Source organism: Rhodococcus sp. IC4_135 (genome assembly GCF_011602025.1).
GTDB classification, from domain to species: Bacteria; Actinomycetota; Actinomycetes; order Mycobacteriales; family Mycobacteriaceae; genus Rhodococcus_F; species Rhodococcus_F baikonurensis.
Genome location: NZ_JAAOLG010000001.1, coordinates 856,246 through 969,461 on the forward strand (window position 1 = coordinate 856,246; position 113,216 = coordinate 969,461).

Annotated in this window: 113 protein-coding genes (2 of these 113 only partly in view); 65 read left to right on the forward strand and 48 right to left on the reverse strand. The window is 62.8% G+C overall.

Annotation, left to right across the window (positions count from 1 at the left end; translation table 11 throughout):
- The 3 genes in view from G8767_RS04190 to G8767_RS04200 are tightly spaced (each overlapping or abutting the next) and all read right to left on the reverse strand, a layout consistent with a single transcriptional unit that may run on beyond the window.
- Positions 1-833, reverse strand: the 5' portion of a protein-coding gene (locus G8767_RS04190; RefSeq protein WP_166809411.1) for a dihydrodipicolinate reductase. It extends 223 nt beyond the left edge of the window; only the first 833 of its 1,056 coding nucleotides appear in the window; it begins with the start codon at positions 831-833; the stop codon falls past the left edge of the window.
- Positions 830-1,600 carry an SDR family oxidoreductase gene (locus G8767_RS04195; RefSeq protein WP_166809412.1) on the reverse strand — a complete coding sequence of 257 codons (771 nt, stop codon included), beginning with the start codon at positions 1,598-1,600 and terminating at the stop codon, positions 830-832. The genes G8767_RS04190 and G8767_RS04195 overlap by 4 nt, the downstream gene beginning before the upstream one ends.
- Entirely contained in the window at positions 1,597-2,184 is a 588-nt protein-coding gene (locus tag G8767_RS04200; protein ID WP_166809413.1) for a nuclear transport factor 2 family protein, read from the reverse strand. Before G8767_RS04200 ends, G8767_RS04195 begins: the two co-directional genes overlap by 4 nt.
- Before the next feature lie 114 nt (positions 2,185-2,298).
- On the opposite strand from G8767_RS04200, the gene G8767_RS04205 reads away from it, so the two are divergent.
- The 9 genes from G8767_RS04205 to G8767_RS04245 all read left to right on the forward strand — a co-directional run bounded on the left by G8767_RS04205 (position 2,299) and on the right by G8767_RS04245 (position 11,122).
- On the forward strand, positions 2,299-3,102 hold the full coding sequence (locus G8767_RS04205; protein WP_095971128.1) for an ABC transporter ATP-binding protein: 804 nt from the start codon (positions 2,299-2,301) through the stop codon (positions 3,100-3,102).
- Positions 3,099-3,812, forward strand: a complete 714-nt coding sequence (locus tag G8767_RS04210) for an ABC transporter ATP-binding protein (RefSeq protein WP_124567492.1) — start codon at positions 3,099-3,101, stop codon at positions 3,810-3,812. Before G8767_RS04205 ends, G8767_RS04210 begins: the two co-directional genes overlap by 4 nt.
- A gap of 3 nt (positions 3,813-3,815) precedes the next feature.
- On the forward strand, positions 3,816-4,712 hold the full coding sequence (locus G8767_RS04215; protein ID WP_166809414.1) for a branched-chain amino acid ABC transporter permease: 897 nt from the start codon (positions 3,816-3,818) through the stop codon (positions 4,710-4,712).
- The gene (locus tag G8767_RS04220; protein ID WP_124567490.1) at positions 4,709-5,797 is read left to right on the forward strand and encodes a branched-chain amino acid ABC transporter permease; all 1,089 of its coding nucleotides are present in this window, start codon (positions 4,709-4,711) and stop codon (positions 5,795-5,797) included. The genes G8767_RS04215 and G8767_RS04220 overlap by 4 nt, the downstream gene beginning before the upstream one ends.
- A gap of 58 nt (positions 5,798-5,855) precedes the next feature.
- Entirely contained in the window at positions 5,856-7,139 is a 1,284-nt protein-coding gene (locus G8767_RS04225) for an ABC transporter substrate-binding protein (protein ID WP_166809415.1), read from the forward strand.
- 12 nt (positions 7,140-7,151) lie between these two features.
- Entirely contained in the window at positions 7,152-8,873 is a 1,722-nt protein-coding gene (locus G8767_RS04230) for a class I adenylate-forming enzyme family protein (RefSeq protein WP_166809416.1), read from the forward strand.
- The gene (locus G8767_RS04235; protein ID WP_095971123.1) at positions 8,870-9,271 is read left to right on the forward strand and encodes a nuclear transport factor 2 family protein; all 402 of its coding nucleotides are present in this window, start codon (positions 8,870-8,872) and stop codon (positions 9,269-9,271) included. The genes G8767_RS04230 and G8767_RS04235 overlap by 4 nt, the downstream gene beginning before the upstream one ends.
- 4 nt (positions 9,272-9,275) lie before the next feature.
- A complete protein-coding gene (locus tag G8767_RS04240) occupies positions 9,276-10,256 on the forward strand; it encodes an LLM class F420-dependent oxidoreductase (protein WP_240951828.1) in 981 nt (326 codons plus the stop codon).
- 65 nt (positions 10,257-10,321) lie between these two features.
- On the forward strand, positions 10,322-11,122 hold the full coding sequence (locus G8767_RS04245; protein ID WP_166809417.1) for a crotonase/enoyl-CoA hydratase family protein: 801 nt from the start codon (positions 10,322-10,324) through the stop codon (positions 11,120-11,122).
- Between the two features lie 46 nt (positions 11,123-11,168).
- On the opposite strand, the gene G8767_RS04250 is transcribed toward G8767_RS04245, so the two are convergent.
- Together G8767_RS04250 and G8767_RS04255 are read right to left on the reverse strand one after the other, a co-directional pair.
- Complete coding sequence (locus G8767_RS04250; protein WP_166809418.1) at positions 11,169-12,470, reverse strand: MFS transporter; 1,302 nt, start codon at positions 12,468-12,470, stop codon at positions 11,169-11,171.
- 266 nt (positions 12,471-12,736) lie between these two features.
- Positions 12,737-13,924 (reverse strand): ROK family transcriptional regulator, encoded by a 1,188-nt coding sequence (locus G8767_RS04255; RefSeq protein WP_095971121.1) that lies wholly within the window; start codon positions 13,922-13,924, stop codon positions 12,737-12,739.
- A 194-nt stretch (positions 13,925-14,118) separates the two neighbouring features.
- Between G8767_RS04255 and G8767_RS04260 the strand changes: the two genes are divergently transcribed.
- Genes G8767_RS04260 through G8767_RS04275 form a run of 4 tightly spaced genes read left to right on the forward strand, consistent with a single transcriptional unit; the run spans position 14,119 to position 17,685 of the window.
- Positions 14,119-14,373 carry a DUF3263 domain-containing protein gene (locus tag G8767_RS04260; protein WP_206028823.1) on the forward strand — a complete coding sequence of 85 codons (255 nt, stop codon included), beginning with the start codon at positions 14,119-14,121 and terminating at the stop codon, positions 14,371-14,373.
- 53 nt (positions 14,374-14,426) lie between these two features.
- Entirely contained in the window at positions 14,427-14,744 is a 318-nt protein-coding gene (locus G8767_RS04265; RefSeq protein ID WP_166809419.1) for a WhiB family transcriptional regulator, read from the forward strand.
- A gap of 24 nt (positions 14,745-14,768) precedes the next feature.
- Positions 14,769-16,166 carry a xylulokinase gene (gene xylB / locus G8767_RS04270; RefSeq protein ID WP_166809420.1) on the forward strand — a complete coding sequence of 466 codons (1,398 nt, stop codon included), beginning with the start codon at positions 14,769-14,771 and terminating at the stop codon, positions 16,164-16,166.
- Between the two features lie 40 nt (positions 16,167-16,206).
- Positions 16,207-17,685 (forward strand): FGGY-family carbohydrate kinase, encoded by a 1,479-nt coding sequence (locus G8767_RS04275; protein WP_166809421.1) that lies wholly within the window; start codon positions 16,207-16,209, stop codon positions 17,683-17,685.
- 22 nt (positions 17,686-17,707) lie between these two features.
- On the opposite strand, the gene G8767_RS04280 is transcribed toward G8767_RS04275, so the two are convergent.
- Positions 17,708-18,478: a glucose 1-dehydrogenase gene (locus G8767_RS04280; RefSeq protein WP_166809422.1), complete on the reverse strand. Its 771-nt coding sequence runs from the start codon at positions 18,476-18,478 to the stop codon at positions 17,708-17,710.
- A 17-nt stretch (positions 18,479-18,495) separates the two neighbouring features.
- Positions 18,496-19,494 (reverse strand): sugar-binding domain-containing protein, encoded by a 999-nt coding sequence (locus G8767_RS04285; RefSeq protein ID WP_166809496.1) that lies wholly within the window; start codon positions 19,492-19,494, stop codon positions 18,496-18,498.
- Positions 19,495-19,693: 199 nt separating this feature from the next.
- On the opposite strand from G8767_RS04285, the gene eltD reads away from it, so the two are divergent.
- The 8 genes from eltD to G8767_RS04325 all read left to right on the forward strand — a co-directional run bounded on the left by eltD (position 19,694) and on the right by G8767_RS04325 (position 28,702).
- Positions 19,694-20,767 carry an erythritol/L-threitol dehyrogenase gene (gene eltD / locus G8767_RS04290; protein WP_206028824.1) on the forward strand — a complete coding sequence of 358 codons (1,074 nt, stop codon included), beginning with the start codon at positions 19,694-19,696 and terminating at the stop codon, positions 20,765-20,767.
- Between the two features lie 129 nt (positions 20,768-20,896).
- On the forward strand, positions 20,897-22,276 hold the full coding sequence (locus G8767_RS04295) for an extracellular solute-binding protein (protein ID WP_166809497.1): 1,380 nt from the start codon (positions 20,897-20,899) through the stop codon (positions 22,274-22,276).
- Positions 22,277-22,313: 37 nt separating this feature from the next.
- A complete protein-coding gene (locus tag G8767_RS04300) occupies positions 22,314-23,279 on the forward strand; it encodes a sugar ABC transporter permease (RefSeq protein WP_166809424.1) in 966 nt (321 codons plus the stop codon).
- 4 nt (positions 23,280-23,283) lie between these two features.
- Positions 23,284-24,150 carry a carbohydrate ABC transporter permease gene (locus G8767_RS04305; RefSeq protein WP_021345201.1) on the forward strand — a complete coding sequence of 289 codons (867 nt, stop codon included), beginning with the start codon at positions 23,284-23,286 and terminating at the stop codon, positions 24,148-24,150.
- Positions 24,150-25,325, forward strand: a complete 1,176-nt coding sequence (locus G8767_RS04310; protein WP_166809425.1) for an ABC transporter ATP-binding protein — start codon at positions 24,150-24,152, stop codon at positions 25,323-25,325. Before G8767_RS04305 ends, G8767_RS04310 begins: the two co-directional genes overlap by 1 nt.
- Positions 25,322-26,470 (forward strand): ABC transporter ATP-binding protein, encoded by a 1,149-nt coding sequence (locus G8767_RS04315; RefSeq protein ID WP_166809426.1) that lies wholly within the window; start codon positions 25,322-25,324, stop codon positions 26,468-26,470. The genes G8767_RS04310 and G8767_RS04315 overlap by 4 nt, the downstream gene beginning before the upstream one ends.
- Before the next feature lie 11 nt (positions 26,471-26,481).
- The gene (locus G8767_RS04320) at positions 26,482-28,230 is read left to right on the forward strand and encodes a dihydroxyacetone kinase family protein (RefSeq protein ID WP_166809427.1); all 1,749 of its coding nucleotides are present in this window, start codon (positions 26,482-26,484) and stop codon (positions 28,228-28,230) included.
- Complete coding sequence (locus G8767_RS04325; protein ID WP_166809428.1) at positions 28,223-28,702, forward strand: ribose-5-phosphate isomerase; 480 nt, start codon at positions 28,223-28,225, stop codon at positions 28,700-28,702. Before G8767_RS04320 ends, G8767_RS04325 begins: the two co-directional genes overlap by 8 nt.
- A 3-nt stretch (positions 28,703-28,705) precedes the next feature.
- Here the strand turns inward: G8767_RS04325 and G8767_RS04330 are convergent, their stop codons facing one another.
- On the reverse strand, positions 28,706-29,422 hold the full coding sequence (locus tag G8767_RS04330; RefSeq protein WP_166809429.1) for an HAD-IA family hydrolase: 717 nt from the start codon (positions 29,420-29,422) through the stop codon (positions 28,706-28,708).
- Positions 29,423-29,564: 142 nt separating this feature from the next.
- Here G8767_RS04330 and cycA point away from each other — a divergent pair, with 142 nt between their 5' ends.
- The 7 genes from cycA to G8767_RS04365 all read left to right on the forward strand — a co-directional run bounded on the left by cycA (position 29,565) and on the right by G8767_RS04365 (position 37,766).
- Positions 29,565-31,028, forward strand: a complete 1,464-nt coding sequence (gene cycA, locus G8767_RS04335) for a D-serine/D-alanine/glycine transporter (protein ID WP_095971117.1) — start codon at positions 29,565-29,567, stop codon at positions 31,026-31,028.
- 122 nt (positions 31,029-31,150) lie between these two features.
- Entirely contained in the window at positions 31,151-31,921 is a 771-nt protein-coding gene (locus tag G8767_RS04340) for a M23 family metallopeptidase (protein WP_095971116.1), read from the forward strand.
- Between the two features lie 125 nt (positions 31,922-32,046).
- Positions 32,047-33,552: a glutamate-cysteine ligase family protein gene (locus G8767_RS04345; RefSeq protein WP_166809430.1), complete on the forward strand. Its 1,506-nt coding sequence runs from the start codon at positions 32,047-32,049 to the stop codon at positions 33,550-33,552.
- 141 nt (positions 33,553-33,693) lie between these two features.
- A complete protein-coding gene (locus G8767_RS04350; RefSeq protein WP_007727672.1) occupies positions 33,694-34,587 on the forward strand; it encodes a universal stress protein in 894 nt (297 codons plus the stop codon).
- A 176-nt stretch (positions 34,588-34,763) separates the two neighbouring features.
- Complete coding sequence (locus G8767_RS04355) at positions 34,764-35,804, forward strand: LLM class F420-dependent oxidoreductase (protein ID WP_166809498.1); 1,041 nt, start codon at positions 34,764-34,766, stop codon at positions 35,802-35,804.
- A gap of 353 nt (positions 35,805-36,157) precedes the next feature.
- Positions 36,158-37,051 carry a universal stress protein gene (locus tag G8767_RS04360; protein ID WP_095971114.1) on the forward strand — a complete coding sequence of 298 codons (894 nt, stop codon included), beginning with the start codon at positions 36,158-36,160 and terminating at the stop codon, positions 37,049-37,051.
- A gap of 76 nt (positions 37,052-37,127) precedes the next feature.
- Positions 37,128-37,766 (forward strand): response regulator transcription factor, encoded by a 639-nt coding sequence (locus tag G8767_RS04365; protein WP_019744786.1) that lies wholly within the window; start codon positions 37,128-37,130, stop codon positions 37,764-37,766.
- A 2-nt stretch (positions 37,767-37,768) separates the two neighbouring features.
- Here G8767_RS04365 and G8767_RS04370 read toward each other — a convergent pair whose 3' ends face one another.
- From G8767_RS04370 to G8767_RS04390, 5 genes are all read right to left on the reverse strand, one after another.
- Positions 37,769-39,460, reverse strand: a complete 1,692-nt coding sequence (locus tag G8767_RS04370; protein ID WP_124567483.1) for a GAF domain-containing protein — start codon at positions 39,458-39,460, stop codon at positions 37,769-37,771.
- Positions 39,461-39,487: 27 nt separating this feature from the next.
- Complete coding sequence (locus G8767_RS04375; protein ID WP_095971112.1) at positions 39,488-40,183, reverse strand: hypothetical protein; 696 nt, start codon at positions 40,181-40,183, stop codon at positions 39,488-39,490.
- 19 nt (positions 40,184-40,202) lie between these two features.
- Positions 40,203-40,535, reverse strand: coding sequence for a cupin domain-containing protein (locus G8767_RS04380; RefSeq protein ID WP_003946336.1), 333 nt, complete (start codon positions 40,533-40,535; stop codon positions 40,203-40,205).
- An 84-nt stretch (positions 40,536-40,619) separates the two neighbouring features.
- Entirely contained in the window at positions 40,620-41,111 is a 492-nt protein-coding gene (locus G8767_RS04385) for a dihydrofolate reductase (protein WP_166809431.1), read from the reverse strand.
- A gap of 2 nt (positions 41,112-41,113) precedes the next feature.
- A complete protein-coding gene (locus tag G8767_RS04390) occupies positions 41,114-41,914 on the reverse strand; it encodes a thymidylate synthase (protein WP_095971110.1) in 801 nt (266 codons plus the stop codon).
- A gap of 86 nt (positions 41,915-42,000) precedes the next feature.
- On the opposite strand from G8767_RS04390, the gene cobF reads away from it, so the two are divergent.
- From cobF to G8767_RS04410, 4 genes are all read left to right on the forward strand, one after another.
- Positions 42,001-42,741, forward strand: coding sequence for a precorrin-6A synthase (deacetylating) (cobF, locus tag G8767_RS04395; RefSeq protein WP_124567481.1), 741 nt, complete (start codon positions 42,001-42,003; stop codon positions 42,739-42,741).
- A 75-nt stretch (positions 42,742-42,816) separates the two neighbouring features.
- Positions 42,817-43,983, forward strand: coding sequence for a GGDEF domain-containing protein (locus G8767_RS04400; protein ID WP_240951829.1), 1,167 nt, complete (start codon positions 42,817-42,819; stop codon positions 43,981-43,983).
- Positions 43,984-44,026: 43 nt separating this feature from the next.
- A complete protein-coding gene (locus tag G8767_RS04405) occupies positions 44,027-45,202 on the forward strand; it encodes a GGDEF domain-containing protein (protein WP_166809433.1) in 1,176 nt (391 codons plus the stop codon).
- 40 nt (positions 45,203-45,242) lie between these two features.
- Complete coding sequence (locus G8767_RS04410) at positions 45,243-46,109, forward strand: Fpg/Nei family DNA glycosylase (RefSeq protein WP_166809434.1); 867 nt, start codon at positions 45,243-45,245, stop codon at positions 46,107-46,109.
- On the opposite strand, the gene G8767_RS04415 is transcribed toward G8767_RS04410, so the two are convergent.
- The gene (locus G8767_RS04415) at positions 46,102-46,977 is read right to left on the reverse strand and encodes a LysR family transcriptional regulator (protein WP_166809435.1); all 876 of its coding nucleotides are present in this window, start codon (positions 46,975-46,977) and stop codon (positions 46,102-46,104) included. The two genes, G8767_RS04410 and G8767_RS04415, sit on opposite strands and share 8 nt — an antisense overlap.
- 72 nt (positions 46,978-47,049) lie before the next feature.
- Between G8767_RS04415 and G8767_RS04420 the strand changes: the two genes are divergently transcribed.
- Positions 47,050-48,282 carry an MFS transporter gene (locus G8767_RS04420; RefSeq protein ID WP_166809499.1) on the forward strand — a complete coding sequence of 411 codons (1,233 nt, stop codon included), beginning with the start codon at positions 47,050-47,052 and terminating at the stop codon, positions 48,280-48,282.
- 28 nt (positions 48,283-48,310) lie between these two features.
- On the opposite strand, the gene G8767_RS04425 is transcribed toward G8767_RS04420, so the two are convergent.
- The 6 genes from G8767_RS04425 to G8767_RS04450 all read right to left on the reverse strand — a co-directional run bounded on the left by G8767_RS04425 (position 48,311) and on the right by G8767_RS04450 (position 54,291).
- The gene (locus G8767_RS04425) at positions 48,311-49,090 is read right to left on the reverse strand and encodes a DUF427 domain-containing protein (protein WP_166809436.1); all 780 of its coding nucleotides are present in this window, start codon (positions 49,088-49,090) and stop codon (positions 48,311-48,313) included.
- A 57-nt stretch (positions 49,091-49,147) separates the two neighbouring features.
- Entirely contained in the window at positions 49,148-49,600 is a 453-nt protein-coding gene (locus G8767_RS04430; protein WP_234036838.1) for a nitroreductase/quinone reductase family protein, read from the reverse strand.
- Between the two features lie 223 nt (positions 49,601-49,823).
- A complete protein-coding gene (locus G8767_RS04435) occupies positions 49,824-51,644 on the reverse strand; it encodes a DEAD/DEAH box helicase family protein (RefSeq protein WP_166809438.1) in 1,821 nt (606 codons plus the stop codon).
- The gene (locus G8767_RS04440) at positions 51,644-52,510 is read right to left on the reverse strand and encodes an SDR family oxidoreductase (protein WP_124567474.1); all 867 of its coding nucleotides are present in this window, start codon (positions 52,508-52,510) and stop codon (positions 51,644-51,646) included. The genes G8767_RS04435 and G8767_RS04440 overlap by 1 nt, the downstream gene beginning before the upstream one ends.
- 59 nt (positions 52,511-52,569) lie before the next feature.
- The gene (locus tag G8767_RS04445) at positions 52,570-53,472 is read right to left on the reverse strand and encodes a dihydrodipicolinate synthase family protein (RefSeq protein ID WP_166809439.1); all 903 of its coding nucleotides are present in this window, start codon (positions 53,470-53,472) and stop codon (positions 52,570-52,572) included.
- 33 nt (positions 53,473-53,505) lie between these two features.
- Positions 53,506-54,291, reverse strand: a complete 786-nt coding sequence (locus G8767_RS04450; RefSeq protein ID WP_166809440.1) for an aldolase — start codon at positions 54,289-54,291, stop codon at positions 53,506-53,508.
- A gap of 167 nt (positions 54,292-54,458) precedes the next feature.
- On the opposite strand from G8767_RS04450, the gene G8767_RS04455 reads away from it, so the two are divergent.
- Together G8767_RS04455 and G8767_RS04460 are read left to right on the forward strand one after the other, a co-directional pair.
- The gene (locus G8767_RS04455; protein WP_095971097.1) at positions 54,459-55,049 is read left to right on the forward strand and encodes an XRE family transcriptional regulator; all 591 of its coding nucleotides are present in this window, start codon (positions 54,459-54,461) and stop codon (positions 55,047-55,049) included.
- Entirely contained in the window at positions 55,046-55,471 is a 426-nt protein-coding gene (locus tag G8767_RS04460; RefSeq protein ID WP_095971096.1) for a hypothetical protein, read from the forward strand. The genes G8767_RS04455 and G8767_RS04460 overlap by 4 nt, the downstream gene beginning before the upstream one ends.
- A 7-nt stretch (positions 55,472-55,478) precedes the next feature.
- On the opposite strand, the gene G8767_RS04465 is transcribed toward G8767_RS04460, so the two are convergent.
- The 3 genes from G8767_RS04465 to G8767_RS04475 are packed head-to-tail and all read right to left on the reverse strand — an operon-like array spanning position 55,479 to position 59,916.
- Positions 55,479-56,951, reverse strand: coding sequence for a carboxylesterase/lipase family protein (locus G8767_RS04465; RefSeq protein WP_166809441.1), 1,473 nt, complete (start codon positions 56,949-56,951; stop codon positions 55,479-55,481).
- Positions 56,948-58,477, reverse strand: a complete 1,530-nt coding sequence (locus tag G8767_RS04470) for a carboxylesterase/lipase family protein (protein WP_166809442.1) — start codon at positions 58,475-58,477, stop codon at positions 56,948-56,950. The genes G8767_RS04465 and G8767_RS04470 overlap by 4 nt, the downstream gene beginning before the upstream one ends.
- A gap of 29 nt (positions 58,478-58,506) precedes the next feature.
- A complete protein-coding gene (locus tag G8767_RS04475; protein WP_166809500.1) occupies positions 58,507-59,916 on the reverse strand; it encodes an NAD(P)/FAD-dependent oxidoreductase in 1,410 nt (469 codons plus the stop codon).
- 82 nt (positions 59,917-59,998) lie between these two features.
- On the opposite strand from G8767_RS04475, the gene G8767_RS04480 reads away from it, so the two are divergent.
- Both G8767_RS04480 and G8767_RS04485 read left to right on the forward strand, forming a co-directional pair.
- Positions 59,999-60,751, forward strand: coding sequence for an SDR family oxidoreductase (locus tag G8767_RS04480; RefSeq protein ID WP_095971093.1), 753 nt, complete (start codon positions 59,999-60,001; stop codon positions 60,749-60,751).
- Entirely contained in the window at positions 60,751-62,073 is a 1,323-nt protein-coding gene (locus tag G8767_RS04485) for an NAD(P)/FAD-dependent oxidoreductase (RefSeq protein WP_166809443.1), read from the forward strand. The genes G8767_RS04480 and G8767_RS04485 overlap by 1 nt, the downstream gene beginning before the upstream one ends.
- A 3-nt stretch (positions 62,074-62,076) precedes the next feature.
- Here G8767_RS04485 and G8767_RS04490 read toward each other — a convergent pair whose 3' ends face one another.
- Entirely contained in the window at positions 62,077-62,580 is a 504-nt protein-coding gene (locus G8767_RS04490) for a hypothetical protein (RefSeq protein ID WP_095971091.1), read from the reverse strand.
- A 123-nt stretch (positions 62,581-62,703) separates the two neighbouring features.
- Between G8767_RS04490 and G8767_RS04495 the strand changes: the two genes are divergently transcribed.
- From G8767_RS04495 to G8767_RS04505, 3 genes are read left to right on the forward strand one after another with little or no spacing between them, the layout of a single operon-like run.
- Complete coding sequence (locus G8767_RS04495) at positions 62,704-63,174, forward strand: MarR family transcriptional regulator (RefSeq protein ID WP_124567468.1); 471 nt, start codon at positions 62,704-62,706, stop codon at positions 63,172-63,174.
- A gap of 1 nt (position 63,175) precedes the next feature.
- The gene (locus G8767_RS04500; RefSeq protein WP_166809444.1) at positions 63,176-64,027 is read left to right on the forward strand and encodes an ATP-binding cassette domain-containing protein; all 852 of its coding nucleotides are present in this window, start codon (positions 63,176-63,178) and stop codon (positions 64,025-64,027) included.
- Positions 63,987-64,805: an ABC transporter permease gene (locus tag G8767_RS04505; protein ID WP_095971088.1), complete on the forward strand. Its 819-nt coding sequence runs from the start codon at positions 63,987-63,989 to the stop codon at positions 64,803-64,805. The genes G8767_RS04500 and G8767_RS04505 overlap by 41 nt, the downstream gene beginning before the upstream one ends.
- A gap of 13 nt (positions 64,806-64,818) precedes the next feature.
- Here the strand turns inward: G8767_RS04505 and G8767_RS04510 are convergent, their stop codons facing one another.
- Positions 64,819-65,262, reverse strand: a complete 444-nt coding sequence (locus tag G8767_RS04510) for a helix-turn-helix transcriptional regulator (protein ID WP_003946341.1) — start codon at positions 65,260-65,262, stop codon at positions 64,819-64,821.
- Positions 65,263-66,162: 900 nt separating this feature from the next.
- Here G8767_RS04510 and G8767_RS04515 point away from each other — a divergent pair.
- Positions 66,163-66,975, forward strand: a complete 813-nt coding sequence (locus tag G8767_RS04515; RefSeq protein WP_095971087.1) for an FAD:protein FMN transferase — start codon at positions 66,163-66,165, stop codon at positions 66,973-66,975.
- A 21-nt stretch (positions 66,976-66,996) separates the two neighbouring features.
- On the opposite strand, the gene pgi is transcribed toward G8767_RS04515, so the two are convergent.
- On the reverse strand, positions 66,997-68,652 hold the full coding sequence (gene pgi, locus G8767_RS04520; RefSeq protein WP_166809445.1) for a glucose-6-phosphate isomerase: 1,656 nt from the start codon (positions 68,650-68,652) through the stop codon (positions 66,997-66,999).
- 92 nt (positions 68,653-68,744) lie between these two features.
- On the opposite strand from pgi, the gene G8767_RS04525 reads away from it, so the two are divergent.
- A complete protein-coding gene (locus G8767_RS04525) occupies positions 68,745-70,199 on the forward strand; it encodes an NAD-dependent succinate-semialdehyde dehydrogenase (RefSeq protein WP_200316283.1) in 1,455 nt (484 codons plus the stop codon).
- 74 nt (positions 70,200-70,273) lie between these two features.
- On the opposite strand, the gene G8767_RS04530 is transcribed toward G8767_RS04525, so the two are convergent.
- Positions 70,274-70,609, reverse strand: a complete 336-nt coding sequence (locus tag G8767_RS04530; protein ID WP_206028826.1) for a chorismate mutase — start codon at positions 70,607-70,609, stop codon at positions 70,274-70,276.
- A gap of 316 nt (positions 70,610-70,925) precedes the next feature.
- Between G8767_RS04530 and pcrA the strand changes: the two genes are divergently transcribed.
- Positions 70,926-73,418, forward strand: coding sequence for a DNA helicase PcrA (gene pcrA, locus G8767_RS04535; protein WP_166809446.1), 2,493 nt, complete (start codon positions 70,926-70,928; stop codon positions 73,416-73,418).
- Positions 73,419-73,497: 79 nt separating this feature from the next.
- On the opposite strand, the gene G8767_RS04540 is transcribed toward pcrA, so the two are convergent.
- Positions 73,498-74,520 (reverse strand): M23 family metallopeptidase, encoded by a 1,023-nt coding sequence (locus G8767_RS04540; RefSeq protein ID WP_166809447.1) that lies wholly within the window; start codon positions 74,518-74,520, stop codon positions 73,498-73,500.
- A 231-nt stretch (positions 74,521-74,751) separates the two neighbouring features.
- Between G8767_RS04540 and G8767_RS04545 the strand changes: the two genes are divergently transcribed.
- The 3 genes from G8767_RS04545 (at position 74,752) to sucD (ending at position 78,860) form a co-directional block, all read left to right on the forward strand.
- Entirely contained in the window at positions 74,752-76,593 is a 1,842-nt protein-coding gene (locus tag G8767_RS04545) for a hypothetical protein (protein WP_346842957.1), read from the forward strand.
- Between the two features lie 179 nt (positions 76,594-76,772).
- Entirely contained in the window at positions 76,773-77,942 is a 1,170-nt protein-coding gene (gene sucC, locus G8767_RS04550) for an ADP-forming succinate--CoA ligase subunit beta (RefSeq protein WP_166809448.1), read from the forward strand.
- Positions 77,943-77,957: 15 nt separating this feature from the next.
- Entirely contained in the window at positions 77,958-78,860 is a 903-nt protein-coding gene (gene sucD, locus G8767_RS04555; RefSeq protein ID WP_003946432.1) for a succinate--CoA ligase subunit alpha, read from the forward strand.
- Between the two features lie 42 nt (positions 78,861-78,902).
- Here the strand turns inward: sucD and G8767_RS04560 are convergent, their stop codons facing one another.
- Complete coding sequence (locus G8767_RS04560; protein WP_095971082.1) at positions 78,903-79,538, reverse strand: YigZ family protein; 636 nt, start codon at positions 79,536-79,538, stop codon at positions 78,903-78,905.
- Positions 79,539-79,624: 86 nt separating this feature from the next.
- Between G8767_RS04560 and G8767_RS04565 the strand changes: the two genes are divergently transcribed.
- The 4 genes from G8767_RS04565 to purH all read left to right on the forward strand — a co-directional run bounded on the left by G8767_RS04565 (position 79,625) and on the right by purH (position 84,610).
- Positions 79,625-80,668 carry a DUF5336 domain-containing protein gene (locus G8767_RS04565; RefSeq protein WP_095971081.1) on the forward strand — a complete coding sequence of 348 codons (1,044 nt, stop codon included), beginning with the start codon at positions 79,625-79,627 and terminating at the stop codon, positions 80,666-80,668.
- Between the two features lie 119 nt (positions 80,669-80,787).
- Positions 80,788-82,332 (forward strand): DUF6350 family protein, encoded by a 1,545-nt coding sequence (locus G8767_RS04570; RefSeq protein WP_166809449.1) that lies wholly within the window; start codon positions 80,788-80,790, stop codon positions 82,330-82,332.
- Positions 82,333-82,422: 90 nt separating this feature from the next.
- A complete protein-coding gene (gene purN / locus G8767_RS04575; RefSeq protein WP_166809450.1) occupies positions 82,423-83,058 on the forward strand; it encodes a phosphoribosylglycinamide formyltransferase in 636 nt (211 codons plus the stop codon).
- Positions 83,051-84,610, forward strand: coding sequence for a bifunctional phosphoribosylaminoimidazolecarboxamide formyltransferase/IMP cyclohydrolase (gene purH, locus G8767_RS04580; RefSeq protein WP_003946407.1), 1,560 nt, complete (start codon positions 83,051-83,053; stop codon positions 84,608-84,610). Before purN ends, purH begins: the two co-directional genes overlap by 8 nt.
- A 76-nt stretch (positions 84,611-84,686) precedes the next feature.
- Here the strand turns inward: purH and G8767_RS04585 are convergent, their stop codons facing one another.
- The 3 genes from G8767_RS04585 to G8767_RS04595 all read right to left on the reverse strand — a co-directional run bounded on the left by G8767_RS04585 (position 84,687) and on the right by G8767_RS04595 (position 86,928).
- Positions 84,687-84,908, reverse strand: a complete 222-nt coding sequence (locus tag G8767_RS04585) for a hypothetical protein (protein ID WP_003946391.1) — start codon at positions 84,906-84,908, stop codon at positions 84,687-84,689.
- 451 nt (positions 84,909-85,359) lie between these two features.
- Positions 85,360-86,328, reverse strand: coding sequence for an alpha/beta fold hydrolase (locus G8767_RS04590; protein ID WP_095971078.1), 969 nt, complete (start codon positions 86,326-86,328; stop codon positions 85,360-85,362).
- Between the two features lie 27 nt (positions 86,329-86,355).
- Positions 86,356-86,928: a DUF4126 domain-containing protein gene (locus tag G8767_RS04595; protein ID WP_007727593.1), complete on the reverse strand. Its 573-nt coding sequence runs from the start codon at positions 86,926-86,928 to the stop codon at positions 86,356-86,358.
- An 85-nt stretch (positions 86,929-87,013) separates the two neighbouring features.
- On the opposite strand from G8767_RS04595, the gene G8767_RS04600 reads away from it, so the two are divergent.
- The 3 genes from G8767_RS04600 to G8767_RS04610 are packed head-to-tail and all read left to right on the forward strand — an operon-like array spanning position 87,014 to position 90,808.
- Positions 87,014-87,430, forward strand: coding sequence for a VOC family protein (locus G8767_RS04600; protein WP_166809451.1), 417 nt, complete (start codon positions 87,014-87,016; stop codon positions 87,428-87,430).
- A 54-nt stretch (positions 87,431-87,484) separates the two neighbouring features.
- Entirely contained in the window at positions 87,485-88,861 is a 1,377-nt protein-coding gene (locus G8767_RS04605) for an ATP-binding protein (protein ID WP_124567456.1), read from the forward strand.
- 9 nt (positions 88,862-88,870) lie between these two features.
- Positions 88,871-90,808, forward strand: a complete 1,938-nt coding sequence (locus G8767_RS04610) for a VWA domain-containing protein (RefSeq protein WP_166809452.1) — start codon at positions 88,871-88,873, stop codon at positions 90,806-90,808.
- Between the two features lie 26 nt (positions 90,809-90,834).
- Here G8767_RS04610 and G8767_RS04615 read toward each other — a convergent pair whose 3' ends face one another.
- Entirely contained in the window at positions 90,835-91,860 is a 1,026-nt protein-coding gene (locus G8767_RS04615; RefSeq protein WP_166809453.1) for an agmatine deiminase family protein, read from the reverse strand.
- Positions 91,860-92,804 (reverse strand): nitrilase-related carbon-nitrogen hydrolase, encoded by a 945-nt coding sequence (locus tag G8767_RS04620; RefSeq protein ID WP_166809454.1) that lies wholly within the window; start codon positions 92,802-92,804, stop codon positions 91,860-91,862. Before G8767_RS04620 ends, G8767_RS04615 begins: the two co-directional genes overlap by 1 nt.
- Before the next feature lie 149 nt (positions 92,805-92,953).
- Between G8767_RS04620 and G8767_RS04625 the strand changes: the two genes are divergently transcribed.
- Complete coding sequence (locus tag G8767_RS04625) at positions 92,954-93,571, forward strand: TetR/AcrR family transcriptional regulator C-terminal domain-containing protein (protein ID WP_124567452.1); 618 nt, start codon at positions 92,954-92,956, stop codon at positions 93,569-93,571.
- Here G8767_RS04625 and G8767_RS04630 read toward each other — a convergent pair.
- The 3 genes from G8767_RS04630 to G8767_RS04640 all read right to left on the reverse strand — a co-directional run bounded on the left by G8767_RS04630 (position 93,568) and on the right by G8767_RS04640 (position 97,511).
- Positions 93,568-95,094, reverse strand: coding sequence for an APC family permease (locus G8767_RS04630; RefSeq protein ID WP_095971071.1), 1,527 nt, complete (start codon positions 95,092-95,094; stop codon positions 93,568-93,570). The two genes, G8767_RS04625 and G8767_RS04630, sit on opposite strands and share 4 nt — an antisense overlap.
- Entirely contained in the window at positions 95,091-95,990 is a 900-nt protein-coding gene (locus tag G8767_RS04635) for a universal stress protein (protein ID WP_124567451.1), read from the reverse strand. Before G8767_RS04635 ends, G8767_RS04630 begins: the two co-directional genes overlap by 4 nt.
- 90 nt (positions 95,991-96,080) lie before the next feature.
- Positions 96,081-97,511 (reverse strand): gamma-aminobutyraldehyde dehydrogenase, encoded by a 1,431-nt coding sequence (locus G8767_RS04640; RefSeq protein WP_124567450.1) that lies wholly within the window; start codon positions 97,509-97,511, stop codon positions 96,081-96,083.
- Positions 97,512-97,680: 169 nt separating this feature from the next.
- On the opposite strand from G8767_RS04640, the gene G8767_RS04645 reads away from it, so the two are divergent.
- Positions 97,681-99,198, forward strand: a complete 1,518-nt coding sequence (locus G8767_RS04645; RefSeq protein WP_095971068.1) for a PucR family transcriptional regulator — start codon at positions 97,681-97,683, stop codon at positions 99,196-99,198.
- 36 nt (positions 99,199-99,234) lie between these two features.
- Here G8767_RS04645 and G8767_RS04650 read toward each other — a convergent pair whose 3' ends face one another.
- The 7 genes from G8767_RS04650 to rpmB form a co-directional block, all read right to left on the reverse strand.
- Positions 99,235-100,596: an NAD(P)/FAD-dependent oxidoreductase gene (locus tag G8767_RS04650; protein ID WP_095971067.1), complete on the reverse strand. Its 1,362-nt coding sequence runs from the start codon at positions 100,594-100,596 to the stop codon at positions 99,235-99,237.
- Between the two features lie 155 nt (positions 100,597-100,751).
- Entirely contained in the window at positions 100,752-101,216 is a 465-nt protein-coding gene (locus G8767_RS04655; RefSeq protein WP_124567448.1) for a hypothetical protein, read from the reverse strand.
- Positions 101,217-101,235: 19 nt separating this feature from the next.
- Positions 101,236-102,174, reverse strand: a complete 939-nt coding sequence (locus tag G8767_RS04660; RefSeq protein WP_095971065.1) for an AEC family transporter — start codon at positions 102,172-102,174, stop codon at positions 101,236-101,238.
- A 112-nt stretch (positions 102,175-102,286) separates the two neighbouring features.
- Positions 102,287-102,544: a 30S ribosomal protein S18 gene (gene rpsR, locus G8767_RS04665; RefSeq protein ID WP_003946414.1), complete on the reverse strand. Its 258-nt coding sequence runs from the start codon at positions 102,542-102,544 to the stop codon at positions 102,287-102,289.
- A gap of 9 nt (positions 102,545-102,553) precedes the next feature.
- Entirely contained in the window at positions 102,554-102,859 is a 306-nt protein-coding gene (gene rpsN, locus G8767_RS04670) for a 30S ribosomal protein S14 (RefSeq protein WP_095971064.1), read from the reverse strand.
- A gap of 2 nt (positions 102,860-102,861) precedes the next feature.
- Positions 102,862-103,026: a 50S ribosomal protein L33 gene (gene rpmG / locus G8767_RS04675; RefSeq protein WP_003946358.1), complete on the reverse strand. Its 165-nt coding sequence runs from the start codon at positions 103,024-103,026 to the stop codon at positions 102,862-102,864.
- 4 nt (positions 103,027-103,030) lie between these two features.
- On the reverse strand, positions 103,031-103,267 hold the full coding sequence (gene rpmB / locus G8767_RS04680) for a 50S ribosomal protein L28 (protein ID WP_166809455.1): 237 nt from the start codon (positions 103,265-103,267) through the stop codon (positions 103,031-103,033).
- Positions 103,268-103,371: 104 nt separating this feature from the next.
- Between rpmB and G8767_RS04685 the strand changes: the two genes are divergently transcribed.
- The 9 genes from G8767_RS04685 (at position 103,372) to G8767_RS04725 (ending at position 110,378) form a co-directional block, all read left to right on the forward strand.
- Entirely contained in the window at positions 103,372-104,625 is a 1,254-nt protein-coding gene (locus G8767_RS04685; RefSeq protein ID WP_235169998.1) for a GTP-binding protein, read from the forward strand.
- Positions 104,622-104,876: a type B 50S ribosomal protein L31 gene (locus G8767_RS04690; RefSeq protein WP_095971062.1), complete on the forward strand. Its 255-nt coding sequence runs from the start codon at positions 104,622-104,624 to the stop codon at positions 104,874-104,876. The genes G8767_RS04685 and G8767_RS04690 overlap by 4 nt, the downstream gene beginning before the upstream one ends.
- Positions 104,876-105,049, forward strand: coding sequence for a 50S ribosomal protein L32 (gene rpmF, locus G8767_RS04695; RefSeq protein ID WP_007727540.1), 174 nt, complete (start codon positions 104,876-104,878; stop codon positions 105,047-105,049). The genes G8767_RS04690 and rpmF overlap by 1 nt, the downstream gene beginning before the upstream one ends.
- A gap of 18 nt (positions 105,050-105,067) precedes the next feature.
- The gene (locus tag G8767_RS04700; protein ID WP_003946409.1) at positions 105,068-105,679 is read left to right on the forward strand and encodes a trimeric intracellular cation channel family protein; all 612 of its coding nucleotides are present in this window, start codon (positions 105,068-105,070) and stop codon (positions 105,677-105,679) included.
- Positions 105,680-105,749: 70 nt separating this feature from the next.
- Positions 105,750-106,436, forward strand: a complete 687-nt coding sequence (locus G8767_RS04705) for a response regulator transcription factor (RefSeq protein WP_003946387.1) — start codon at positions 105,750-105,752, stop codon at positions 106,434-106,436.
- Between the two features lie 65 nt (positions 106,437-106,501).
- A complete protein-coding gene (locus tag G8767_RS04710; RefSeq protein ID WP_020908630.1) occupies positions 106,502-107,881 on the forward strand; it encodes a HAMP domain-containing sensor histidine kinase in 1,380 nt (459 codons plus the stop codon).
- Positions 107,882-108,108: 227 nt separating this feature from the next.
- Positions 108,109-109,617: a trypsin-like peptidase domain-containing protein gene (locus tag G8767_RS04715; RefSeq protein WP_206028827.1), complete on the forward strand. Its 1,509-nt coding sequence runs from the start codon at positions 108,109-108,111 to the stop codon at positions 109,615-109,617.
- An 80-nt stretch (positions 109,618-109,697) separates the two neighbouring features.
- Positions 109,698-110,195: a MogA/MoaB family molybdenum cofactor biosynthesis protein gene (locus tag G8767_RS04720; RefSeq protein ID WP_185564609.1), complete on the forward strand. Its 498-nt coding sequence runs from the start codon at positions 109,698-109,700 to the stop codon at positions 110,193-110,195.
- 6 nt (positions 110,196-110,201) lie between these two features.
- Positions 110,202-110,378 carry a hypothetical protein gene (locus G8767_RS04725; protein WP_166809457.1) on the forward strand — a complete coding sequence of 59 codons (177 nt, stop codon included), beginning with the start codon at positions 110,202-110,204 and terminating at the stop codon, positions 110,376-110,378.
- A gap of 72 nt (positions 110,379-110,450) precedes the next feature.
- Here G8767_RS04725 and mscL read toward each other — a convergent pair whose 3' ends face one another.
- The 4 genes from mscL to G8767_RS04745 form a co-directional block, all read right to left on the reverse strand.
- Positions 110,451-110,873, reverse strand: a complete 423-nt coding sequence (gene mscL / locus G8767_RS04730; RefSeq protein WP_166809458.1) for a large conductance mechanosensitive channel protein MscL — start codon at positions 110,871-110,873, stop codon at positions 110,451-110,453.
- Positions 110,874-110,972: 99 nt separating this feature from the next.
- Positions 110,973-111,719, reverse strand: coding sequence for an SAF domain-containing protein (locus tag G8767_RS04735; RefSeq protein ID WP_206028828.1), 747 nt, complete (start codon positions 111,717-111,719; stop codon positions 110,973-110,975).
- A 77-nt stretch (positions 111,720-111,796) separates the two neighbouring features.
- Positions 111,797-112,108 carry an FmdB family zinc ribbon protein gene (locus G8767_RS04740; RefSeq protein WP_003946378.1) on the reverse strand — a complete coding sequence of 104 codons (312 nt, stop codon included), beginning with the start codon at positions 112,106-112,108 and terminating at the stop codon, positions 111,797-111,799.
- A 111-nt stretch (positions 112,109-112,219) separates the two neighbouring features.
- Positions 112,220-112,798 (reverse strand): 5-formyltetrahydrofolate cyclo-ligase, encoded by a 579-nt coding sequence (locus tag G8767_RS04745; protein ID WP_166809459.1) that lies wholly within the window; start codon positions 112,796-112,798, stop codon positions 112,220-112,222.
- A 59-nt stretch (positions 112,799-112,857) separates the two neighbouring features.
- Between G8767_RS04745 and G8767_RS04750 the strand changes: the two genes are divergently transcribed.
- Positions 112,858-113,216 carry the start of a UTP--glucose-1-phosphate uridylyltransferase gene (locus G8767_RS04750; RefSeq protein WP_019744725.1) on the forward strand. Its footprint extends 553 nt past the window's final position, so the window shows 359 of its 912 coding nt (coding positions 1-359); it begins with the start codon at positions 112,858-112,860; its stop codon lies off the right edge, out of view.

Consider the following 113,216-nt stretch of genomic DNA (forward strand, 5'->3'; position numbering starts at 1 on the left):
TCCTCGCGATCGGGTTCCATGGTCCAGATGATGGCCAGAGTGAGGAACTGCTTTCCGTCGACGATTGCGTGCCAGCGCCATTCGGTGGTTCCGACGGTTCCCGCGGCGATGCGTCCGGCGGCGACGTCGAGATCCGTTCGCGCCGCGACGACCCTGTGATCGGACACGACTTCGTCGTAGGTGATGCCCAGTCGTTCGCACATGAACGCGATGGTTTCCAGATACAGCGACGCGTACAGCGAGGGTAACGGCCCGGTGCCGTCCAGTTCTTCCGGGGGCGAGCCCATTCCCATGACGGTGAACGCGAAGTCGGGGTCAGGCATTCCGCGAGCGTCGAGCACCTCGTCGATCGTGATGCGGTCGAGTTCGATCGATGTTCCCGTCAGCGCCAACGCCAATCGCTCACCGATGACACCCGGGCTCACCCCGACGCCGAAGAGCGTCGAATCACCTTCCTTGCATGCTTGGGCGAACATGTGCTCGCGCTCGGTGCCGTGTGCGCGGGGGAAGTGCTGCCCGGCCGTCGTGATCACGTTGATCCCGGCGCGAAGCAGACGGCACAGATCGTCGTCGTGGCGTTCGTACGGAATCTGCAAACGTGGACTGTGGATGAGAACCTGTGGGCGCGAGCGGATGATCTCGTCCACGCTGCGTGTGGCGATCACGCCCGTCGGCGCGCGTCTGGCTATGTCGCCGGCATCGCGACCGGCCTTGGCGTCGCTGTACACGTACAGGCCGACCAACTCGAGGTCGGGGCGATCGATGATTCCGCGTAGCGCGGTCTTGCCGATGGCTCCGGTCGCCCTCTGGGCAACACGAATCGGATCGGTCATGATCGGGTGGTCAGTTCGCCGGCGAAGAGGAGCTTGCCCAGGCCACGTTCGTACCGAATCGGGTCGCGAGCCAGGCGCGCACGGGCATCGATTGCCATGAAATCGGTGTCGCACGTCCACTCGCCGCGTTGCATCGCGGCGAGTCCGGTCGCGGCGATGTCGAGAGGATTCTCCTTGTGGCCCTGCACGTGTGACGCCATGCGGGTGTCGACGCTGCCGACGATCAACGAGGTGACGGTGATGCCGTGCGGTTCGAGTTCGGCGCGAGCGATGCCGCCGAGTGACAGAGTAGCCGCCTTGGCTGGTGAATAGCCGCCCATGAAGGCGGTGGGTGCGATTGCGGCGACTGACAACACGTTGACTATCGATCCTCCACCGCGGGCTGCGAGCACCGGCGCGAAGGCTCGAATCATCGTCAAAGGCCCGAAGTAGTTGACCTCCATCTCGGCCCGAGCGCCCTCTCGGTCGTCGGCCTCGATCAAGCGATTCCCGGTGAACAGTCCGGCGTTGTTGACGACGACCGTGGTGTCACCGCACACCCCGGCGGCCGCGTCGACGAGTCCTGGATCGGTGACGTCGAGTTCGACGATGTGTGCACCGGCGGCTCGGAGCTCTGCCGGCACCTCGTCGGGATTTCGCACCCCTGCATAGATTTTGGCTGCGCCCATCAACTTCGCCTGTTGGACGAAAGCCAGGCCGAGGCCTCGATTGGCTCCGGTGACGAGGACGGTCGCGCCCTCGACCGGAGTTCCGCGAAACGTTGTCATGAGTTCTCCTGTGTCTGCCGGGTGTAGATGAGGTCGTCGGGGAATTTCTTGCTCTTCTTCAATGACGTTTCAGGCGCGAGCATCCCGAAGATCCAGCCTTCGGCTGTGGCCATGTCGTGGTTCCAGTCCCACCGCAGTGCGCGGTGGCGGATTCCCCACCGGCCGTCCTCGTACCCGAAGCGGTCGATCAGGCGCGCTGAGGTGAGTGTGTCGGCTATGCCGGACGAGTGCTTGATTCGCGCGAATGCGAGCACGTAAGACTCGACGTCTGCGGCATTCCCGTCGAGTTCGATCAAGACGTTGGTCATTGCGTGGGTGGTCAGCGACCGTGGGTGGGTGATGGCCCCGGCGATGTGGTCGATGTAGTCGTCGGCGGTGCCGGTGAAGACACCCCCGTGGTCTTCGGTTGCGCCGGGCAGATAACACCGCCTGGCGTCCTCGACGTCGCCGCGGTCTGCGGCTCGGAGGAAACGAGCCAGAACTTCGTAGATTTCCTGCTTGGCGACGAGAGCGTCGACCGGGCTGTAGTCCCTGACGTCTGGGCCCCCGCCGCTGTCGACTGCGTGAATGTTGTTGGACCTCACGATGATGTCCCTTCTCGGCTCCGGATCGGGGGCCGCACGTTGACGGAGTGCCTCTGCTTACTGTAGTAATCTCTATCACACTGTTAATTGAAGTGTCACGAGGAGGTGAAACCAATGCTTGGAAACACACCACCCGCACAACCTGGGAATGCACCGGTCGTACTCACGCTTTCCGACGTGTCGATCGAGTTCGGCGGAGTCACGGCTCTCGACGACGTCGGCTTCGACGTCCGCGCGGGTCAGATCTGCGGACTCATCGGACCCAACGGCGCTGGTAAGACCACGCTGTTCAACTGCATCACAAGGATTTACGAACCGAGTCGCGGTGTCATCACCTGGCAAGGAACCGACCTCTTGGGATTGCGCCCCTATGCGTTGGCATCTGCCGGGATCGCCCGAACTTTTCAGAATCTCGCTCTGTTCGGCGGCATGAGCGTCTTCGACAACACGATGGTCGGGGGATCGTCGCGAGGCCGCTTCGGGCTCGCGAGTGGGCTTCTCGGTTGGCCTCCGGCGCGCGCCCGAGTCCGAGAACTACGAGAGAAGGCCTGGTACCTGCTCGAACGTCTCGAACTCGTCGACGTCGCCAACGCACCCGCGTCCGGTCTACCGTTCGGAACTCTCAAGCGTGTCGAACTGGCACGAGCATTGATGTCCGAGCCTTCGCTGCTTCTGCTCGACGAACCCGCCGGTGGGCTCACACACAGCGAAGTCAAGGAGTTGGGAGAACTGATCGTCTCGCTCCGCGACGACTTCGGCTTTGGCGCGCTTCTGGTCGAACACCACATGGGATTGGTGCTGGGTATCTCCGATCATGTTGTCGCACTGAACTTCGGCCACAAGATCGCTGAGGGTACTCCGGCGGAGATCCAGCAGAACGACGCCGTGATCAATGCTTATCTGGGGCGTGCGGCATGACCCTGCTCAGCGTCGACGATCTGCATGCCGGTTACGGGCGAGGCAACGTACTGCACGGGATTTCGCTCGACGTGGAACCCGGCGGGGTAGCTGTCGTTCTCGGCGCGAACGGTGCCGGCAAGACCACCATGATGCGTGCTCTGGCCGGATTGATTCCGCATCAGGGAACGATCACCTTCAACGGTTCGCCGTTGGGATCCAAACCTGAACGCGCCGTCGCCGCCGGCGTCAGCCTTGTCCCACAGGGCCGTGGAACTCTCGGACAACTGTCGGTACGTGACAACCTTCTCGTCGGCGCTGCGCTTCGTAAGGACAAGGCGGAGATCGAGGCCGACATCGAGCGGTGGTGTGAGACTTTCCCGGTGCTCGCGAGGAGGTCCACACAGTTGGCCGGTTCGCTGTCCGGCGGTGAACAGCAGATGCTCGCAGTCGCAAGGGCGTTGATGAGCCGTCCCACCTTACTGTTGTGCGACGAGCCCAGTCTGGGACTTGCCCCCATCGTCATCGCCGAATTATTCGACACGCTCGGTGCGATCAACCGGAGCGATGGAACTGCATTGCTGATCGTGGAACAGAACGCCGATCTCGCGATGAAACTCGCGACGAAGGTATTCCTGCTCGACGTAGGCATCATCGTCGCTGCCGGAACGCCCGAGGAATTTCGTTCCGACGACGTCGTGCGCAGCGCTTACCTCGGGTACCAGGAGTAAACGGTGACACTCTTTCTCGAACGACTCATCTCGGGATTGACCAACGGGTCGATCTACGCAATTCTCGCGCTGGCACTCGTGGTGGTGTTTCGTGCCACCGGCACGATCAACTTCGCTCAGGGCGAGTTGGCGCTGTTCACAACTTTTGTCGCTTGGTGGCTGACGACGATGTCGTGGCCGATCTGGTCGGCGATCGGAGCGGCCCTTGCATTGGGGTTCCTGCTCGGAGCGTTGATGGAGCGTCTGCTGATCCGGCCGGTACAGCGTCGAAGCGACATGGCGGTGCTGATCGTGGCACTGGGATTGTTCACCGGGCTCAACTCACTCGCCGGGATGCTGTGGGGGAGCGATACGAAGATCATGCCAAGCCCGTTCCCGAACGGTCCCACCGACTACATCTCGGTGGGCGGTGCGCGCGTGTACGGCGACGCACTCGGCGTACTTGTGGCGCTCGTTGTCCTACTTGTGTTGATGTCCTTGCTCTTTCGCAAGACGAGAGTCGGTTTGCACATGCGTGCAGTCGCGGACAATGCCGAATCTGCCAATCTCGCGGGGGTTTCGACCAGCCGGATCCTGGCGATCGGTTGGGGTGTTGCGGCCGCGATCGGTGCCCTGGCCGGTGTCCTGGTCACTCCGCTCTCGCCGCAACAACTCGGTCTCACGACCATGTTCCCGATCTTCATCGCAGCATCCGCCGCAGCGCTGTTCGGCGGTCTGGACAGTCTCGTCGGCGCCGTGGTCGGCGGGTTGACGATCGGTGTCCTGGAATCGATGCTCAGCGGCTACATTTCGGTGATCGGCGGCTCGCTGCAGCAGACGTCCGCCCTGTTGATCATCGTGGTGATCCTCTTCGTCCGACCCAATGGACTGTTCGGTACCAAGAAACTGGAGCGGGTATGACGACGCTTGCCGAGAGAAATGAACCTGCGGTCGCCGAGAAGGCGGTCGGGCGACCGCGTGTAGTGGTCGCCGGATCGACCTCGTACCGGGTACTCCAGTTGGTTCTGCTTGTGGCCGCCGTGTGTGCGTTGCTTCTCGCGTCACAGAGCGCGCCGTTTCGCGTGGGGCAGTTCACGAGCGTCTTCATCATTGCGATTGCCATTGCCGGACTGAATATCGTCAGCGGATACACCGGGCTTCTGTCGATCGGCCATTCTGCTTTCTTCGGCCTAGGCGCGTACACGACCGGCGTTCTGATCGTCGATCGCGGATACTCACCCTTGACCACGATTCCGATGGCAGTCGTATTGTGTTTTGCACTAGGGCTTCTCGTCGGTCTTCCCTCGTTGCGGATCAAGGGGCTGTATCTGGCTCTCGTTACGCTCGCCGTTGCTGTGGCATTTCCCGAAGTGATCCGCAAGACGGGCGATCTGACCGGTGGCGCCGCCGGCATGGTCGTTCGTGCAAATCTTCTGGTCCCGCCGAAATGGACCGGTCTGACCCGAGCCGACACCTACCTCTGGATCTTCTGGGTGTCGGTGGTGACGCTGGCAGTTGTCATGCTCCTGATCCGCAATCTCGTCAAGAGTCGATTCGGTCTGGCTATGGTCGCGGTGCGCGACAACGAGATCGCGGCGACCGCAAACGGCATCAATGTCGCGAAGGTCAAGATTCTCGCCTTCGGGCTTTCCGGCGCGATCACGGGCCTGGCAGGTTCGCTGTTCACGATGTACATCGGCGCGCTCTCGCCCGAGTCCTTCTCGCTGATGAAGTCGATCGAGTTCATCACCGGACTGGTATTGGGCGGAATCGCAACCCAATTCGGCCCGATCGTCGGGGCAACGGCAGTGGTGTTCCTGCCGTACTACACCGGCAGCGTCACCGACGGCCCCGTGTCGGGAGTGGTGTTCGGCGCGGTACTGATCGCGATCGTGTTCTTGATGCCTGACGGAATCGTCGGCCGAATCAACAGCGTTCTCCGACGGTTCGTCCTCGTGGTTCCCGCAGATCATCCCAAATATCGCGAGGGTGAGCCTCGCACCTGAGCACCATCTCCCTCGCCCGCAATCGTTTCTCTCCACTCACAGCAAGGAATTGGACGACATGAAAAGGCAGACCACGATTCCCGCAGTCATCGCCGCTGCAGCACTACTCCTTTCGGCCTGCGGAGGCAGCTCCGACGCAGAGAGCGACACGTCGATATCGGCCGGCGCAGTATCGGTCGACGACTGCAGCGACCCCAGTGGTGCTGCAGCGCCGATCACCGACAAACTCACGGTGGGCTGGAGTGGGCCGACGTCCGGCCCGCTCGCCGACGCAGTCGGCAACGTGATCGAAGGAATGCGAGCACGGTTCGAGGTGGCGAACGCGGCCGGTGGTGTCGGCGGTGTCAAGCTCGACGTCGTGGTCAAGGACGATGCATTCTCCCCGGAGCGCGCCAAAGCCAATGTCGGAGAGTTCATTCAGAAGGACAAGGTCGACGTTCTGGGCACCTTCGGAGCCGGGCAGTTGAACGCGATCGCGGACGATCAGACCACCGCGTGCGTGCCGCTCCTCTTTGCGCAGGCAGGCATGCCCGAGTTCCGGGTCATCGAAGACTTTCCGTGGACCACGGAGTATCTACCGGACCCGGGCGTCGAGATGGAGGTCGTGGTCGAAAGCTTGAAGAAGAAGTACCCGAACGGCGCCAAAGTTGCACTGGCCACGAACCAGACGGAGTCCGGACAAGGGATCGCCAACGGCTTCAAATCCGCGATCGAAGGAACCAACTTCGAGATTGCGGCCGAGGAAGCCTTGACCGACCCCAAGACGGCGGCGTCGACTCTCAAGGCCAGCGGCGCCGAGGTTTTGGTGGTTGCCGGTGTCACCACCGACTGCCTCGCGATCACTCAGGCGATCGGACGCGTCGGATGGAAGCCCGACACCGTGATACAGCCGTCGAACTGCGTCGACGGTGCGACCCTGTACGCACCCGCCGGTGATGCTGCCGACGGGCAGCAGGTGATGGTGTGGCTCAAGGATCCCAACAACGCTCTCTACAAGGACGACGCGGCGGTGCGTGACTACCTGGCCGGTGCAGCTGCTCACGGTGCCGATTCCCCGACCAACAGTTACACCGTGAACGGCTGGGCCATCGGTGACCTGTTGGTGGACAACTTCACTCGGGCCTCTCAGTCGTCCGACGGACTCTCACGCGCCACGATCATGAGTGCCGCGCGCACGCAGGACTACCACCCGCCGATGTTCATCGACGGAATCAAGTTCACGATGACCGCCGATCATGCATTGGGAATCCTGGCATTCCAGCCGTTCGAGTGGAACGCCGCCACCCAGGCGTTCGAGAAGCAGGGCGACGTGATCGACATTTCCGGCCGTTACGAGAACTGAAACGAGACGCGAATGAACAAGACACACAGGGGATTGCACCCTCGCAGCAAGGTGGACGAATACACCTCGAAGGGGTGGTGGTCCGAAGAGACGATCGATCAGGTGTTCCGGACGCAAGTGCGGGTGCGCGGCGACGAACTCGCGGTGGTTGATCCGGCGAACCGGAGCGAGTTGTCCGGCGGAGATCCACGACGCCTCAGCTGGAACCAACTGGACAGTGAAGTCATCTCGCTCGCTGCTCGATTCAGTGAGGTGGGCTTGCGCCGGGGAGATGTTCTGGGCGTGCAGATGCCCAACACGGTCGAACTGGTCGAGGTCTACCTTGCCGCGTGGTCGCTGGGGATCGTGGTCTCACCCTTGCCCATGCAGTACCGCGAACGTGAAGTGGAAGGAATGGCCAACCAGGCAGCGTTTGCAGCGTTTGTCACCGTACCCAGCTTCGGTGACAGACTCCCCGCTACGGAGATCGCAGCAATCAGATCCAGGATCCCCTCCCTGAGATCGGTATTCGCGTACGCTCCCGCGTCCGAGCTTCCGGCCGAGTTGCCGGCAGGCGTCGATGGGCTGAGTCCTCAGGCGGCCACCGAAACGCAGCGCAGTGCTCTGGACAGGCGGAACACCGAAGATCCGAACGACCCCAACGACGCGATGACGATCTGTTGGACCTCCGGAACCGAAAGCGAGCCGAAGGGGGTCCCACGTTCACACTACGAATGGCTGGCCATCTGCTGGGCCACGATCGATGCTCCCGACATCGTCGTCGACGACGTCTTGTTGAACCCCTTCCCGATGGTCAACATGGCCGGAATCAACGGAATGTTCCTGCCCTGGCTTCGCACGGGATGTGTACTGGTACAGCACCACCCGTTCGACCTTCGAGTGTTCCTCGGGCAGATCGAGGCCGAGCGAGCGACGTACACGGTAGCGCCACCTGCGTTGTTGTGGATGCTGCTCGCCGACGAGTCGATGCTCGCGGCAGTCGACCTGTCGAGCCTGACACGGATAGGTTCGGGTTCGGTGCCGCTGCAACCTCCGATGGTGCGGGGATGGCAGGAGCGGTACGGGATCGGAGTCATCAACTTCTTCGGTTCCAACGAAGGAATCAGTCTGCTCTCTTCGCCCGCGGACATGCCGGATCCGGACGACCGCGCACGGTACTTCCCTCGCTTCGGTGTCGAGAACTTTCACTGGAGCACCAGGATCTCGGACTGGATGGACGTGCGCTTGGTCGACGTGGTCACCGGCAAGGACATCACCGAAGCCGGGCAACCGGGTGAGTTGCGCATCAGCGGACCGACAGTCTTTGCCGGATATCTCGGCGATCGTCCGTCACCGTTCGACGAACGCGGATTCCTCTGCACCGGAGACATCTTCGAAATCGCCGGTGACCATGGACAGTTCCTCCGCTACCTGGATCGAGGCAAAGACCTTGTGATCCGCGGTGGAATGAACATAGCTCCAGCCGAATTGGAGGGATTGATCGCCGAGCATCCGGCAGTTGCGGACGTGGCCGTCATCGGCGACCCCGACGAAGTACTCGGTGAGCGCGTCGCAGCAGTGGTGACACTGCGACCCGAGGCGGAACTCGAGCTGGATGCTCTGGTTGCGTTCCTGAAAGACAAGCGCATTGCCTCGTACAAGCTTCCCGAGCGGCTGGAGGTTCGGAAAGAGTTGCCGCGCAATTCGACCGGAAAGATTCTCAAGCGTGAACTTCGACAGAAGAGTGTGGCATGAGTGTGATGAACGACAGTGACAAACTCGCGCTGGCACGTGAGATGTTCCAGGCCTGGGACGTCATGGACTGGACACGCGTCGTCGACTTGTTCGCCGAGGACGGTGTGCTCCACAGCGTCATGCAGGAACCTCTTGTCGGCAAGGAGGCCGTTGCGGGCCGAATTGAGTTACTGGCAAGCAAGTGTGAACGGATCACCCTGAAGATCGAGTCTCTCGGCGTGATCGACGGAAGGGTATTTGTGCAGCGAGTGGACGACTTCCACTTCGACGGTACCCATGGCGTCGTTCCTGTTGTCGGAATCCTCAGCATGGCAGATGGACGGATCACCGAGTGGCTCGAGTACTACGACCGTCCGACACTGTTGAAGGGAATGGGTCTTGTCTCCGACTTCGAGTAGAGGTTTGCCGACCACCGACATCTCCCTGGGGTTGTGGCAGGACCGTCCGCCGCAGGAGGTGACCACTACCGCGCGCCTCGCCGACAAACTGGGGTTCGGCCGAGTGTGGGTGGGGGAGATGGCGACGTACGACGCCTTTGCGCTGGCGACGTCGGTCGGCGTCGGCTTCGAGCACTCCGAACTGGTGGTCGGCCCGCTCGCGGTGACGGTTCGTGATCCGGCGATGATCGCGATCGGGGCGGCGTCGGTGGCCGATCTCACCGGGCGCTACGTGTCGATCGCCTTGGGTACGTCCAGCACTGTCGTGGTCGAAAAATGGCATGGACGAAGCAGGTCCGGGGCAGCTCGGGCGCTCGCGGAGTCCGCCCGCGGTGTGCGAGCGCTCATGAACGGCGAGCGGGGCGAAGTCGCCGGCACGGTGATGCGGACCAGTGGATACCGGCTGCGACTTCAACCGCCGGGCGGCCGGCTGATCGTTGCGGCATTCGGGGACAAGGCGCTTCGAGCCGCGGTGGAGTTGGGTGACGAACTGGTGCTCAATCTGGTCAGCCCGGAGCAAGCGGGGCGCCTGATCACACGGTGCAAGGAAATCGCTGCCGAGTTGGAAACCGGCATGCCTTTCGTGTCGGTGTGGGCACCAGCTGCCGTCGCCGAGAATGGACCGTCACAGGTGTCGATCGATCAACTTCGACGCGGGCTCGTACCGTATCTGGCTGCTCCGGGGTACTCGGACATGTTCGTCCGCGCGGGCTTCGCTGATGTGATCGAGTCAGCCAGGGCCGGGGCCGCGCCGCGCGAGCTCTTGAGCCAGATCTCGGACGCGATGGTGGCAACGGTGGGAATCGTCGGCACTCCGGCCGATGCCCGCGAGCAACTCGAGGCGTACCGAGCGGCGGGAGTGGACTCCGTCGTGGCCGTGCCTTCATCCACTGATCCGGATCCGGCCGGGAAAGTGACCATGGAACTTCTTGCGGAGATGGCATGACGAACCCCCGACGAACTTACTCTCAGGTAAGTTCGTCGGGGGTATGTCTAACCGAAGGAGTAGCCGTGAGTGATCGCGTTCGTGTCGAGGTAGTGCAGTCGGTGGCGTACGTGACGCTCAGCCGACCGGAGAAACTCAACGGTCTCGATCTGGACATGCTCGACGCCCTGGTGGACGCCGCTCGAACTATCGAAGCTGATCGTTCGATCCGGGGCGTGATTCTTCAAGGCGCGGGTGACGCGTTCTCGGCCGGGTTGGACTTCGCCTCTGCGGGTAAGCAACCGAGGCGCATGGCGAAGGCCTTCGCGAAATTTCCCGGTCAGAAGACCAACCTCTTTCAACGCGCGTGCTGGGTGTGGCGCGAATTGCCCGTGCCGGTCATCGCGGTCGTTCACGGGCACTGCTTCGGTGGTGGACTGCAATTGGCGCTCGCCGCAGACTTTCGATTCTCCACGCCCGAGTGCACGTTCTCGGTGATGGAAGCGAAGTGGGGATTGATCCCCGATATGACCGGAACGGTCACGATGCGCGAACTCGCGACGATGGACGTCGTGAAGCGCCTTGCCATGACTGCTGAACTGTTCGACGGAGATCAGGCTCTCGAATGGGGATTCGTGAGCGGAGTCAGCGACGATCCGATCAAACCGGCACAGGAACTGTTGTCGCAGATCACGACTCGCTCGCCGGACGCCGTCGCAGCGACGAAGACCTTGCTGCACAAGACCTGGAACCGCTCGCCTCGCGGTGCGTTCTGGATCGAGTCGCGGATTCAGTTGGCACTGATGAGAGGCAAGAACCACAAGATCGTACGCACCGCCAATGCCGCGAAGAAGTTGCCGGAGTTCGCCTTTCGAAAGTTCGGCTGACGAACTCCGGCGTCGCGACGCCGCGGGGCGTCCACATCGAGGTCGATCACACCATCAGGTCGCGGCCAGATCGGTCCTTGATGAGCATCGTCGCGACAAACGACACTGCGGCCAACAGGGCGAGATAGATCGAGATGGCGAGAGTTCCACCGGTCTTGCCGAGGAGCCACTGCGCGACGGTGGGAGCAAAAGCGCCACCGAAAATGGTGCCGACGGCGTAGGAGATCGACGCGCCGCTGTAGCGGATCGACGCCGGGAACAGTTCGGCGAACAATGCCGGTTGAGGTCCGTACGACAGCCCGAGTCCGACCGAGAACAGAATCATTGCCACGTAGATCCAGCCGAGATTGCCGGTGTCGATGAGGAGGAAGAACGGCACCGCGAACAGGACCATCGCGAGGTTGCCCACGTTCATCACCGTGGTGCGCCCACGGCGATCCGACCAGTAGGCTCCGATCATGGTGAAAACGCCCCACGTGACGGCACTTGCGAGCGTGGCAATCAGTAGTTCGGTCTTACCCAGGCCGTAGGTCTTGGTTGCGTACGCGACGATGAATCCTCCGATCACCATGTAGCCGTTGCCGTTTGTACCGATGAAGGACAGGGCCGCGAGTACGACCTGCTTCGGGTGCTTCTTGAACAGAGTGCGGATAGGAGTAGTGCTCTCGGTGCGGCGTTCCTTGAGTTCGGCGAACACAGGTGACTCGCTGACCTTGCTTCGGATGTAGAAACCGACGCCGATCAAGCCGACGCTGAGCAGGAACGGCACTCGCCATCCCCAGGTGGTGAACTGTTCTTCCGTGAGGGTGAACGTGCACAGTGCCAAAACGCCGGTGGCGAGCAACATCCCGAGCGGTACACCCATCTGGACGAACGCTCCGAAGAACCCTCGACGTTTGGTCGGTGCGTGTTCGACGGCAAGCAGAGCAGCCCCACCCCATTCGCCGCCCGTCGAAAATCCCTGGACGACACGAAGCAGGATCAACAGGATCGGCGCCCAGATGCCGATCGAGGCATACGTCGGCAGCACGCCGATCAGAACCGTCGCGGCACCCATCATCGCCAACGTCGCGACCAGGACACGTTTGCGGCCGAGCCTGTCGCCGAGATAGCCGGCAACGATGGCGCCGAGAGGACGGAAGACGAAGCTGATGCCGACCGTGACGTAAGAGACGATCTGGCCCGCCGAGCCCATCGGCTTGAAGAAGAGGTCCGCGAAGATCAATGCTGCAGCTTGGGCGTAGATGAAGAAGTCGTACCACTCGACGGTGGTGCCGACCATCGACGCCATCGCGGCGCGGTCGTACTCCTTGGCGGCGGGCTTGGTGCCAGTTCTGGTTGTGGTCATCGAGCTACTTTCTGCCAGTCACGTGGTTCACCGATGCGGTGAACTGCGAAGTCGGAACAGGGGAGAAACGCTGTTCGATCTGTGACGTTGCCGGTGTGCTCGGTTCATGCTTTTGGCTGACTCGGAGCTTTCCTGCGCGATCGCATTGTCGAAATTGGCAACCGAATGATCGGTAGGTAAAGGATTATGCAGAAGTGTGAGCGTCAACACAAGAGGTGCCGGAAAGGTCTGATTCTCAGATGCGGAGCCAGCGAGAGAGCGGGTGGTCAGTTCTGGGGCGATGCGGCGATGCGCAGGTCGATTTCCCGGGCGCTGAGGAGGTGGTCGAGGACGAGGACCGCGCAGCCGAGAATGCCGGATTGTGCACCGTGGCTGACCGAGGCGATCTGCAGCTTTCGGGTGGCAAGTGCTGTTGCGTTGCCGTACACGGACTCTCGAAGCCCGGCCAGGAAGAGTTCGTCCGCCTCGGCCATGTCGCCGCCGATGATCAGGACCTCGGGATTGAGGAGGTTGACCGCGCCGGAGATCACGTCGCCGATCAGTCGCCCGCTGCTTCTGATGAGCCGGCGTGCTTCGCTGTCGCCGTCCAGGGCGAGGCGGACGACGTCCCGAACGTGCCCGACACTTCGGCCCTGATCGCGGAGTGCGTGCACGAGAGCCCAACCGCTGGCAACGGTCTCGACGCAGCCCACGTCGCCGCAGCGACATTTCATGCCCCGTGCCGCAGCGGTTTTAGTATGTCCGATCTCGCCGGACGCTCCGAGTGAACCGCGTTGGAGGATTCCGCCCATGACGATTCCTGCGCCGAGGCCGGTTGACGCCTTGATCATCAGGAGGTTGGGCGCGCTCTCGCGTCGTTCGCTCAATTCGGCCAGGGCCATCACGTTGGCATCGTTGTCGGCAAACAGCGGCGCCGTGGTCACCGATGCCAGATAGGGGGCAAGAGCAACTCCGTCCCATCCCGCCATCATCGGAGAGTCGAGGCTCGCTCCCGCGGCGACGTCGACGGTGCCGGGAATGCTCAGCCCGATTCCGATGACTTCGGACGACGAACGCTGGACCTGAGCCAGTAGTGACGAAAGATGCTCGGCGATTTCGGGCATCAGTTCGTCCGGACCTACTCCGACCGACTTGTCGATGTCTTCCGCAGCGAGAATCGTGCCCGCCAGGTCGGTGACGGCAAGTTGTGCCCGCGATCGACCGATTGCGACGACCAGAACCACGCCGGACGAGTTCGCGAACGTCAGTGTGGACGGCGGCCGACCGCCCGTCGACGGGCCCTCGTCGTCATCGGCGATCAAACCGAGCGATTGAAGTGCGGCAACCCTGGCCGAAACCGCCGTCCTGGACAGGCCGGTGAGCTTCCCGATCTCGCTGCGCGTGGTCGCGGAACCGCTGCGTATCAGCGTGAATACCTCTCCTGCGGTAGCCGGAGTCGTGGACGGTCGGGTCATTGTCCTATTCAAGCATCCCTCGTCGGTAACTTCAGCGTGCGAAAGTTGCCGTACTTTGTCCACAAAAAGACGTAAGTAGGTCTTGTGAAAAAGCAGAAGTAGGCATAGTCTGTGTCTTGACTCACTGCCACGGGCGTCCGAGGAGACGAGTCGCAGTTTCTGTGAAGCAGGGCGCACAAACAGGGGAGAACCTGATGAGCCGCACCGATACACAAGAGATCGTCGAATTCGCACGTAAGTGGCAGCAGTTCGACGGTGGACCTGACGAAGAGATCTTTGTGACCTTCGGCCTCGCCCCGGACGAGTATTTCCGCAGGCTGCAGGCGATTCTCGACGACGGCGCCGCAGCGCTGACTCCGCCGGTCGCCGGCGAACTCGCTTCGGTCTGCGCACATCGACTCCGCCGATCGACGAAACGGTCAGGCGTCGACGAGTCCGCCGCAGCGTAACTCCCGAGTCACCCGAATGCGTTTCACCCGAGTAAGGAATTGAGGTCGCCATCATGCACAAGCACCTTCCGATGCCGTACCCGACCGCCGAAGTGTGGGACTGGCAGCTGCAGGGAGCGTGCCGTGGGCACGATTCCGCGGTGTACTTCCACCCGGACGGCGAGCGTGGACATGCTCGCGAAAACCGTGAACGCAACGCCAAGAAGGTCTGCGCGACGTGCCCTGTACTCCAGCGGTGTCGCGAACACGCACTGTCCGTCCACGAGCCTTACGGCATCTGGGGTGGAATGACGGAGACCGAGCGCGCAGAATATGTGCGATCGCTGCGTAAGCGCAGCAACCGGATGCCCGCGGTCGCCAACGCGAGCTGACGGTCCTTCGGAAAGGACGCCAGTGTGACCCTCGTTGCCGGTATCGATTCGTCTACCCAGTCGTGCAAAGTCATTGTCCGTGATGCGGATTCGGGCGAGCTGGTACGAGAAGGACGGGCGGCCCATCCCGTCGGTACCGAGATAGATCCGGCATGCTGGCTCGAGGCGATGGACAGTGCAATCGCCGCGGCGGGTGGGCTCGGCGACGTCGCAGCCGTATCGGTCGGAGCTCAACAGCACGGAATGGTGTGTCTGGACGACGGCGGCGAGGTGGTCAGGCCGGCGTTGCTGTGGAACGACACTCGTTCGGCGAAGGCCGCGGCCGATCTGGTCGAAGAACTCGGCGGACCCAAGGCGTGGGCCGACGCAGTTGGCGTAGTTCCAGTCGCCGCAGTCACGGCAAGCAAGCTTCGATGGCTGGCAGATCATGAGCCCGGCAACGCTGATCGCACTGCCGCGGTGTGTCTTCCGCACGACTGGCTGTCCTGGAAGCTCAGCGGGTCCGGTTCGATCGAGGAGCTTGCCACCGATGCGGGCGACGCAAGCGGAACCGGCTATTACGCTGCCTCGACGCGCGAATACCGTACCGACCTGCTGGCGTTGGCATTTCGCGGCCGAACCCCGCATGTTCCCCGAGTCGCATCTCCGAACGACAAGATCGGAAGCACACGTTCGGGAGGGATTGTCGGACCTGGCACCGGTGACAATGCCGCAGCCGCACTGGGTTTGGGGGCAGTTCCCGGTGACGTGATCATCTCGATCGGAACATCCGGCGTCGTGTCGGCTGTATCGACCACTCCCACACACGATCCCAGTGGAAACGTGGCGGGATTCGCGGACGCAACCGGACTGCACCTGCCGCTCGTGTGCACTCTCAACGGGGCACGCATCCTTGACGCGACGGCGTCCATTCTCGGCGTCGATCACGCCGAACTGTCCCGGTTGGCGTTGACCGCGCCTCTCGGAAACGACGGACTGGTCATGATTCCGTACTTCGAGGGTGAGCGGACGCCCAACCGCCCCGACGCCACGGGAGCAATGCACGGTTTCCGCTTGCAGAACTCGACGCCGGCGCACTTTGCGCGTGCTGCAGTCGAAGGGCTCCTGTGCGGCTTGGCCGACGGTGTCGACGATCTGATTCGCCAGGGCGTCGAGGTGAAGCGAGTTCTCCTCGTAGGAGGCGGAGCGAAGTCTCGTGCTCTCTGTGAGATCGCGCCGGCAATTCTCGGAGTCCCGGTCGTGATCCCTGCTCCGGGTGAGTACGTCGCAGAAGGGGCATGCAGGCAAGCAGCATGGGTACTGTCCGGGGACACGCAGCCACCGGTGTGGCCGAAACCGGACGAGCGGCGATTCGACGCCGAACCAGCTCCCCATGTGCGTGAGCGCTACGCGTCGCTGCGTGAACTCACCGAAGGCGTGTAACCACAGAGCCTGACACCGTTCGCTCGGTTAGGGTGACTCCGTGGACTTGTTGGTAGGTATAGACATGGGTACGGGTAGCAGCAAAGGGGTTCTGGTGACCCCTGACGGTGTGGTCCTGGCGACCGAGCAGATCGATCACCAGATCTCGATGCCCCGGCCCGGGTGGGCCGAGGTGGACGCCGAGAAGATGTGGTGGTCCGAGGTGTGCGAGATCTCGAAACGTCTTGTGGCACAGGTTCCTACGATTGCCAAGGTGGCCGGCGTATGCGTCAGTGGCGTCGGTCCGGCACTAGTGTTGTGCGACAGTGAACTTCGTCCTGTTCGTCCGGCGATCCTCTACGGAATCGACAGTCGAGCCTCGGCAGAAGTGGCCTCGCTGACCGAATTGTTCAGCGAGGAGGCAATACTCGATTGTGGTGGCAAACTCCTGTCGAGTCAGGCCGTCGGACCGAAGATCGAGTGGGTGCGCATCCATGAACCGGAAACTTTTGCCGCGGCGACTCGGTGGTACGGCTCGAATTCGTACATCGCCGCAAAACTGACCGGCGAGTACGTTCAGGATCATCACACGGCCAGTCAGTGTGATCCGCTCTATTCGGTCCGGGACTTCAGCTGGAAATCCGATTGGCTGGATCGCATTCTGGGGCATCTGGAATCGCCTCGTTTGGTGTGGCCGAGTGATGTTGTCGGACTGGTACACGCCGATGCAGCCGAGCAGACCGGACTACCTGCCGGGACGCCCGTTGTCGCGGGTACTGTCGACGCCTTTTCCGAGGGGTTCAGTGTGGGGGCCCGTCATCCCGGGGATCTCATGCTCATGTACGGGTCGACGATGTTCCTGGTGCAGGTGATCGACAAGTTCCACAGCAATCCGGCATTGTGGACCACCGCAGGGGTTCAGGAGAATACTCTGGCACTTGCGGCCGGCACTTCCACTGCCGGAAGCTTGACCGGATGGCTCCAAAAGCTCACCGGAGACGCACCATTCGAACAGTTGCTCGCCGAGGCCGAGGCCGTGCCGGCCGGCGCCGAAGGGCTGCTGATCCTGCCGTACTTCGCCGGCGAGCGTACACCCGTGTTCGACCCCAAAGCCAGAGGCGTCGTCGCAGGACTGTCGTTGCGCCACGGCCGGGGGCATCTGTTTCGGGCCGCGTATGAGGGTATCGCCTTCGGAATCCGCCAGATACTCGAAATGTTCGGTGACACAGATGAACCTGTTCGCCGCACGATTGCGGTGGGAGGCGGGGTCAAGAGCCGGGTCTGGACACAGGCGATCAGCGACATCACCGGACACACGCAGTTGGTTCCGGCTCAGACCATCGGCGCCAGCTACGGCGACGCGCTGTTGGCTGCGATCGGGACCGGACTTGTTGCCCCGGATACGGATTGGACGACTCTGTCACACGAAGTCGTGCCGAACGCAGCCAACAGCGCGATGTACGAGGATTTGTATCAAACGTGGTTGACGCTGTACCCGTCGACGAAAGAACAGATCCACGCCCTCGCCGAATTCGGCTGAACGGCCTGATGGCTGCGGCCGCTCAGCTTACGAGGTAGCCGCCATCGATGGGAAGGTCGGTTCCGTTCACCATGGCGGCGGCGTCCGACGCCAGCCAGACGACGGCCTCGGACACCTCGTCCGGTATGGCAAAGCGGCCGCTCGGGATACGATTCAACATAGGGGCAGCCTTGTCGTGCTCACCCCATACCGTCTGGCCCATCTCGGTGAGTACTACCGTCGGGCAGACCGAGTTTGCCCTGACTCCGCGGCTACCTAGCTCCAAGGCAAGCACTTTGGTGGCCATCACCAAACCAGCCTTTGCGATGCAGTACGAATAGTGCTCGGGCAGCGCGCGCAAGGCTGCTGCTGAAGCAACCGTCACGATGGATCCACCACCCGCATCGGCCATCGCTGAGCCGATCTTCGCGGCGAGCAAGGCCGGGGCACGGAGGTTGACGTTCAGAACCGCGTCGAAATTGGGTTCGGTTATGTCGGTGACAAATTCGGGATACGAGATTCCAGCATTGTTGACCAGCACATCGAGTCCACCGAATACGGCGAGAGACTCTTGTGCGACCTGGGTCGGTGCGTCGGCGGATGCGAGATCCGCAACGAGAATCTCGGCGCGCACGGCAAAACTGTCGCGGAGTCGGTCGGCCAGTGTTGTCAGTTCGCGGCGGCTACGACCGGAGACGATGACGTCCGCGCCGGCTTGGGCAAAGGCGAGTGCGATGTGCGCTCCGATGCCTTTCGACGCTCCGGTGACCAGAGCGCGTTTTCCGTCGAGCGGGCGAGCTGACGCAGTAGGCATGGCATAGCCTTTCGAAGTTACTCGACCGCAAGTATCTGTTGTGCGGTGGTTGGGTCGGTGACAAGTTGATTGAAGTACCGGCTGCGCGCACCGGCGATGATGGGAGCGACTTTCTCGGCGCCGACGGCCACGGCGATGCCCACCGGAATATCTTGCAGTGCAGACAGTTCGAGCGCAATGAGGCGATCGCTACCGGGGAAGTCGACGGTGTTGCCGTCGCGATCGTAGAACCGAGAGCAGATGTCGCCCACGGCTTCTCGAAGCGACGACGACGTTATAGGAACGAACTGCGGAATGTCGGCGCGCAGTAGAGGTGGAGCGCCGATGCCCATGAGGATAGCCCGAGCCCGTGGCCACAGGCCGAGAACTCGCTGTATGGCCGGATCCTTGGTGAGGGTCGGATACAGATCGGGCCCTGGGAGCGCCGGCGCAAATAGATAATTCGGACGCCCACCGATCTTGTTCGAGATCAAGCGGGCGATCTCGTTGGTCTGGTACCACTCTTCCGGTTGGTCGTTGCCACCAACAGTGGGAGCGACGAGGACTCCTGGAATGGGTGTCAGATCGTATTGCGCGACTTCGTATACCGTCCGCCCGGAGGACACGAGCAGCACGTCACCTGGCACGAGGCCGGCGCCGGCGAGGGCCTCGGCCGTCGCCGGGGCGAGTACCGAACCCATGACGTCGACCGTGCCTTTCTGTTGCGCCGGAGTGGGTAGAGGTCCAGACAGGTACACGCGATGCAGTCCGAGCTTGACGCGCAACCGCTCGGCCAGACTTCCATGTGCTTCTTCCTGGGGCGGCACAACTTGTATGCGGACTATGCCCTGCCGTCGCGCCTCGGAAAGCATGCGACTGACGGTGGCGCGGCTGGTGCCGAGGGCCTTTGCCACTTCGGCCTGAGTGGCGTCTTCGTCGTAGTAGAGCTTGGCCGCGGTGTAAAGCAACGCGCGCGTGAATGTGCTGTTTGTGCTGGTTGATGTCGAACCGGCAGGCGTCGATGCGGGTAGTGGCATCGCGTCTGAGCTGCTGATCGGCATGACAGAAAGGTACCGCATGAACAGATGCTCACGCACCTAGTTCAGGTGAACAATTGTGCTGGACATATGTGAATTGATCCGATACTGTGACCGCCGACACATGAAACTGTGTTCATGTGCGGCTACTGGACCAGCGCATTGCGCCCATCCAGACCTGATCCCAGAGGAGACAAAGATGTCCGAGACGATGAAGGCGGTCATCTGCCACGGTCCGCGCGACTATCGACTCGAAGAAGTGCCGAAGCCAGTACCGGGCCCTGGTGAAGCGCTGGTCCGGGTCGAAGCAGTCGGTATCTGTGCGAGTGACCTGAAGTGCTACCACGGTGCAGCAAAATTCTGGGGCGACGAAAACCGTCCGGCTTGGGCTGAGACAGAGGTCATTCCGGGGCACGAATTTGTCGGCGAGGTTGTCTCGACCGATGCGGAAGGGTCGAAGCGCTGGGGGATCCAGGTGGGCGACCGTGTGGTCTCCGAACAGATCGTTCCGTGCTGGGAATGCCGTTACTGCAAGCGCGGGCAGTATCACATGTGCCAGCCGCACAACCTTTACGGATTCAAGCGAGTCACCCCTGGCGCGATGGCCGAATTCATGGTCTATCCGGTGGAAGCGTTGGTCCACAAGGTATCCAAGGATCTGCCGGCAGCACATGCTGCGTTTGCCGAGCCGCTGTCGTGCTCACTGCATGCCGTGGAACGAGCTGGAATTACCTTTGACGACGTCGTCGTCATTGCGGGCTGCGGGCCGATCGGGCTGGGGATGGTTGCCGGTGCGCGGGCAAAAAGCCCGGCGCACGTGATCGCTCTCGACATGGCACCGGAAAAGCTCGAGCTTGCCAAACTGTGCGGAGCGGACATCGTCATCAACATCGCCGACGACGATGCAGTGCAGATAGTCAAGGATCTTACCGATGGTTACGGAGCCGATGTCTATCTCGAAGGGACGGGCCATCCGTCTGCAGTTCCCCAGGGCCTCAACATCTTGCGCAAGCTCGGCACCTACGTCGAATACGGAGTGTTCAAAGACGACGTCAGCGTCGACTGGAGCATTATCAGCGACGACAAGGAACTTGACGTCCTCGGGGCACACCTGGGCCCCGACTGCTGGCCGGCCGCAATCCGGATGATCGAGTCAGGCCTGCTGCCGATGGACAAGATCTGCACGCATCAGCTTCCGTTGGAAGACTTCCAGAAGGGACTCGATCTGGTGGCCAGTGGCACCGAGTCCGTGAAGGTTTCACTCATTCCCTGACGGTTCACACACCCGACCTGTGCCGCAGGTCGTTCGAGATCCCACTCATCCATTCAGCGGAGAATCAACATGAGTCGTTTCACACCCCGCACCCCATTCAGCGGTGGTCCACAGCTCTCGCGTCGAGAGATGCTGCGGGCGTTCGGTATCGCGGGGATGGCTGCCGCAAGCGTGCCCATACTTTCCGCCTGTGGCGTCGGTGGTGGTGAGAAGCCGACGAACGGAGCGTCGGAGGTGACCGGCGGATTCAATTGGCGGGCGCTCGAAGGTACGAGCATCAACATCCTGCAGACTCCGCACCCGTATCAGCAGGCGTTGCAGCCGCTGCTCGCTGATTTCACCGAATTGACCGGTATTACAGTCAAAGCTGATCTTGTGCCGGAGGCCGACTATTTCACCAAGCTCAACACCGAACTTGCCGGTGGTACCGGCAAGCACGACGTATTCATGCTCGGTGCGTACTTCATTTGGCAGTACGGGCCGCCGGCCTGGCTCGAGGATCTGCAGCCGTGGCTCGAGAACGCATCGGCCACCAGCGACGAGTACGATTTCGAGGACATCTACGAGGGATTGCGGACCTCCACCCGATGGGATTTCGAGTTGGGGTCTCCACTCGGAACCGGTGGGCAATGGGCACTTCCGCTCGGATTCGAGAACAACGTCGTCACATACAACAAGAGGGTCTTCGACGACAAGGGCATCACGCTTCCCGACACATTCGACGGATTGATCCAACTTGCAACGGATCTCACGGATCGAAGTGAGAACGTCTACGGAATCGCCACACGAGGCTCGAAGTCCTGGGCGACGATTCACCCGGGGTTCATGACACAGTTCACCCGAGAGGGTGCGAAGGACTACGAATTTCGGGGTGGCGAGTTGGTGGCGACGATGGATTCGGACAAGGCCGTCGCCTTCACCGAGAAGTGGATAGACATGATGCACGCTGCCGGACCGACCTCATGGACAACGTACGACTATCCGCAGGCAACAGGCGATCTCGGTGACGGTAAGGCAATGATGGTCTACGACGCGGACAGTGCGACGTACCCGAAGAACAAGCCCGGAGCCAGTCGCGAAGCGGGTAACCTCGCTTGGTACCCGGGTCCGGCGGGCCCGGACGGTAGTTACGCGACCAACCTGTGGACTTGGTCATTGGCCATGAATGCGCGTTCCGAGAAGAAGCATGCGGCATGGCTTTTCCTGCAGTGGGCCACCAGCAAGGGAACTCTCAACGACGCGGTCAAATCAGGCATCTTTGCGAACCCCGTGCGCAAGTCCGTGTTCGACGAAACTTTCAAACAGGAAGTCGGCGACGGAATGCCGGGCTATCTCGAAACATTCGAGACGGTGATCGGCAGTTCCAAGATCCAGTTCACGCCTCAGAAGAAGTTCTTCGACACCACCGAGGACTGGGCTGTCGCGCTGCAGGACATCTACGGAGGCAAGGACGCGAAATCGGCGCTGTCCTCGCTCGCCAAGACCAACACATCCAAGGTAAACCTCTGATCCGCGGCGGATCACCGGAGCAAGGGAGTAAGGAAAAGTGACTACCCAATCCACCCGTCCGCCGTCGGAGGCTCACTCCGCGAAACCGGCCGGCGCACCGCCCCGCAACGTCGAACCTCCCGAAGTGCCGATGTGGCGACGCAAGTTGCGCCCCTACATCCTCTCGATTCCGGCTGTGGTGATCGTCGTCGGAATTCTCTATCCGTTTGTGATCGGCGCGTACTACTCGTTCTTGAATTACGCAGCAGTGAACCCGGATCCGCAGTTCGTGTGGTTCAAGAACTTCGCGAGTGTCCTGGGCGACTCGAGCTTCTGGACCAGCGTGCGTGTGACCGGAGTCTTCGCGATTGTCGCCACGGCGGTCGAGACGGTGATCGGTGTCGGCATCGCACTACTGCTCAACCGTTCGAGCTTGATCGGGAAGATCTTCGAGAAGGTTCTGATTCTTCCGTTGATGATCGCACCGGTCATCGCCGGTGTGATCTGGAAGCTGATGTTCAACCCACAGTTCGGAATTCTGAATCACGTTCTGGGGCTCGGTAACACATTCGACTGGTTGAGCAGCCAGAACGCCCTGTGGTCCGTCATTCTGGTGGACCTGTGGATCTTCACTCCCTTCGTGGCGATTCTTGTTCTCGCCGGCATGCGTTCGTTACCGAAGGAACCGTTCGAAGCGTCCGAGGTGGACGGTGCCAGTTGGTTCTACATGTTCCGCAGGCTCATGTTGCCAATGTTGTGGCCCTACATTCTGGTTGCCGTGATCTTCCGATTCATGGACAACCTGAAAGTGTTCGACGCGGTGTACGTCCTGACTGCGGGTGGACCAGGACTGTCCACCCGAACGCTCCAGATCGGTGCATTCGAGGATTCGATCATCAATCTCGACTATTCCCGCGGCAGCACCTACATGTTCTTGCTGTGGATCATCGTGTTCGTCACCGCGCGCTATCTGGTGAGCGTGTTGGGCAAGGCGCAGCGTCGTGCTGCCGGAGCGGAGTCGTAAAGTCATGGCCAGTGAATTGATGCCAGGCCAGAAGAGGTTCACGGTGGGTGCCGTAGCTGCGGACATCGTGTTGGTCGTGTGGTTCGTCTTCTCGCTTTTTCCCATCCTGTGGATGTTTCTGCTGGCGCTGAAGACTCCGGCCGAGCAGACCACCACATACTTCAAGTTCAGTCCCACGTTCGAGAACTTCGGAACCGTGCTGAGTCAGAAGGGCACGGACCTGACGAGTGTCGACTTCAAGTCGGCTCTGCTGACCAGCTTGATCAATTGTGGTGGTGCTGTTCTGGTTTCGTTGGCCATCGGCATTCCGGCTGCATATGCTGCGGGACGTTGGAAGTACAAGGGATCCAACGATTTGATGTTCAACATGCTGTCCTTCCGCTTTGCGCCGGAGCTGATGGTGATCGTCCCGCTGTTCGTCATCTACAACCAGATCGGGTTGTTCGACACCAAACTCGGGATGGTGTGGGTTCTTCAACTGGTGACGATGCCTCTAGTGGTCTGGATCTTGCGCTCGTATTTCGAAGATCTGCCTGAAGACCTCGAACAGGCGGCCCTCCTGGACGGGTACACGCGCAAGCGCGCCTTCGTCATGGTTGCGCTTCCACTTGTTCGTCCGGGAATTGCCGCAGCAGCGCTACTTTCGTTCATCTTCGCGTGGAACAACTACGTTTTCCCTCTCATCCTCGCCGACAGCAACGCCGGAACAGTCACTGTCGCAGTGACCAAGTTCCTCGGTGGTGGCGGACAGGCCTACTACAACCTGACAGCTGCGGCTGCGGTGATCGCTGCTCTACCACCGCTGATTCTGGCGTTGACGATCCAGCGATACCTTGTCCGCGGACTGTCGTTCGGGGCGGTGAAATCCTGATGGTCGCACTTACTGTCAAAGCATTGACCAAACACTACGGAAAGACCGTTGGTATCGACGGCATCGACCTCGACGTGGCAGACGGTGAATTCCTCGTCATTCTGGGACCTTCGGGCGCAGGCAAGACCACGACGCTCAAGTCGATAGCCGGACTCGTCGAAGTCGACGATGGCACGGTCGACATCGGGGGAGTGGACATGACGCTCGTCGAGCCATACCACCGCAACGTCGCCATGGCCTTCGAGAGTTACGCACTGTACCCGCAAAAAACAGTGTCCGAGAATCTGGCGTCACCACTCAAGTCCGGTCGAACCGGAAAATACTCGGAAGACGAGCAGAAGCGCCGTATCGACACCGTCACCAAGACCTTGGGAATCAACCACCTTCTCGAGCGCTTCCCCCGGGAACTCTCGAACGGGCAGCGGCAGCGAGTTGCTCTCGGGCGGGTGTTGGTACGGCCGGCCGACGTGTACCTTCTCGACGAACCGCTCTCGCATCTCGATGCCAAACTACGGGCGGCGATGCGTGCCGAATTGCGCCAACTCGGTCAGATGTCCAACACCACAACGGTATACGTGACACACGACTATCAAGAAGCGCTCGCGTTGGGTGATCGTATCGCGATCCTGCAGGAGGGGCGGCTGGTCCAGATCGACACACCGGCGAAGATCTGGCATGCGCCCGCCAACACCTTCGTGGCGCGCTCGCTCGGCCAACCGGAGATCAACGTGTTCGATGCAGCAGTCGACGGCGCAGCGCTCCGGGTGCTCGGAACCGATCTGGAGATCGGGATACCATCGGACATCACGATATCTACGTCGGCTGGCGCTCGAATCGGTATCCGACCGTGTGACATCGAGATTCGGGCAGATTTCTCGCGGAACCCCGGTTCTGTGGCCGTACGCGGCCGAATCCAACTGGTGGAGCGGCTCGGCCGCAATGTCGAACTCTCGATAGATCTTGGCGGTGGCGTCACGATGATCGGTCTGTCGTCGGGTGGTCCGCTCGCGGTCGAAGGTGCCGAGATCGTCGTGGAAGTGGCTCGCCAGAACATTCACCTGTTCGAGGGAGCCCCCGAGGGAACAGACAGTCGACGACTCGGCAGCGCGATCGCCGGCGCCGGTAGGAACGGCGACGGTGCAACGACCCACGCAGCACAGGAGGACAGGCGATGACCACTACCGCTGATAGCCGTCGCGCCACGAAGGTCGCGCAATCACTCACCCTGGACAACCTGGAGAAGACCTACTCTTCACGCGGGCGGGCAACATTCCATGCGGTCAAGGGAATAGACCTGCACATCGAACCCGGTGAATTGGTTGCACTGCTGGGTCCTTCGGGATGCGGCAAGACGACAACCCTTCGGATGATCGCGGGACTGGAGACGGTCTCGAGTGGGGAGATCTTGATCGGTGATCGGAAGATCAGTCAGTTGGCACCCGGAAAACGAGGCGTCGGTGTTGGATTCGAGAGCTATGCTTTCTATCCGCCGCTCTCGGTGCGAGACAACCTTTCGTATGGCTTGAAAGCCCGAAAAGTAGCGGGCGCAGACGAACTGGTGGCCACCATTGGCCGTCGTCTCGAGATGGAAGATCTACTCGACTTGCGTCCGGCAGGATTGTCGAGCGGACAAAAGCAACGGGTTGCACTCGCCCGGGCGCTCGTACGCAACCCGCCGGTGCTGCTCCTCGACGAACCGCTCTCGCATCTCGACGCATCGGCGCGGCAACGGGTTCGGCGTGAATTGAAGATGCTGCAACGCGAATTCGGCTACACCACAATCGTGGTCACACACGATCAGGTCGAAGCGCTGAGCTTGGCCGATCGGCTTGCGGTGATGGACGGTGGAATCATCCAGCAGTACGGCACTCCTGACGAGGTGTTCGACGATCCGGCCAACATCTTCGTGGCGGAGTTCGTGGGCGAACCGCAGATCAACATGTTCGACGGAATTGTGCGCCTCGAGAACGGATCTGCTGTTGTTTCCGTAGGCTCGGCCGGCAACTTGCCGGTCTCGACACGCAATGTCGTCGAGGGGCAGTCGGTTCGGGTCGGAGTTCGCCCCCAAGACATGACCATGGTGCCGGGGCCTGCCGGGCATCGGCAGATCGCGGTACACGTGAAGCATTTCGAGCACCTGATGGAGTTCGGTTTGGTGCAGGTGAACACAGCGGAAGCCGAGTCGACTGGCTCGGAATCAAAGCTGATGGTTCAGACGCCGGCTCACGAGAGGTTTGCGGCCGGCGACGAGTGCGCTGCGACTGCTCCTCCTGAACGTGTCTACCTATTCGACCCCGAAACCGGAAATCGACTGCGTTAGAGGTATTTGTCATGACTCGGCTATTCAATGATCCTGCGACATTTACGGAAGACATGCTCGAGGGTTTCCTCGACGCCAACGCCGACTATGTTGTCGGCGTGCCAGGCGGTGTGGTACGGGCCCAGGAGACACGACCGGGAAAGGTTGCGGTCGTCGTAGGTGGCGGTTCCGGTCACTATCCCGCGTTCTGCGGTGTTGTCGGGCCGGGGTTCGCCGACGGTGCTGTGGTGGGCAATATCTTCACGTCCCCATCCGCCGTGGAGGCGACCTCAGTAGCTCGCGCTGTCGACAGCGGTGCTGGGGTGCTTCTGACCACCGGAAATTACGCGGGTGACGTGATGAATTTCTCGCTCGCAGTGAAAGCTCTGGCGCACGAGGGAATTGATGCTCGATACCTGCCGGTCACCGACGATATTGCGAGTGCATCGGCGGAGGACGTCACGAAGCGGCGGGGAATCGCCGGTGATTTCACGGTGTTCAAGATCGCGTCGGCTGCTGCTGAAGCGGGATACGTCCTCGACGAGGTGCAGCGAGTAGGTCGCGCGGCGAACGACAACACTCGAACACTCGGTGTTGCTTTCGACGGATGCACCCTGCCGGGCGCGGATCACCCACTGTTCACGGTGGAAACCGGAATGATGGATCTGGGGCTGGGTATTCACGGAGAACCGGGTGTATCCACGCACGAGATGCCAAGTGCCGCAGAACTGGCGCGACTATTGGTTGACGGTGTGCTTGCCGAACGCCCGGACGGCACCGGGACACGCGTCGGTGCGATCCTCAACGGACTCGGGCGTACAAAGTACGAGGAGTTGTTCGTGGTCTGGGGGACGGCGTCGAAGCTGTTGCGGGAGGCTGGATACACGATCGTCTCGCCGGAGGTCGGAGAGTTGGTGACCAGTCTGGACATGGCCGGTTGTTCGCTGACGCTTATGTGGCTGGACGAGGAACTCGAATCGTTCTGGACCGCAGCCGCGGACACTCCGGCATTTCGGCGCGGAACATTCGGTGTGGCAACACGATCGGGGGAGCGTCGTACGGCCGCTCTCGCACACGAGACGTCCGGTGTGAGCGCTGCGGGCGACGACCAGGGACGGTTGTGCGGAGCAACTGTGGCTACGGTGATCGAGGCTATCGCTCGGGTGATGGCGGTCAACGAAGAAGAACTGGGCCGCATCGATGCGGTTGCGGGCGATGGAGACCACGGGCGAGGGATGGTCAGGGGAACCGAATACGCGACGCTGGCAGCGCGGGCCGCAGTTGCACAGGGTGCCGGTCCACAAGGAGTTCTGACTGCAGCGGGTGAAGCCTGGGCAGCAAAGGCAGGCGGGACATCCGGAGTGTTGTGGGGTGCCGCGCTTACAGCAATGGGAACTCGGCTGGGTGACACGGGACAACCAGACGCCCATGACCTGGCTGACGGCGTACGGGCGGGTTATGACGCGATAGTAGCGCTCGGTGGAGCGAAGCTCGGTGACAAGACGATGCTCGACGCTTTATGGCCGTTCGTGGAAACTCTAAGTGCCGCAGTCGGAGCCGGGGTCCTCACGGCGCAGGCGTGGGACGAAGCCGCCGTCGTTGCCCAGACCGCAGCCGGTGCTACGGCGCAATTGCGCCCGCTGGTGGGTCGGGCACGACCGCTGGCAGAACGGAGCGTCGGGACCCCGGATGCCGGCGCTGTATCGATGGCGATGTGTGTCCGTACCGTCGCCGATTTCTTGAACACGAACTCTGAATGCAAGGAGCACGATCATGGCTGAGCGACTTCGTATCGTCGTCGGTTGCGACGACGCCGGCTTGGAGTACAAGCGGGCACTCAAGGCCGACCTCGAAGTCGACGACCGAGTGGAGGTGGTGACCGATGTCGGCGTCGGGAACGACGAACACACTGCGTATCCGCACGTTGCTGTCACCGCCGCGAGGTTGGTGGCCGACGGCAAAGCCGACCGGGCCCTCCTCGTGTGCGGAACAGGATTGGGCGTCGCTATCAGTGCCAACAAGGTGCCGGGGATCCGGGCGGTGACTGCCCACGACAGTTTCTCTGTTGAGAGATCGGTTCTCAGCAACGACGCACAAGTTTTGTGCTTCGGGCAGCGAGTGGTCGGGCTCGAACTCGCCAGACGACTGGCGAAGGAGTGGTTGGGCTACCACTTCGACACTCGGAGCGCCTCTGCCGAGAAGGTCGCTGCGATCGGCGAATACGAGACTGCCGGTAAGCCCCGGGACTGCTGATCGCTAGAGCAGGCCGAACTTTCGAACTGCGTCGAGTAGCGCGTGCGGGCGTTCGGTCGTCGGCAGGGGATCGACGAGGGCGAACTGGCAACCGACGTCTCGGGCAGCGCCGTCGGCGACGTCGCTGTCGCCGATCATCAGGGTCTGTGCTGCATCCACATCCAGCTGCGCCAGGGCGTATTCGAAGATCGCGGGTTCCGGTTTGACTGCACCCACCTCGAATGACAGTACGAACTCGTCGACCCAGACGTCCCAGCCTCGGTCGACGAACGCCGGACGGATGTCGAAGGCGATGTTGCTCAGGACTGCGGTGCGTATGCCCTTCTCCGACAACGACTTCAGGACCTCTCCGGTGTCCGGGTACGGCGACCACTGGTCCGGATCGACCAGAAGCGCGTAGAAAGCCTCGGCGCGAACCGGATCGGGCACTCCGGACTTGCTCAACACGTCGAGGTAAGCCTGACGATGCAACTTCGGATCCCGGTCGCGGTTCTCCCACGCGTAGATCCCGGCTTCGTCCATTTCGACGGTTCGGCCCACCGGCGCGGTCATCCGACGCATGAGCTCGGCTTGAGCGTGCACGTCGAGGGGATCGCCCTGGTGATCGACGAGGTGCTCGGTCCAATCGTCGCTCTCCTCCAGACGGAAGAGGGTTCCGGAGAAATCGAACAGCGTCGCGGCGATATGTCCGTCTTGATGGGCCGTGCTGTCAGTGTTCACCTCGACAGGTTATCGGCGTCGGCTTTCCGATGCTTGATGTGAGCCAGTGCACGCGTACTTTGAGAGGGCACATTTTCCGAGGTTCCCCCGATGGGCACGATTTCGATGCTCCGGATGAACCGAACGACGAGGGGGATCCTCCGTGTCCGACCACGCGAATACACCAGACCTGACGAAGCCGTCCGGCGAAGACCCCCACCTCTCACGTCAGCTGTCCAACCGACATATCCAGCTGATTGCCATCGGTGGGGCCATCGGCACCGGACTGTTCATGGGATCGGGTAAGACGATCTCGCTCGCCGGGCCTTCCGTGATCTTCGTGTACATGATCATCGGCTTCATGCTCTTCTTCGTCATGCGGGCGATGGGGGAGTTGCTGCTCTCGAACATGGCATATAAGTCGTTCTCCGACTTCGCCGCGGATCTGCTGGGCCCCTGGGCAGGGTTCTTCACCGGATGGACCTACTGGTTCTGCTGGATCGTCACCGGCATCGCGGACGTCATCGCGATTTCCGGGTACTTCAAATACTGGTGGCCAGGTCTGGCAGCGTGGATTCCCGCATTGTTGACGATCGCGGCGCTGTTGCTGCTCAACCTCCCGACCGTTCGCGCCTTCGGTGAAACCGAATTCTGGTTCGCGCTGATCAAGATCATCGCCATCGTCAGCTTGATCATCGTCGGCATCGTCATGGTCGTCTCCGGGTTCACGGCGCCGAACGGTGCCACCTCGGGTATCGACAACCTCTGGAACGACGGCGGCATGTTCCCGACCGGATTCATGGGCTTCGTGGCCGGCTTCCAGATCGCCGTGTTCGCCTTCGTGGGAATCGAGCTCGTCGGCACCACCGCGGCCGAGGCGAAGGACCCGGAGAAGAACCTGCCGAAGGCCATCAACTCCATCCCCATTCGCGTGCTGCTGTTCTACGTCGTTGCACTGACCGTGATCATTGCGGTGACTCCGTGGCGCGAAATCAGCGCAGACAAGAGCCCGTTCGTCGCCATGTTCACCCTGGCCGGTCTCGGCATTGCTGCTTCGGTCATCAACTTCGTCGTGCTGACCTCCGCCGCATCTTCCGCCAACTCGGGCATCTACTCCACCTCGCGCATGGTGTTCGGCCTTGCGCAGGAGGGCGACGCACCGAGGGCGCTCGGCAAGCTGAACTCACGCAAGGTCCCCGCGAACGCCCTGATGTTCTCGTGCATCTTCCTGCTGGCGTCGTTGATCCTGCTGTTCTCGGGTGATTCCGTGATCGAGGCTTTCACCGTCGTCACGACCATCTCGGCGCTGCTCTTCATGTTCGTGTGGACGATCATCCTGGCGAGCTACATGGTGTACCGGAAGCGTCGCCCGCACCTGCACGAGGCGTCGAAGTTCAAGATGCCCGGCGGCATCGTGATGTGCTGGGTCGTGCTCGCGTTCTTCGTCTTCATTCTCTGGGCGCTGACAACCAAGGACGACACCTTGCAGGCACTTGTCGTCACACCGATCTGGTTCGTGGTTCTGGGTATCGCCTGGGCGATCATTCGGCGCCGCCCCGCTCACCGGGCACGATACGACGCATTCAAGTCAGAACTGGACGCCAGCCGACAGAACGGCGACAAATAGTTTTGGTCAAGATCGGGTAACGGTGGCGGCCGCCTTGATCAAACTGTTACATTCTTCGGCAGACAGAGGAGCGGGCTTCATCAGAAGGACGCTGCACGCCGACGACTGACGGAGTACACACTGTGGGAAACCACCACCGCACGGGCAATGACGATGTTGTCTTCGAGATCGATCCCGAGGCAGCAAGCGGCCGCCACCGCACCCCGTCGGCTGGCCCTGGTGCCGGTGTCAAGGCTGGTGTCGTAGCTGCGGCTACGGGTGCGCTTCTCGTCGGTGCAGGCCAGATGGGTGCAGGAACCGCTGCTGCAGCGCCGGCAACGCAGACCATCGCCGGCTTCGAGATCCCGCAGGGCCTGCTTCCCGAGGGCGTTGTCGTTCCGGCTGAGCTGGCGGCGCTTCCCGCTCTCGACATTCCCGAGCTTCCCGATTTTGCTGCCGACCTCAACACGCAGGCACAGCAGTTCCTCGCGGGGATCAACCCCGGCACGACCGCTCGCACCGTGCAGCCGGTGTCCGGAACGCTGACCTCCACGTTCGGGTCTCGTTGGGGAGCACACCACGGCGGTCTCGACATCGCAGCCCCGATCGGCACCCCGATCCTCGCTGCAGCCGACGGCCAGGTCATCGACGCCGGCCCGGCGTCAGGTTTCGGCCTCTGGGTTCGCGTCCAGCACGACGACGGCACGGTCACCACGTACGGCCACGTCAACGACTACCAGGTCAACGTCGGCCAGCGCGTCAACGCCGGCCAGCAGATCGCCACCGTCGGTAACCGTGGCCAGTCCACCGGCCCGCACCTGCACTTCGAGGTCGCCGAGAACGGCGCAAAGGTCGATCCGGCAGCATGGCTGCAGGCTCGTGGCGTCGCTGTCACCTGGGTGGACAACTCTTAAGAAAACGTCTTGTAGAACTGCGGTGGCGCCGGGAAATTCTTCCTGGAGCCACCGCAGTTCTCGTTTGTCGGTGACACCGGCCGGATAGCCTTCAGTGACGTTGATCGTCGAAGGGGGAACGTGCGATGGGTGCAGAGGTCACGGCGAGAGAATTCACCAGAGCAGACCGCAGGCTCTTTCGTCAGAAGGTGCGTGCGTGCGTCGACGCCATGAAGCAGATGCTCGACGGTGGCGACTTCCGGGACGCCGTCGACAAGCCTGCTCCACTGCTGGGCATGGAGATCGAGTTCAACCTGGTGAACGGGGACATGGCTCCGGCGATGTCGAATCGTGAAGTACTCGAATCCATTGACGACGCTGCGGTTTTCCAAACCGAGCTCGGACAGTTCAACGTCGAGATGAACGTCGAGCCCGGTCCACTCACCGGCGACGCGACTTTCGAATTGGAGAAGAAACTGCGGGCGTCCCTCGATGTCGCAGACGCGCGAATCCACGCTCACGACGCCGAGATGGTGATGATCGGGATGTTGCCGACACTGCAGCTCGAGCATCTCGATCGAGAGTGGATCACCGCCAACCCGCGCTACGAATTGCTCAACGAGCAGATCTTTGCCGCGCGAGGAGAAGACATCGAACTCGACGTCGAAGGCGTCGCGCTGCCTGGTGGCGACGTGGAAATTCTTCGGGCCGACACCAATTCGGTGGTGCCGGAGGCGGCATGTACGTCCATGCAGTTGCACCTGCGAGTCGCGCCGGAAGAGTTTGCCGCGCACTGGAACGCCGCGCAGTGTCTGGCCGGCGTGCAGGTGGCGTTGGCGGCCAATTCTCCTTTCCTGGCAGGTAAGGCACTCTGGCACGAATCGCGCATCCCGATCTTCGAACAGGCCACGGACACCAGAACTTTCGAGCTCAAGAACCAAGGTGTGCGCCCGCGAGTGTGGTTCGGTGAGCGATGGATCCACTCGGTACTCGACTTGTTCGAAGAGAACTCACGGTACTTTCCAGCCCTGCTCCCCGATGTGTCGGACACCGATCCGCTGGAGGTGCTCGCTGCGGGTGGGGTTCCGGAGTTGAGCGAGCTCCAGATGCACAACGGTACGGTCTATCGCTGGAATCGGCCGGTGTACGACTGCTCGGATGGCAAGCCGCACTTGCGTATCGAGAATCGGGTGCTGCCGGCGGGGCCGACCGTCGTCGACATCATGGCAAATGCGGCCTTCTACTACGGAACCGTTCGCGCACTGGTGAACGCGGATCGGCCGCTGTGGTCTCACATGTCTTTCCACGCGGCGGAAGAGAACCTGCACATCGGTGCCAAGTACGGACTCGACGCCACCCTGTACTGGCCGGAGATCGGGTGGGTCGGCGCCGACGAGTTGGTCCTGCGAAGGCTGTTGCCGTTGGCGGACGAGGGTTTGGCGGACTTCGGATTGTCCGCCGCTGCCCGCGATCGCTACCTCGGTGTCATCGAGGGGCGGTGCATGAATCGGCAGACGGGTGCCGCCTGGCAACGAGAGCACGTGGCGCGGGAGGAGGCCTCGGGCGCGGACCGCTCGACGGCGCTCACCGGAATGCTCCGGGGTTACGTGGAGAACATGCGCACGGGAGATCCTGTTCACACCTGGTCCTGAGTGCTCTGCTAATTCTCCTATCCGTCAACAGTTTCGGGGACTTAAGTCCCGGAAATGAGGAGGGGGCGACCCCAAAAAAGCCGGACAAGTGGGATGGTTAGAGTGAAAGTGGCTCGGTTACTTCTTCAGGAAGGTGGGCACATGAGTTCACGCGAACATAACAGTGTTGTTGTCGGAGTCGAGGGTTCGGACACGGCGTCCACTGCGCTCCGCGAGGCCGCGAAAATCGCCGCCCAGCGCGAATTGCGACTCGACATCATCCACGCTCTCGACTTCGCGCCGTACGGTTTCGGTGGACCGTACGTCGACGCGGGTGGGGTGTACGAATGGGTCGAGGAGGCAGGAAAAGCGATCTTGGCGGAGGCGGAACAGTTCGCCCGTGAGATCGACCCGAAACTCGAAGTTCACACCGAAATCGCCATCGGCAGCGCAACTCAGTGGCTGATCGAGAGTTCTGCACAAGCCAGGCGGGTAGTTGTCGGAGCGTCCGCTTCGGGCAAAGCCGCGACGGCCGTCCTCGGCAACACCGCGGTCGGGGTGGCCAGTCACGGCAAGTGTCCGGTCATCGTCGTACGGGACCGTGACGGTGCAGTGCCCTCGGAGGGACCGGTAGTGGTCGGTGTCGACGGCAGCGCATTGAGCGCCCAGGCCGTGGGTGCGGCCTTCGAGGAAGCGTCGTTCCGCGGAGTCGAGTTGGTGGCTCTACACGTGTGGAGTGACCTCGGCAGCGCGGCATTCGAAGACCCGAGGGCAGCAGCACTGGCACCGCAGTCCCTCGAAGAGGAAGAACACGCCGTACTGAGTGAGAGCTTGGCAGGCTGGTCCGAGCAGTACCCGGACGTCAAGGTCCGGCGCGAGGTCTATCTCGACAACCCACGCGGACGGTTGTTGGACTGGTCGGCAAAAGCGCAGCTCGTCGTGGTCGGCAGCCGTGGCCGTGGCGGATTCCGCGGCATGTTGCTCGGCTCGACCAGCAACACTCTGATTGCTTCCGCCAAGTGCCCCGTCATGGTGGTTCGCCCCGAAGAATCCTGACTTTCTCCAGGTTCTCCCGCTACCCCGTTCATTTCGGTCATCGAATTTGAACGGGGTAGTCACATGAATGCGGACTCAGGTTCCGTAGTGTTCGATGTGAGTAAGTGTTCGATGGGAGTACCACTGCTCGTGTGCGCGTCGCACACGGCAGCAATCGTCAGGATTGGGGTTACAACGTGCGTATCGGTATGGGTTTGAACTACAGCGGCGGGTTCGCCGAAACCGTCGAAGAGGTCGGTGACCTGGAGAAGGCGGGCCTCGACATCGCCTTCGTCCCGGAGGCGTATTCCTTCGACGCCGTCAGCCAGCTCGGCTACCTGGCGGCCAAGACGTCGACCATCGAACTCGCTTCGGGAATCTTCCAGATCTACACCCGTACCCCTTCGTTGACCGCGATGACGGCAGCGGGCCTGGACTTCGTCTCCAACGGTCGCTTCGTGATGGGCCTGGGTGCTTCCGGACCACAGGTGATCGAGGGATTCCACGGCGTCAAGTACGACGCCCCGCTGGGACGCACCCGCGAGGTCGTCGAAATCTGTCGCAAGGTGTGGCGCCGCGAGAAGGTCGAATATCAGGGCAAGTACTACCAGGTTCCGCTCCCCGCCGAGAAGGGCACCGGGCTGGGCAAGCCGCTCAAGCTGATCAATCATCCTGTGCGTGAGCGCATCCCGATCCTGATCGCTTCGCTCGGACCCAAGAACGTCGAGCTGACGGCAGAGATCGCCGAAGGCTGGGAGCCCATCTTCTTCCATCCGGAGAAGGCGGCCAGCGTGTGGGGCGAGCCGATCGCCAAGGGCAAGGCCAAGCGTGATCCGAGCCTCGGCGAGCTTCAGGTGTACGCGTCGCCGGCCCTCGCCATCGGAGACGACGTCGACCACATGCTCGACTGGGTACGCCCGAGCCTCGCGCTGTACATCGGCGGTATGGGCGCCAAGGGCAAGAACTTCTACAACGATCTCGCGGTGCGCTACGGCTACGAAGAAGCTGCCGAGAAGATTCAGGACCTGTACCTCGCGGGCAAGAAGGACGAGGCCGCAGCAGCCGTCCCCGACGATCTTGTTCGCGCCGTGTCGTTGATCGGTCCCGAGAGCTACGTCAAGGAACGCGTCGCGGCCTTCGCCGAAGCCGGTGTCACGACGCTCAACGTCACGCCGTTGGCAGCTGACCGTAACGGCCGAGTGCAGCTGATCGAGAAGTTCCGCAAGATTTGTGACTGACCCTGCCGTGCGCCTTTATTAACCGCCGGCGGTTAATAAAGGCGCACAGCGGGTGATTCGGGATCTCCTGCGCACGAAACCCGAATTTAGGCGCTTGTTGACAGGACTTTTTTCACTTCTGACCGGTCGGGTTCTTCGCATAACGTGGATCGAGTAGCCAGGGTTTGCGTGCGAATCCGGCACCGGTGGCCTCGTTGACGCCCGAAAGGGATGTTGGCGGGGCCGTTGCCGCAGTCCACTCGAACACCGAATGTCCGATTCGGGACTCGCGTCGGCTGATGAATCCTTTTTGCCGTCATTGGGCAATAGTGTGGGGGCGAAGAGATTCTGTGGTCGATTGTGGAGGGACGAACATGAGTGCAACCAAACCCGTCGTCGTAGCGGTAGACGGTTCGGAATCGGCGTCGTCGGCTGTCGTCTGGGCTGCGAGGACGGCAGTGGCGCTCGGTCGACCGCTCCACATCGCGACGGTGGTGCACATCCCTGCCTTCTACTACTCCGAGCCGTACCTCGCCGAGAGTTTCAAGGACGAACTGCGACGCACTGCCACCGCTCGTCTGGACAGTGCGCAGATCCTTGCGCGGCAAAGCATCGACGACGACCTCGAGATCGTCACCGAACTTCTCGACGGCAGTGTCTCCGATCGGCTGATCGAATTGTCCAAGAGCGCGTACATCATTGCGCTCGGACCCCGTGGACACGGCGAATTCACCGGATTGGTCGTCGGTTCCGCGACGGTCTCGGTCGTCTCGCACGGCGAATCTCCGGTGGCAGTTGTCCGAGGACGGACGCTCGACGGTCGACCGCCGACCGAAGGCCCCGTCGTGGTCGGTGTCGATGGATCCGAAAGCAGCATCGAGGCAATCGAGCACGCTTTCGAGCAGGCATCCGCGAGGGGCGCCACCTTGATTGCCGTCAACGTGTGGAGCGACGTGAGTGTGCAGCCCTCGCTGGGCGCCACCCCCGACGACCCGCTGTGGAGCAGCATCCAGACGGGTGAGGAAGTTGTCCTCGCCGAGCAATTGGCCGGATTCACCGAGCGTTACCCGGACGTCGTCGTCGAGAGAGTCGTCGCGCGTGACCGTCCGGTCCGAGTTCTGAGCGAGTACGCGGAGACGGCGCAGTTGATAGTCGTCGGCAGTCGCGGGCGCGGCGGATTCGCGGGAATGCTCCTCGGATCGACCAGTCGGGCGCTCCTGCACACTGCGGATTGCCCGGTTCTCATAGTCCGTCACGTCAACAAGTGAAGAGAATGTATTCCATGAGTTCTGAGTCCACCATCTCCGGTACCGTTCGACGTGAGATGTCTTTTGGAGGGGTTCGATGACAACGCGGATATTCCTGGTCGACGATCACGAGATCGTCAGACGCGGATTGTTCGATCTGCTCGGCGGGGTCGAGGACTTCGTGGTGGTGGGCGAGGCTGCGTCGGTGGGGGAAGCGCTGGCGGCGGTACCGCAGAGCAACGCCGACGTCGCTGTTCTGGACGTGCGGCTGCCTGACGGCAACGGCGTCGAGCTGTGCCGCGAACTCCGCTCGATGCTGCCCAACCTGCGCTGCCTGATGCTCACCTCGTACGCGGACGACGAGGCACTACTCGACGCGATCATGGCGGGCGCTTCGGGATTCGTCCTCAAACAGATCCTCGGAACCGATCTGGTTGCTGCTGTCCGCACAGTCGGGCGCGGCGGTTCACTGCTCGACAGTCGGGCAACCGAGGCGCTGATGCAGCGGATCCGTAGCGACCGTACAGCTGATCCGCTGGCCGAACTTTCCGATCAGGAACGAGCAGTCTTCGACCTCATCGGAGAGGGACTCACCAACCGGGAGATCGGCGCGCGATTGTTCCTCGCGGAGAAGACAGTCAAGAACTACGTGACGCGTCTGCTCTCGAAGCTGGGCATGCAGCGTCGTACTCAGGCTGCGGTGCTGGCCACCGAAATCCGCAGCGGCAGTCGATAGGTCTACCGACTGGACTTCGGTCGATTCGAGTTGGTGCGGCCGAGCGGTACTCGCCAGAGCAGACGTGCACCGCTCGGATCGTGGTTGACGATCGTGCACGTACCGCCGCAATGTTCGGCACGGCGCTCGAGATTGTGAAGTCCACTCTTGTGGAAGTCGGAGGGGAGTCCGACGCCGTCGTCCTCGATCGTGATGGCGAATTCGACATCCGCGGTCACTGCGATGGTGATGTGGTGTGCGTGTGCGTGCCGAAGGACGTTGCTCAGTCCCTCTCGCAGTACAGCCTCGGCGTGCTGGTGGATCCCGGGATTCACCAGAGTGTCGATGGCGCCGGAGAATTGGACGCTGGGGGTCACGGAGGACTGGGCGGTGGCATCGCCGATGACATCGAGGAGGCGTCGTCGCAGGCTCGACGTCCCGGCAGCAGTGGGAGTCTGCAGATCGAAGATCGTTGTCCGGATCTCGCGGACGGTCTTGTCGAGTTGTTCGAGAGATCGTTTGACAATCGCGCGCGCCGACTCGGGGAGGGTCTCGTCCGGAAGCGTGCTCTGCAAGCTCATTCCGCTCGCGAACAGTCTCTGAATGACGTTGTCGTGCAGGTCTCGTGCGATGCGATCGCGGTCGGCGAGGACCGACAGCAGGCGTTGGGCCTTCTGCTTCTCGTCGAACTCGATTGCAACGGAGCCGAGTTCGGCCATCGACTCGATCCGGGTCAGTTCGTCGTGATCCCAGTGTGTGTTGGTGGAATTCGACGCCACGATGACCGCGCCGACTACGCCCGAGGCGACGCACATCGGTGCCACGACCGCACTCCCGGCCGACGGCACGAGTTCCGTGAGCGCGCCTAAAGTGGTGAGTACCTGTAGCTTTCGGGTGCTTCGGACAACGTCGAACGGATAGGTCGTTGCTGGAATTCTGACCCCGCGTGACGTGGTACGGGCGCTGGCCGCGGCGTGGACCTGGGCGTAACCGTTTTCGCAGATCACCACGATCACGTCGTCGACGCCGGTCAGATCCCGAACGCGGCTCGCGAGAAGTTGTAGGCCGTCCTCGAGCGAGTCACCGGCCAGCAACCGCGAGCGGATGGCAGATGTTGCGGTGAGCCATCTTTCACGAGTTCGAGACTGCTCGAACAGTCGTGCGTTTTCCACAGCTATGCCGGCTGCAATGGCGAGGGCTTCGAGAATGACCTCGTCCTCTTGCGTGAACTCGGCTTTTCCTCGTTTCTCGGTCAGGTAGATGCTTCCGAACACCTTTCCTCGCATCATGATCGGCGCTCCGAGAAAACTCTCCATCGGTGGATGATTCGCGGGGAAACCGACGGACTCGGGATGATCGCCGAGATGCGCCACACGCAACGTCTGCGGATGATTCATCAGAACACCCAGAACGCCATGACCTTCGGGGAAATGTCCCATGGTCGCGCGTTGGGACCCGGAGATTCCCTCGTAGACGAATTCCGAGAGCCCACCCCCCGGCGCCGCGACTCCCAGGGCGCCGTAGCGGCAATCCAGAACCGTTGTCGCAGAGGTGATGATCCGTTGGAGCGTCAGGTCGAGGTCCAGGCCGGAGCCGACGACCAGGACCGCCTCGAGCAGACGGTGGAGTGTCGGGATGTCGGCGTTGGAATCGCCCAGGCGGTCGAGCAACTCGCCGAACGTGCGTGCCGGACTGTGACCCGATGCTTCGACCATGGTCGAAGCATATCGCCTCACCGCACGTCAGCCACCCTGACGGCGGCCTTCCCACCATGAAGTCCAGTGATGCTTGATCTCGTCGAACTCGTCATCGCTCAGGTCGTAGGTGGTCAGCAGGATCGACATGCCTCCGTCGGGCCGCTGCGGAGTCACCGACTGGGTCGCGACGGAGAGTAGACCAGGGCCGAGATCTTCGACTGTCAAGCCGAATTGGTGATCGGTGACGTAGTCGACGACGCCTTCGAAATAGTCGCCGGGAGCGATTGTCGCCGCGTACCGACTTCCCGCTGCCAATTCGATTTCGGTGAGCCCGAGGACGGTTGCCACGTTCTCGCCGGGGAGCAGTAGGCCGTCGAGATAAATGGTTCTTCGCTCAGCGAGTCCGTGGTGCTCCACTGCGAATCTGAGCAACTGGAGGAACGTCGTCCATCCCTCGGTGATGTCGTCGTACCAGTCGTCGTCGGCGGACTTGGCCGGACGATCGATGCGGACGACCGTCTTGCCGTCCTGTTCGAGAAGTGAGAAACGGTCGCCGTTTCCGAGTTTCAGCGTCAACGCTTCGGGGTCGGCATCAGCGGTGGAGTAGATCTGGGTGATTTCGTCGTCGAGTCCGTCGTACTCCCAGCCGAACCAACGACGAATCAGCGACGGGTCGCGCAGCGCGGGCCAAAGTACGGACGGGGCTGCGACGATGGACACTTCGATCACGGTTTCGCTCACGCGGAAGACGCTACCGACTTCAGCCCTTCATCGCGACGGTCAGTAGAAATGCAACGTCTTCGAGCGCTTCGACACTGTGCCGGTCGGCTGGAACGGTGAGGAAATCGCCGGTGGATCCTTTCCACTGGTCGCTCCCACACACAAGATTCAGCTTCCCGCTCAGGACCAACAGGGTGGCTTCGCCCGGGCTGTCGTGTTCGGCGAGGCTCTTGCCGGCGCTCAGCGCGATAACCGTCTGTCGCAGGCTGCGCTGGTGGCCGCCGTAGACGGTTTGTGAACTGCGACCGCTGGTCGCCGAGCCCGCCAGTTTCAGCTGTTGGCGAGCGAGAGCGGTCAGTGATTTCTTGTCCATCGAAGACCTCTCGAAAGCGGTGAATGTCGTTCTAGGAGTATGACCGACTCACTCGCGAGGTGCCTCGTTATCGGCGGAAGTCGGTCAGCGAGTGTATTCCAGCCAGCGGAAGCGCAGCCCACTCTTCTCCGAGGTCTGCCACGGCTCGTCGGACTTCAGGTTCCATTCGGGGCCGATCTCGGGAGCGAAGGCATCACCGGCGATGTCGAGGTCGATCTCGGTCACCAGGAGATGAGTCGCGAATGGCAGTGCAGCCGAATAAATTTGCCCGCCACCGACGACGAAGACGTCGCCGTCCGGCAACGCCAGGGCGTCGTGAAGACTGTGGACCACCTCGGCGCCTTCGGCGTTCCATTGCAGATCGCGCGTGACAACGATATTCCGACGCCCGCTGAACGGCCGGAACTTCAGTGGAATGGAGTCCCAGGTGCGCCGCCCCATGATCACCGGATGTCCCATGGTGACGCGTTTGAAGTAAGCCATGTCCTCGGACACGCGCCACGGGATCGTGTTGTCGGCGCCGATGACGCCGTCATGGGCCTGCGCCCAGACAAGGGTGACTGTGCGATCGGTCATCGTCAGACCGCTACCGGCGCTTTGATCGCGGGGTGGTGCTGATAGTCGACGATCTCCACGTCCTCGAAGGTGTAGTCGAAGATGGAGTCGCGCTTGTTCAATTTCAGGGTCGGCAACGGGAGGGGCTCGCGACCGAGCTGCTCGGTGACCTGGTCGACGTGATTGTCGTAGATGTGGCAGTCACCGCCGGTCCAGACGAACTCGCCGACGTCGAGTCCGGCCTGCTGGGCCATCATGTGGGTGAGCAGTGCGTAGCTGGCGATGTTGAACGGAACGCCGAGGAACATGTCGGCGCTGCGCTGGTACAGCTGGCACGAGAGTTTGCCGTCGGCAACGTAGAACTGGAAGAAAGCGTGGCACGGAGCCAGCGCCATCTGCGGAATGTCTGCGACGTTCCACGCCGAGACGATGATCCGCCGCGAATCGGGATTCGAGCGCAGGGTCTCGACGGTCTGCGTGATCTGGTCGATGTGCTCTCCGGACGGAGTGGGCCAGCTGCGCCACTGGACGCCGTAGACGGGACCGAGTTCGCCGTTCTCGTCGGCCCACTCGTCCCAGATGGAGACGCCGTTCTCGTGCAGCCACGCCACGTTGGAGTCGCCGCGCAGGAACCACAGGAGCTCGTTGACGATCGACTTGAGGTGGACCTTCTTGGTGGTGACGAGCGGAAAGCCGTCGGCAAGATCGAAGCGCATCTGGTGACCGAAGATGCTGCGGGTGCCGGTTCCGGTTCGATCGGATTTGGCGGTACCCGTCTCCATGACGAGCCGGAGGAGGTCTTCGTAAGCAGTGGAGACAGTCACGGGATTCAGTCTAGGGCCTAGCCTGCTGTGCGCCTTTATTAACCTCCGGCGGTTAATAAAGGCGCACAGCAATATAGCCTCGGCACATGCGCGAACTCTTGGTGATCGGTATCGGTGCTGGTGATCCGGACCAGGTGACTGTCCAGGCGATCAAGGCCATGAACAGGGCCGATACCTTCTTCATCATCGGAAAGGGTGACGAGAAGCAGGCGCTGGTCGACCTGCGAACCGGAATCCTCGACGAACACGTTCACCTCGACTACAAGGTGGTCGAGATCACGGACCCACCGCGGGATCGAACCCCGACCGATTACGAAGGTGTCGTCGAGGACTGGCACGAGCGCAGGGCAGCGAAATTCGAAGCGGAATTCGCGGCCGAACCTGGAGTCGGCGCCATTCTCGTCTGGGGTGACCCGTCCCTCTACGACAGCACTCTGCGGATCGTCGAGCGCGTGCTCGCTCGCGGGAAAGTGTCGTTCGACTACTCCGTCATCCCGGGAATCACGAGTGTGCAGTCGTTGGCTGCACAACACCGAATCGTCCTGAACCGAATCGGCGAACCGATCCACATCACGACCGGCCGCAAACTGGCCGAGGGCTTGCCCGCCGGAGTGGACAACGCCGTCGTCATGCTCGACGCGCATTGCACGTTTACTCAGGTGAGCGAAGACGAAGCCGAAATCTGGTGGGGCGCGTACCTCGGAACCTCGGACGAGGAGCTGATTTCCGGCAACCTGCGTGAGGTCGAAGATCGGATCGTCGCGCGCCGGGCGGAGTTGCGTGAGAAGCACGGCTGGATCATGGATACGTACCTCCTTCGGCGCTGACAACCGGCCGCGGATTGCACATTCGATCCTGCGCTCTTGAGCCCCGACGACGGTCTGCACACCTATGATCTGCGCATGACATCGTTCGGGCCGGACCGACTGCAGTCGATTCTGCCCGCGCCTCGTGGCCGTGAAAAGTCAGCTGTGAAGTCGGCCTTCGGCCTTCTCGTCCAGTGGTATCGGCGTCCTGATCAATTCGACAGTTTCAATCGATACCTCGCCACGAAGGGCCTCGAGCTAGCTGTTCGGTTGCTGGTAATCGGCTCCCTGACGACGGTCATCATCGCGATGACCATGTTGCGCTTCAGCGACGCAGGCGTTCACAGCCATGTCACCAGCGTCGTCAACGCCGTGATCATCGCCGCCACGGGCGCGGTGATCGTGCTCTTCTGCCTTCTGCCCGAAATCACACGACGGTGGTCGTATTTTTTCGTCGCTTACTGCGAGGTCGGCGTATTCGTCGGCGTGTTCCTCAACAGCGATCCGTTCATCGGCTTGATCCAGTGTGTGCTCTTCGTGTTGATCGGCGGTTATATCGCCTACTTCCACAACGCCCGACTCCAGGCGTTCCACATGGCGTTCTCCATCGTGGTGCTGGCATTGATCGGCCGAAAGGTCGCGATCTACGCGGATCCTGCGCTGGCCACGGCGCTCTGTCTGATCATCGCAACCGGGATCGTGGTCATTCCGTTCGCCTGCCAGTTCGTCCTCTCTCTTCTCGGATCCGACGCCGACAGTTCGGATGTCGATCCGTTGACCGGCCTGCTGAATCGTCGTGGGCTGCAGCGAGCTGTTGTCGAAATGGGAGCGACTGGACGTGCGTCGAGCAAATCTTCGTATGTCGTCGCAATCGTCGATGTCGATTCGTTCAAGACCGTCAACGACTCGCACGGGCACGAAGAAGGCGATCTCGTCCTCCGTCAGATTGCTGATCGACTGCGATGGTGCGGCAGCGAGAACGCGCTCTTCGCCAGGTTCGGTGGGGACGAGTTCGTCTTGGTGGACACGATCGACGTCGGGGCAGCGCCTGCTTTCGAGGACAATCTGCGAAGAAACTTGCGAATCGACGACCGTGATCCGGCGGTGACAACCAGCGTCGGAGTCGCGATCACCTCCGCCGAATGGTCTTCGATTATTTCCGACGAGGAGTTGACGGACCTGTTTCGAGTAGCAGACGCCTCGATGTATCGCGCGAAGGCCGCCGGCGGCGATCAGGTTGTGATGTGGGACGGCAAACAGTGAGAATTGTCTGATTGCGGGGAGTTGACTGGATTACCCTGACCTTATGGAATCTGCCGAGAGTGTGGAGCGAACGGACGCCGTCGCGTCACACCGACCGCTCTCGGCCTCTGCGTTCCGCCTGATCTCGTCTCAACTGGCTGATTGGTATCGGCGGCCGGACCAATTCGACACCTTCAATCGTTATCTCGCGGACAAAGGGTTGACCGTCGCTTCGCGTTTTCTTGTCGTCTGCTCGTTGGTGCTGGTCACCGTCATCATGTTCCTGACTCGCTTCAGTCCACAGGGACCGACCAGTGCCCATGCACGCACCGCGAATACCGTCATCATCGTCGTCACTGTGATCATGGCCGTCGCCCTCTCGACGAGGCGTAATCTCTCCCGTTCCTGGTCGTACGCGTTCGTGCTCTATTCGGAAGTGGGAATAGCGGCCGCAATGCTGTTGTACTCCAACCCACTTGCGGCACTGGCACATGCCGTGATGTTCTCGGTGATCGGCGGCTACATCGCGTTCTTCCACAATGCTCGGATGCAGACCCTGCACATGGTGTGGGTATTCGTCGTTGTCATCGGAATCGTGACACGTACTGCCGTGGTCGAGAACGATGTGGATGTTCCGGTTCTGGTTGCGTTGGTAGTACTGGTCGGCGCGGCGATCTACGTGATTCCCTTTGCCTGTCAGTTCGTTTTCTCCATCCTCGGCACCGACGCGCTGAATTCGCAATTGGACCCGCTGACCGGACTGCTCAACAGGAGGGGACTGGCCGACGAGGTGCGGTTGTTGCTGGAGCGGTCGTACACGCACCCGGCACTCTTGGTTGTCGCTGCGGTCGACATCAATCGATTCAAGGCCATCAACGACGAGTACGGACACACCGTCGGCGACGCTGTGATCGAGAAAGTCGGCGCGAGACTGGTCGAATGTGCCGGCCCGACAGCGTTGATCGCACGGATCGGCGGCGACGAGTTCGTCATCGTCGATTCGGTCGATCAACGCTCGATCGATCGAATCGAGCACGAACTTCGACTCTCGACGATCACGTCGTCCGATCATCCCGCAGTAGCCATGAGCATCGGAATCGCGAAGATCGCAGGGCCTTTCGAGTCATCGGATGATGCGCTGGTCGCCTACCCGACTCTGCTGCGGCGAGCGGATCGGGCGATGTACTCCGCGAAGGCACGCGGTGGGCACTCGGTGGTTCTGCATACCGAAACGGACTGAGCGCACTGTGTGTGTCCGTGGTCGGCGTTAGTCTGTTGCCATGCCTGAACTACCCGAGGTGGAAGCGCTGGCAGGGTTCCTTCGTCAGCACGCGGTAGGCGCGGTGGTGGGACGCGTCGACATCGCTGCACTGAGTGTGCTCAAGACCTTCGATCCGCCGATCACTGCTCTGCAGGGGCGCGATGTGACGGGCGCTGCCCGCTTCGGAAAGCATCTGGCCCTCGATTGCGACGGATTGTGGTTGGTCACGCATCTCTCCAGAGCAGGGTGGATGCGCTGGCTCGACAATCCGTCGGCAACACCGCCGAAGCCCGGCAAGGGGCCGTTGGCGCTGCGCGTTCATTTCTTCACACCTGAAGGGTTGACGCCGGCATTCGATCTCACCGAGGCAGGTACCAAGAAGCGCCTCGCCGTCTGGGTGGTGAACGATCCGCAGGAGGTTCCGGGCATCGCCAAACTGGGGCCGGACGCGATGGCTGTGACCGAAGCGGAGTTCGCAGAGATTCTGGGCGGAACCTCGGCGCGGATCAAGAACTCGATAGTCGATCAGTCGCTGATCGCAGGCATCGGGAACGCCTACTCGGACGAGATTCTCCACACCGCGAAACTTTCGCCCTTCGCGACCTCGTCGCGGCTGACGCCGGAACAGATTTCGGCGCTGTATGCCGTGATGCGATCAACACTTGCCGACGCGATCGAGCGTTCGGAAGGCCAGGACGCGGCCAGGCTCAAAGGTGAGAAACGCTCGGGGATGCGAGTACATGCTCGCACCGGACTTCCCTGCCCGGTGTGCGGTGACGTCGTACGCGAAGTCTCGTTCGCGGAGCGTTCTTTTCAGTACTGCGCGACGTGTCAGACTGGCGGTAAGCCGTTGGCGGACAGGCGAATGTCGAAATTACTCAAGTAGTGAACTGCGCGGCGAGCAGTTCGACGAATTCGCGAGCGAGTGCCGACGAATGGGCTGGTTCGGTGATGGCGTGGACGATCCGATGCGGTGCGTCGGTGATGGGAATACAGACCAGTTCGGGATGTGGGGCGCTCATGGACTGGGGGAGCAAGCCGACGCCCAGGCCGTTGGCGGTCAGTGAACAGATCAGGTCGACGGAGTTGGCTTCGAGCGTTTTTCCGCGAGGGACTTGTGATTCGGCGAATGCCTGATCGGTCTGGACGCGAGCCTCGCTGCCGGAGGCGAAGTCCACGAGAGTGTGATCTCGTAGGTCTTCAAGCCTGATCGACGAGGCCTCAGCAAAGGGATGGTCGGGAGCAACAAACGCCGCGGTGGGTTCACTCCACAACGGGGCGGCGGCAAAGCTCTTGGGTAGGCGACCTGCGGCCAATCCGACGATGCCGACGTCGATTGCGCCGGACCGGACTCCTTCGATAACTACTTCACTGCCGTACGGCCGCACGGTGACGTTGATGGCGGGATGCCGACGCGTCAGATCTGCCAGGGCGCGGCCGACGTCGACGCGCCCGGCCGAGGTGATGGTGCCCACCGTCAGTCGCACTTGCTCGTTGCTCTGCGCCGAGACGTCGCTGACCAGTCTCGACATGGCGCCGAGTACCTCACGAGAGCGGGCAACAAAAACCTCGCCGGCGGCGGTCAGTCCGACGTTTCGACTGTTCCGGTTGAACAGTTCTACTCCCAGTTCCTTCTCGAGGTCTCGGATCTGGGCACTCAGGGCGGACTGGGAAACGTGCAACCGCGCGGCCGCTCGGCTGAAATGTCTGTCTTCCGCAACGGCGAGGGCGTAGCGGATGTGACGTAGTTCCATTGGACCAATCTATCGTTTCTGGAGATGGATCATGCATATCTATCTATTGGACGCGCGTCGGTGTGGGCGGTCATGCTTGACGACATGATTTCAAGCGACGCGCGTCCGAGGCTCGGACTACCCATAGTGCTGCTGATGGCTGCCGCGACGGGCCTGTGCGCAGGCGGTAACTATTTCAATCAGCCACTCCTCGATTCCATCGCGGATCACCTGAATGTGTCGGCCTCCGCAGCGGCCGCGACGGTGACCATCGCACAGGTCGCGTATGCACTCGGATTGATACTTCTGGTTCCGGTAGGCGACATGGTGGACCGACGCAAGCTGACGGTAGGGCTCATGCTGTTGGCGGCGACCGGTCAAGCGGTCAGCGGATTTGCACCCAACTTTGCCACGCTGGCAGTGGGAATCGCAGTCGCTGGAGTCTTTTCGGTCGCTGCCCAGGTGCTGATTCCGTTCGCCGCCTCACTGGCCGAACCTGAGAGGTCCGGTCAGGTGGTCGGCACGATCATGAGCGGGCTGCTGATCGGAATCCTGTTGGCGCGCAGCGTTGCCGGCGTGCTCTCCGGACTGGGAGGTTGGTCGACGGTCTACAAGGTGGCGGCGGTGTTGATGGTGGTGATGGCCGTCGCATTGTGGCGATCTCTGCCCTCCGATTCCGCAGATCGACCGAAAGCCGGTTATGGCGCCACGCTTGCTTCGGTAGGGAAGTTGGCTGCGACCTTGCCACGCCTGAGAACCCGATCGGCCATGGGCGGGTTGGCTTTTGCTGCCGTCAGCACCGTCTTCACGACGATGGCCTTTCTTCTCTCCGGCGAATTCGGCTACAGCGACACTCAAATCGGCTTGGTCGGACTACTCGGCGTGGCGGGAGCATTGATGGCGACGGTGGCGGGCAGACTGGCCGATCGGGGATTGGGTCAGGTGGCGACCGGCGGCGCTATTGCGATTCTCTTGGTGTCGTGGCTTCCCTTTGTCGCCGGTGCCACGCACGTGGTGTGGTTTCTCGTCGCCATCGTTCTAGCCGATCTCGCACTGCAGGGAGTGCACGTCAGCAACCAGAACGTCATCTATGCCCTTGTCCCCGACGCGCGTTCGCGTGTGAACTCGGTGTACATGACCACCTACTTCGTCGGTGCTGCGGTGGGCTCGGCAGTGGGGTCGGTGGTGTGGAAGTCGTACGGATGGACTGGAGTCTGCATCGCCGGATTGGTCTTCTCCGTCGCAACGGCGTTGGTGTGGATGCACGATCGCCGGTTGGAGACGGCCGAACTACTGGTCCCGGAATCCCCTGTCGCGGTGGGATAGGCACCCACGCCTTCTCGGCTCCCGCCTCTCAGATTTCGGCACCGTCCACCAGGATCTTGCCGACGCGTTCGGGATAGAACGACACGTGGTCGTCGATCCCGGACGCTTCGTCGGTAGTGAACGGATAGAACCACGCCAGATCCTCGATCGGAGCGAGTTCGCTTGTGCCGGTGAACGACAGATACGATGCAGTGCCCTTGTAGGGGCAGGCCGTGGTGGTCGGGGACGGCGCAAAGTACTCGCTGCGAACGTCGATTCTCGGAATGTAGTACCGCGTGGGCAGGCCGGTTTCGAAGAGCAGTCTGGGTCGTGTCGTCTCGGCGACCAAGACGTCGCCGACGAAAACCTCGACGTGGCGGGACGAGGGGAGTGCGTCGATACGTACGTATGGATCGCGGGCGTGGACGAAGACCTGTTGATCCTCCTCGTACCAGGCGTCCATGCGATCCCAGTAGAACGCGACGTACTCACTCAGGTCCAAGGAACCGTCGAACTGTTCGGGATATGACCACACGGCGTCCTCGGCGCGGTGATCCCCGATTTCGATATTCCAGTACGTTGCGTCACCCTTCCACGGGCAATGAGTGGTCGTCGACGTCGGAACGAGAAATTCGGTGCGAACATCGGCGAGGGGGATGTAGTACACCGGCAGGCGGCCGCGCTCGAACAGATACACCGAACCAGTGGTGTCTGCGATGGCGTGACCAGCGAAGAACGCTCGAATTCGGCGAGGGTTGGGTTCCAGTGCGATCCGCCCGTTGGAGGCTTTGGTCTGTGCGTCTACTGCGTGAGTCAGTGCTGTGGACATGCGCGAATGCTCCTGAGATCGGCAGGGTGGTCCTTCCCATCCTGCGCCCGGCAGCAGCTATTTGACAGGTTGGAGTCGAAATACGCGGATCTGGCGCCCGAACGCTCGATCGGCGTAGGTTTCGTACGGCGGCCACGTGGTGGTCGCGAGTTCCCACAGCTTCTTACGCGTGGCGCCCTCCGCCAGACTCGCACCGACCGGTATTTCAACCCCCTTCACCGTCACGATCGCGGCGGGGTTTGCCATCAAGTTGAGTGTCCACGCTGGATGCGTATCCTGCCCCCAGTTGGATCCGACGACGACAAAGGCATCGCCGTCCGGTGCGTACAGAAGGGGCGTGGTGCGAGAACGGCCCGTCTTACGGCCCGTCGTGGTGAGCAGTAGCTGAGTCACGGTGTTCTCTCCGACAAGTGAGAGTTTGCCACCCGACACCTTCTGTACCGCCCGATCGAGCGGAACCAGATCCTTCCCGAGATCCGAGAACCATTGTGTATGGCCGACATTGCGCATCAATGAACGGTAGATATTGCGCATCGGACCTCTCGCTTTCTCGGCACTGTTTCGGGATCGGGCCTGCCGACCTCGAAACAGTGTGCCACGCCGAGTCACAGATATCTGAGTCCCAAAGTCCCAAAAGGAAGGAAGCGGTCAAGCGAATTCGGTTTCAGTGAAGCGGAATTGGGGCAAAACTCCGAAACCGTTCGTCTGTGCCCATTGGATGCCGAGTGGATGGTCAGGGATCTGACGTCAAGACGTCAGGCTCGAGCCACTCGACGCCGAGCAATTCGGACAGTGAACGCAGTCCGGATCGATCGCCGCCCTTCAGACCGGTCACGGAATTGAGATTGCGCAGCATGACGGTGGCGACGTCCTCTTCCTTGGTGCCCACGCCGAAGGGTATGACCCACGGACACGTCTGGTAGTCGCGATGTGACCGACCGAATGTCTGTTCTGCCGCGATTCCCGAGTATCGAGGCTGATGAAAGATCCCCGTCCGTGGCAGCGAGGACGCGTGAGTGCCGTCGGGGAGCGCTTCGTTGGCATGCAGCGAAATCGAGGTCGTGACATTGAAGACGATGACCGGTGCGTCCCCGCGTTGAAACCGCAGACGCTGACCCTCCTTGTCCGGCACTGCGCCGAACAGTTTTGCCACAGAGATCCCGGAGTCTTCGATCATCTCGACCAGTGGATCGCCTGCCGTGGAGACGAATTCGACAGCAACCAACACCTGCTTGCCCGCTTTGACCTGGGCCTGCGCCCACTGTGCCGTCGACTCGGCGCGAATCATTCCCGCTTTCTGTCGATAGCGGAGAACCAGCGCACGGCCCCGCGCAACGTTGCGGCTCTTACGAGCCAATCCCATTTCGTAGGCGTACTCCGCCCATTCGGTCTCGTACTCGGCGCGCTGGGCATGGGTGAGGTCGATGGGCATACCGTCGAGCGGAACCGGCCCCCACGGAGTCGGCCGATGAATCATCAAGGGCGGTGTACTGTTCGACATCCACCCGCGCACGGTCTCGAGTGCCTGAGATTGCAGTGCCGGTGATTCCTTCGCCTCTGCGCTCCACGTCCACTTCCCGTAGGACTTGTCCAGTGGCAGGCCGGACTCGACAAGCCTGGCACCCAGGTCGGACCAGTACTCCGAAGGTTCTGAATGCAGCTGCGCAAAAAGTGGTGCCAGGTAACGCTGGTCTGCCGGCGTATGTCCCGGAGTTGCCGTCACGGACAGGACGAACGGAGCCTGCTCGTGCGCATTAGAAAAGCGTGCGACCTTCTCGAATGCAGCCGTGCGCTGTGTGTCGTTGCTGTACAGCTGGGCTTCGTCCGCAATCACCACGCCGAACGTGTACTTGGGACGGCCGTTTCGTGCAATCAGCTTCTTCAATTGGTCCGGCGACATGATCAGCCAACGGAATCCGCCGTCGCCCACCGAGGCGATGGAATAGCGCCAATGCGGAATGGTGATCTGTGCTGGCCGATCGACAAGGACGAGGATGTTGGTTTCGCCGCGCTCTTCGGCAATCGTCTTGGCCGACATCACCGCGATCAGCGTTTTTCCCAGACCGGCATTGTCCGCCAACAGAAATCCGCGTTTGCCGGATCGTGCAGCGTCGACAACAGCCGCCGCGCCCGAAACCTGCTCGGGCCGAGGAGTTTTGGAGGCGGCAACCGGACGCTCCCCGATGCTGTCATTGATGTCGTCCTCGACCCACTGCTGATACGAGAACGGGAGTGCCTTGAACGGTGCGAGTTCTGCGGGCAGATCAGCACCCACCCACGCGTAGCTCTTCCACTTCTTGACGAACTGCGCACCAGGGGCCGGCGTTCGGAAGGGAACGTCGAGGAGCCAGACTCGTTCACCAGGACCGGCTGTCGGAACCTCCGGCATCGCCGCGCGTGACCTTTTCTTCGCGACAGTCTTGGTGGCGGTCTTCTTGGCCGAGCTCTTTTTCGGTGCTGCTTTTTTCGGTGCTGCTTTTTTCGGGGTGGCCTTCTTGGGTGAAGCCTTCTTTGCGGCAGCCTTGCGTGCCGTGGTTGCTTTGCGTGGCGGCATCAGGCGATATCGAGCTGCGCCGTGAGGAATTCACGCAATGTGAGCGGCGGTCTGCCGACAAGGTCCTCCACTGTGGTCGTGATCAGAGCCAACTCGCCCTGCGCGATCGCGGTGTACGTCGACACCCAAGCGTCGAGCTCCCAAGCGGGCGCGTTGTACGACGCCCGCGACTCGTAGGCTTCCTCGAGCGTTTCCTCGACATACGTGGTCCGCTTGCCGGTGACTTCGGTGATGATGCTCGCGGCCTCGGAGAGCGTCAGTGCCTCCCGTCCGGTCAGGTTGTACGTCTGTCCGACATGAGAATCCAGATCCTGCAGAACCGACACAGCGACTGCAGCAATGTCGGACCGCGCTACCGCGCCGACGAGACCATCCCCTGCGGGTCCGCGGATCACACCGTCTTCACCGGCGAGAGCGGGTAGGAAATCGAGGTAGAAGCTGTCGCGCAGGAAGGTGAATGCGAGTCCGGAAGCGCGGATATGTTCTTCGGTGACCCAGTGATCGCGAGCGAGGGTGAACGTCGCGTCCGGGGCGGCGCCGAGGAAAGACGTGTAGACGATGTGCCTGACCCCGGCTGCCGCTGCAGCGTCGATGAAGGTGCGGTGCTGATCCAGGCGATCTGCGCTTTCGGCTGCCGAGACCATGAAGAGGGTGTCGATTCCGGCCAGAGCCGCGAGAGCGCGCTCCTGATCCCCGTACGTGGTCTCGGCCGAATCGGCACCGGCGAGCTGCGGTAATCGGTTGACCGACCGTGCGATCAGCCGCTGCGGGACACCGGCGTCCGCCAACGACTGGGCCACCAGTCCGCCGATATGACCGGTAGCGCCGGTGACGGCGATCCTCGCAGACCGTGAATCTACGGACATGGTGCCCCTCCTTCGGTCGGTGTGCATCCCATCTTGCCGGAACCCACTCCCACCTCAGGTCACGACGCGACGATTACACCGCGAGCCACCGACAGAGAGTCGGACAAAGCTGTCCTCGTGCCGTCGTCGAGTGGAAGGAGAGGCCGACGGGGAAGGCCGGCGTCGACGCCGAGAAATTCCAACCCGGCTTTGACCGTCGACGGCAGTCCGCGACTGACGAGGACCTTCAGGAGTGGCTCGATCTGTTCGAACACGGCGCCGGCGCCCGACCGATCACCGGACTCGAGGAGCCGCCAGAAGTGCACCACCTGTTCGGGTGCCAGGCACGGCGCTGCCGTGCACCATCCGCTTGCGCCGGCAGAGAAAGATTGCAGTGCAAGAGGATTGCTGCCGTTGAAGAAGGGGATCGTGCCACCGCCCAGTTCGTTGATGCGGTTCATCCTGGTGATGTCGCCGGTGGATTCCTTGATCATCGTGATGCCGTCGACGGTGGAGACGAGATCGACGAGAAACTCCGGCGACATGTCGATGCCGGTGGTTGCCGGATTGTTGTAGATCATCGTCGGAATGTCGACGGAATCGGCGACCGCAGTGACGTGTTCACGAATCTCCTGCTCACCCAGATGCCAGTACGACGTGGGGAGGATCATCATTGCGTCGGCGCCTGCGTCTGCCGCGATCGATGCTCGGCGGAGTGCTCCCGCCGTCGTCAGATCCGACACTCCGACGACGGTGGGGACTCGGCGGTCGACGTAGTCGACAGTTTCCCGAGCGACCGTCTCCCACTCTGCATCGTCGAGATAGGCGCTCTCGCCGGTACTGCCGAGAGGGGCTATCGCGTCGACACCATTGCTGATCATGCTGTCGAGGAGCGTGTGTAGCGGCTTGGGATCGAAGGCTCCGGTGCCCCGGTCGAACGGGGTGATGGGATAGGCGACGATTCCCTTGATGGTGCTGCTCATGAGGTTCTCTGTTCTGTTGGGGAGAAACGAAATTCAGTTGGTCAGCGTGTCTGGATGATTGCGGAGAGCACGGCGGGCGTAGTACGCGAAGTTCGCCTCGCTGCGCCGAGGAGTCAGCGTCCAATCGTGTGCCTCTTTCGCCAGGCGAGGCGGTAGCGGCTTGATGTCACCGGCAGCCATCGCCAGCAACTGCAGCCGCGCGGCCCGTTCGATCAGATGCCCGAGGGAACATGCCTCTTCGACGGTATTGCCGACGACGAGTTGGCCGTGGTGGGCGAGCAGAATTGCTCGCTTGTCTCCGAGTGCAGCCGAAATGATCTCGCCCTCCTCGTTTCCCACGGGAACTCCGGGCCAGTCGGCGAGAAATGCGCAGTCGTCGTAGAGGGGAGCAATGTCCATCTGTGATACGACGAGGGGAATCTCGAGCATCGACAAGGCCGTCGCGTGCAGTGGGTGCGTGTGGACGATGCAGTTCACGTCGGGCCGCGCGCGGTAGATCCAGCTGTGGAATCTGTTGGCTGGATTCGGCATTCCCTGGCCGTCGAGGACCTCGAGATCCTCGTTGACGAGCAGGAGGTTGTCCTCGGTGATTTCGTCGAACCCGAGGCCGAGTCGCTGGGTGACGAATGTGCCGGGTTGCTCCCCGCGGGCGGAGATCTGGCCGGCGAGGCCGGAATCGTGGCCGGCGTCCGACAGTGCCCTGCAGGTCAGTGCGATCTTCTGTCGAAGGGTCCAGCTACCTGTGGCTACTTCGGTGAGCATCTTCGTTTCGGCGGTGGCCATGAGTTCTTGCTTGCTCGCTTGCATCGTGTGGGTCATGGGGTGTGCCTTTCTCGGGATCCTGGTGCGGATGACATTAAGTCACCTATAAGACACAAAGTGTCATATAGGACGGAATTGCGCAACCCTTGGCTTGTTCGGCACTGATTGCCGCAGGTCAATGTGTTGGTAGGGTGATGACACAAAGTCTCGTGAGAGGATTTCGAATGGCAGCGTTTTTGCGAACACATCGGCGTCGCGCCGGTCTGACGCTCGAGGGGTTGGCCGAGCAGACCGGTCTGACGAAGAGTTACCTCTCGAAGGTCGAGCGGGGCATCAGTACACCGTCGATCGCGGTGGCGCTCAAGATTGCGCGCGTGCTCGATGCCGATGTGGGACAACTGTTCTCGGACAGCATGGAGGGCAATGTCATGACGATCGCGCGCGCCAAGGATCGCGTTATCGACCAGGCTTCCTCGGCCGAGTCCTCGGTCTACGATCCGATCGCTCCCGCTCTGGTCGGAAAGGCCATGCAGCCGTTCGTAGTTCACCCCGCCTCGGTGATGGGCCCGAAGTTCATGGATCACACGGGAGAGGAGTTCGTGTTCGTGCACTCCGGTTCCGTCGAATTCGAAATTCCCGGGCAGACGATTCACCTCGACGCCGGTGACAGTCTCTACTTCGACGCGAATACGCCACACCGGATGCGGTCGGTGTCGGATGGTGGTGCGACGGTGCTTGTCGTCGTCTACGACACGCCTTCGACTGGATCACCCAGCGGTGACTCTCTGGAAGCTCACTGCGGGGTGAGCAGATGATGCTCGGGATCGACACGTCACTGACGCTGCTCGCGGCCGGTCTGATCTTCCTGCTCTCGCTGTGCCTGGGAATCTGGAAGTACCGACAGATGGCCACCTCGGACAATCACCTCGCGCATCCGTATGTCGACATCGCGCACCGTGCGGCTCTGATGTATTCGTTCGCAACACTGTTGATCGCGGTGTTCGTCGAACTCAGTGTGTGGCCGACGTGGATCAATCTGACCAGTGCAGCAGTGGTCGTGTTCTTCTTTCTCGCAGCGATATTCAGCTATATCGCGCACGGTGCGATGAAAGACACCGACAACCAGTTCGAGTCTGCCGGTCCGCCGCTGCATCTCGGAATGATTCTGCTGATTCTCGGTGAGGTCGGCGGATTCGCGGTCCTGCTGGCAGGTTTCGTGAAGGGCCAGTTCTTCTGATCGGACTTCAGCGTCGGTGCTCGTAACCGATCCAGGCTCGTCGACGCTCACCCATCGGGTCGTCCTCCAGCCGGGACGTCTCGTCGAAGATCATCGTTTGCCGCTTCGGCACGGAGTAGGCGGGCCAATCCAGGTCCGGCGCTCCGTGACGGGCGAAATGAATCCAGTGGCGCTGGACGGTGGAGGTCACTGCAGCCAGTCCGCGCCGGCCACCGACCGCGGTCAGGGCCGCGGTGAGTGCGTCCGAACGTCCGAAGACGGCAAGCAATTCGGTGGCATGGGTGGCGTTCATGCCGATGAGTCTGAGCAGTCGCGGCGCAAAATCGTAGCGGTAGCTGTAGGTCGGAGCTACCTGGCAATGGCCCTGTGCGCACAGTATTGCCGGTTCCCAGAACGTGATGTCGCCGCCGAGATCGGCGGCAGCGAAACGATGCGGATATGTCGGGTAGGCCGCAAGCGCGCGCTCTTTTACCTCCGGTGAGGTGTGGGAGAACATCTTCTCGATACGAACCGGGTTGGTAGGCAAGATGTCGAGAACGCGCGGAAAGATCCGCCCCTCATGGAGATTCGAACCGACGAGCAGCGGAACGGGGTGGGCGCGTCCGGCGGCGAATACGTCGAGCGGGTGTTCGGAAAGGACATCGTCACCCACTACAGGGGCGAATGCCCGCGTTCCCGGTTCTTCGTCCGCGCCGCGTCGCGCAAGTTCTTCGCCGGCATCGACCAGTTCCCTCACCGAAGCGGAACGCAGCCACGAGGCCGGATCGGTTGCCGGTGCGTGTGCGATCTCGAGGAACTCGCGCGCCCACCGATGCGCTCGATCTTTTCCGTATGCCGAAGCAGCCGGGGGACTTTGAGCGATTGCCCGGGCGAACAACCCTTCGGCCGCCGGCGTTGCCATCAGAGTTGTCACCGCGTTTGCGCCGGATGATTCACCGAACACGGTGACAGCATCCGGATCACCACCGAACGCAGCGATGTTCCGCTGGACCCACTCCAGTGCGGCAATCTGATCGCGCAATCCAAGATTCGTCTCGAACACTTCTTCGGCAGTGGAGTATTCGCTGAAATCGAGGTAACCCAGTGCGCCCAGCCGGTACTGGACAGAAACGTAGACGATGTCGCCCCGCTCGACCAGAGTCGTTCCGCGATACATGGGCGTTGACGGATTCCCGCCGTTGTACGCGCCGCCGTGAATGAAGACCATGACCGGTCGCAGCGAATCCGAAGGGGACTGCGGGGCCACGACGTTGACGAAGAGCGAGTTCTCGTCGAAGTTGCTCTTACGCTGCGGAGACGGAGAACCGAATGTTTCCGCCGGGCGGACTCCATCCCAGGCCTCTACAGCCTGTGGCGCGCGAAATCTCCAGGGGCCGATCGGGGGAGCAGCGTAGGGGATAGCCCGCCAAGTGCGCAGCCCTCGATCGACGCGACCGCGCACGACTCCGGAATCGAGAGTGATCTCGAGAGAGCTCGTCACGGTAGAGAGATGTCGGTGCCGTGGCTACGGTAACCGCTGTATCCGGCCCAGGCCAAGCGTTGTTCACGCCTCGGGTCGTTCTCGACGCGCACGATCTGATCGAAGATCATGGTCGGGCGCTGCTGTGCGTCGTACCGTGGCCACGATCCGCGCGGAACCCCGTGCTTGGCGAAGTGAAGCCAGTGTCCCTGAACGGATTCGGTGACTGCCCGCAATCCTCGCCGACCGCCGGGAAGAGTGAGACCGCGACCGATCACGGTGTCACCGATACCGAAGACCGCGAACATCTCGAATCCGTGAGTGGCGTCGAGGCCGAGCCAGCGCATCATCGTCGGAGCAAAGTCGAACCGGTAGGCGTACGTCGGCGCCGATTGCGCGTGAGCCTGCATCAACTCCACGGAAGGGTGCCAGAACGTGACGTCGCCGCCGACGTCGATCGCGGACTGCTCGTCCGGGTATCCGGGATAGGTTGCGAGGATGCGTTTTCCGGCCTCGGGATCGGTGAGGGCGAACATGGTGTCGATGCGCGACGGGTTGGTCGGGAGCGCGTCGAGCACCTTCGGGAACAGCGTTCCCTCCCGCCTGTTGGTTCCGATGATCATCGGAACCCGGTGTGCCGATCCTTCTTTGAAGGCATCCAAGGGCGAGCGCGGCAGGAAGTCGCCGTCGACGACCGGACCGAAGGGATGTAGTCCAGGCGTGTTCGCCAGTACCTCGGCGCCGAGTCTGCTGCCCGCTCGGCCCAATTCGACGGCTGTCGCCGAGGTCAAAGCTTTCGCGGGCGGTAGACCGGAATTGAGGATCTCGACGAAACGCGCACCCCAGGCGTGCGATCGCTGCGTGCTCGAGACCAGGTCCGGAGCCGAACTCTCGGCGATCGCACCAGCGAACAGTCCCTTGGCAGCCGGTGTAGCCATCAAGGTGGTGACGGCAGTGGCTCCGGCGGATTCACCGAAGATCGTGACTTTTTCAGGATCCCCACCGAAGGCGGCGATGTTGCGTTGCACCCACTGCAGGGCCGCGACTTGATCGCGCAGTCCGAGGTTGGAATCGAATGCCCGCTCGGCCGTTGAGAAGGGTGTGAAATCGAGGTACCCCAGAGCACCGAGGCGGTAGTTGATCGAGACGTAGACGACGTTGCCGCGTTCGACGAGGGACACGCCGGAGTACAGGCCGGTGGCGGAGGTTCCGATGGTGTTCGCCCCGCCGTGGATGAAAACCATGACGGGGAGCGGCGTACTGCCGGTGTTCGCCGGAGCGAGCACGTTGAGTGTCAGGCAGTCCTCGCTTCTGGGCTGGTACTTCCCTGGCGCGAGCAACAGCCCCTTCTTGTGTTGGACCGAGGCGTCGCCGAACCTGGTCGCGTCGCGTTCTCCGGTCCACGGTGTGACCGGCTGAGGCCGCGTCAGACGCAGCGTTCCGACCGGTGGCCGAGCGTAGGGAATTCCGCGCCAGGCACGAAGTTTTCCCACCCGGCGACCGCGCAGGGTGCCGTCGGCCGTGGTCACAAGTATGTCGGACGCCATGTCGCGACTATACGTACTTCGGGAGCGCGTCAGCGGCGAGCCTCCAGTAGTCGAAGCCAGACCTCACTGACCGTCGGATACGAGGGCACAGCATGCCAGAGAGTTTCCAACGGTACGGCGCCGACAACCGCGATTGTCGCCGCGTGCACCAGCTCCGATACTTCGGGTCCGGCAAAGGTGGCGCCGAGGATCACGTCGGTGGCCTTGTCGATCACCAACTTCGCGCGTCCCGAGTAGTCGTCGCGCAGCAGCGACGATCCCGCGACGGCGAGTTCGATCTCCACGACTTCGACGTCGTAGCCGTCGGCGCGAGCTGTCTTCTCGGTGCGCCCCACCCAGGCGATCTCGGGTGAGGTGAACACCACCTGGGGCACCTGTCCGTTGTCTGCCGAGGCTGTGTATCGAGGTCCCCGCAGTCCGCGACTCTCGGCCCGCGCGGCGATGACATCTCCGCAGACTCTCGCCTGATACTTGCCCATGTGAGTGAGGGGAGAACGACCGTTGATGTCGCCGACGGCGTACAGCCATTCACCTTGGGCACAGAGGTGATCGTCGGTGGTGACGTACTTGCCGTCCTCGAGGCCGATGACGGACAAGCCGAGCTCGGCAGATGTCGGCCCGCGGCCCGCCGCGACGATGACCTCGTCGACCTCGATCACACCGGAAGAGGTCTCGATGCTGACAGGTCCACCGTGGATGTGGCCCTCACCGGTGTCCGTGGCATCGGGTCGCGACACCGAGTTGACGGCGGTGCTCAGTCGAACGTCCACCCCGCGGGCGCCGAGTGCTTCGGCCACCATCGTTCCGGCAAACGGTTCCGCCGATTTCAACAGCGCATCGCCCCTCACGAGCAGTGTCACGTGAGCGCCGAACGACGACAACCACGTTGCGCACTCCGCAGCGACAACTCCGCCGCCGATGACCGCCACGCGCGACGGAACTTCGTGCAGATTGGTCGCATCGCGAGAAGTCCACGGGAGTGCCTCTCGCAACCCCGGCGTCTTCGGGACAGTGGCAGTAGTGCCGGTCGCGAGTACAACGGCCTGGCGGGCGCGGAGTTTGCGGATCCCGTCGACGGTCACGGCCCGCTCACCGTCGATCACCCCGTGGCCTCTGATCACGGTGATCCCGACCGAGGTGGCCCAGTCGACCTGGGACGAATCGTCGTGGTTGTGGGTGAACGAGTCACGCCGTTTCAGGACGGCCTCGACGTCGAGCGGTCCGGCTGGAATTCCCGGTAATGCCTCGGCCGCCTCGAGGACCTGCCCTGGACGCAACAGCGCCTTGCTCGGCATACAAGCCCAATACGAGCATTCACCACCGACCAGCTCGTGTTCCACGATTGCGGCGGTGCGATTGCTTCCGGCGATGGCGTATGCAGCGGCGTTCTCGCCGGCGGGCCCACCGCCGATCACGATGACATCGAATTCGTCGGTCATGGCTCCACGGTATGCCGGATCGGTCCGAGTTCGCTCGGTTACTGCCGGGTACGAGAGCTCGATGGTGGCTACAGTTGCACCCATGACGCGGCAGAAGATTTTGATCACGGGTGCCAGTTCGGGTCTCGGGGAGGAGATGGCCAGGAGATTTGCCGCAGCAGGTCGCGACCTCGCACTGTGTGCCCGGCGGACCGATCGTCTCGACTCGCTGCGTGAGGAGTTGGTCGCGCAGTACCCCTCGATCAGCGTCGCGGTACGCGAACTCGATGTGACCGAACACGATTCCGTCGTCCGAGTTTTCGGCGAGCTGCGCGACGAGTTGGGTGGCCTGGACCGAGTGATCGTGAACGCCGGACTCGGCAAGGGCGCGAAGATCGGCACCGGCAAAGCGCACGCCAATCTCGCAACAGCCCAGACGAATTTTGTCGGTGCGCTTTCGCAGTGTGAAGCGGCACTCGAGATCTTCCGCGCGCAGGACGCCGGACACCTGGTTCTCGTCTCCTCGATCAGCGCGGATCGAGGGCTACCCGGGCCAAAGGCGGCCTACTCGGCGAGCAAAGCCGGGGTTGCGGCTCTCGGTGAGGCGCTCAGTATCGAGTTGTCGCGCACACCTATTCGGGTCACCACCTTGTTGCCGGGGTTCATCAAGACCGACATGTCGGCCGGCGCGGGCGACGACGCGGCACTCATGGCGAGTTTGGACGAAGGCGTCAGCGCCATGGTCGACGCCATCGAGAAGGAAACCACTCGAGCGGCGCTACCCGGCCTCAAGTGGCAGGGAATAGATGCGGCCCTACGATTCCTGCCCAACTCCGTGACAGCGAGGTTCGTCTGATGAGCATCCACATTTCGAACGGTAAGCCCCGGGTAGTGATCGTCGGTGGCGGCTTCGGTGGGTTGTACGCGGCTAGACGACTCAAGAAGGCCGACGTCGAGGTGGTTCTGATCGACCGGGGAACCAGCCATGTCTTCCAGCCACTGCTTTACCAGTGCGCTACGGGTCTGCTCTCCGAAGGACAGATCGCAAGTCCGCTGCGTCATCTGCTCGAGGACAACAAGAACACGAACGTCGTGCTCGGCGAGGCGAAGTCGGTCGACGCGGACGCCGGGGTACTGACTGCCAGTCGTTTCGACGGTTCCACCTTCGAGCTGCCGTACGACTACCTGATCGTGGCGGCCGGAATGCGGCAGTCGTACCACGGCCAGGACGAGTTCATCAAATGGGCGCCCGGCATGAAAACGCTCGACGACGCTTTGGCCATCAGGCGCAGTCTCATTGCCGCGTTCGAGATGGCGGAATCGCTCCCGACGGCGGAGGAGCGTCGACCGTGGCTGACCTTCGCCGTGGCGGGCGGTGGGCCGACCGGAGTCGAATTGGCCGGACAGATCCGTGAATTGGCAATGCACGCTCTGACCAACGAGTTTCGGTCCATCGACCCGGACGAAGCGCGGGTGCTGCTCTTCCACGGGGACGATCGTGTGTTGCCCTCGTTCAGTCGCAAGCTCTCGGCCGCAGCCAAACGCACTCTCGACGGGATCGGCGTCGAGACGCACCTCGGTGTACATGTCACCGACGTGTGCGAGACCAGCATCGAGACGACGGACAAGAAGACAAAAGAGAAGCGGCAGTACGAGACTCGGACGATTCTGTGGACCGCAGGCGTCGAAGCAGTGCCGTTCGCCGAGGCCCTGGCCACAGCGCTGGGGGTGAAGCAGGTCGGTGGTGGCCGCATCGAAGTGGAAGCCGATCTGACCGTCCCCGGCCACCCCAACGTCTACGTGGTGGGCGATCTCATGTCTCGGGACAAACTTGCCGGTGTCGCCGAGGTGGCGATGCAGGGCGGTCGGCACGCCGGGGCCCGGATCGCGGCAACCGTCGAGAACGGTGTACCCAGCCGAAAACCATTCAAGTACCGCGATCTTGGAACTGCGGCCTACATTTCACGTCGCCATGCGTTGCTCCAGGCAGGGCCGGTCCAGTTGTCCGGGTTCATCGGGTGGGTGTCCTGGGGAATCATCCACATCGCGTTCCTCGCCGGGTTCCGCAACCGCGCCAGCACGGTGCTGAACTGGGGCGCGACCCTGGCGTCGAAAACCCGTCGGGAACGGGCAATCACGTACGGCGACCCCGAAACCGCTCGGCAGCCGTACAACTGAGGGCTACTCGGTCTTGAACACGGGGTTCCCGGCGGCGTCGATCATCCACCACAGGCTGCCGACGCTCTGCCCGAGCATGTCGCCGGGAACCTTGTCGTCGAGGTACCGATAAACGGGCTTGCCGTTGACGGTGATCTGGAAGGATCCCTCCGGCCCGTCGACGGTGCTGATGACAGCGTCGATTCCTTCGACGATGGGTGAGTCGGTGACCGAGGTGACCGCAGGCCAGTATCGAAGGCACGCTTCGTCACACGAACCGGCTTGTGAGTTCTCCTCGTCCGGGTTGTAGACGTAGACGGTCATGCCTTCGCCGTCGACGGCGATCGTCCCGAGCGGGGAGTCGGCGGTCTTCAGCAGGGGCGCATCAGCGGCAGCGGGTGGCGACAGCGACGTCGAAATGGCAGTGACGTTGTCTGCGCTGTCCCCGGAATCGAGGGCGTCGGGCGAGCAACCGGTGAGGACGAGGGCGGTACTCGCAACCGTCGCGAACAACCACTGTCTGCGCATGACGTCTCCGTTCTGGGCGGGAGTGCTCGGGGCAAGCAGTCGGGGATACCCGGTGAAGGCGAGCTGAAAACGCTGGTCGATTGTTGCCTCGACAATAGCTCTGTTACAGAGCTATTGTGAGGTGTGGATGAATTCGGAGCAGATCTTGCGGACGACGTCCTGGAAACGCTCGGTCAATTGCGCCGGGGCACCAGGAAGGCGTCGGGGCGGCCGTTTGCAGAACGACCGCTCGGAGGAGCCCAGATCGAACTCGTCAGGCTGCTACGACGCAACCCGGGTCTGTCCGTGGCCGAGGCCGCCGGGCGATTGGGTGTTGCGGCAAACACGGTGTCCACCTTGGTTCGACAGCTGGTCGACGAAGGAGTGATCGAACGCGTTGCCGACGAGTCCGATCGACGCGTCGCGCGATTGGTGCTCTCGGACGAGGCGCGCGCCCGCGTCGAAGTGTGGCGCGATCGCCGGAGCGTGATCGTCGGCCAGGCATTGTCGAGTCTGACCGAGGAAGACAGGGCGAGTATCGAGGCTGCGCTTCCGGCCCTGTCGCGATTGGCGAGCGCTCTGGCAGCAGCCGGATCAGAAGGCGAGGGGCAGTGAGATGCTGACACAGTGGTGGAAGAGCCGAGCGGCAGGTTCACCTGACCCCGGCGCACACGCGGTCGAGATCGACTCGGTGACATACAAGTTCGGTGATCACCGTGCGGTGGACAACCTGAGTCTGGTTGTCAACGCGGGGGAGTGCTTCGGCCTGCTCGGTCCCAACGGTGCAGGAAAGACGACGACGATCAGATTGCTCAACACGTTACTTCCTCTGCAAGACGGTGACATTCGAATTCTCGGTCGCTCCGTTCGTACCGAAGCGATGGCGATTCGGCGCTACCTCGGGTACGTGCCACAACAGCTCTCGATCGAAAGCGCATTGACCGCACGCGAGAACATGACCTGGTTCGCGCGCCTGTACGACGTTCCGCGGTCCGAACGACGCGAGCGCGTCGATCAAGCGCTCGAGATGGTGGATCTGCTCGATGCAGGTGATCGTCTCGCGTCGAGTTTCTCCGGCGGTATGGTGCGAAGGCTCGAACTTGCGCAGGCACTGGTGAACCGACCGTCGCTGCTGGTACTCGACGAACCGACGGTGGGGCTGGATCCCATTGCCCGCGAATCCGTCTGGCAGCGCGTGACGGAGATGCAGAAGCAGTACGGCATGACTGTCCTGCTCACCACGCACTACATGGAAGAAGCCGAGGAGCTCTGTGATCGTGTTGCGTTGATGCATCACGGTGAACTTCGTGCAGTGGGCGAGCCGAGCGCGTTGGCCGCCGAACTGGGGCCGGAGTCCACTCTCGAAGACGTGTTCCGTCATTACACCGGCGACGACCTCACCGGCGACAAGTCAGGAGGTCTCCGCGATGTCCGCACTGCCCGTCGCACAGCGCGCCGCTTGGGCTGATCCCACTACCAACGGCTTTGCCCGATTGCTCTCGAGAATTTACACATTCTGCCTCGTGGAAGTTCAGAAGTTGCGGCACGACCGATCTGAATTGGTCACGCGCGCAATCCAGCCGATCCTCTGGTTGGTGATCTTCGGTCAGACGTTCAGTCATATCCGAGCGATCCCGACTGGCGACGTACCGTATCTCGACTTTCTCGCGCCGGGCATCATTGCGCAGTCCGCTCTTTTTGTTGCAATCTTCTACGGAATCCAGATCATCTGGGAGCGTGACGCAGGAGTCCTCACCAAGTTGATGGTCACACCGACGCCGCGCGCTGCATTGGTGACCGGTAAGGCATTCGCCGCCGGGATCCGCGCGGTAGCCCAGGCCGTGGTCGTAGTCGTCGTGGCGGCACTGTTGGGCGTGAGCATGACGTGGAATCCGATCAAGCTGCTCGGCGTCGTGGCCGTCGTTGTCCTCGGCTCCGCGTTCTTCGCCTGTCTGTCGGTTGCGATCGCGGGGATCGTGCTCAAACGAGATCGATTGATGGGCATCGGGCAGGCAATCACCATGCCACTGTTCTTTGCGTCGAATGCGCTGTACCCGGTCGAACTCATGCCGACGTGGGTTCAGTGGCTCAGCCGCATCAACCCGCTGAGCTACGAGGTGTCGGCACTGCGCGGTCTGCTGATCGGAATGCCGACCAACTACCTCGTCGACTTCGGCGTGCTGATCGGGGCGGCGCTGCTCGGAATCGTCACCGCCTCGGCACTATTGGGCCGGTTGACTCGCTGATAGTCACACTGGATCAGTCACGAGTGAACGGTGGGGTGTACGTGCTGCAATCCGGAGGTACAGCCGGGAGTCCTTCGGACGAGCGAAGTTTCTCCGCAATCGACGAGAGCAAATCCTGCGATTCAGGGGAGAGATCGACCGCTTTTATGGCCAGAGAACGCAATTCGCTGTCGTGGAACTCTTCGACAACCGAACGGTCTTCTTCCGGAATCAGTTCGGGATCCTGCCGAGGCGTCGGACCGAAGAAGTACTCTGCTGCTACGCCGAAGTAATCGGCCAATGCCAAAACGACTTGCTCCGACGGATTGGTGCGCACACCGCTCCGGAGCTGAGAGAGGTACGGTGTCGAAATCTTGCATCCGCGTTGTGAAAGGGCTTCCACAACTTGTGCGTTGGTGAGTCTCGGTGCTGTGGCCGGATACAAGGCGTTCAAGCGGTCCTTGAATGAATCGGTCACAATTCCTCCCTCGAGCGTGACCCAGCGTCACAGCTACTTCGCAGTTTTCACATAGTAGACGACACGGTTATTCTGGACTCCGGTCGAAAGTCCTTTCACCTGCGGATATTTGGCGCCGAGAGATTCCAAAGACTTTGTAAAGTATGTGATTTACGCCGCGTACTGACCGTTCGTTTTGCCAAGGTGTGCAGCGGTAGCGTATAAGCCAAACGGCGGTGGTTACGCCATTGTGCTGCAGGTTCTTTCAGCCGGTCCTATCCATTTCGAGTCGATGCATTCCTGCTTGGTCTGTAACGTGCAGGAGCTGCTGGGGGGCACACGGCGTCACTCTCTGCGGCGGTTGGCGCGCCGCGTGTTCGGAACTCCGTCCCGGTGCTCTGCTCGACTCTCGCGCGTAGTGGCGAAGCGTATTTTTCGCGGTCGAGAGTGAGCGGTCGGGTGCGTCCACCTGTCGAAAGTGACGCGCGTCGAAAGCGGCCGATTGGTATGTCACCGATGTTGGAACACAGTGCTTCTCGTCGTTCGCCACTATCTCGTGCGGTGATATCGGCGCCGCTCGGACGTGTTGCTGCGGCACACCGGGCTCGAGGCGCAGCATCCCCTCCGGACACGTCGAGCGTCGCCTCTGCGTCTTTCTGATCGGAATTGCCTGCTGCACCAGCAGTAGTCGACGTCCGTCGCAGTCGGGTACACGTCAGAGCCATTCGGAGGACTACACGCCTTGCCCACGGAGAGCGACAGTCCGGGCGGCAATTCTGTCGCACAGATCCAGCCGGTGGTGCCGTGCCGCGATGCTCAGCCTGCAGCATGTGGGCCTCGGCCTCGGAAACGCTTTATGGCACGGGGCTTGATGACCGGCGCATACTGGTTACAACGCGGTGTTCGAAGGGCAGGACTGACATGGTCAGTGTCGAGAAGTGGGCGATGTGGGATTCCGCCGTGGAGGTGGATGTCACCGAGGGCGCTGCGCTGCCCACTGCGCACGCGTTGATCGCATCTGCCATCGACGAAACCGAGGCGGTGTGCGACCTTCGCCGGGGCGACGCCGAGATTCACGCCGTCAACCTCGCTCAGGGAACTCCGGTCAAAGTGACTCGGCGCATGTCTGCTCTCTTGCGATCGGCGCTGTGGGCGGCCCGTATGACCGGTGGGGCGGTCAATCCGCTTGCCGACAACTTCTCCGAGGACGAATCCATTCCTCCGGTGCACCCGACCCCGACATTCGAGGACGTACAGCTCGACGGAGACGTGGTGTACGCACCGTGGGGTGCGTCGTTCGACATCACCGGAGTTGCCAAGGCGGACACCGTCGATCGCGCCGCGCAGATCGTCGCCGCCGAATTACAATGTGGCGTTGCCGTGCGGATCGGTGACGTGATCGCCACGGCCGGCCACGCACCGGCCGGTGGCTGGCAGATTCCGGTGCCGGGCAGCGAGGAAGTCGAACTGGTCAACGGAACTGCGATGGCGACGGCGCGGGCGGGAGAGCTGCCCTCCTGGGAGCCGAACCAGGAGCGGCCCTCCACGGAGTGGGCACAGGTCTCGGTGATTGCTGACGACGCGGTGTGGGCGTACGCCGCGAGCGAAGCAGCATTGATCCGGGGGATCAGTGCGATCAAATGGGTTGAACAGCAAGAGCTTCGCGCTCGGCTCGTCGACCGATCCGGACGCGTGTACACAACGGAAAGCTGGTTCGGCCCGGCAGCCGCGTGAAGTCAGGTTCGCCGCGTGACGTCAGGCCCGTCCGCGCTCTGTGCGGTACCAGTGCACCAGTGCGTCGGTTGACGTGTCGCCGAGGTCGCCGGGTGCCTCTTCGGAAGAGAGCGCAGGCCCCAGTTCCAGGGCCTGTGTCTTGCCGAGTTCGACGCCCCACTGATCGAACGGATTGACACCCCACACAGCACCTTCGACGAAGACCTGATGCTCGTAGAGAGCGATCAGCTGACCGACGACCGATGGGGTCAGCTCCTTCGCCAAGATGGTGCTCGAAGGCCGGTTGCCTGGCATGACCTTGTGCGGAACCAACTCCGGTGCCGTGCCCTCTGCCGCGATCTCTTCTGCCGTTTTGCCGAACGCGAGAACCTTTGTCTGAGCGAAGAAGTTACTCATGAGCAGATCGTGCATGGATCCGGTGCCATCCGCCGTCGGCAGGTCGTCGGTGGATTCCGCGAAGCCGATGAAATCGGCGGGCACGAGCCACGTGCCCTGATGCAGGAGCTGATAGAACGCGTGCTGGCCGTTGGTTCCCGGCTCGCCCCAGAAGATTTCACCGGTGGACGTGGTCACCGGTGAACCGTCGGCGCGCACCGACTTGCCGTTGGACTCCATGGTCAGCTGCTGCAGGTAGGCGGGAAAGCGCAACAAGTCGTTGGAGTAGGGCAGCACCGCGCGCGACTGAGCACCGAAGAAGTTCGAGTACCAGAGCCCGATGAGGCCGAGGAGGACCGGCGCGTTCTGCTCGAGCGGTTGGTTTCGGAAGTGCGTGTCGATCTGGTGGAATCCGTCGAGGAACTCCGCAAAACGAACGGGTCCGACGGCGCACATGACCGACAAGCCGATCGCCGAGTCGACGGAGTAGCGCCCGCCGACCCAATCCCAGAACCCGAACATGTTCGCGGTGTCGATGCCGAACTCCGCCACGCGGTCGCCGTGGGTGGAGACTGCGACGAAGTGCTTGGCTACGGCCGAGACGTCCTCGCTGCCCAGACCGGCGAACAGCCAACGCTTTGCCGCCGTCGCGTTGGTGAGCGTCTCGAGGGTGGAGAATGTCTTGGATGCGACGATGAAGAGCGTCGTCTCCGGATCGAGGTCGTCGAGCTGCCCGACCAGGTCGACCGGGTCGATGTTGGAGACGAACCGGACGCTGATTCCGGCATCGGCGTAGTGCCGCAGTGCACGGTAGACCATCACCGGCCCGAGGTCGGAACCGCCGATGCCGATGTTGACGACGGTGCGGATGCGCTTGCCGGTAGCTCCGGTCCACTCGCCACTGCGCACACGATCAGCGAAAGCGCCCATCGCGTCCAGAACTTCGTGAACGTCCGTCACGACGTCTTGACCGTCGACGGTCAGAGCAGAACCCTTGGGCAGACGCAGCGCAGTGTGCAGTACGGCGCGGTCTTCCGAAGTGTTGATGTGATCGCCCGCGAACATCGCGTCGCGTCGTGCCTCGACGCCGGCCTCGCGGGCCAGGTCGACGAGCAGCGTGAGAGTCTCGCGGCTGACGCGATGTTTGCTGTAGTCGATGTGAAGATCACCGGCGTCGATCGTCAACTCTCGCCCGCGGGCGGGATCGTCCTGGAAGAGTTCTCGCAGGTGAACGCCTTCGATGTCGGCGTAATGAGCGCGCAGTTTCTGCCAGGCTGAGGTTCCGGTGATATCAGTGCTCACGATCATCGACTTTAGTGGCACTGGCTGGAAACTTCCTCGCGAGTCTTACTCGCCAGCAGACGTACGCGCCGGCGGCGAGCATCATGGAACCCATGGACACATTCGAATTCATTCGATCAGTTCCCACCCAGTTGTTCGTCGGCGGCCGGTTCGTGCCCGCGGAGAACAACGCGACATTTTCGGTATCGGATCCGGCGACCGGGAAATCGTTGACCGACGTCGCCGATGCGAGCCCGGCGGATGCGTTGCGCGCGCTGGACGAAGCCGTGGCGGTTTCGTCGACGTGGGCGAGCACTCCTGCACGTGAGCGCGGAGAAATCCTGCGAGCCGTCTACGAGAAGATCACCGAGCGCGCCGAGGACGTGGCGCTGCTGATGACTCTCGAGATGGGCAAGGCACTCGCCGAGAGCCGTGCCGAGGTCAAGTACGGCGCCGAGTTCTTCCGGTGGTTCAGCGAGGAGGCCGTTCGTATCGGCGGACGCTACACGCCGGCACCGGCGGGCAACGGCCGGATCCTCGTCACGAAGGCACCGGTCGGACCATGTCTGGCCATCACACCGTGGAACTTCCCGTTGGCGATGGGTACCCGCAAGATCGGACCGGCCTTGGCTGCCGGCTGCACGATCATCGTCAAGCCCGCCTCGGAGACCCCGTTGACGATGCTGCTGCTCGCTCAGCTCATGGCCGAAGCAGGGCTGCCCGACGGAGTCCTCTCGGTGTTGCCGACATCGAAATCCGGTGAAGTGACCGGCCCACTCATCGACGACCCTCGACTGCGCAAGCTCACCTTCACCGGGTCCACCGGTGTCGGCAAGATGCTGGTGGAGAAGTCCGCGAAGCGGTTGCTGCGAACGTCGATGGAATTGGGTGGCAACGCACCCTTCGTCGTGTTCGACGACGCCGACGTCGACAAGGCAGTCGAGGGTGCGGTACTCGCCAAGCTTCGCAACGGTGGCGAAGCATGCACCGCCGCCAACCGGTTCCATGTCGCCAACGCCGTGCGTGAAGAGTTCACGACCAAGCTGACCGAGAAGATGGCGACTTTCACCATGGGACCCGGTACCGACCCGGAGACGAAGCTCGGCCCGCTGATCAATCAGAACCAACTCGACACGGTCGCAGAGTTGGTTGCAGATGCGGTGGATGCCGGGGCGAAGGTGCGGCTCGGCGGCGAAGCGCCAGGTGGTGAGGGGTACTTCTATCCGGCCACGGTGTTGGCCGACGTTCCGGCGAGCGCACGGATCCTGAAAGAAGAGGTCTTCGGGCCCGTCGCCGCGATCACCGGCTTCGACACCGAAGCCGAAGGCATCGCAGCCGCCAACGACACGGAGTTCGGCCTGGCCGCATACATCTTCACGAGGGATCTCGACCGTGCGCTTCGAGTTTCCGACGCACTGGAATCAGGAATGATCGGCGTCAACCGCGGAGTGATCTCGGACGCGGCAGCGCCGTTCGGTGGTGTGAAGGAATCCGGATTCGGCCGTGAGGGCGGGACCGAGGGGATCGAGGAATACCTGAATACGAAGTACATCGCGCTCGAGAGCTGATACATACGCGAACGGCCACATCGGGACTGCCAGAGGCATCCGATGTGGCCGTTCTCGAGTGAACAGGGCGTGCGCTAGTGGCCCAGGCGTCCGCGGCCCAGGCGCAGGAGCAGCATCGCGAGAGTGTGGCCTTCCTGGCCCAGCTCGTTGAACCGTTCGAGGACCTTCATCTCTCGGCTGTGCACCAGACGCGGACCACCCGATGCCATCCGGGTACGGCCGATGATCTGGGAGACCTCGGAGCGGCGTTTGATGGCCGCGAGGATCTCGGCGTCGAGCCGGTCGATTTCTTTCCGGAGTTCGTCGATCTCGGCCTCACTCTGGGGGACCTCGACGTCGGTCGGAACAGTTTTCACAGTATCGACAGTATTTACAGTATTTCCATTGGGGGCTGCAGCCTGGGTGCTCATTGCTATTCGTCTCCTCTTCCTACTGCGTGGATCGTGGTCTCGGCTCGGGTCGTTACCGATCCAGGCACACTGACGAAAATGCCCCGGATCCGATTCGGACCAGGGGCGGGTGAGCTGTTCAGATCACGTGCACCGAGGTCCGGGGCACGTAAAGTAACGCCACAGCGGGCCGACGGGGTCGGCCGTGTTGTCGCGAACGGAAATGCTGAACATAGCGTCCAGTTTGCCATGCTCGACACAGGTAATCCAAGTGCCTCTACCAGCAGGTGGACGCACTGACGACCGTGTCGGTGGACGCCGGTAGCGTGGACAGGCGATGAACACGTACCCAGCACTCGGTGAGCACGACGGACATTCCCAGCACGACGGGGGCGGCGCGCGGGGACACGACGCGGGTTCGGACGCCCTCCTCGACGGTCTCAACCCGCAACAGCGCGAGGCCGTGGTCCATGCCGGTTCGCCGTTGCTGATCGTCGCGGGCGCCGGCTCGGGCAAGACGGCAGTGCTGACGCGTCGCATCGCCTATCTGCTGGCCGAACGGGGTGTCACCCCCGGTCAGATCCTGGCCATCACGTTCACCAACAAGGCTGCGGCCGAGATGCGCGAGCGTGTGGCAGCTCTTGTCGGACCGCGTGCCAACGCTATGTGGGTATCGACGTTCCACTCGAGTTGCGTGCGCATCCTGCGAGCGCAGGCGGCGCTCCTGCCCGGTTTGAACTCGAATTTCTCGATCTACGATTCCGACGATTCGCGTCGACTGCTGACGATGATCTCGAAGGACCTCGAGCTCGACACCAAACGATTCTCCGCGCGGCTACTCGCCACTCACATCTCCAACCTGAAGAACGAACTCGTCGGACCGGAAGAGGCGGTTGTCGCAGCCGATCAGGATTCGGCCGAACTGCCGCGACTGATCGCCAAGGTCTACGGCCACTACCAAGAGCGGCTGCGTGCTGCGAACGCACTCGACTTCGACGATCTCATCGGTGAGACCGTTGCGCTTTTGCAGGCGTTTCCCCAGATCGCCGAGTATTACCGCCGCCGCTTCCGTCACGTGCTCGTCGACGAGTACCAGGACACCAACCATGCGCAGTACATGCTTGTGCGTGAACTGGTCGGCGGAGCCGGAGAGTCCGACCATGCCGTTGCCCCGGCCGAATTGTGCGTCGTCGGTGACGCCGATCAGTCGATCTACGCATTCCGCGGAGCCACGATCCGCAACATCGAAGAGTTCGAACGCGACTACCCGGACGCTCGGACCATCCTCCTCGAACAGAACTACCGTTCGACGCAGAACATTCTGTCTGCGGCCAACTCCGTGATCTCCAAGAACACCGGTCGACGAGAAAAGCGTCTGTGGACCGATTCGGGTGAAGGCGAACTGATCGTCGGTTACGTTGCAGACAACGAGCACGACGAAGCATCGTTCGTCGCCTCGGAGATCGATCGGCTGGTGGACCAGGGCGAGACCAAGTTCGCCGACATCGCGGTGTTCTACCGGACCAACAACTCCTCACGTGCGCTCGAGGAGATCTTCATCCGACTCGGCGTGCCGTACAAGGTGGTCGGCGGCGTTCGCTTCTACGAGCGCAAGGAAGTTCGGGACATCGTCGCGTACCTGCGCGTCCTCGCCAACGAAGACGACACCGTGAGCCTGCGACGCATCCTCAACACGCCGCGACGGGGTATCGGTGATCGAGCCGAAGCCTGCGTCGCCGTGCACTCCGAACATCGCAACATCAGCTTCGCCGCCGCTCTCCGTGACGGCGCGGAAGGCAAAGTGGCGCTGCTCAATACGCGGTCACAGAAGGCCATCGCGTCGTTCCTCGAGATGATGGACGGGCTGCGGGCCCTGCTGCCGACAGCGGCCGCCGACGAGGACGAACCCTTCGAGCTCGGTGACATCGGTGAGGTTGCCGAGGCGGTGCTCGAGCGAACCGGCTACCGCGCCGAGCTTGCGGCGAGCAGCGATCCGCAGGACGGCGCGCGACTCGACAACCTGAACGAGCTCGTCAGTGTGGCAAGGGAATTCAGTTCCGACGCACGAAACGCGGCCGGACTGATCGATCCAGACGACGAGGAAACGGCAGCAATGCGTGAGGGCGAACCCGATCCGGGTTCGCTTGCCGCCTTCCTCGAACGGGTGTCACTTGTCGCCGACGCCGATCAGCTGCCGGACTCCGACGACGGCGTCGTGACCATGATGACGCTTCATACCGCCAAGGGCCTCGAGTTCCCGGTCGTCTTCGTCACCGGTTGGGAGGACGGGCAGTTCCCGCACATGCGCGCCCTCGGGGATCCGGCAGAGCTGTCCGAAGAGCGTCGTCTCGCCTACGTCGGCATCACCCGTGCCAGGCAGCGCCTGTACCTGACGCGCGCGATCATGCGTTCGGCTTGGGGGCAACCGATCCAGAACCCGGCGTCACGATTCATCCAGGAGATCCCGGAGGACCTGATCAACTGGCGCCGTGAGGATCCGGGCACCGGTGGCGGATTCGGAAGCGGCAGGCCCGGTTACGGCAGCGGAAGCCGCTACGGCAGCCAGGGCGGCCAGGGATACGGTGGCGGGCAGAACTACGGGGGAGGGTCCGGCAAGGCCGCGTCGACTCCCAGTTTCGGTGCCGCGCGTGGCCGCAACAACGTTCTGGTCCTCGCCACGGGTGACCGCGTCAGCCACGACAAGTACGGTCTGGGCACCGTGTTGGAAACGAAGGGCACCGGACCCACCGCGACGGTCACCATCGACTTCGGTAGTGCGGGCAAGGTGCGGTTGATGCTCATCGGCGGTGTGCCGATGGTCAAGCTGTAAAAGACAGGCAAAAAACTTCCGGCCCGTACCTGGAAAGGTGCGGGCCGGAAGTTTTTGCTCTGAAGCGTTGGGCGTGCGATCAGTCCTGCTCGACGCCGAGGCTGATGCCGCGTGAGGCAAGCCAAGGGAGGGGATCGATTTTGTTCTCGCCGGCGAGGTGAACCTCGAAGTGAAGGTGCGGGCCGGTGGAGAAGCCGCGGTTGCCGACAGTGGCGATCTGGTCGCCGGCCATGACCTGCTGACCGACGGTGACGGTGGACGTGTCGATGTGGCCGTAGACGGTGATCGTTCCGTCTGCGTGCTGCAGGCGGACCCACATGCCGAATCCGGAAGCCGGACCTGAATCGATGACCTTGCCGTCGGCGACTGCGACGATGGGCGTCCCGATCGGGGCGGCGATGTCGACGCCGGCGTGCAGGGTGCCCCAGCGGGTGCCGAAGTTGGACGTGAACGTGCCGACTGCCGGCAGGACGAACAGCGGGCGTCGGGCAGCGGCTTCGCGTGCTGCGCGCTCGTCACTGAAACGCTGGCCCTTGGCAAGCAGGTTGCTGAACTGGGAGAGGTCGGTCGGTGCTGCGACGTTGAGGACCTGGGGAGCGTCGGCTTCGGTGGTGGCTGCCGTGGAGGTGGCCGGAGCGAACTGAGCGGCCTGCGGTTCTGCGGTGGTGCCGATCGCGGAGGACTCGTTGGCGAGTGCAACTTCCGAGTGGTCGGCGGCGGAAGAGGAACCGTCGTTGACAACTGCCTGGCCCGCAGCGACAACTGCGCCGGCTGCAACTGCCAGAACGGCGGCACGGCCCTTGAGAGCAGAGGGAGGGGTGGGGAGTCGGTGAGCACCGCTGCGGCGAACCGGAGATTCGACATCGACTGTCGGTGCGGAGGAGGCGTAAGTGGGGGTGCTGATCACGTCGGACTCGACGAACTCGTGAGAGTCGGAATCGGACGACGTGGAGGATGAATTTCGAGTGAACATATCGGTAGAGATCTCAGAACTTTTGGTCTCGGTGTAACGCCTGGCCGAGTGCGTTGGATAAGTGGTCGTGACCTCGTCTGGAGCTGAGTTCGAGAACTTACTAGCGGTGAACTGGCTGCGGTTATGCATATGCCGGTTCTCTCCTCGAGTTCGTGATCAGCCCGTGACTTAGACCGACTGACGGTAACGAAATGATTGCGATGGGCGCAAGCCGTAGCGGAAACCTGTCCGATTATGTGACGTGCCTCACAGCTTGACCTGGGAATATGTCGATCCGGGCAAAACGGACGAATCATCTCGTTTCGTGATCACGCGTGTCACAACCGGATCACCGGTCCATTCAGGCACTACCGTCGATGAGTGTCCACAACACCTGGAACTACGTCGCAGGCGCGTATCGACGACCCCCGAGTGACGTCCGGGGCGCCCCTTGCGGCGGTCATCGGATTGCTCGGTGCCGTCGGAGTGGCGGCCAGTCCCGTCGTCGGAGTCGGAAGTGGCCGCGGGGTCGACACGATGGGCGCTGTCACTTCTGCGGCGCTCTTCGCAGCCGTCTGCACCATCGTCGCGCCCCTGGTGGCACTACTCGTTTCGGGCCGCAGACCCGCCATGGCAGGTGGACTCCTGGCCGGGATAGGCGCGGTGTCGCTCGGCGCGGCGATCCTCGACGTTCAGTTGTTCGTCGACGCAATCGATGCAAACCGCTTGGACCTTTTCCGTCCGATTTCGGCGGGTTCGATCGATGCGGGTCCCGGTGCTTATCTCGCGCTTGCGGGCCACGGACTCCTTGTGGTGGCCGGTGTTCTCGGGCTCATGGTCGTCCATCGTGAATCGGAACGAGACGGATACGGCAGTGCTCGCGCCGCAGAATTCGACGGGCGATCGGTTGGCGGGCGGATCGGCGCGTGGCCGACAGCGCTGCTGATTCTGGCTGCTGTGGTGTTCGTGCTCTCCCTGTTCGGGCCGTCCTTCAGTTCGCAGGATCCGATCTTTCTGGTCAAACCGCTCGTCGACTCGGCGTCGGCCACGGCTGTCGGTACAGGACTGGTCGGCGTCGCGGTACTCGTTGCGGTCGCAGCGGCATTGACGTCCATCTCGCTGCCGGTTGGCTGCGGCGCCCTGATCGGTGTCGGTCTGGGCGCACTCGCAGTCAGTGGAACCAGAGTGTTGGCTGGGTTCGCAGCCGGCGATCGGATCGGCGTCGGTTCGGGATCCGTGGTCGGGGCACTGGCTGCAGTGGTCATCGTCGTGATCGGAGTTTCAGCGCCTTACCTCGCATCCAGACGTGAAACAGGTGCGATTCCCGCTGAAAGTGTGGTCCGCGCGCATACGAAGACAACAAAGGGTGCGCTCAAAGCAGCGATGGTGGCGCAGTCCCGGGCGGCGCAGGCGCGGGTCGACAGACTTCACCGCGTTGCCGGCGCCGCCGCAATCATCACGGGGGCTGTTGCGGGCGTCGGCTCGGCTTTGCCTGTCCTGTCGTTGCCGGAGGGAATCCCGGAGCCGTCGATGCTGTCGTCTCGACTGGTCCTGCTCGCCGCTGCCGTATTGCTCCTCGCCGCGTTGGGCCTGTTCGCCCCGGGCCGCGCCGCCGTAGTGCGTCCGGCCGTCGGAGTGTTGTGGACGACGGTCGTGATGGGAGTCGCCGCGGTCATGCAGTCGGCGGTCATCGCGACCGACGTGCCGGGAGTCGGGTTGGGGATCGGTGCCTTCGTACTCTGCGGCGCGGCTTTCCTCGCTGCGGCGACGGGACTGCTCGTCTGGCTCGCGGGAAGCGCCGAGCGCGAGGACGTCGACACGTCGGTGGACGGCGGTTCGAGAGGGCTGGTGCTTCTCGTCGGTGGGATCGGCGCCGTCGCCGTCCTGATCGGAACCGCGCTCCCCCTCTATCAGGGTGACACCTACACAGCGACCTCAGTTCTGGAGTGGCCGTGGGGAATTGACGTCTGGGGTCAATTGCTCGTCGGCGTCACCGTCGTGATCGCCGCCGTGATCGCAGCGTCCGCGCGGCCGTCGCGGGGCGCGGCATTGCTGATCGGATCTGCCGTGGCAGCGCTGGTGTACGTCAGTGAGTGGCCGCTCACGTCATCGCGCATATCGGACGCAACCGTGGGGGTGGGTGCGATCACAGCGGCCACGGGCATAGTGTTGCTTCTCGTTGCAGCGTTCTCGAGCGCAAGAATCAGTGAGACTGATGCTTGACAAATTCGGTGTGGCCACCTTGCCGAATCGGTGAGGCGCGCCTCATCGGGCATTTGCGCGTGACTTGGGCCACATAGCATCAATGCGGGCGCAAACCGAACGCGGCAACTGGTTAAAGTCCAGAACAGACCCGCTCCTACCCCTCGAGCGGGTGACAACGCAGACGAGACGGTGAGCAGATGGATCTCTTCGAATACCAGGCGAAGGAACTCTTCGCCAAGCACGGAGTGCCGACTTCGGCTGGACGTGTTACAGACACAGTCGCCGGCGCACGCGAGATTGCCGAAGAAATCGGTAAGCCCGTGATGGTGAAGGCACAGGTCAAGGTAGGCGGCCGCGGCAAGGCCGGTGGCGTCAAGTACTCGCCCGACGTGGATGCCGCAGTGGCGAACGCCGAGGCAATCCTGGGCCTGGACATCAAGGGCCATGTCGTCAAGAAGCTGCTGGTCGCAGAGGCAAGTGACATTGCCGAGGAGTACTACATCTCCTTCCTGCTCGACCGCACCAACCGCACCTACCTGGCCATGTGCTCGGTAGAGGGTGGCGTCGAGATCGAGGTCACCGCCGAGGAGAACCCCGACGCTCTCGCCAAGATCCCCGTCGACGCAGTCAAGGGCGTCGACCTCGCGTTCGCGCGCAGCATCGCCGAGGCAGGAAAGCTGCCCGCCGAGGTGCTCGACGCAGCGGCCGTGACGATCCAGAAGCTGTGGGAGGTCTTCATCGGCGAAGACGCACTCCTCGTCGAGGTCAACCCCCTCGTTCGCACGCCTGACGATCAGATCCTCGCCCTCGACGGCAAGGTCACCCTCGACGAGAACGCAGCGTTCCGTCAGCCCGGCCACGAGGCATTCGAGGATCGCGACGCTACCGATCCCCTCGAGCTCAAGGCCAAGGAAAACGACCTCAACTACGTCAAGCTCGACGGTGAGGTCGGAATCATCGGCAACGGCGCAGGCCTGGTCATGTCCACCCTGGACGTCGTCGCATACGCCGGCGAGAACCACGGTGCCGTCAAGCCCGCCAACTTCCTCGACATCGGCGGCGGAGCTTCCGCTGCAGTCATGGCTGCCGGCCTGGATGTCATCCTCAACGACGCACAGGTCAAGAGCGTGTTCGTCAACGTCTTCGGCGGCATCACCGCGTGTGACGCAGTTGCCAACGGCATCGTCGGCGCACTGAAGACCCTGGGCGACGAGGCCAACAAGCCGCTCGTCGTTCGCCTGGACGGAAACAACGTCGAAGAGGGTCGTCGTATCCTCGCCGAGGCCAACCACCCGCTGGTCACGGTCGTCGCAACCATGGACGAGGCCGCCGACAAGGCCGCCGAACTCGCTCACGCAGCGAAGTAAGGGACTCACAGAACAATGGCAATCTTCCTCACCAAGGATTCAAAGGTCATCGTCCAGGGCATCACCGGCGGCGAGGGCACCAAGCACACCGCTCTGATGCTCAAGGCCGGCACCCAGGTCGTCGGCGGCGTCAACGCTCGCAAGGCCGGCACCACGGTCTCGCACGTTGCTGCTGACGGTTCCCCTGTCGAGCTCCCCGTCTTCGCGACGGTCGAAGAGGCAATCAAGGAGACCGGCGCAGACGTCTCCATCGCATTCGTTCCCCCGGCCTTCTCGAAGGACGCCATCGTCGAGGCCATCGACGCGGAGATCCCGCTCCTCGTGGTCATCACCGAGGGCATCCCGGTTCAGGACTCCGCTTACGCTTGGGCGTACAACGAGTCCAAGGGCAAGAAGACGCGCATCATCGGACCGAACTGCCCCGGCATCATCACCCCGGGCGAGGCCCTCGTCGGCATCACGCCCGCCAACATTGCAGGCACCGGCCCCATCGGCCTGGTCTCCAAGTCGGGCACCCTGACCTACCAGATGATGTACGAACTCCGTGACTTCGGCTTCTCCACCGCCATCGGCATCGGCGGCGACCCGGTCATCGGAACCACCCACATCGATGCCATCGAGGCGTTCGAGAAGGATCCCGAGACCAAGGTCATCGTGATGATCGGTGAGATCGGTGGCGACGCGGAAGAGCGTGCAGCCGACTACATCAAGGCCAACGTCACCAAGCCGGTCGTCGGCTACGTGGCTGGCTTCACCGCTCCCGAAGGCAAGACCATGGGCCACGCAGGCGCCATCGTCTCCGGTTCCTCGGGAACGGCTCAGGCCAAGCAGGAAGCTCTCGAAGCTGCAGGCGTGAAGGTCGGCAAGACGCCGTCCGCCACCGCTGCTCTCGCTCGCGAGATTCTTCAGTCCCTGTAAGGGGCTTCGCCCCCGTGCGTGGTTAGGGAGTCTCCGGACTCCTTAACCACGCACAGTGGTATCGACCCACATCGACCCGGCAGGTTCCAACTGCCCGGCACCGGATGTGATGGATGCGACGATCGAGTCGAGGTCGTCGGCGTCACCGGCGGCGAGCGTCATCACCGCCTTCGATCCATATGTAGTTCCGAGCACCGAGACGCCCCGCGCTCTCAGCTCCGATTCCACCCGACCGGCCTCCGAGTGCCGGATCGCCAAAGTGCGCAGGACCTTCCTCTCCCTGGCCACCAGCTCGGCCGAATCGAGAGCAACCGAAACGGCTCCCGAATACGCGCGGACCAACCCACCGGCGCCGAGCTTGATTCCGCCGAAATAGCGCGTGACGACAACAATCACATCGACCAGATCTCGAGACTTGAGAACCTGAAGCATCGGCACCCCCGCAGTCCCGCCTGGTTCGCCGTCGTCGTGTGCACGCTCGACGCGTGAGTTCGCCTCGTATCCGATCACGAAAGCCGAACAATGATGGCGCGCATCGGGATACAGCGACTTCTGCTCAGCGACGAACTCCGTGGCGGCTTCGGCGTCGTCTACTCGGCGAAGCGCGGCGATGAATCGTGAGTGCTTCACCTCGGTTTCGACGACATGGTCGGCGCCGGGCGCGAGGGTGAAGGGCATCTGCCCATTGTCTCCTGTCGGTGTTAGCGTGCGAAGTCGAGACACATACGCTGGTAACCATCGAAGACCGTCTACGAGGAGAAGTCATGACGTTCACGCCGCAAGGGCCCAGCTTCGGGCCACCGAATCAGCCGGCAGCGGGCGGTGGAACCAAGAATCTCGGATTCATCCTGCTCATCGCCGTCGCGGCACTCGGCCTGATCAATTTCCTGCTCGGTTTTGCGCCGTTTACGTCGATCAGCGGCAGCAGTAGCGGCATCGGTAGCGGCCTGGACACCAGTTCGAGCTTCTTCGAGTCGAGCATCTACGGCCTCGGATTCGTTTTCGCCGGCGGTGTGGTCGCAGGCGTGTCGCTGCTCCCGAAGCAGTCGTATGCAGGCATCGCCGCAGCGCTCACCCTCACGGGATTCTTCGCTTTGGTGTTCGCCGCGTTCTCCGTCGGTACCAGCGACTACGTCGACATCAGCCTCGGTTGGGGCTTGATCATCGTGCTGATCCTCTCGTTCGTGCAAACCGTCGTCGCAGTGGCCGCGTTGCTGTTCGAGATCGGAATCCTGAAGGCTCCCGCACCCCGTCCGGTAGCTCAGCAGTACGGTCAGCCGCAGGGCTACGGCCAGCCGCAGGGTCAGGCGCCGGGTCAGTCCCAGGGTTACGGACAGGGCCAGTACGGCCAGCCCCAGCAGGCTCAGCAGCAGCCCCAGTACCAGCAGAATCCGCAGTACGGGCAGGCGCAGCAGCAGGGATACGGGGGAGCGCACGCCGCCCCCGCCGATCCGAGTGCTTCGCAGCAGCCTTACGGCCAGACTGCGTCTCCCTACGGTCAGAACCCGGTGCAGAATCCCGCACAGACCGACTCGTCGGCAGCAACGACGTCGTCCTACTATCCGCTGACCTCGCAGCCCGCGAGTCAGCCGAACCCGAGTTACTCGTCGGACCAGTTCACCGCACCGCGCGGTTACGGCCAGCCGTACAACCAGCAGCAGGCTGGCTCGACCGAGCAGCCGACGGGTTTCGAGCCGCCCACATTCGAAGCGCCGACGCCGTCTGCTGAGCCTGACCAGGGCAGCGGCGATTCCGCTGCCGAGACCAAGGTCTTCGGCTCGCAGAACCCCGACGAGCGTCAGCAGTAGTACTTTTCGTTTCACGAACATGGATGTGGCCTCCGACCCGCTGCGGGTGGAGGCCACATTCATGAGCCCGACGGCGCGCCTGAGTGCGCGGCGCACTATCGAGTGAAACCCTCGAGGGGATGAGTTCTTTGATTGATGGCACCCGGTCCCGTCCCGCGTCCGCACGACCCGGACGTGGTCGTGCTGGCGGCGGCCGCGTCGGCGGCGGTCGCCCGGCACCGAACCCGGACCTGGCGCGCAAGCTGCTGACCGTCGCCTTCCGGCCGTCGGGCCTGACGATGCTGCTGATCGCGGCTGTCGTTGTGGTCACATTGGTATCGGCGAGCAGCGACCTGACCGGAACTTTCGGCGCCATAGCCACCACCTGGTTGGTCATCCACCAAGTGCCGGCGACTATCAGCGGCGTCCAACTCGGCGTGCTGCCATTGCTCCCGACGGCCGTCATGATGTGGGTGGTCGCACGCCGATGCGCGTCGACTGCGGTGCACACCGACTCCCGTGACGACACCCTCCGCCTGATGGGAGCCGCAGTAGCCGGACCGTTGACTATCACGGCAATCGCGCTCGCAGTGGTCGCCGACGCCTCCGCGGCGATTCCGCTGTCGAGCCCCAACACGTTGGCCGCTTTCGGCTGGGTCGCCGGGATTCACCTGATCGCCGCGTCCGTCGGTGTTGCTGCTGCGCACTGGGATCGCGTCGTTGCCGAGATTCCGCCGTGGGCATCGGCCGCTGTTCGTCCGGCCGCGGCTGCGTCGGCAGCGCTGCTGGCCGCGGGCGCCGTGGCTGTCGTCGTGTCACTACTCGTGTCGTGGTCGACGGTCGGTGACCTACTCGCGCGTGGAAATGGGTTTGTCGGCATTCTGGGATTGACGGTGCTGTCGCTGCTCTATCTGCCGAACCTCGTGGTCGGCGCTGCCGCGGTGATGACCGGGTCGACGGCCGATTTCGGCAGCGTCTCCATCAGTGTGTTCGGCAACATCGGCGGAGATCTGCCACCCTTGCCCCTTCTCGGAGCGATTCCGGAAGGCGTCGCCGGTGGAATCTGGCCTGTGTTGTTGATCGTTCCGGCAGCAGTGGGCGTGATTCTCGGCCGTGATTGTGCCCGACGCATCGCCGGGCAGGACAGCGTGCTCGCAGTGCTGACGGCAGCTGCCGGTGCCGGCGTCGTCATGGCGCTGCTTGCTCTTGCTGCCGGCGGAGACCTGGGGCAGTTCGGCACCGTCGAGGTCCTGTGGTGGGGCTTCGGTCTCCTGACCTTTGCGTGGCTGGGGTTGTTCGGGACCGTCTCGGCCTTGATCGCTATGTGGTTCTCTCATCGTGGACACATGAAGGACGAGGTTGCAGTACCGACCGCTGAACCTGCTCCAACAGTCGAGCCCGAACTGGCGATCACAGCCGCGGCCACACCGGAAGCGGCGGACGACGAAAACACCGACGAAGTGCTCGCCCAGGAATCTGCAGTGGTCGTCACCAAGGTCGTCGAAGCCGAAATCGTCGAGGAATCGGGCGAACCTGCGCTGGTCGTGACGGAGGAAACCGTCGAGATCGAAGTAGTCGACGCCGAGGTTGTCGCGGCACCTGAGGCGGACCCGGCAGTCGACCCCACAGCCGCGCCCGAGCCGGAGACAGACCTGCCCTCGAAGCCGCAGGAGTCCAGCGACTAGGCTGTCATGCGGCCGATACTCCGGCCGCATCATCTTCCAGTTCTCAGGAGTAGTGCGCTGACTGCCTCGGCCGACAATCCGCAGCCGACAATGCCCGACAGGGTCCAATTTCGCGACTCGATCGCGCGGGTAGTCGTACTCGCTTCCGGCGCGGGAACCCTGTTGACTTCGCTGATCGAGGCTTCGCACGCCGACGGGTACCCGGCCGAGATCGTTGCTGTCGGCGTCGATCGGGACTGCCTCGCTGCCGAGCACGCCGCGGACTCGAAGATTCCGTCCTTCAAGGTGTCGATCAAGGCCTACGAGGATCGCACCGCCTGGGACGACGCACTGACGGCAGCGGTGGCCGAGCACGAACCCGATCTGGTGGTCAGTGCAGGTTTCATGAAGATCCTCGGCCCCACCTTTCTCGCGCGTTTCGGTGGCCGAATCATCAACACTCATCCCGCGTTGCTGCCTGCCTTCCCCGGCGCGCACGCGGTTCCCGACGCTCTGGCGTACGGCGTGAAGGTCACCGGTTCCACGGTGCATCTCGTCGACGGTGGAGTTGATACCGGGCCGATCTTGGCGCAGGAAGCTGTGCCGGTGCATGACGACGACACCGAGTCTTCGTTGCATGAACGCATCAAAATTGTGGAGCGACGGTTGTTGGCGGACGTCATCGCCGCTGTTGCTACGCGCGGAGTGGTTTCCGATGGACGAAAGGCCGTGATCCCCAGTGAGTGAACGCAAGGCTGTGCGCCGTGCACTTGTCAGCGTCTACGACAAGAGTGGTCTGATCGAGCTGGCCACGGGCCTGCACGAGGCCGGTGTCGAGTTGGTCTCGACCGGTTCGACCGCGTCGAAGATCGCCGACGCCGGTATCCCCGTGACGCCGGTCGAGGCTCTGACCGGATTCCCGGAATGCCTCGAAGGCCGTGTGAAGACGCTGCATCCGCGCGTCCACGCCGGCGTTCTCGCCGATACCCGCAAGCCGGATCACCTCGCTCAGCTCGAGGAGCTCGGCATCGCGACCTTCGAATTGGTCGTCGTGAACCTGTACCCCTTCACCGAGACGGTTGCCTCGGGCGCCAGCCCGGACGAGTGCGTCGAGCAGATCGACATCGGTGGCCCGTCGATGGTGCGTGCTGCAGCCAAGAACCATCCGTCGGTTGCCGTCGTGGTCGATCCGGCTCGTTACGCCGATGTCCTGACTGCCGTTGCCGGTGGCGGATTCACCTTGCGTGAGCGCACTGTGCTTGCGGCGCAGGCGTTCCAGCACACCGCGTCGTACGACGTCGCTGTTGCAAGTTGGATGACGAGCACGATCGCAGCTGACGAGGACGGTTCGCTGTTCCCGGCTTGGGTCGGTGCGACCTGGAACCGCAGCGCGGTTCTTCGCTACGGCGAGAACCCGCATCAGGACGCGGCGCTGTACGAAAACCCGGCGGCCCCTGCGGGTTTGGCTCAGGCAGAGCAGTTGCACGGCAAGGAGATGTCGTACAACAACTACACGGACTCCGACGCAGCGTGGCGTGCAGCGTACGACTTCACTGATCCGGCCGTCGCAATCATCAAGCACGCCAACCCGTGTGGCATCGCCATCGGCACCGACATCGCCGACGCTCACCGCAAGGCGCATGCATGCGATCCGGTCAGTGCTTTCGGTGGTGTCATCGCAGCCAACCGTGAGGTCACCGTCGAGCTGGCCGAACAGATCGCCGACATCTTCACCGAGGTTGTCATCGCGCCCTCGTACGAAGACGGAGCTGTCGAGGTTCTGCAGCGTAAGAAGAACATTCGTGTTCTGAAGGCCGCGGCTCCGACCGCTACCGGAATCGAACTGCGTCCGATCTCGGGCGGTACCTTGCTCCAGCAGCGCGACGTCCTGGACGCCGACGGTGACAACCCGGCCAACTGGACTCTCGCCAACGGTGAGGCAGCCGATGCCGAGACCCTTGCTGACCTCGAATTTGCTTGGCGCGCCAGCCGATCGGTGAAGTCCAACGCGATCCTGCTGGCCTCCGGCGGCGCGTCCGTCGGCGTCGGCATGGGCCAGGTCAACCGCGTCGATGCCGCGCATCTTGCTGTTCAACGAGCCGGTGACCGCGTCGTCGGTTCGGTTGCCGCTTCGGACGCATTCTTCCCGTTCCCTGACGGCCTGCAGGTACTGCTCAACGCCGGCGTCAAGGCTGTAGTTCAGCCGGGTGGTTCGGTTCGTGACAACGAAGTTATCGCCGCGGCCAAGGAAGCCGGCGTCACTCTCTACCTGACCGGTGCGCGCCACTTCGCGCACTGATTCCTGCTTCGGTAGCGGGCCTCGACTCCTCGACGGGAGTTCGGGGCCCGTTCTGCATTCAGGCGGCCCGGTTCTTTCAGGCGGCGCTGCTGTGGGTGCCCTGGAGTTCGCGGGGGGAGCCGGTGATGACGACGCGTGAGGCTCCGCGACTGCGGATCTCGCTGATCAGTGCGCCGAGGGTGGCTTCGTGGGCAGCATCGGAGTGCGAAAGATCCAGCGTGACTGCGTATCCGGTGAGGTCACCGGGCAGATCGACATACGGCGGCGCGATGGACAGTTGGTTGACTCGAAGTTTCATGTGGTGCTCCTGCGTGTGAAAGGTAAAAGAAAAGGCACCCGAGGCGTTTGCCCTGGGTGCCCGAGAACGAATCCGGTGAAACTGGGGATCATTCTCGGGGTACACCGCGCTTGTTGCCCATGTGCTCGGCCGACATTGCGGCCGAAAAAATGTGCTTGTCTGCGGTGCAGCTGCGCCACGAAAGTACGGATACGACGTTCGGGTGTAGCGACATGATGTCCGTTCCTTTCTGGGTGGCGTTGCTGGTTAATGGATGACCGTACAGCACGGATCGAGGGTTCGCACCAATAAAAAGCGCCGCGAACGTAAACTCCGCGTGATTTCTGTCCCCGGATTCACCGGATCGAAAGAGTCTTCGTTGCAGGTCAGGCGTAGAAAGCAGAAGTCCCTCCGCGATGGTTCGCGGAGGGAACTTTCTACCTCGAGAAGAGGACGTTCGGTCTGTACGTGATCAGGAGAACGAACGGACCCACGCTGTGAAGGGCTCCGAGAACTCTGCCGAGTACGGAAGCGGCGCGACGTAGTCGGCTCCGGTGGACTGTTCGTCGCCGATGTCCTTGAGTACGAAGTTGGCGTTGCGCATCCGTACGGACGTCAGCGCTGTATGGGAGAGTGCGGCGTCGAGTGCCGCCACGTCGGCGGGAATGACTTGGATGTCCTTGTCCGAGCAGCTGGTGAGGACGGGCATCCCGGCCGGCAGCGCCGCCACGAGCGCGACCGGGTCCAATGCGTCTTCCTCGGCGAGTGCCTTGGCGTTGGCATGCACCAGTCCCGCATTCTGCAGCGGCTCGGGCAGATCATCCGGAACCGTGCCCTCGGAACGAAGGGACTCGACGGCGTCGGCTAGCGCGACGCGAAGTTCGTCGGCCAGTTCGACCGGCAGCTGACCGGCACCGACGACGGCGTCGAGTTGGCGGTGAATCTGCGTCGTGAGTAGATCGAGAAGCCGCACGCTTAGTGGCTCGAGCAGTGCGAGGGCGCTGACTCTCGATCCCTCTGTCGCAGTGGCAAGTGCCAGTGCGACGACGGCGCCGTCGCTGTGTCCGACGACGAACAGTCGCTCGGGATCTACGCCGGGTTGTCCGGCGAGGTAGTCGAGTCCGTCGGAGGCGGCGTCGACAAATGTGTTGAAGCCGAGATCGGCGATGTCTTCGATGTCGTAGTCGCCGAGGGCGGTTTCGCCGCTACCGAGCTTGTCGTAACGCAGGCTTGAAATGCCTTGATTTTCAAGAAGATCCGCGATGAACCGCAGAGTTCCGATATCGCCTTCGAGGAGTGCGCTGTCGCCGTTGCGATCGGTGGGGCCGCTACCGGCCAGAATCAGCGCGGCCGGGGCAGGGGCGTCGGGTGAGGCGGCCAGGCGAAGACTCCCGTACAGGGTGACGTCGCCGGATTGGAACGAGATCTCGGTGTCGGACATGACGACTTGTCTACCAGGTCGGTGCGGTCAGGCGGTGCGCAGACTCCGGACACGACGCCAGCCACGCCAGCTGAACCACAAGAGTGCGGCGAGCAACGGAATGATCAGGAGCGGCAAGATCATCGCGATCAACGAGGTGAAGAAAGTCAGCACATCCTCGATGACGGACACGACGGGATTCGCCAGTCCACCGGTAGTGGCCGTACTGACTGCACGAGTCCCGGTCTGGGCGGCGCTGAACGTCAACGCCGTCGGCGCTCCGACGATGATGCCCGCCAACGCGGCCATCGCAGGGTCGAGATGACTGAATGCCGCCCAGGCGGCGATCACTCCGGCAATCGGTCCGGTGACGTTGCCGATCACCGAGAGTGCGTTGTCCACGAAGGGAATGAGGTCGGCACCCAGTTCGACCACAGCGGCGATTGCCAATGCCACCAGCGCGCCGGTCGATCCGATCCACCGCATCGACTCGCCGACGGTGATCCCGAACAGTTCGAAGTGGACGGCAGCGCTGAGCATCAGCAGCGGCAGGAAGGTTCGCATTCCGGACGCTGCGGCGAGTCCGAGGCCGAGCATGGCGGGCAACACCCAGGTATCCATGGGTGGAGTTTAGGTCTACTGTGCGCCTTTATTAACCGCCGGCGGTTAATAAAGGCGCACAGCAAAGTCTCGGAAAGGACCTTCCATGGCGACAAACCCGCAGCCGATGTTCTTCCTCAACCTGCCCGTCAAGGACCTGGGCAAGGCCACCACCTTCTACGAGGGGCTCGGATACTCCAAGAACACGCAGTTCTCCGACGAGAATGCGTCGTCGATGGTCATCAGTGACACCATCGTCGTGATGCTGTTGGCCGAGCCCTTCTTCAAAACCTTCACCGCGAAGGGCATCGCCGACACCTCGACGTCGACGGAAGCGCTTCTTGGACTCTCGGCCGAGACCCGCGAGGCAGTCGACACCCTCGTCGACAAAGCTCTCGCGACCGGCGGTTCCGAAGGAAACGCGACGCAGGATCACGGCTTCATGTACAGCCGCAGCTTCCAGGATCCCGACGGCCACATCTGGGAAATCATCTGGATGAATCCCGAGAACATCGAGGGCTGAGCGGCCGAACTTCCTCGGCGAGAGGCGAAACCCCGCAAACACTCGTAGCGTGGAGTGGTGACTGTCGCAAAAACCCTCGGAGAGCTACGCGCCTCCGGACACGTACAGCGAAGTGTCAAGGAAGAACTACGAGAGAACCTTCTCGCCGCGTTGCGGGACGGCCGTGACCCCTGGCCCGGGATAGTCGGGTTCGAGGACACGGTCGCCCCGCAACTCGAGCGGGCGCTGATCGCCGGCCACGACGTGGTTCTGCTCGGCGAACGAGGTCAAGGAAAGACGAGGTTGCTTCGCACCCTCGGGCTCCTTCTCGACGAGTGGACGCCCGTCATCGAAGGCTCGGAACTGGGGGAGCACCCGTACGAGCCGATCACCCCGGCTTCGATACGTCGAGCCAAGGAACTGGGGGACGACCTCCCGATCGCCTGGCGCCACCGCAGCGAGCGATACTCCGAGAAGCTGGCAACGCCGGACACCTCGGTCGCCGACCTGATCGGCGACGTCGACCCGGTCAAGGTTGCCGAGGGGCGGAGCCTCGGCGATCCCGAGACCATTCACTTCGGCCTCGTGCCCCGTGCGCATCGCGGAATCGTGGCGATCAACGAGCTTCCCGACCTCGCCGAGCGCATCCAGGTCTCGTTGCTCAACGTGATGGAAGAGCGGGACATCCAGGTCCGCGGGTACACGCTTCGGCTTCCGTTGGACGTTCTTCTGGTCGCGAGCGCGAACCCCGAGGACTACACCAACCGTGGCCGCATCATCACCCCGCTCAAGGACCGCTTCGGCGCAGAAATCCGCACGCACTACCCCGTCGAGTTGGCGGGCGAGATCGCGGTGATCGAGCAGGAGGCACATCTGGCCGCCGAGGTGCCCGACTATCTCCTCGAAATTCTTGCCAGATTCACTCGCCTGCTCCGCGAATCCACCTCGGTGGACCAGCGATCGGGTGTGTCGGCTCGCTTTGCCGTCGCCGGCGCCGAAACCGTCAGTGCAGCGGCGGTACGACGCGCGGCGGTGCTCGGCGAGGCCGATCCTGTTGCCCGGCCCGTCGATCTCGAGTCCGTGGTCGAGGTGCTTCGCGGCAAGGTCGAGTTCGAATCCGGTGAAGAGGGCCGCGAACTGGAGGTGCTCGAGCACCTGTTGCGTCGCGCGACGGCCGATACGGTTCGGGTACGTCTGGGCGGAATCGACCTGGGGATGCTGGTTTCCGCTGTGGAGATGGGCAATACGATCGTCACCGGTGAATCTGTCACGGCCAAGGCGTTTCTCGACGAGCTTCCGGACCTCGAGGTCCTGGACGAAGTAGCCGAACGTCTGGGTGCGCAATCCGACGGCGAGCGTGCCGCCGGTGCCGAACTTGCCCTCGAAGGGCTTTACCTCGCGCGCCGGATCTCGAAAGATCAAGGCCCGGGCGGCCGCTCGGTGTACTCGTAAGGGGCAGTGATGATTCACAATCCGCGGTACGGGCCGTACGACGGTGGTCCCGATCCGCTGGCGCCACCGGTAGATCTGCGCGATGCCTTGGCAGCAATCGGCGACGACGTGTTGTCCGGCACGTCGCCGCGCCATGCCCTGCGGGAGCTGCTGCGGCGGGGCAATCGAGATATGCGCGGGCTGGACGAGCTTGCCGCACAGGCGAACCGACGTCGACGCGAGTTGTTGCGCCGCAACAATCTCGACGGAACGCTCGACGAGGTTCGGCAGCTTCTCGACAAGGCGGTGCTCGAAGAGCGCAAGGAACTGGCGCGTGCTCTCGACGACGACGCACGGTTCAACGAAATGCGGATCGAGGAGTTGCCACCGTCGACAGCTCAGGCAGTTCAAGATCTGGCCGACTACAACTGGCGCAGCGAACAGGCTCGCGCGGATTACGAGAAGATTCGTGATCTGCTCGGACGTGAGGTCCTCGATCAACGCTTCTCGGGAATGAAGCAGGCGCTCGAGGGCGCTACCGACGAGGATCGTGAGCAGATACGCCAGATGCTGGCAGATCTGAATCAACTGCTCGATGCGCATTCACGGGGCGTCGACACTCCGGAGCAGTTTGCGGAGTTCATGGACAAGCACGGGCAGTATTTCCCGGACAACCCTCGCAACGTCGAGGAACTTCTGGATTCGTTGGCGCAGCGCGCGGCCGCCGCACAACGATTGCGTAACTCGCTCTCGCAGGAGCAGCGTGACGAGTTGGATGCGTTGGCGCAGCAGGCGTTCGGTGATCCGAGCCTGATGAGTGAGCTGAGTCAACTCGACCAGTTTCTTCAGGCGGCTCGGCCGGGTGAGGACTGGGAAGGTTCGCAACAGTTCCGCGGCGACAACGGAATGGGGTTGGGTGAGGGGACCGGCGCACTGCAGGACATCGCCGAGCTGGAATCCTTGGCAGATCAGCTGTCTCAGCAGTACGCGGGCGCGGCGCTCGACGACATCGACCCCGAGCTACTCGCGCGGCAACTCGGCGACGAAGCCGCTGCTGACGCTCGCACCCTGGCCGATCTCGAGAAGGCCTTGCAGGAGCAGGGTTTCTTCGATCGTGCACCGGACGGTCAATGGCGCTTGTCGCCCAAGGCCATGCGGCAGCTCGGGCAGACCGCTCTGCGTGACGTCGCCGGGCAACTGTCGTCACGAACCGGTCAACGCGATACGCGTCGGGCCGGTGCGATGGGGGAACCCACCGGAGCTTCCCGCGAATGGGAGTTCGGGGACACCGAACCGTGGGACGTCACCAGAACCATCACCAACGCCGTCCTGCGTGACCCGGGCCGAATGCCGGTGCGGCTGAGCGTCGTCGATGTCGAAGTGGCCGAGACCGAACAGCGCAGCCAGGCTGCGGTGGCTCTGTTGGTGGACACGTCGTTCTCGATGGTGATGGAGGATCGCTGGGTGCCGATGAAGCGCACCGCTCTGGCACTCAATCATCTGGTGAGCACGCGGTTTCGCAGCGACGAGCTGCAGTTGATCGCCTTCGGACGCCACGCGCACGTACTGAGCCCGTCGGAGCTCGCCGGTTTGGACGGCGCCTGGGATCAGGGAACCAACCTGCACCACGCACTGTTGTTGGCAGCCAGGTACCTTCGACGCCATTCCAATGCGCAGCCGGTGGTACTGATCGTCACCGACGGTGAGCCGACGGCTCATCTCGAAGCGGACGGAGAAGCCAGGTTCGACTACCCGCCGAGTGCGCGAACCCTCGGTTTGACGGTTCGAGCACTCGACGCGGTGGCCAGGCTGGGCGCCAAGGTCACGTTTTTCCGCCTCGGTGAGGATCCAGGCCTGGCCAGGGTGGTCGACCGGATGGCGCACCGGGTGGGTGGACGCGTCATCGCGCCGGACCTGGACGGCCTCGGCGCAGCCGTCGTGAGTGACTACATGCGAGGTCGCCGTTAACCCCGTCGCTGCTAATTCTGTCGCTGCTAATTCTGTTCAGCGGGCTGATGCTGGGTGATGCAGTGGATGCCGCCGCCGCGTTCGAACAGCGGTCTGGCGTCGACGGTGACGACAGTGCGTCCGGGGTAGGCGGCTGACAGGATCTCTACCGCTTCGGCGTCGGCAGGATCGTCGAAGCTGCAGGCGATCACTCCACGGTTGACCACGAGATGGTTGATGTAGCTGTAGTCGACGAATCCCTCGTCGTCGCGCAGGATTTCGGGAGCGGGTACCCGAATGACCTTCCACGGCCGGCCACCGACGTCCGTCGAGCTTTCGAACAACTCGATGATCCTCTTGCTGACGGCGTAGTCGGGGTGCACCGGATTGCGTTGGTCATGGACCAGTACCACTCCGGGGGAAGAGATGGCAGCGACGATGTCGACGTGTCCGCGGGTTCCGTAGGTCTCCTGATCGCGGGTCAATCCGCGGGGAAGCCAGATGACGTGTTTGGCTCCGATGGTGCGGGCGAGTTCGGCCTCGATGTCCGCCTTCGTCAGGTCGGGATTGCGCCCCGGATCGAGTTGGACGGTTTCGGTGACCAGCACGGTGCCGAGACCGTCGACCTGAATGCCGCCGCCCTCGTTGACGATTGGTGAGTCGACCAACTGGGCACCGGATTGTTCGACGACAAACCTGCCGATCTTCGAGTCCTTGTCCCACTGTGCCCAATCCTGTGCGCCCCAGCCGTTGAACACCCAGTCGACTCCGCCGAGACGGCCGTCGTCGGACAAGACGAACGTCGGTCCGATGTCGCGCATCCACGCGTCGTCGAGAGGTGCCTCGACGATGTCGACCTTCTCGGACAGGTACTTTCGTGCTTGCTCGACCTCGGCGGGATCGACGACGACGGTGACCGGCTCGAATTCAGCGACGGCGTGGGCGACGGCCGCCCACGTCGAGCGCGCTTCATGCTGTTCTTCGGCGGTGTCCCCGAGGGAGTACCCGGCACTGGGGTACGCCATCCAGGTACGTTCGTGCGGCTCACTTTCCGCGGGCATGCGCCAGGTCATCAGTTGGCTCCCGCAGTCTTCACCGGTGCGGTCAGAGTCGAGTAGGTGTCGGGTCGGCGAGTGGCCAGGAATGGGAACAGTGCCAGCCAGTCTTCACGGTGCTGCAGGTCGAGATCGGCTACCAGCACGGCAGATTCGTCGCGGGGAGCCTGAACGAGGATGCGTCCGTACGGGTCCGAGATGAAGGACGAACCGTAGAAGGTGATGAGACCTTCACTGCCGTGACGGTTGGGAACAACCATGAAGGTGCCGTTGGCGATACCGTTTCCGACGATCACCTGCTGCCACAGCGGTTGGGTGTCGAAGTCCGGGTGATCGGGCTCGGAGCCGATCGCCGTCGGGTACACCAGAACCTGGGCACCGGCGAGGGAGTATGCACGCGCGACCTCGGGGAACCACTCGTCCCAACATGTCGGGAGTCCGAACTTGGCGCCGAGTGCCTCGTGAACGGGGTATGCGTCCTCGGACGGACCGCCGCGGAAGTACGTGTCCTCGTAGTACCCGGCCGTCACCGGAATGTGGAGCTTGCGGGTACGACCGAGGAGTTCGCCTCCGGGTGAGACCAGGATCGCGGTGTTGAAGCCCAGGCCGTCCTCGGCCTCGCTGCGCTCGTACAACGACGCGTGAACGAGGACTTGGTTCTCGGCGGCGGCCTTGGCGGCGAAGGCGAGAGTGGGTCCGGTGAGTAGGTCTTCCGCTTGGCGTCCGGGATTGTCGTCGGCCGGGCTGGAGGCGGGGTACCGGCTGAGCGTCAGCTCCGGAAGAAAGACCACGGAAGCGCCCAGCTTCGCTGCGGCCGCGATGCCCTCGCTCAATTCGGTGTAGAGGTCGTCTTGGTCCTCGTGCCAGCGATGTTGGACGAGACCCACACGCAGAGGGGCGGACGTGGACGGCGTGGTCGCGGCCAAAGACTCGGGTGGGGTGAGGGCGGTGATCGTCAGCATGGGGTTTCCTCGGTGCTCGGGTATTCGACGTTCAACGTAAAACGAATGTGATTCGTTAAGTATGGTGGGTGAGCGCTGATTGATCAAGGACTTTCGAGGAATTGTTTTTTGCGGCGCCCCGAACGGTGTGGATCACTACAGGAGGACATATGCCGCGGCCATCGCAACGACTGCTCTCACCGGCGATCATCACCGAGGCAGCGATCGAGTCGGTGGACGAGTCCGGCGATTTCACCATGCCGGGACTCGCCGCAAGACTGAAGGTTCGACCGTCGTCGCTGTACAACCACGTGTCCGGACGAGCCGAGATCGTCGAACTGATGAGGGCTCAACTGATGGCGGGAATCGACGTCGAGTCGGCCTCGGGCACCTGGAGTGAGACGGTTGCGGCGTTGGCGGCCGAGTATCGGCGAAGCTACGCCGCGCATCCTCGTCTGATTCCGCTCTTCACGGCGCAGACCGTGCAAGCCGGTGTGGCGTTCACCCTGTACAACGCGTTGGCGCAGGCCTTCGCGGACGGCGGCTTCGACCCGGCCGAAACGCTGCATGCAATTACAACCGTCGACAGTTTTGTTCTCGGTTCGGCGTTGGATCTGGCGGCGCCGGATGTCCAGTGGGCGTCGGGGCCAGAGGCCAACGACGCGATGAAGGCGGCGTTGGCAACGTCCGGGAAAAATCCCGAACGTGCCGACGCCGCCTTCGAATTCGGCTTGCGTGTGTTGATGGCGGGCCTGATCGCACAGGCCCCCGACGCTACTGTCTCCTAGGACACGCTGAGGTCGTTCTCGTCGCGCAGAGCCTCCGTGTCGCGGTTGAGGGTCTTGCCCTCGAAGAACGCGGGATTGCGCACTCGCATGACCATCATCAGAACCGCGCCGAGGATGAGAATGCCGAATCCGAGGAAGAAGACCAGGCCGATGCCGCCGATCGATGCCCCGCTGGCATTGTCCGGATTCATGCTCTCCTGAACCGAAATCACGAACACCGCAAGCAGCATGAGCCCACCGATGAGCGGGAATGCGAGCCGGAAGACGAAGTTTCGTACGCTCTCGAAGAGCGTCTTGCGGAAATACCACACACACGCGAATGCCGTGATGCCGTAATACCAGCAGATCATGATGCCGAGGGCGGCGATGGTGTCGAGCAGCGCACTTTCGGAGAGGAAGGTGACAACGCTGTAGAACACTGCGGTCACGGCGCCCGCGACCACGGTGGCGTACGACGGCACGAGGAAGCGAGGGGAGACCTCGGCGAGCTTCTTGGGGAACGCTCCGTATGCACCCATGGCGAGCATGGTTCTCGCTGCGGGCAGGAACGTGGTCTGCAGGCTTGCGACGGAAGAGACGAAGACGGCGAGGAACAGGAGCATGCCACCCCAGTTGCCCAGTACCGGATCGGCCAGAGCGCCGAAGACGTTCTCGGAGTTGTCGGGATTGCCGAGGCCGAGACCTTCCTCGCCGACGCCGGCGTACATCATCGCGGCAACGGCGACCAACAGGTAGGTCAGGAGAATGGTTGCGACACAGAGCAAACCGGCGCGGCCCGGGGTCTTCTTCGGGTTCTTCGACTCCTCGCCCAGCGTGAGACAGGTATCCCAACCCCAGAACGCGAAGATCGATCCGGTGAGTCCGATGACGAACGCTCCGATGGCGAGTCCACTGAACGGGTTGAACCAACTCAGGTCGAAGGACAATCCGGCCGGGGCGTCGCCGGCGCCGACGTGAACCAGTGCAACGACGGCGAAGACGACGAGCAGCACCATCTGGAAACCGACGAGCGCGAACTGCACGCGCTCGCTGGTGGTGATTCCTCGACTGGCAATCCAAGTGGCCAGGGCGATGAACACCAGCGTCGTACCGACGTTGACAAATTTGTTGCCCGGTAGATCGGCGATGGAGGGATTGTCGACCACCCGCGCGATGAACAGATAGAAGAAGTCGACGGCAATGGCCGCGAGGTTCGAGAGCACGATGATGGTGGCGATCACCATGCCCCAACCGCACATCCAGCCGACGTACGGTCCGAATGCCTTGGTGGACCACGTGAACGACGCCCCGCAATCAGGAGTGTCCGAGTTCAGTTCACGGTACGCGTACGCAGTGAGGAACATCGGGATGAAGCCGGCGATGAAGATGGCGGGCATCTTGAGGCCGACGGCGGCGACGATCAATCCGATGCTGGCGGTCAAGGTGTAACCCGGTGCCACGGAGGAGATTCCGAGTACGGCACCGGAGATCATGCCGATCTTGCCGGTGGCGAGGCCTTTGGAACTCAGTTCGGTGCTGGTCATGACAGTGCCTCCGGCTGGGTGAATTCGTGCTTGGGCACTACGACCATGGGAACGGGCAGCACGCGCAGCATCTTGGCGGCGGTGGAGCCCAGGAATAGTTTGCGTGGCTGTGCAAGGCGACTGGAACCGACCATCACGAGGTCGCCGTCCTGCCAGTCCAGTTGACGCACTGCGGATTCCACCGTGGAACCGTCGGCGATGATGACCTCGATCGGGAACTCCGCGGGAAGTGCCGCTCGGGCGACGTCGAGTGTGTCCTGAGCGTGATTTCGTGCCCGTTCTCTCGCCGACTCGGCGGTGTCGCGATGATCGCGAAGATCGTTCTGCGGGTCGAGCGCGACGAGTGAGACCAGTCGCAGAGGAACCTGCATCAGTTCGCTGGTGCGCACCGCTGTGTTCAAGACGATGTCGGCGCCGACGCGGGTGCCGAGTGCGCAGGTGACCTCTCGGATCGCCGAAGCCGCCGAGTGCCGCGTTCCGCGAGGGGCCAGAGCCACCGGGACGTGAGCGGAGTGCAGCAGCTCGGTCGAGACCGAACCTATCGCGTGACGGCCGAGCAGACCGTCGCCGGAAGCGCCCACCACGATCGCCAGAGCGTTCAGCCGGTCCACCTCGTCGAGCAGTCCCTGAGCGAACGACTCGTGGAAGCTCAGGTGTACTTCCACCTGGATGTCCTCGGGCACCGAGGCTTTCGCTTCGGCAAGCCAGTCGTGTGCACGTGCGGCGAGGATGTCGTCGTAGCCGGCCTCCGAGGGAACCTTGGCCGGCAGTGTCCGATCCGGAGGGAGGACCATGCAGATGTCGAGTTGCGCGCCGAGACTGCGCGCGAGCTGGGTCCCGAGGACCAGTCCGTCTTTACCGCTGGGTGTGGCGAGGTATCCGACGATAAGGCGCATGGTGGCTCTTTTCCGGATTGGAGGAATCTGCTGTGCGCCTTTATTAACCGCGGGGGGTTGATAAAGGCGCACAGCAGGAGGGGCGGCGACTCAGTCGTGCGAACTCATGACGTGCTTGAGGCGGGTGTAATCCTCGACTCCGTAGGCCGAGAGATCCTTGCCGTAGCCGGAGTACTTGAAGCCGCCGTGCGGCATCTCGGCGACGAGCGGGATGTGGCAGTTGATCCACACCGCACCGAAATCGAGAGCAGCGGAGACGCGTTGTGTGACACCGTGATCCTTGGTCCAGATGCTCGAGGCGAGGCCGAAGCGAACGTCGTTGGCAAGCGTGATCGCCTCCTTCTCGTCGGAGAAGCTCTGGACTGTGAGGATAGGACCGAAAGTCTCTTCCTGCACGATGTCGTCGGATTGTGCGACGCCGGTGATGACCGTCGGCTCGAAGAAGAATCCGGTTTCGCCCGAACGCTTTCCGCCGGTAACGATCTTGGCCGATGCCGGCAGGTTGGCGATCTTGTCGCTCACGGCGTTGAAGTGGTTGATGTTGTTGAGCGGGCCGTAGAAGGCATCAGGGTCGGAAGGCGCTCCGGGCCGCAGCTTTTCGGCGTTGCGCACGAGGGCTTCCACGAGCTGATCGTGGATGGATTCGTGGACGAGCACGCGGGTGGCCGCGGTGCAGTCCTGACCGCCGTTGAAGAACGCGGCTTCGGCGATGCCGGTGGCGGTCTTCTCGATGTCGACGTCACCGAACACGATCGCCGGTGCTTTGCCGCCCAGTTCGAGGTGCGCGCGCTTGAGTTGCTGCGCCGCGGACACGGCGACCGCGATGCCTGCCCGTACCGAACCGGTGATGGAGACGAGACCGAGGGCCGGGTTCTCCACCAACGTCGCGCCGGTACCGCCGTTGCCGAGCACGACGTTGAACACGCCGTCCGGCAGGATGCCCTTCGAGAGCTTCGCCAGGACCAGCGTGCTGCCCGGTGTGGTGTCGCTGGGCTTGAGGACGATCGTGTTGCCGGCCGCGAGGGCAGGCCCGATCTTCCACAGCGCCATCATGAACGGGTAGTTCCAGGGAGTGACCTGACCGACGACACCGATGGGCTCACGACGGACGTACGAAGTGAAACCCTCCATGTACTCTCCGGCGGCCTTCCCCTCGAGAAGGCGTGCGGCTCCGGCGAAGAACCGCATCTGATCGGCTCCGACCTTGACCTCTTCGTCGGCGATCATCTGGTGCGCCTGGCCGGTGTTGGCGCTTTCGGCTGCGACGATTTCGTCGCTGTGCGCTTCGATGGCGTCAGCGAGCTTGAGGAGTGCGGCCTGCCGCACGCTCGGCGTCGTCTTGCCCCAGGTCTCGAACGCGCGCTGTGCGGCTTCGACGGCGGCGTCGACGTCTGCCTTGGTGGAGATCGGCGTACGCCCGACCACACTCTCGTCCACGGGGTTGATCAGGTCGAGTGTTTCCGTCGCGGTTGAGGCGACGAATTCACCGTTGATGTAGTTCTCGAGTACGACGATCGACATCGGTACCGGTTCCTCTCGAGGTCGAACGAGTTCCGGCCGAGGTGATCGACACAGAACTCGCACTGTGTGGGGCGTGTGTGAGCAAGTGTGCGCTGACTCACAAGTAAAGACAGCTGCCAAAAAGGTGAAATCTTTGATCGCCGACGCGCCGAGTTGTACAGTCCAGCCCATGACGATCGCTGTGCGGTGGATGTTGGCGCAGCCGGACCTCGCGCTGGAACTCAAAGGCGGGGCGCAGGGGGTCGGTCGCGAAATCACGTTTGCGCACGCCACGGAGTTGCTCGACCCGTTCCGATGGTTGACCGGCGGCGAATTCATTCTCACGACGGGTATCCGTTTGCCGTCCACTCAGCAAAAGCGCGGCCGCTACCTTCGAATGCTCGATGCGGCAGGCGTAGCGGCGGTCGGCTTCGGGACCGGACTCTCGTACCCCGAAGTTCCGGCCGATCTGGTGGCTGTCGCCGACGAGATCGGCCTGCCGCTGATCGAGGTGCCGCTGCCGACGCCGTTTGCCGCCGTCGTCAAGCGTGTGATGAGCCGGTTGGCAGAGCAGGAATACGAAGCGGTCCTTCGGGCGTCGCGGGCGCAACCGCGGATGACGCGTGCCGTCATTTCGGGCGGAACGGCTGCGACCGTGCGTGAGCTGGCGATCGCAACGTCGGCGACGGTGCTCTTGCTCGACGTCGCCGGACGAGTTCTCGAGAGCTCACCTCAACTGCCGACCGACGAGGTGATCGACGAACTGCGAGCAACTCTCGGGGGCGGTGCGTCCAGTAGCGTGACGCTCGCCAGTTCCGGAGCGTCCATCGCCGTGCAACAGATCAGTGTCGGGCGAACGCCGTATGGATACCTGGCGGTGATCAGTGCGTCGGCGCTCAGCTACGTCGATCAGATACTTCTCGGTCACGCGAACTCGTTGCTGGCGTTGGACTTCGAGAAACCTGCGCGCCTGCGCGCCACTCAGGATCAGCTGAATTCGCATGCCCTCGGGCTGCTGCTCACCGAAGATCGTGACCCGGCGCCGGCGTGGCAACAGATCCGCCAAGCCGCAGACGGCGAGGGAATGATCCGTGGCCTGACCGTTCTGGCGGACACGGCCGACGTCGCGGGACGGGTCGGAGTCGAGATTGCCGAGTTCATGAACAAGGCAGGGCGGCAGTTGTTCTCGCGGATCAACGACACTCGGGTCACGGTGCTGCTGCGTGGAACCGACGACGTCCAGTTCGCCCGCGAGCTACTGGGCGGGGTATCGAGGTCGGATCTTCGCGCGCTTCGTGTGGGTCTGAGTGCGCGGCGCGTGGTCGCAGCGCTGGCGGTCGCCGTCGAACAGTCCCAGCTGTGTGCGTCGGCGGCGGAAATCGGCGGCGAGCCTTTGGAATTCGCGGCGCTGACCGGCAGTGTGCTGCTGTCTTTCGATTCGACGCGTGAAGTGCTCAATACGCTGGCGGAAACGATGATCACCCCGATCGAGGACTACGACCGTGACAACGGCACCGAACTGTTGGCATCGTTGCGGGCATTTCTCGAGGCCAACGGGCATTGGGAAGCGGCAGCGATCACGATGGGCGTCCACCGGCACACACTGCGAAGTCGAATGGCGAAGGTGGAGAGCCTGATCGACTGTCGGCTGGAGGTAGCGAGAGTTCGTGCGGAACTGCTGCTCTCGATCATTGCCCGGCAATCGTGACTGCCGGGCAATGATCGAGACTTGGCGAAGCGGCCGTCAGGCCTTGCTGCGGGCGATGATGTCGGCGGCGGTGCGCTGACCCATCCGAACGGCACCGTCGACGTGCTGGTACCCCTCGGCCGCGATGTCGGAGCACGAGAAGTGGATCGGTCCGACGGGCGTGCGGGAATCCGCGCCGTAGCGGTGCAGGCCGCCGAGATCGAAGCTCGCCGCGTACGCACCGCGGGTCCATTCCTCCGAGCCCCAGTCGGATTCGTAGTACACGACCGGCTCTTCGGCCTTCGGGCCCAGGTAGCGGGCGAGTGAGGCCAGAATCGTGGCCTTACGCTCCTCGGCGGAAAGCTCGAACATGGCGTCGGCCTTCTCGTCGGAGACAAAAGCAACCAGGGTGCCGCGATCGTCCTCGTGGTTGGTGTTGTCGTACACCTCCTGCACTACCTCGGACGCGCCGAAGCCGGTGCCCGAGAGGCCGTCTTCGCGCCAGAAAGGCGTCTCGTACACGGCGTGCACCTTGATGACGAGGCCGAGAGACTGATGCTGATGCATCTGGTGCTGACGACGCGGCAGCGGGGGATCGTAGGAGATCCGGGAGTAGAGGTTGGGCGGCACAGCCAAGATGACCCGGCTTGCCTCGACGCGAATGTCGCCGTCCGCCAACACCGTTGCACCGGATTCGTTCCACTTCACCGTACGCACGGGTGCGTTGAGGAAGACGTCGTCACCGAGGGCCTCCGCCATGCGGATCGATACCTGCTGCATTCCGCCGATCACTCGCTTGTCGAGGATGAAGTCCTCGTCGACGAGGTGGGAGAACGAGCCTGCGGAAGCGGCCATGAGTACGGCCTGCAGGGCGGAGAACGAGTGGGCGGGCTTGGTGAGCATGCCACCGGCGATGAAGAGGCCGATGTTGTCACGGGCCTCGGCGTCGTCGGACTGATTGATCAGCCACTGCTTGAAGGAGACTGTGTCGAGATCGCGGGCGAGGGGATGTGCCCACGGCTCCTCGGCGCCGATCTGCGCTGCGAGATCGTCCATCTCGTCGATGAGACGGTCCATCTCCTTCTTGGTGGTCTCGTTCGTGGGGAAGGAATCGCCCGTGTATCGAGTCCGCTCGCCTGCTGACGAGATGTAGACGGACTCGCCCTCGCGGTAGCGCTCGAAAGTCTTCAGGCCGAGTTCGTCGAGCAAGGAGATCAGAGCAGTCTGGTCGGGGGAGACCCACTGGCCGCCGATCTCCAGGACTGCGCCGTCGATGGTGTCGGTCCACGTGCGGCCGCCGACACGATCGCGTGCTTCGATCACGGCGACGGACAAGCCGGCCTTGCGCAGCGCGGTTGCCGCTGCCAGGCCAGAGGGGCCGGCGCCGACGATTGCAACATCTCTCTGGAGAGTAGGCACTTGCGAGCTCCTTCATGTTGAGCACCGCTCGAGTCGAAAAGCTGCCGACGAGCGAGTGAACGGGTGTCGGTTTTCAGTCTGTCCTGAGGAGACGCACGCCACACCTGACGAAACGGAGTGTTCGATCGTCGAAGTTGTGCCGTTTAGGCGCGCGGCTAGCCGTTGATGACGTGACGGTCGCCGAGCGGTCGGCTCAGCGGGACGTCCAAGCTGCCGAACACGGCAACCAGAATGCACATCTTGTCCGCGGCCTCTGGCAGTGCTCCGGTTCGGAGAGTGACGATCACCGTCGTATCGGTCTCCTCGACGGTTGCGTACGCGCCGTAGCACTCCGGAGTGCCGGTCACGAAGTGGACGGCCACCGTGTGATCGTCGACCTCGGACCACGATTCGAACATCGTGGCCGTCGCACCCACGATGTCGGCGCGGCTGTCGAACTCCGTGCCCATCTCGCTGTCGTCGACCTCGTCGGGAACGGGGGTTCCGAGCGACCAGTCGGCGGGACTCGCTTCGTTGGCCGCCATCGGATTCGGTGCGGCAACCGGCCCCGTGGTCTGGGCCCCGACGGAGCATCCGGCCACAGCAAGGCAGGCCAGAACGGCGAGGGTTAGTACACGCATGAATCCACCGTAACCCTGCTCAAGCGAGTAGTGCTGTGACCAGCGCAATTGCCGGAATAGACGCCAAAGTAGTGACAAAGGCACTGTCTCGGGCGAGGACCATTCCGCGCCGATAGCGGCTTGCATAGATGAAAACGTTCTGAGCCGTCGGCAACGTCGAGACGACCACGATGGCGAACAGCTGATGGCCGTCGATGCCGAGGAGGAAATGCGCCATCAGATAGGCCAGCGCAGGTTGGACGACGATCTTGAGCGTCGACGCCAGCGCGACGTCCCGTCGCGGACTCGAGCCCTTCTCGAGTACCCGCACGCCGTACAACGAGAGCCCGAATGCCAACAGTGCACCGGGTACGGACGTGGCGCCGATCAATTCGAAAGGCTGCATCAGCGGCCGGGGCGGTACCCAACCGATCAACGCGACGATCAACCCCGCAGCGCCCGCGAGCACGATCGGATTCTTGAACGGGGCAGTGACGGTGTCGATCAGCGAGAGTTTCTCGGCGTCAGCGCCGCGAAGGGCCGTCAGATCGAGGATCGTCAAGGCGATGGGGGAGTAGACGACGATCTGGAAGAGCAGGAGCGGCGCGACGAACGTGGCATCGCCGAGCACGAACACCGCGATCGGGATACCGAGGTTGGCCGAATTCACGTACGACGCCGACAGCGCGCCGATGGTCAGCTCGGGCAGCGGCCGATCGAGCCAGATCTTTGCCACGACGACGTACAAGGCGCCGACGGCAAAGGCGGTGGCCGACGCGACTGCGAGCGTCGGCGAGAAGATCACCGAAAGATCGGACGACGCGAGCGTGGTGAACAGCAGGGCTGGGGTCGCGACGAAGAAGACGAGCCGACCGAGAACGAACTGTCCTTGGCTACCGAGGGTGCCGAGGCGACCGAGGAGATACCCGACCGCGATGACCACAAAAATGACGGTGAAACCCGCAACAACTCCCGACACGCTGCGGGCACCTCTCGACTGGAATGAACGACTCCGGGAAATCTTAGTCCGGGCAACGAAGAGGCCGCGCAGTCGAGTGACTGCGCGGCCTCTTCGGTACTTCTACGTATGACTACCGTGCGGCGGTGAAGGGGAGCAACGCCATTTCGCGGGCGTTCTTCACTGCAACGGCGACCTGACGCTGCTGCTGCGGGGTCAGGCCCGTGACGCGACGGCTGCGGATCTTGCCGCGGTCCGAGATGAACGTGCGAAGCAAGTTGATGTCCTTGTAATCGACATGCGTGATCTTCGCTGCGAACAACGGGTTCTTCTTGGGCTTACGACCCTCTACGGGGCGTGGCTTCTTCGACGGTGAACGCTTGACTGCCATCCGACTTCCTTACCAGCTCGACTTGTGTACGCCAGGCAGTTCCCCACGGTGCGCCATTTCTCGCACGCGAATCCGGGAGAGCCCGAACTTCCGCAGGTGGCCGCGCGGACGTCCATCCGCAGCGTCTCGATTGCGCAATCGTACCGGACTGGCGTCGCGTGGTAGACGTTGCAGGGTCGCTTGGGCCTTCGCGCGCTCCTCGGGTGAGCTTTTCGGGGAGCGGATCGTCTCCTTGAGTGCCGACCTCTGCTCCGCGTATCGCTCGACGACGACCCGTCGCTGGTTGTTCTTCGCGATCTTCGACTTCTTGGCCATGCCTACTTCTCTTCTCGGAAATCGACGTGCTTGCGCAGCACCGGGTCGTACTTCTTCAGTACGAGTCGATCGGGGTCGTTGCGACGGTTCTTGCGGGTCACGTACGTGTACCCGGTGCCCGCGGTGGACTTGAGTTTCACGATCGGGCGGATCTCGTTGCGTGCCATCTGCTCAGACCTTCTCGCCGCGCGCGCGGATCCGGGCGACGACGGACTCGATGCCGTCGCGGTCGATCGTCTTGATGCCCTTGGTCGAGAGCGTGAGTGTGATGCGACGACCCTCTCTGGGCAGCAGGTAGGTCTTGCGCTGGATGTTCGGGTTCCAGCGACGGTTCGAACGCTTGTGGGAGTGCGAGACGGATTTTCCGAACCCCGGCACACGTCCGGTCACTTGGCAGTGAGCCGACATGGGTATTCCTTTCAACTTGCAGATGACAATCATTTTCGACAATGCGGTGAGATCAATGTAGCGTTCAACCTCGGTAATGACAATCATTCCCAGAAAGGCCCGCTGTGAACACGATCTTGGACGGCAGGACTCCGCTGGTCCTGGTCGCCGGTATGAGCGAATCCACCCCACACACCGCACGAGCGTTGCTGCGAACCGGAACTGTTCTGGTTCACCACGACCTGAGCCACGTCCGTGAAGGGGTGGTCAGGCGGACGGTCACCTCGATGACCGGGGGTACGGGGTCTGCCGGCACAGTGTCCGAGCGCGAGACGATCCTCGAGCTCGCGCACGGCTGCGTCTCCTGCACCCTGCGCGAAGACCTGCTGCCGCTTCTGCGTCGGCTTCACTCGCACAGTTCGGTGCAGCGCATCGTCCTGTTGCTGGACCGCCAACTCGAACCCGAAGCGCTGTGTTGGGCGATCGAGCACGTCGTCGTGACCGGCGTCGTCGGCCAACTGGACGGACCGGCACAGCGTGACGTCCGTGTCGACGCCGTCGTGACGTGTATCGACGCGCAGACCTGGCTGGCCGACGCCACCGGCGACGACGCTCTCGACGACGACCGCACCCTGGCGCAGGTCGTCGTCGGGCAGGTCGACTTCGCCGACGCGCTCGTCCTACGCGGGTCCGATGGACTCGACGGCTGGCAGCGGTCCCGCCTGAACGCGGTTCTCGCACGCATCGCCCCGCGGGTACCCGTCTTCGATGAGGGAGACGACATCGAGGCACTGCTCCTCGAGGTGCCTGCGGACGCGCGACGCGGTGAGCTGGCCGACGCACACTCGCCGTTGCTGCGTCGTCAGCCGCCGCTCGACGACGACGGCGGAGTGATGCTCGTCGAGTTCACCGCGAACCGGCCGTTCCACCCCGGGCGTCTGCACGAGGCGATCGACGTCCTGCTCGAAGGCGTCGTGTACTCCCGCGGACGAGTCTGGGTGGCGACGCAACCTGGCGAAGCGCTCTGGCTCGAATCGGCGGGCGGCGGCCTGCGAGTTGCCAGCGCGGACACCTGGCTGGCCGCGATGACGCCTCAGGAACGAGACCGCGTGCCGGCCGAACGCCGTGCGCTCGCCGCCCTGAAATGGGACGAGCGTTTCGGTGATCGCGACACCTCGATGGTTGTTCTGACATGCGGTGCGAACCCGCTCGAGATCGACCGAACACTGCAGCACGCCTTGGTCACCGACGACGAGTTGGCGGACGAAGCGTCGTGGGCCACCTGGGAAGACCCGTTCGGCGAGTTCCACGAAGACCCGTGCGACGAATCCGAATCACCTTATGCCGAAACCGAATCAACGCGAGAGGGAAACGAATGAAGAAGCAGATGCACCCCGACTACCACCCGGTGGTCTTCCAGGACGCCAGCACCGGCAAGAGCTTCCTGACCCGATCGACCGTGACGAGTGACCGCACCGTCGAATGGGAAGACGGTTCCACCTACCCGCTGCTGGTCGTCGATGTCACGAGCGACTCGCACCCGTTCTGGACCGGAGCACAACGCGTGATGGACACCGCCGGACGCGTCGAGAAGTTCGAGCGTCGCTACGGAAAGCGTAAGGCACTCTGATGGCCGTTCCCAAGCGGAAGATGTCCCGTTCCAACACCCGCAGTCGCCGTGCCCAGTGGAAGGCGACGGCGCCCGATCTGGTCGAGGTCACGGCCTTCGGACAGACCCACCGAGTTCCGCGCCGACTGGTCAAAGCAGTTCGACTCGGGGTGATCGACCCGAGTCGCATCTGACCGTGCGATCCTTGGCCGGTGCTGCTGAGGATCCTCGAACTGGTGGGCATCGTGGCGTTCGCGGCCTCGGGTGCCTTGGTGGGCGTCACCAAGCGACTCGACATCTTCGGGGTGTGCTCGGTGGGTGTGTTCACCGGCATCGGCGGCGGTATCGTCCGCGACGTCCTTCTCGGCGTCCATCCGCCCAGCTCCCTGAGCAGTTGGCCGTACTTCGGAACGGCCGCCGCCACCTCACTCGCCGTGTTCTACCTACACGAGCCGCTCAATCGCCTGCGCCGTGAAATCCTGGCGCTCGACGCACTGGGAATGGGCCTGTTCGCGAGTACCGGCGCCGTCATCGCGCTGGACAACAATGCCAGCTCGCTGGCGGCGACATTGATCGGTGCGACCGCTGCGATCGGCGGCGGAGTGATCCGCGACGTCCTCGTCAACGAGGTGCCGCTGCTCCTGCACAAGGACCTGTACGCGGTTCCCGCACTGCTCGGCGCTGCGTTGGTGGTCACAGTCTCGCAAGCCGGACTGTCCACCAACGCAGCGCTGGTGTGCGGCACCGCGTTCGCCGCGGTGTTCAGACTGCTTGCGTTGTGGCGTCATTGGAGCCTGCCCGGACCGAGGCGCACCCGGGACTGACCGCGACACGCCGGAGCCCGGAATCGGACCCTCTCAGCCGCATCTCAGCACTTCAGTCCAAACTGTCGGTATGCGTATTTTGGTGGTCGACGACGACCGGGCGGTTCGCGAGTCGCTTCGGCGGTCGCTCAGCTTCAACGGCTACACGGTCGAGCTCGCGGTCGACGGGCTCGACGCACTCGAGAAGATCCTCGCCAACCGGCCCGACGCCGTCGTACTCGACGTCATGATGCCGCGACTCGACGGACTCGAAGTGTGCCGTCGTCTTCGAAGTGCCGGCGACGACCTGCCCATCCTCGTGCTCACCGCCCGCGATTCGGTCAGCGAGCGAGTCGCCGGCCTCGACGCCGGTGCCGACGACTACCTGCCCAAGCCCTTCGCTTTGGAAGAGTTGCTTGCCAGGTTGCGTGCACTACTGCGTCGCACCGCACCCGATCTGGACGCCGATTCCGAAATGATGGCGTTCGAGGACCTCACCCTCGACCCGGTCACCCGCGAGGTCAAGCGCGGCGAACGATCGATCAGCCTGACCCGCACCGAGTTCTCCCTTCTCGAAATGCTCATGGCCAACCCGCGCCGCGTGCTGACCCGTGGACGCATTCTCGAAGAAGTGTGGGGATACGACTTCCCGACGTCCGGCAATGCGCTCGAGGTGTACGTCGGCTACCTGCGTCGTAAGACGGAAGCCGACGGCGAGCCGAGGTTGATCCACACCGTCCGCGGAGTCGGCTACGTCCTGCGGGAGACGCCTCCGTGATCACCGCTCCGTTCGGCAAGAGTGCCGAACCGAAGAAGTCCACCGGCACCAACGCATCCGTCGAAATGCGCCCGCCGATGCCGCTCACCCGTTCGGTGTCGTTGCGTTGGCGTGTGACGCTCCTCGCTGCGTCGGTGGTGGCCATCGCCGTCGCCGTCATGGCGATCGCGGCGTACGCGGTGGTTTCGCGTGCGCTCTACGCGGACGTGGATCACCAGTTGCGTACGAGAGCGGCGGTGCTCATCGACAGCAATGTCGTGCGCTTCGATCCTCGGTACATCTCCGGTGCAACGCTCTACACCACCGACATCAGTGTGGCGCTGATCTTCTCGGATCTGAGCACGTATCAGCCGCCCGGTTCCGACGTGCCGATCGGTGAAGCCGAAGACGCCGTCGCGCGTGGCGAGTCGGATTCCTCGCTGCGCACCGTCGACGGCCAGCGTGTGTTGGCCCAACGAACCCATGACGGAAGCACTTTGGTGATCGGCCAGCGACTCGCGCCCACGGTTGCGGTCCTGGACCGGCTGGCGTGGGTTCTCTTCGTGGTCGGCGGGTGTGGCGTCATCCTGGCTGCGGTGGCGGGTACCACCGTGGGCCGCACCGGTTTACGGCCTATTGCCAGGCTGACTGCTGCCACCGAACGAGTCGCCAGGACCGACGATCTGACGCAGATCCCCGTGACCGGCAGTGACGAATTGGCCCGCCTGACAGAGAGTTTCAACACGATGCTGCGGGCGCTCGCCGAGTCCCGCGAGCGTCAGTCGCGTCTCGTTGCGGATGCCGGACACGAGTTGCGAACGCCGCTGACGTCGTTGCGTACCAACATGGAATTGCTGATCGCGTCCAGTCGCCCCGGTGCGCCGCAGATTCCCGACGAGGACATGGCGGAACTTCGCGCCGATGTCGTCGCGCAGATCGAGGAACTGTCGACCCTGGTCGGCGACCTCGTCGACCTGGCCCGCGAAGATGCTCCCGAGACCGTGTACGAGCGCGTCGACGTCAGCGACGTCGTCGAACGTGCACTCGAGCGAGCACGGCGCAGGCGCAACGAAATCGAGTTCGAAGCGGTCACCACCCCGTGGTACGTCTACGGAGACCAGGCGGGCCTGTCGCGTGCGGTGCTGAACGTACTCGACAACGCTGCGAAGTGGAGTCCGAAGGGCGAACAGGTACGCGTCGAAATGCGTCCGGTGGGCCAAGGATTGTTGGAATTGACCGTAAGTGATGCGGGACCGGGCATTCCGGAGGAGGATCGGGAGTTGGTGTTCGATCGTTTCTACCGGTCGACTGCGGCACGCTCGATGCCGGGATCGGGTCTGGGACTTGCGATTGTGCGTCAGGTTGTCGTCAAGCACGGCGGAACCATCGCGATCGACGAATCCGATCGTGGGGGAGCACTTGTTCGCATCGTGCTTCCCGGCGAACCCGGGCCGAGTGCCGAGTAGCGTGTTCTGTAGACCCGTTGGTCCCGGGCTTCGGTGACTGACGTCACGGGTTAATGCGTTCGGCCCGAGAGTCTTTCGGGCCGAGCCGGACGGCACCGGTTTTTCACGACGAACTCTGGGTAAAGTGACAGGCACGTCTCAGCGCCTTCTCAGCAGCGCAAGGCAGCATTGTCGGCAGAACAGTTGTGACTGCCCGTCCGGTGGTCACCGTAGACGAAAGCGAGCCGATGACCGAGGACCGTAACGTCGGGCCGACCCGGCCCGAGCAGCCCAACAACGAGCCCACTACCCAGGCGCAGCCGGCAACACCTCAGGCGCAGCCGGCAGCACCTCAGGCGCAGCCACCTGTGCAACCCCAGCAGCCACAGGGGCAGGCGCCTCAGCAGCCGTACCAGCCGACCGAGTCGTTTGCCCGACCCACCGAAGCCCGACCCACCGAGGCCTTCGGGCAGGCGCCGCAGCAGCCCACTCAGGCTTTCGGCCACCCGCACGGTGCCCATGAGGCGGCATATCGGCAGAGCGCCCCGTACGGCGCACCCAATGCCGGTGGCCCCGGTGGCCCGAACGGTCCAGGCGGCGGCCACAACCAGATCCCCGCACCGCTACAGGGGCCGAACTCCGGTTCGACCACCACCAAGCCGAAGTCGGGACGCATGGCCCTGGTTGCCGGCGCTCTCGCTCTGGTCCTGGTCAGCGGCGGCGTCGGTGGCGTGGTCGGAGCCGTCGTCGCGGACCGCAACGGTGGAACCGCGACGGTCACCAACTCGCTGAACGCCCCGAAGCCGACCGCGACCAACACGTCCAACGCTCCCGCCGGTTCGGTTCAGGCCGTTGCCTCGAAGGTGGTGCCCAGTGTCGTGCAGATCGAGGTGGCCACCGCGCAGGGACAGGGCGGTGAGGGTTCCGGTGTCATCCTGTCCTCCGATGGACTGATCCTGACCAACAATCACGTTGCCGGTGCCCAGGGAGCGCAACTGCGGGTCGCGTTCTCCGACGGAACCAAGGCCTCGGCCACCCTGGTCGGTGCCGATCCCGTCTCCGACATCGCCGTCATCAAGGTCGACGGCCGCAACGACCTCACTCCCATCGATCTCGGCAACTCCGGCGACGTTCAGGTCGGACAGCAGGTTGTGGCCGTCGGGTCCCCGCTCGGCCTGGCCGGAACGGTCACCGAGGGCATCATCTCCGCCCTCGATCGCCCGGTGTCCACGAGCGGCGAGTCGGGCAACCAGAACACCGTCATCGACGCTCTGCAGACCGACGCGGCGATCAACCCCGGCAACTCCGGTGGCGCCCTCGTCAACATGGACGGCCAGCTGATCGGCATCAACACGGCGATCGCCTCACTCGGAGCGTCGTCGGGTACCCAGGGCGGCTCCATCGGCCTCGGTTTCGCCATCCCGATCGATCAGGCGCGCCGCGTCGCCGACGAACTGATCAAGACCGGCAAGGCGACCCAAGCCATGATCGGCGTGACCGTGCCGTCGCAGGACAACGCCGACGGCGCGACCGTCATGGATGTCACTGCCGACGGGCCGGCCGCCAAGGCCGGTATCCCAAAGGGTGCAGTCATCACCAAGGTCGACGATCGTGTTGTCGCAGATGGTGATTCGCTGATCGCGGCGGTTCGCTCGCATGCTCCTGGAGACAAGGTCTCGATCACCTACACCGACGGTGGACAGACCAAGACCGTCGATGTCACGTTGGGAACCGCGGCGGCGCAGGGCGGCCGATGATGTTCGGTGATCAGCAGACGATCGAGCCGATCTTCGGCCAGATCGCAACGGCGTCGGGATCGGACACTACGGTAGGAGTCATGGAACTCGAAGCCACATCGGCCGGCCGCGCTCTGGTCGTCATCGTCGACGATCGCACAGCCCACGGCGACAACACCGACTCCATCGGTCCACTGGTCACGGAACTGCTGAACGAAGCGGGTTTTCTCGTCGATGCGACGGTTGCCGTCGCAGCCGACGAAGTGGAGATCCGCAACGCTCTCAACACCGCAGTCATCGGTGGCGTCGACCTCGTCATCTCGGTCGGCGGTACCGGGGTGTCTCCGCGTGACGTCACTCCCGATGTGACCGCAGAGGTTCTCGATCGCGAGATCCCGGGAATTGCCGAAGCACTTCGCGCCTCCGGTCTTTCGGCCGGATCGCTCGAAGCAGGCTTGTCCCGTGGCCTCGTCGGAGTTTCGGGCAGCACGTTGGTGGCCAACCTGGCCTCGACCAGGCCGGCGATTCGCGACGGCATGGCAACCCTGACGGCATTGGCGAGCCACGTCATCGCCGAGCTGTCCAGCCTCGAGGGCTGAGACAGCTTGTCGGAGCAACCAGATACCCCGAAGAAGCCGCCAGTCGACAAGAAGCGCCTGGCACGCATCTTCGGGGACGTCTTTCCCGAGACGACGTCGGACGAGCGTGGACCGGAAGGGTCGCCGGGGTCATCGGACGACGAATGGCTGCGTAGTCAGCGACCCCCGCACCACGGTGGTTGACAAGATCCTCAGCTGAAAAATCAGGCCCTCGGACGCACTGTCCGAGGGCCTGATTTGTTCTGCGGGCACTGACTATTCGAGCGTCTTCGCGTGCGCTCCCGTGTCGGCGCCACCGGCATTGGCCGAGAGGATGTCGCGGATCTGGATGAGCAGATCGGTTTCGCTGGCTTCCTTGTCCTCGGGCTCGGAGACGAACTTCTTCTTCGCCGCATTCGCGGGGACGATCAGCACGAAGTAGACCACTGCTGCGATGATGATGAAGTTGATGATCGCGGTGACCACGGCGCCGATATTCACGAAGGTTTCGGCATTGCCCGCAATGATCTCCTTTCCCCAGCCCAATTCGTCGGATCCGCCGATAGCAGCGATGAGTGGGTTGATGATGTTCGACGTGAAGGCCGTGACGATGGCGGTGAAGGCTGCGCCCACGACAACCGCGACGGCCAGGTCGAGCACGTTTCCGCGAAGCAGGAAGTCCTTGAATCCCTTGAGCATGTCGGTGTCCCCTCGAGTCTCCGATGGCAAGTGCCAGATGGTCCGTTGATACCGAACCGACTGGAAAAATCCTAGAGGAGCTTCGGCCGCTTTGTGCGGTCAGTGGAATGTCACGGTGATCGCATTGGACAGCGATGCCGCGGCAACGACGTTGGCTGCCGGTGTCGGCAGAGCCAGCAGAATCACCTGTTCCTGCTGGTTACGTGTACTTTCCGACGTGGTGACCAACGCGACTACCGCCCCCGCCGCAAGAATCTGCGGGGCCTTGTCGGCAATTGATTCGTTGGGTGTGTCGGGGCGGGATGTGTCAGTGCGGGATGTGTCAGGGCCGACGGTCAGGACGTCGACGACATCCCCGCTGCGCAAGATGTCTGCAACGGCCGCATCGGCAAGTCGCACGGGCACGATGCGGGCGTCGTCGGTTCCTACGGACAACCCGGCCAGCCGTGGGCTGAGAACGCGCACGTCGGTGACTGTTTCACCGGTGCGTATCGGGCCGGCAACGGTTCTTCCGACCACCAAGCCGGTATCGGAGACAACTCCTTCGGGAAGTTGTTTCGAGTCGATCTCGCGGATCTCGACATCCGAATTCGCGATCACCTGTCCGGGAGTGAGATCGCGACTCGAGACAACTACAGCGACCGTATCGGTCGCAGGATCGCCTCGGAAGAAGAGAACGACGCCGAGTGCGGCCAGGGCAACGGCTGCGATCTTGCGGACTATCGCCGGGCGGAATCGTGTGCCGCGCGTCAGTTCGACGACGCGATCGAGGGTGCTCGGGGTGAGATCGAGCTGGGCGCGCAGTGGATCGGAGCGCCTCGGCGAGCGAGAACGTGCTGACGGCATTCATGCACGTTAGGGCCGGAAGCGGTGCTTCCGGCCCTAACGATGTGAACCTGTGGACAACCCGGAGGTTGTGGAAATCAGCTTGCGGCAGCCTTGGCGGGCGCCGGCGTGCTGGTCGACGAACTCGAGGTCGACGAGGAGTCCGACTTGGACTCGGACTTCGCAGCGGGTGCCGAATCACTCTTGGCCGGCTCGCTCGCAGTTCCGGAGCCGCCGCGGCTGTCGGTGCGGTAGAAGCCGCTGCCCTTGAACACGATGCCGACAGAGTTGAACAGCTTGCGGAGCTTGCCTGAGCAAGCTGGGCAGACCGTCAGCGAATCTTCGCTGAAGGACTGGACGATGTCGAAACGGTTGTCACATTCCGTACATGCGTATGAGTAGGTGGGCACCGGGCTTCCTCCGCACTGTGATGTTCGAGCAGCTGCGTATTTACACCGCAGCCTTTAGCACTCTACAAGTGACAGTGCCAACAGCGCTAATCAGGGATCTATTCCCGCAGATCAATCCCGTTGCAGCTGCGTCAGCCCGCCGCCCGGCGTCAATGCCCAGCCCATGGGTACGTCATGGTCGTCGGCCGGCAAGGTCTCGACGAGTTCGGAGTCTCTGACAATTGCCACAAGCCGAGTCTGCGGACCGACCGACCCCAGTGTGCGGTCGTAGAAGCCTGCACCGCGGCCGAGGCGTGTTCCGCGCACGTCCACTGCAAGTGCAGGGATCAGCATGCATTCCACGTCGGACAGGCTTTCCGGTGGTAGGACAGGTCCGACAGGCTCCCGAATGCCGTACTTCGCCGGTCGCAAACCGTCCGCGCCGCTGTACTCGACCCAGGACAACGGTCCGGGCTCCCCGGTGATCGGAAGTAGTACACGCCCGGCGACCTCGGCAACGGCGTCGAGCAAGTCGGTGGATCCTGGTTCGGTGCGAGTGGGGACGTACGCACACACCGTCGTTCCTTCGACTATCACCGAAGGTATGTGCGTGATCAACGCCGCAGTTTCCGCTTTTCCAGCGTGCTCGGAGACTGCTTCACGTGCTGCGAGTGCGATTTGTCGCCATTGTGCTTTTGTCCGCGGTGTCACCCCACAACGATATTCGTCGTGCTGACCGAGCGGTAACAAGCGGCGGCTAAGGTGTTGGCATGACAGACGTTGTCGCTAGCAGCACGAGGGCCTTCCGCACGGCCGTGGTTCCCGCAGCCGGACTTGGTACTCGTTTCCTGCCTGCCACCAAGACGGTTCCGAAAGAATTGCTGCCGGTCGTGGACACACCGGGCATCGAACTGGTGGCAGGTGAAGCCGCGGACTCGGGAGCCGAGCGGCTCGTCATCGTGACGTCCCCCGGCAAAGACGGGGTGGTTGCACACTTCGTCGAGGACCTCGTGCTCGAAAGCAAGCTGGAAGCAAGCGGAAAACTTGCTGCCCTGGCAAAGGTGCGCAAAGCGCCGGGTTTGCTCGAAGTTGATTCCGTCATTCAGGAACAGCCCCTCGGGCTCGGGCA

Bases quoted from the DNA above. Each gene is read 5' to 3' on its own strand.
- G8767_RS04195 (WP_166809412.1), bottom strand. From the start codon at position 1,600: ATGACAACGTTTCGCGGAACTCCGGTCGAGGGCGCGACCGTCCTCGTC.
- G8767_RS04205 (WP_095971128.1), top strand. From the start codon at position 2,299: ATGCTTGGAAACACACCACCCGCACAACCTGGGAATGCACCGGTCGTA.
- G8767_RS04210 (WP_124567492.1), top strand. From the start codon at position 3,099: ATGACCCTGCTCAGCGTCGACGATCTGCATGCCGGTTACGGGCGAGGC.
- G8767_RS04220 (WP_124567490.1), top strand. From the start codon at position 4,709: ATGACGACGCTTGCCGAGAGAAATGAACCTGCGGTCGCCGAGAAGGCG.
- G8767_RS04225 (WP_166809415.1), top strand. From the start codon at position 5,856: ATGAAAAGGCAGACCACGATTCCCGCAGTCATCGCCGCTGCAGCACTA.
- G8767_RS04230 (WP_166809416.1), top strand. From the start codon at position 7,152: ATGAACAAGACACACAGGGGATTGCACCCTCGCAGCAAGGTGGACGAA.
- G8767_RS04235 (WP_095971123.1), top strand. From the start codon at position 8,870: ATGAGTGTGATGAACGACAGTGACAAACTCGCGCTGGCACGTGAGATG.
- G8767_RS04250 (WP_166809418.1), bottom strand. From the start codon at position 12,470: ATGACCACAACCAGAACTGGCACCAAGCCCGCCGCCAAGGAGTACGAC.
- G8767_RS04255 (WP_095971121.1), bottom strand. From the start codon at position 13,924: ATGACCCGACCGTCCACGACTCCGGCTACCGCAGGAGAGGTATTCACG.
- G8767_RS04260 (WP_206028823.1), top strand. From the start codon at position 14,119: ATGAGCCGCACCGATACACAAGAGATCGTCGAATTCGCACGTAAGTGG.
- G8767_RS04265 (WP_166809419.1), top strand. From the start codon at position 14,427: ATGCACAAGCACCTTCCGATGCCGTACCCGACCGCCGAAGTGTGGGAC.
- G8767_RS04280 (WP_166809422.1), bottom strand. From the start codon at position 18,478: ATGCCTACTGCGTCAGCTCGCCCGCTCGACGGAAAACGCGCTCTGGTC.
- G8767_RS04285 (WP_166809496.1), bottom strand. From the start codon at position 19,494: ATGCCACTACCCGCATCGACGCCTGCCGGTTCGACATCAACCAGCACA.
- eltD (WP_206028824.1), top strand. From the start codon at position 19,694: ATGTCCGAGACGATGAAGGCGGTCATCTGCCACGGTCCGCGCGACTAT.
- G8767_RS04295 (WP_166809497.1), top strand. From the start codon at position 20,897: ATGCTGCGGGCGTTCGGTATCGCGGGGATGGCTGCCGCAAGCGTGCCC.
- G8767_RS04305 (WP_021345201.1), top strand. From the start codon at position 23,284: ATGGCCAGTGAATTGATGCCAGGCCAGAAGAGGTTCACGGTGGGTGCC.
- G8767_RS04310 (WP_166809425.1), top strand. From the start codon at position 24,150: ATGGTCGCACTTACTGTCAAAGCATTGACCAAACACTACGGAAAGACC.
- G8767_RS04315 (WP_166809426.1), top strand. From the start codon at position 25,322: ATGACCACTACCGCTGATAGCCGTCGCGCCACGAAGGTCGCGCAATCA.
- G8767_RS04320 (WP_166809427.1), top strand. From the start codon at position 26,482: ATGACTCGGCTATTCAATGATCCTGCGACATTTACGGAAGACATGCTC.
- G8767_RS04325 (WP_166809428.1), top strand. From the start codon at position 28,223: ATGGCTGAGCGACTTCGTATCGTCGTCGGTTGCGACGACGCCGGCTTG.
- G8767_RS04345 (WP_166809430.1), top strand. From the start codon at position 32,047: ATGGGTGCAGAGGTCACGGCGAGAGAATTCACCAGAGCAGACCGCAGG.
- G8767_RS04350 (WP_007727672.1), top strand. From the start codon at position 33,694: ATGAGTTCACGCGAACATAACAGTGTTGTTGTCGGAGTCGAGGGTTCG.
- G8767_RS04360 (WP_095971114.1), top strand. From the start codon at position 36,158: ATGAGTGCAACCAAACCCGTCGTCGTAGCGGTAGACGGTTCGGAATCG.
- G8767_RS04365 (WP_019744786.1), top strand. From the start codon at position 37,128: ATGACAACGCGGATATTCCTGGTCGACGATCACGAGATCGTCAGACGC.
- G8767_RS04370 (WP_124567483.1), bottom strand. From the start codon at position 39,460: ATGGTCGAAGCATCGGGTCACAGTCCGGCACGCACGTTCGGCGAGTTG.
- G8767_RS04380 (WP_003946336.1), bottom strand. From the start codon at position 40,535: ATGGACAAGAAATCACTGACCGCTCTCGCTCGCCAACAGCTGAAACTG.
- G8767_RS04385 (WP_166809431.1), bottom strand. From the start codon at position 41,111: ATGACCGATCGCACAGTCACCCTTGTCTGGGCGCAGGCCCATGACGGC.
- cobF (WP_124567481.1), top strand. From the start codon at position 42,001: ATGCGCGAACTCTTGGTGATCGGTATCGGTGCTGGTGATCCGGACCAG.
- G8767_RS04400 (WP_240951829.1), top strand. From the start codon at position 42,817: ATGACATCGTTCGGGCCGGACCGACTGCAGTCGATTCTGCCCGCGCCT.
- G8767_RS04405 (WP_166809433.1), top strand. From the start codon at position 44,027: ATGGAATCTGCCGAGAGTGTGGAGCGAACGGACGCCGTCGCGTCACAC.
- G8767_RS04410 (WP_166809434.1), top strand. From the start codon at position 45,243: ATGCCTGAACTACCCGAGGTGGAAGCGCTGGCAGGGTTCCTTCGTCAG.
- G8767_RS04415 (WP_166809435.1), bottom strand. From the start codon at position 46,977: ATGGAACTACGTCACATCCGCTACGCCCTCGCCGTTGCGGAAGACAGA.
- G8767_RS04420 (WP_166809499.1), top strand. From the start codon at position 47,050: ATGCTTGACGACATGATTTCAAGCGACGCGCGTCCGAGGCTCGGACTA.
- G8767_RS04425 (WP_166809436.1), bottom strand. From the start codon at position 49,090: ATGTCCACAGCACTGACTCACGCAGTAGACGCACAGACCAAAGCCTCC.
- G8767_RS04430 (WP_234036838.1), bottom strand. From the start codon at position 49,600: ATGCGCAATGTCGGCCATACACAATGGTTCTCGGATCTCGGGAAGGAT.
- G8767_RS04435 (WP_166809438.1), bottom strand. From the start codon at position 51,644: ATGCCGCCACGCAAAGCAACCACGGCACGCAAGGCTGCCGCAAAGAAG.
- G8767_RS04440 (WP_124567474.1), bottom strand. From the start codon at position 52,510: ATGTCCGTAGATTCACGGTCTGCGAGGATCGCCGTCACCGGCGCTACC.
- G8767_RS04445 (WP_166809439.1), bottom strand. From the start codon at position 53,472: ATGAGCAGCACCATCAAGGGAATCGTCGCCTATCCCATCACCCCGTTC.
- G8767_RS04450 (WP_166809440.1), bottom strand. From the start codon at position 54,291: ATGACCCACACGATGCAAGCGAGCAAGCAAGAACTCATGGCCACCGCC.
- G8767_RS04455 (WP_095971097.1), top strand. From the start codon at position 54,459: ATGGCAGCGTTTTTGCGAACACATCGGCGTCGCGCCGGTCTGACGCTC.
- G8767_RS04460 (WP_095971096.1), top strand. From the start codon at position 55,046: ATGATGCTCGGGATCGACACGTCACTGACGCTGCTCGCGGCCGGTCTG.
- G8767_RS04470 (WP_166809442.1), bottom strand. From the start codon at position 58,477: ATGGCGTCCGACATACTTGTGACCACGGCCGACGGCACCCTGCGCGGT.
- G8767_RS04475 (WP_166809500.1), bottom strand. From the start codon at position 59,916: ATGACCGACGAATTCGATGTCATCGTGATCGGCGGTGGGCCCGCCGGC.
- G8767_RS04480 (WP_095971093.1), top strand. From the start codon at position 59,999: ATGACGCGGCAGAAGATTTTGATCACGGGTGCCAGTTCGGGTCTCGGG.
- G8767_RS04485 (WP_166809443.1), top strand. From the start codon at position 60,751: ATGAGCATCCACATTTCGAACGGTAAGCCCCGGGTAGTGATCGTCGGT.
- G8767_RS04490 (WP_095971091.1), bottom strand. From the start codon at position 62,580: ATGCGCAGACAGTGGTTGTTCGCGACGGTTGCGAGTACCGCCCTCGTC.
- G8767_RS04500 (WP_166809444.1), top strand. From the start codon at position 63,176: ATGCTGACACAGTGGTGGAAGAGCCGAGCGGCAGGTTCACCTGACCCC.
- G8767_RS04505 (WP_095971088.1), top strand. From the start codon at position 63,987: ATGTCCGCACTGCCCGTCGCACAGCGCGCCGCTTGGGCTGATCCCACT.
- G8767_RS04515 (WP_095971087.1), top strand. From the start codon at position 66,163: ATGGTCAGTGTCGAGAAGTGGGCGATGTGGGATTCCGCCGTGGAGGTG.
- G8767_RS04525 (WP_200316283.1), top strand. From the start codon at position 68,745: ATGGACACATTCGAATTCATTCGATCAGTTCCCACCCAGTTGTTCGTC.
- G8767_RS04530 (WP_206028826.1), bottom strand. From the start codon at position 70,609: ATGAGCACCCAGGCTGCAGCCCCCAATGGAAATACTGTAAATACTGTC.
- pcrA (WP_166809446.1), top strand. From the start codon at position 70,926: ATGAACACGTACCCAGCACTCGGTGAGCACGACGGACATTCCCAGCAC.
- G8767_RS04540 (WP_166809447.1), bottom strand. From the start codon at position 74,520: ATGCATAACCGCAGCCAGTTCACCGCTAGTAAGTTCTCGAACTCAGCT.
- sucC (WP_166809448.1), top strand. From the start codon at position 76,773: ATGGATCTCTTCGAATACCAGGCGAAGGAACTCTTCGCCAAGCACGGA.
- sucD (WP_003946432.1), top strand. From the start codon at position 77,958: ATGGCAATCTTCCTCACCAAGGATTCAAAGGTCATCGTCCAGGGCATC.
- G8767_RS04560 (WP_095971082.1), bottom strand. From the start codon at position 79,538: ATGCCCTTCACCCTCGCGCCCGGCGCCGACCATGTCGTCGAAACCGAG.
- G8767_RS04565 (WP_095971081.1), top strand. From the start codon at position 79,625: ATGACGTTCACGCCGCAAGGGCCCAGCTTCGGGCCACCGAATCAGCCG.
- G8767_RS04570 (WP_166809449.1), top strand. From the start codon at position 80,788: ATGAGTTCTTTGATTGATGGCACCCGGTCCCGTCCCGCGTCCGCACGA.
- purN (WP_166809450.1), top strand. From the start codon at position 82,423: ATGCCCGACAGGGTCCAATTTCGCGACTCGATCGCGCGGGTAGTCGTA.
- G8767_RS04585 (WP_003946391.1), bottom strand. From the start codon at position 84,908: ATGAAACTTCGAGTCAACCAACTGTCCATCGCGCCGCCGTATGTCGAT.
- G8767_RS04590 (WP_095971078.1), bottom strand. From the start codon at position 86,328: ATGTCCGACACCGAGATCTCGTTCCAATCCGGCGACGTCACCCTGTAC.
- G8767_RS04595 (WP_007727593.1), bottom strand. From the start codon at position 86,928: ATGGATACCTGGGTGTTGCCCGCCATGCTCGGCCTCGGACTCGCCGCA.
- G8767_RS04600 (WP_166809451.1), top strand. From the start codon at position 87,014: ATGGCGACAAACCCGCAGCCGATGTTCTTCCTCAACCTGCCCGTCAAG.
- G8767_RS04610 (WP_166809452.1), top strand. From the start codon at position 88,871: ATGATTCACAATCCGCGGTACGGGCCGTACGACGGTGGTCCCGATCCG.
- G8767_RS04615 (WP_166809453.1), bottom strand. From the start codon at position 91,860: ATGACCTGGCGCATGCCCGCGGAAAGTGAGCCGCACGAACGTACCTGG.
- G8767_RS04620 (WP_166809454.1), bottom strand. From the start codon at position 92,804: ATGCTGACGATCACCGCCCTCACCCCACCCGAGTCTTTGGCCGCGACC.
- G8767_RS04625 (WP_124567452.1), top strand. From the start codon at position 92,954: ATGCCGCGGCCATCGCAACGACTGCTCTCACCGGCGATCATCACCGAG.
- G8767_RS04630 (WP_095971071.1), bottom strand. From the start codon at position 95,094: ATGACCAGCACCGAACTGAGTTCCAAAGGCCTCGCCACCGGCAAGATC.
- G8767_RS04635 (WP_124567451.1), bottom strand. From the start codon at position 95,990: ATGCGCCTTATCGTCGGATACCTCGCCACACCCAGCGGTAAAGACGGA.
- G8767_RS04640 (WP_124567450.1), bottom strand. From the start codon at position 97,511: ATGTCGATCGTCGTACTCGAGAACTACATCAACGGTGAATTCGTCGCC.
- G8767_RS04645 (WP_095971068.1), top strand. From the start codon at position 97,681: ATGACGATCGCTGTGCGGTGGATGTTGGCGCAGCCGGACCTCGCGCTG.
- G8767_RS04655 (WP_124567448.1), bottom strand. From the start codon at position 101,216: ATGCGTGTACTAACCCTCGCCGTTCTGGCCTGCCTTGCTGTGGCCGGA.
- rpsR (WP_003946414.1), bottom strand. From the start codon at position 102,544: ATGGCAGTCAAGCGTTCACCGTCGAAGAAGCCACGCCCCGTAGAGGGT.
- rpsN (WP_095971064.1), bottom strand. From the start codon at position 102,859: ATGGCCAAGAAGTCGAAGATCGCGAAGAACAACCAGCGACGGGTCGTC.
- rpmG (WP_003946358.1), bottom strand. From the start codon at position 103,026: ATGGCACGCAACGAGATCCGCCCGATCGTGAAACTCAAGTCCACCGCG.
- rpmB (WP_166809455.1), bottom strand. From the start codon at position 103,267: ATGTCGGCTCACTGCCAAGTGACCGGACGTGTGCCGGGGTTCGGAAAA.
- G8767_RS04690 (WP_095971062.1), top strand. From the start codon at position 104,622: ATGAAGAAGCAGATGCACCCCGACTACCACCCGGTGGTCTTCCAGGAC.
- rpmF (WP_007727540.1), top strand. From the start codon at position 104,876: ATGGCCGTTCCCAAGCGGAAGATGTCCCGTTCCAACACCCGCAGTCGC.
- G8767_RS04705 (WP_003946387.1), top strand. From the start codon at position 105,750: ATGCGTATTTTGGTGGTCGACGACGACCGGGCGGTTCGCGAGTCGCTT.
- G8767_RS04710 (WP_020908630.1), top strand. From the start codon at position 106,502: ATGCGCCCGCCGATGCCGCTCACCCGTTCGGTGTCGTTGCGTTGGCGT.
- G8767_RS04715 (WP_206028827.1), top strand. From the start codon at position 108,109: ATGACCGAGGACCGTAACGTCGGGCCGACCCGGCCCGAGCAGCCCAAC.
- G8767_RS04720 (WP_185564609.1), top strand. From the start codon at position 109,698: ATGGAACTCGAAGCCACATCGGCCGGCCGCGCTCTGGTCGTCATCGTC.
- mscL (WP_166809458.1), bottom strand. From the start codon at position 110,873: ATGCTCAAGGGATTCAAGGACTTCCTGCTTCGCGGAAACGTGCTCGAC.
- G8767_RS04735 (WP_206028828.1), bottom strand. From the start codon at position 111,719: ATGCCGTCAGCACGTTCTCGCTCGCCGAGGCGCTCCGATCCACTGCGC.